The 115,343-nt window shown below is 69.2% G+C and carries 86 protein-coding genes (1 of these 86 only partly in view); 27 read left to right on the top strand and 59 right to left on the bottom strand.

What is annotated here, in order from left to right; genetic code table 11:
• Positions 1-94: 94 nt before the first annotated feature.
• From ilvN to gatB, 4 genes are all read right to left on the bottom strand, one after another.
• Positions 95-619 carry an acetolactate synthase small subunit gene (ilvN, locus tag ACFYL4_RS16965; protein ID WP_017547239.1) on the bottom strand — a complete coding sequence of 175 codons (525 nt, stop codon included), beginning with the start codon at positions 617-619 and terminating at the stop codon, positions 95-97.
• 18 nt (positions 620-637) lie between these two features.
• Positions 638-2,398, bottom strand: coding sequence for an acetolactate synthase large subunit (locus ACFYL4_RS16960; protein WP_357768531.1), 1,761 nt, complete (start codon positions 2,396-2,398; stop codon positions 638-640).
• 520 nt (positions 2,399-2,918) lie between these two features.
• A complete protein-coding gene (locus ACFYL4_RS16955; RefSeq protein ID WP_387519138.1) occupies positions 2,919-5,624 on the bottom strand; it encodes a putative bifunctional diguanylate cyclase/phosphodiesterase in 2,706 nt (901 codons plus the stop codon).
• Between the two features lie 442 nt (positions 5,625-6,066).
• On the bottom strand, positions 6,067-7,578 hold the full coding sequence (gatB, locus tag ACFYL4_RS16950) for an Asp-tRNA(Asn)/Glu-tRNA(Gln) amidotransferase subunit GatB (RefSeq protein WP_387519137.1): 1,512 nt from the start codon (positions 7,576-7,578) through the stop codon (positions 6,067-6,069).
• A 244-nt stretch (positions 7,579-7,822) separates the two neighbouring features.
• Between gatB and ACFYL4_RS16945 the strand changes: the two genes are divergently transcribed.
• From ACFYL4_RS16945 to ACFYL4_RS16925, 5 genes are all read left to right on the top strand, one after another.
• Entirely contained in the window at positions 7,823-8,992 is a 1,170-nt protein-coding gene (locus ACFYL4_RS16945) for a thioester domain-containing protein (RefSeq protein ID WP_357758750.1), read from the top strand.
• Positions 8,993-9,450: 458 nt separating this feature from the next.
• Positions 9,451-10,650 (top strand): thioester domain-containing protein, encoded by a 1,200-nt coding sequence (locus ACFYL4_RS16940; protein WP_387519136.1) that lies wholly within the window; start codon positions 9,451-9,453, stop codon positions 10,648-10,650.
• Between the two features lie 366 nt (positions 10,651-11,016).
• Positions 11,017-12,246, top strand: coding sequence for a thioester domain-containing protein (locus ACFYL4_RS16935; RefSeq protein ID WP_357758744.1), 1,230 nt, complete (start codon positions 11,017-11,019; stop codon positions 12,244-12,246).
• Between the two features lie 267 nt (positions 12,247-12,513).
• Complete coding sequence (locus ACFYL4_RS16930) at positions 12,514-13,692, top strand: thioester domain-containing protein (RefSeq protein ID WP_387519135.1); 1,179 nt, start codon at positions 12,514-12,516, stop codon at positions 13,690-13,692.
• Positions 13,693-13,967: 275 nt separating this feature from the next.
• A complete protein-coding gene (locus tag ACFYL4_RS16925; protein WP_387519134.1) occupies positions 13,968-14,840 on the top strand; it encodes a nucleotidyltransferase domain-containing protein in 873 nt (290 codons plus the stop codon).
• Positions 14,841-14,919: 79 nt separating this feature from the next.
• Here ACFYL4_RS16925 and gatA read toward each other — a convergent pair whose 3' ends face one another.
• The 8 genes from gatA to mnmA all read right to left on the bottom strand — a co-directional run bounded on the left by gatA (position 14,920) and on the right by mnmA (position 25,097).
• Complete coding sequence (gene gatA, locus ACFYL4_RS16920; RefSeq protein WP_387519133.1) at positions 14,920-16,416, bottom strand: Asp-tRNA(Asn)/Glu-tRNA(Gln) amidotransferase subunit GatA; 1,497 nt, start codon at positions 16,414-16,416, stop codon at positions 14,920-14,922.
• Positions 16,417-16,716, bottom strand: a complete 300-nt coding sequence (gene gatC, locus ACFYL4_RS16915; RefSeq protein ID WP_191274162.1) for an Asp-tRNA(Asn)/Glu-tRNA(Gln) amidotransferase subunit GatC — start codon at positions 16,714-16,716, stop codon at positions 16,417-16,419. It lies immediately after the preceding gene.
• 145 nt (positions 16,717-16,861) lie between these two features.
• A complete protein-coding gene (locus tag ACFYL4_RS16910) occupies positions 16,862-18,901 on the bottom strand; it encodes a putative bifunctional diguanylate cyclase/phosphodiesterase (RefSeq protein WP_387519132.1) in 2,040 nt (679 codons plus the stop codon).
• Positions 18,902-19,137: 236 nt separating this feature from the next.
• A complete protein-coding gene (gene ligA / locus ACFYL4_RS16905; RefSeq protein WP_387519131.1) occupies positions 19,138-21,348 on the bottom strand; it encodes an NAD-dependent DNA ligase LigA in 2,211 nt (736 codons plus the stop codon).
• Between the two features lie 120 nt (positions 21,349-21,468).
• Positions 21,469-22,572, bottom strand: a complete 1,104-nt coding sequence (locus tag ACFYL4_RS16900) for a methionine synthase (protein ID WP_387519130.1) — start codon at positions 22,570-22,572, stop codon at positions 21,469-21,471.
• A 38-nt stretch (positions 22,573-22,610) separates the two neighbouring features.
• Positions 22,611-23,261 carry an HAD family hydrolase gene (locus ACFYL4_RS16895; protein WP_387519129.1) on the bottom strand — a complete coding sequence of 217 codons (651 nt, stop codon included), beginning with the start codon at positions 23,259-23,261 and terminating at the stop codon, positions 22,611-22,613.
• 35 nt (positions 23,262-23,296) lie between these two features.
• Positions 23,297-23,854 carry a DedA family protein gene (locus tag ACFYL4_RS16890; RefSeq protein ID WP_387519128.1) on the bottom strand — a complete coding sequence of 186 codons (558 nt, stop codon included), beginning with the start codon at positions 23,852-23,854 and terminating at the stop codon, positions 23,297-23,299.
• Between the two features lie 133 nt (positions 23,855-23,987).
• Positions 23,988-25,097, bottom strand: coding sequence for a tRNA 2-thiouridine(34) synthase MnmA (mnmA, locus tag ACFYL4_RS16885; protein WP_357758716.1), 1,110 nt, complete (start codon positions 25,095-25,097; stop codon positions 23,988-23,990).
• Between the two features lie 130 nt (positions 25,098-25,227).
• Between mnmA and ACFYL4_RS16880 the strand changes: the two genes are divergently transcribed.
• From ACFYL4_RS16880 to ACFYL4_RS16870, 3 genes are all read left to right on the top strand, one after another.
• On the top strand, positions 25,228-26,412 hold the full coding sequence (locus ACFYL4_RS16880) for a DUF695 domain-containing protein (protein ID WP_357758713.1): 1,185 nt from the start codon (positions 25,228-25,230) through the stop codon (positions 26,410-26,412).
• Positions 26,413-26,518: 106 nt separating this feature from the next.
• On the top strand, positions 26,519-27,634 hold the full coding sequence (locus ACFYL4_RS16875; protein WP_387519127.1) for a hypothetical protein: 1,116 nt from the start codon (positions 26,519-26,521) through the stop codon (positions 27,632-27,634).
• A 219-nt stretch (positions 27,635-27,853) separates the two neighbouring features.
• Positions 27,854-29,620, top strand: a complete 1,767-nt coding sequence (locus ACFYL4_RS16870) for a hypothetical protein (RefSeq protein ID WP_387519126.1) — start codon at positions 27,854-27,856, stop codon at positions 29,618-29,620.
• A 78-nt stretch (positions 29,621-29,698) separates the two neighbouring features.
• On the opposite strand, the gene ACFYL4_RS16865 is transcribed toward ACFYL4_RS16870, so the two are convergent.
• Entirely contained in the window at positions 29,699-31,810 is a 2,112-nt protein-coding gene (locus tag ACFYL4_RS16865; RefSeq protein WP_387519125.1) for an ATP-binding protein, read from the bottom strand.
• A 346-nt stretch (positions 31,811-32,156) separates the two neighbouring features.
• Here ACFYL4_RS16865 and ACFYL4_RS16860 point away from each other — a divergent pair, with 346 nt between their 5' ends.
• The gene (locus ACFYL4_RS16860) at positions 32,157-34,517 is read left to right on the top strand and encodes a tetratricopeptide repeat protein (RefSeq protein ID WP_387519124.1); all 2,361 of its coding nucleotides are present in this window, start codon (positions 32,157-32,159) and stop codon (positions 34,515-34,517) included.
• Positions 34,518-34,522: 5 nt separating this feature from the next.
• On the opposite strand, the gene ACFYL4_RS16855 is transcribed toward ACFYL4_RS16860, so the two are convergent.
• Positions 34,523-34,825 carry a putative quinol monooxygenase gene (locus ACFYL4_RS16855; protein ID WP_387519123.1) on the bottom strand — a complete coding sequence of 101 codons (303 nt, stop codon included), beginning with the start codon at positions 34,823-34,825 and terminating at the stop codon, positions 34,523-34,525.
• Positions 34,826-35,001: 176 nt separating this feature from the next.
• Complete coding sequence (locus ACFYL4_RS16850) at positions 35,002-35,316, bottom strand: hypothetical protein (RefSeq protein WP_357758697.1); 315 nt, start codon at positions 35,314-35,316, stop codon at positions 35,002-35,004.
• Between the two features lie 443 nt (positions 35,317-35,759).
• Here ACFYL4_RS16850 and helR point away from each other — a divergent pair, with 443 nt between their 5' ends.
• The gene (gene helR, locus ACFYL4_RS16845; protein ID WP_387519201.1) at positions 35,760-37,937 is read left to right on the top strand and encodes an RNA polymerase recycling motor ATPase HelR; all 2,178 of its coding nucleotides are present in this window, start codon (positions 35,760-35,762) and stop codon (positions 37,935-37,937) included.
• Positions 37,938-37,976: 39 nt separating this feature from the next.
• Here helR and ACFYL4_RS16840 read toward each other — a convergent pair whose 3' ends face one another.
• A complete protein-coding gene (locus ACFYL4_RS16840) occupies positions 37,977-38,822 on the bottom strand; it encodes an ion transporter (RefSeq protein ID WP_387519200.1) in 846 nt (281 codons plus the stop codon).
• Between the two features lie 486 nt (positions 38,823-39,308).
• On the opposite strand from ACFYL4_RS16840, the gene ACFYL4_RS16835 reads away from it, so the two are divergent.
• On the top strand, positions 39,309-39,860 hold the full coding sequence (locus tag ACFYL4_RS16835) for a thymidine kinase (RefSeq protein WP_357758692.1): 552 nt from the start codon (positions 39,309-39,311) through the stop codon (positions 39,858-39,860).
• A 20-nt stretch (positions 39,861-39,880) separates the two neighbouring features.
• Here ACFYL4_RS16835 and ACFYL4_RS16830 read toward each other — a convergent pair whose 3' ends face one another.
• The 5 genes from ACFYL4_RS16830 to ACFYL4_RS16810 all read right to left on the bottom strand — a co-directional run bounded on the left by ACFYL4_RS16830 (position 39,881) and on the right by ACFYL4_RS16810 (position 46,060).
• Positions 39,881-40,657 carry a hypothetical protein gene (locus ACFYL4_RS16830; protein WP_387519122.1) on the bottom strand — a complete coding sequence of 259 codons (777 nt, stop codon included), beginning with the start codon at positions 40,655-40,657 and terminating at the stop codon, positions 39,881-39,883.
• Positions 40,654-41,832 carry an NlpC/P60 family protein gene (locus ACFYL4_RS16825; RefSeq protein WP_387519121.1) on the bottom strand — a complete coding sequence of 393 codons (1,179 nt, stop codon included), beginning with the start codon at positions 41,830-41,832 and terminating at the stop codon, positions 40,654-40,656. Before ACFYL4_RS16825 ends, ACFYL4_RS16830 begins: the two co-directional genes overlap by 4 nt.
• 4 nt (positions 41,833-41,836) lie before the next feature.
• A complete protein-coding gene (locus ACFYL4_RS16820; protein WP_387519120.1) occupies positions 41,837-42,505 on the bottom strand; it encodes a hypothetical protein in 669 nt (222 codons plus the stop codon).
• A 40-nt stretch (positions 42,506-42,545) separates the two neighbouring features.
• Positions 42,546-44,624: a conjugal transfer protein TrbL gene (locus ACFYL4_RS16815; protein WP_387519119.1), complete on the bottom strand. Its 2,079-nt coding sequence runs from the start codon at positions 44,622-44,624 to the stop codon at positions 42,546-42,548.
• A 791-nt stretch (positions 44,625-45,415) separates the two neighbouring features.
• Positions 45,416-46,060: a hypothetical protein gene (locus ACFYL4_RS16810; RefSeq protein ID WP_387519118.1), complete on the bottom strand. Its 645-nt coding sequence runs from the start codon at positions 46,058-46,060 to the stop codon at positions 45,416-45,418.
• Positions 46,061-46,518: 458 nt separating this feature from the next.
• Here ACFYL4_RS16810 and ACFYL4_RS16805 point away from each other — a divergent pair, with 458 nt between their 5' ends.
• On the top strand, positions 46,519-47,034 hold the full coding sequence (locus ACFYL4_RS16805) for a VOC family protein (RefSeq protein ID WP_387519117.1): 516 nt from the start codon (positions 46,519-46,521) through the stop codon (positions 47,032-47,034).
• Positions 47,035-47,120: 86 nt separating this feature from the next.
• On the opposite strand, the gene ACFYL4_RS16800 is transcribed toward ACFYL4_RS16805, so the two are convergent.
• The 15 genes from ACFYL4_RS16800 to ACFYL4_RS16730 form a co-directional block, all read right to left on the bottom strand.
• Entirely contained in the window at positions 47,121-51,122 is a 4,002-nt protein-coding gene (locus ACFYL4_RS16800; RefSeq protein WP_387519116.1) for a type IV secretory system conjugative DNA transfer family protein, read from the bottom strand.
• A 30-nt stretch (positions 51,123-51,152) separates the two neighbouring features.
• The gene (locus ACFYL4_RS16795; RefSeq protein WP_387519115.1) at positions 51,153-53,474 is read right to left on the bottom strand and encodes a hypothetical protein; all 2,322 of its coding nucleotides are present in this window, start codon (positions 53,472-53,474) and stop codon (positions 51,153-51,155) included.
• A 149-nt stretch (positions 53,475-53,623) separates the two neighbouring features.
• The gene (locus ACFYL4_RS16790; RefSeq protein ID WP_387519114.1) at positions 53,624-55,408 is read right to left on the bottom strand and encodes an AAA family ATPase; all 1,785 of its coding nucleotides are present in this window, start codon (positions 55,406-55,408) and stop codon (positions 53,624-53,626) included.
• 260 nt (positions 55,409-55,668) lie between these two features.
• Entirely contained in the window at positions 55,669-56,586 is a 918-nt protein-coding gene (locus ACFYL4_RS16785) for an AAA family ATPase (RefSeq protein WP_387519113.1), read from the bottom strand.
• Positions 56,587-56,661: 75 nt separating this feature from the next.
• Positions 56,662-57,156, bottom strand: a complete 495-nt coding sequence (locus ACFYL4_RS16780; RefSeq protein WP_387519112.1) for a hypothetical protein — start codon at positions 57,154-57,156, stop codon at positions 56,662-56,664.
• Between the two features lie 47 nt (positions 57,157-57,203).
• Positions 57,204-57,875 (bottom strand): hypothetical protein, encoded by a 672-nt coding sequence (locus tag ACFYL4_RS16775; protein ID WP_387519111.1) that lies wholly within the window; start codon positions 57,873-57,875, stop codon positions 57,204-57,206.
• Positions 57,876-57,877: 2 nt separating this feature from the next.
• Positions 57,878-58,915: a hypothetical protein gene (locus ACFYL4_RS16770; protein ID WP_387519110.1), complete on the bottom strand. Its 1,038-nt coding sequence runs from the start codon at positions 58,913-58,915 to the stop codon at positions 57,878-57,880.
• Between the two features lie 149 nt (positions 58,916-59,064).
• Positions 59,065-59,715 carry a hypothetical protein gene (locus ACFYL4_RS16765; RefSeq protein WP_387519109.1) on the bottom strand — a complete coding sequence of 217 codons (651 nt, stop codon included), beginning with the start codon at positions 59,713-59,715 and terminating at the stop codon, positions 59,065-59,067.
• Positions 59,715-60,788 (bottom strand): hypothetical protein, encoded by a 1,074-nt coding sequence (locus ACFYL4_RS16760; RefSeq protein ID WP_387519108.1) that lies wholly within the window; start codon positions 60,786-60,788, stop codon positions 59,715-59,717. The genes ACFYL4_RS16765 and ACFYL4_RS16760 overlap by 1 nt, the downstream gene beginning before the upstream one ends.
• A 77-nt stretch (positions 60,789-60,865) precedes the next feature.
• The gene (locus ACFYL4_RS16755) at positions 60,866-62,635 is read right to left on the bottom strand and encodes a phage tail tip lysozyme (RefSeq protein ID WP_387519107.1); all 1,770 of its coding nucleotides are present in this window, start codon (positions 62,633-62,635) and stop codon (positions 60,866-60,868) included.
• A gap of 66 nt (positions 62,636-62,701) precedes the next feature.
• Positions 62,702-64,003 carry a hypothetical protein gene (locus tag ACFYL4_RS16750; RefSeq protein WP_387519106.1) on the bottom strand — a complete coding sequence of 434 codons (1,302 nt, stop codon included), beginning with the start codon at positions 64,001-64,003 and terminating at the stop codon, positions 62,702-62,704.
• Positions 64,004-64,141: 138 nt separating this feature from the next.
• Positions 64,142-64,471, bottom strand: a complete 330-nt coding sequence (locus ACFYL4_RS16745; RefSeq protein WP_387519105.1) for a hypothetical protein — start codon at positions 64,469-64,471, stop codon at positions 64,142-64,144.
• Between the two features lie 327 nt (positions 64,472-64,798).
• A complete protein-coding gene (locus ACFYL4_RS16740; protein WP_387519104.1) occupies positions 64,799-67,729 on the bottom strand; it encodes a hypothetical protein in 2,931 nt (976 codons plus the stop codon).
• 177 nt (positions 67,730-67,906) lie between these two features.
• Positions 67,907-69,784, bottom strand: a complete 1,878-nt coding sequence (locus ACFYL4_RS16735; protein WP_387519103.1) for a hypothetical protein — start codon at positions 69,782-69,784, stop codon at positions 67,907-67,909.
• 585 nt (positions 69,785-70,369) lie between these two features.
• On the bottom strand, positions 70,370-71,236 hold the full coding sequence (locus ACFYL4_RS16730; RefSeq protein ID WP_387519102.1) for a hypothetical protein: 867 nt from the start codon (positions 71,234-71,236) through the stop codon (positions 70,370-70,372).
• Between the two features lie 1,519 nt (positions 71,237-72,755).
• Between ACFYL4_RS16730 and ACFYL4_RS16725 the strand changes: the two genes are divergently transcribed.
• A complete protein-coding gene (locus ACFYL4_RS16725; RefSeq protein ID WP_387519101.1) occupies positions 72,756-73,037 on the top strand; it encodes a hypothetical protein in 282 nt (93 codons plus the stop codon).
• 124 nt (positions 73,038-73,161) lie between these two features.
• Here the strand turns inward: ACFYL4_RS16725 and ACFYL4_RS16720 are convergent, their stop codons facing one another.
• From ACFYL4_RS16720 to ACFYL4_RS16705, 4 genes are all read right to left on the bottom strand, one after another.
• Positions 73,162-73,365 carry a hypothetical protein gene (locus ACFYL4_RS16720; protein ID WP_387519100.1) on the bottom strand — a complete coding sequence of 68 codons (204 nt, stop codon included), beginning with the start codon at positions 73,363-73,365 and terminating at the stop codon, positions 73,162-73,164.
• 84 nt (positions 73,366-73,449) lie between these two features.
• Positions 73,450-75,714: a hypothetical protein gene (locus ACFYL4_RS16715; protein WP_387519099.1), complete on the bottom strand. Its 2,265-nt coding sequence runs from the start codon at positions 75,712-75,714 to the stop codon at positions 73,450-73,452.
• 111 nt (positions 75,715-75,825) lie between these two features.
• Positions 75,826-76,446, bottom strand: coding sequence for a hypothetical protein (locus ACFYL4_RS16710; protein WP_387519098.1), 621 nt, complete (start codon positions 76,444-76,446; stop codon positions 75,826-75,828).
• A gap of 472 nt (positions 76,447-76,918) precedes the next feature.
• Positions 76,919-77,767 (bottom strand): hypothetical protein, encoded by an 849-nt coding sequence (locus tag ACFYL4_RS16705; RefSeq protein ID WP_387519097.1) that lies wholly within the window; start codon positions 77,765-77,767, stop codon positions 76,919-76,921.
• Between the two features lie 550 nt (positions 77,768-78,317).
• Between ACFYL4_RS16705 and ACFYL4_RS16700 the strand changes: the two genes are divergently transcribed.
• Positions 78,318-79,436, top strand: coding sequence for a DUF418 domain-containing protein (locus tag ACFYL4_RS16700; RefSeq protein ID WP_387519096.1), 1,119 nt, complete (start codon positions 78,318-78,320; stop codon positions 79,434-79,436).
• On the opposite strand, the gene ACFYL4_RS16695 is transcribed toward ACFYL4_RS16700, so the two are convergent.
• Both ACFYL4_RS16695 and ACFYL4_RS16690 read right to left on the bottom strand, forming a co-directional pair.
• A complete protein-coding gene (locus ACFYL4_RS16695) occupies positions 79,412-80,185 on the bottom strand; it encodes a CPBP family intramembrane glutamic endopeptidase (RefSeq protein WP_387519095.1) in 774 nt (257 codons plus the stop codon). The genes ACFYL4_RS16700 and ACFYL4_RS16695 overlap by 25 nt on opposite strands.
• On the bottom strand, positions 80,186-80,815 hold the full coding sequence (locus ACFYL4_RS16690; protein WP_387519094.1) for a hypothetical protein: 630 nt from the start codon (positions 80,813-80,815) through the stop codon (positions 80,186-80,188).
• 528 nt (positions 80,816-81,343) lie between these two features.
• Between ACFYL4_RS16690 and ACFYL4_RS16685 the strand changes: the two genes are divergently transcribed.
• The gene (locus ACFYL4_RS16685; protein WP_387519093.1) at positions 81,344-83,134 is read left to right on the top strand and encodes a protein kinase; all 1,791 of its coding nucleotides are present in this window, start codon (positions 81,344-81,346) and stop codon (positions 83,132-83,134) included.
• A gap of 39 nt (positions 83,135-83,173) precedes the next feature.
• On the opposite strand, the gene ACFYL4_RS16680 is transcribed toward ACFYL4_RS16685, so the two are convergent.
• From ACFYL4_RS16680 to ACFYL4_RS16670, 3 genes are all read right to left on the bottom strand, one after another.
• Positions 83,174-84,244, bottom strand: coding sequence for a hypothetical protein (locus tag ACFYL4_RS16680; RefSeq protein WP_387519092.1), 1,071 nt, complete (start codon positions 84,242-84,244; stop codon positions 83,174-83,176).
• A 188-nt stretch (positions 84,245-84,432) separates the two neighbouring features.
• Positions 84,433-86,895 (bottom strand): ATP-binding protein, encoded by a 2,463-nt coding sequence (locus tag ACFYL4_RS16675; protein WP_387519091.1) that lies wholly within the window; start codon positions 86,893-86,895, stop codon positions 84,433-84,435.
• A 213-nt stretch (positions 86,896-87,108) separates the two neighbouring features.
• Entirely contained in the window at positions 87,109-87,768 is a 660-nt protein-coding gene (locus ACFYL4_RS16670; protein WP_387519090.1) for a DUF1524 domain-containing protein, read from the bottom strand.
• A 526-nt stretch (positions 87,769-88,294) separates the two neighbouring features.
• On the opposite strand from ACFYL4_RS16670, the gene thpD reads away from it, so the two are divergent.
• Entirely contained in the window at positions 88,295-89,200 is a 906-nt protein-coding gene (gene thpD, locus ACFYL4_RS16665) for an ectoine hydroxylase (RefSeq protein WP_387519089.1), read from the top strand.
• Between the two features lie 86 nt (positions 89,201-89,286).
• On the opposite strand, the gene ACFYL4_RS16660 is transcribed toward thpD, so the two are convergent.
• From ACFYL4_RS16660 to ACFYL4_RS16650, 3 genes are all read right to left on the bottom strand, one after another.
• A complete protein-coding gene (locus ACFYL4_RS16660; RefSeq protein ID WP_387519088.1) occupies positions 89,287-93,138 on the bottom strand; it encodes a TcpE family conjugal transfer membrane protein in 3,852 nt (1,283 codons plus the stop codon).
• A 19-nt stretch (positions 93,139-93,157) separates the two neighbouring features.
• Entirely contained in the window at positions 93,158-93,481 is a 324-nt protein-coding gene (locus ACFYL4_RS16655) for a hypothetical protein (RefSeq protein ID WP_357758593.1), read from the bottom strand.
• Between the two features lie 78 nt (positions 93,482-93,559).
• Positions 93,560-94,525, bottom strand: a complete 966-nt coding sequence (locus ACFYL4_RS16650) for a conjugal transfer protein (protein ID WP_387519087.1) — start codon at positions 94,523-94,525, stop codon at positions 93,560-93,562.
• A 432-nt stretch (positions 94,526-94,957) separates the two neighbouring features.
• On the opposite strand from ACFYL4_RS16650, the gene ACFYL4_RS16645 reads away from it, so the two are divergent.
• A complete protein-coding gene (locus ACFYL4_RS16645) occupies positions 94,958-95,647 on the top strand; it encodes a lysoplasmalogenase family protein (protein ID WP_387519086.1) in 690 nt (229 codons plus the stop codon).
• A gap of 112 nt (positions 95,648-95,759) precedes the next feature.
• On the opposite strand, the gene ACFYL4_RS16640 is transcribed toward ACFYL4_RS16645, so the two are convergent.
• From ACFYL4_RS16640 to ychF, 3 genes are all read right to left on the bottom strand, one after another.
• On the bottom strand, positions 95,760-96,932 hold the full coding sequence (locus ACFYL4_RS16640; protein ID WP_387519085.1) for an MFS transporter: 1,173 nt from the start codon (positions 96,930-96,932) through the stop codon (positions 95,760-95,762).
• The gene (locus ACFYL4_RS16635; protein WP_387519084.1) at positions 96,929-97,267 is read right to left on the bottom strand and encodes an ArsR/SmtB family transcription factor; all 339 of its coding nucleotides are present in this window, start codon (positions 97,265-97,267) and stop codon (positions 96,929-96,931) included. Before ACFYL4_RS16635 ends, ACFYL4_RS16640 begins: the two co-directional genes overlap by 4 nt.
• 276 nt (positions 97,268-97,543) lie before the next feature.
• A complete protein-coding gene (gene ychF, locus ACFYL4_RS16630) occupies positions 97,544-98,629 on the bottom strand; it encodes a redox-regulated ATPase YchF (protein ID WP_387519083.1) in 1,086 nt (361 codons plus the stop codon).
• 203 nt (positions 98,630-98,832) lie between these two features.
• Here ychF and ACFYL4_RS16625 point away from each other — a divergent pair, with 203 nt between their 5' ends.
• Positions 98,833-99,804 (top strand): FkbM family methyltransferase, encoded by a 972-nt coding sequence (locus ACFYL4_RS16625; RefSeq protein ID WP_387519082.1) that lies wholly within the window; start codon positions 98,833-98,835, stop codon positions 99,802-99,804.
• Positions 99,805-99,815: 11 nt separating this feature from the next.
• Here the strand turns inward: ACFYL4_RS16625 and ACFYL4_RS16620 are convergent, their stop codons facing one another.
• Positions 99,816-100,514, bottom strand: a complete 699-nt coding sequence (locus ACFYL4_RS16620; RefSeq protein ID WP_387519081.1) for an alpha/beta fold hydrolase — start codon at positions 100,512-100,514, stop codon at positions 99,816-99,818.
• 238 nt (positions 100,515-100,752) lie between these two features.
• On the opposite strand from ACFYL4_RS16620, the gene ACFYL4_RS16615 reads away from it, so the two are divergent.
• Entirely contained in the window at positions 100,753-102,057 is a 1,305-nt protein-coding gene (locus ACFYL4_RS16615; RefSeq protein ID WP_387519080.1) for a DNA recombination protein RmuC, read from the top strand.
• Positions 102,058-102,249: 192 nt separating this feature from the next.
• On the top strand, positions 102,250-102,813 hold the full coding sequence (locus ACFYL4_RS16610) for a DUF6542 domain-containing protein (protein ID WP_357758769.1): 564 nt from the start codon (positions 102,250-102,252) through the stop codon (positions 102,811-102,813).
• A gap of 41 nt (positions 102,814-102,854) precedes the next feature.
• Here ACFYL4_RS16610 and ACFYL4_RS16605 read toward each other — a convergent pair whose 3' ends face one another.
• The 3 genes from ACFYL4_RS16605 to ACFYL4_RS16595 all read right to left on the bottom strand — a co-directional run bounded on the left by ACFYL4_RS16605 (position 102,855) and on the right by ACFYL4_RS16595 (position 105,294).
• Positions 102,855-103,097: an exodeoxyribonuclease VII small subunit gene (locus tag ACFYL4_RS16605; RefSeq protein WP_357758572.1), complete on the bottom strand. Its 243-nt coding sequence runs from the start codon at positions 103,095-103,097 to the stop codon at positions 102,855-102,857.
• Between the two features lie 57 nt (positions 103,098-103,154).
• Positions 103,155-104,432, bottom strand: a complete 1,278-nt coding sequence (gene xseA / locus ACFYL4_RS16600; RefSeq protein ID WP_387519079.1) for an exodeoxyribonuclease VII large subunit — start codon at positions 104,430-104,432, stop codon at positions 103,155-103,157.
• A gap of 157 nt (positions 104,433-104,589) precedes the next feature.
• Positions 104,590-105,294, bottom strand: a complete 705-nt coding sequence (locus ACFYL4_RS16595; protein WP_387519078.1) for a hypothetical protein — start codon at positions 105,292-105,294, stop codon at positions 104,590-104,592.
• A gap of 294 nt (positions 105,295-105,588) precedes the next feature.
• Between ACFYL4_RS16595 and ACFYL4_RS16590 the strand changes: the two genes are divergently transcribed.
• On the top strand, positions 105,589-106,560 hold the full coding sequence (locus ACFYL4_RS16590) for a 4-hydroxy-3-methylbut-2-enyl diphosphate reductase (protein WP_357758563.1): 972 nt from the start codon (positions 105,589-105,591) through the stop codon (positions 106,558-106,560).
• 102 nt (positions 106,561-106,662) lie between these two features.
• Here the strand turns inward: ACFYL4_RS16590 and ACFYL4_RS16585 are convergent, their stop codons facing one another.
• A complete protein-coding gene (locus tag ACFYL4_RS16585; protein WP_357758560.1) occupies positions 106,663-107,253 on the bottom strand; it encodes a DUF4245 domain-containing protein in 591 nt (196 codons plus the stop codon).
• 125 nt (positions 107,254-107,378) lie between these two features.
• Complete coding sequence (locus ACFYL4_RS16580) at positions 107,379-107,990, bottom strand: TetR/AcrR family transcriptional regulator (protein WP_357758766.1); 612 nt, start codon at positions 107,988-107,990, stop codon at positions 107,379-107,381.
• A 296-nt stretch (positions 107,991-108,286) separates the two neighbouring features.
• On the opposite strand from ACFYL4_RS16580, the gene glpX reads away from it, so the two are divergent.
• Both glpX and ACFYL4_RS16570 read left to right on the top strand, forming a co-directional pair.
• On the top strand, positions 108,287-109,312 hold the full coding sequence (gene glpX, locus ACFYL4_RS16575) for a class II fructose-bisphosphatase (protein WP_387519077.1): 1,026 nt from the start codon (positions 108,287-108,289) through the stop codon (positions 109,310-109,312).
• A gap of 154 nt (positions 109,313-109,466) precedes the next feature.
• On the top strand, positions 109,467-111,245 hold the full coding sequence (locus tag ACFYL4_RS16570; RefSeq protein WP_387519076.1) for a hypothetical protein: 1,779 nt from the start codon (positions 109,467-109,469) through the stop codon (positions 111,243-111,245).
• An 83-nt stretch (positions 111,246-111,328) separates the two neighbouring features.
• On the opposite strand, the gene ACFYL4_RS16565 is transcribed toward ACFYL4_RS16570, so the two are convergent.
• Positions 111,329-112,150, bottom strand: coding sequence for an ABC transporter permease (locus tag ACFYL4_RS16565; RefSeq protein ID WP_357758552.1), 822 nt, complete (start codon positions 112,148-112,150; stop codon positions 111,329-111,331).
• The gene (locus tag ACFYL4_RS16560) at positions 112,147-113,073 is read right to left on the bottom strand and encodes an ABC transporter ATP-binding protein (RefSeq protein ID WP_387519197.1); all 927 of its coding nucleotides are present in this window, start codon (positions 113,071-113,073) and stop codon (positions 112,147-112,149) included. Before ACFYL4_RS16560 ends, ACFYL4_RS16565 begins: the two co-directional genes overlap by 4 nt.
• Positions 113,074-113,459: 386 nt before the next feature.
• On the opposite strand from ACFYL4_RS16560, the gene ACFYL4_RS16555 reads away from it, so the two are divergent.
• From ACFYL4_RS16555 to ACFYL4_RS16540, 4 genes are all read left to right on the top strand, one after another.
• On the top strand, positions 113,460-113,843 hold the full coding sequence (locus tag ACFYL4_RS16555) for an RNHCP domain-containing protein (RefSeq protein ID WP_387519075.1): 384 nt from the start codon (positions 113,460-113,462) through the stop codon (positions 113,841-113,843).
• 3 nt (positions 113,844-113,846) lie between these two features.
• Positions 113,847-114,281 (top strand): RNHCP domain-containing protein, encoded by a 435-nt coding sequence (locus ACFYL4_RS16550; RefSeq protein ID WP_387519074.1) that lies wholly within the window; start codon positions 113,847-113,849, stop codon positions 114,279-114,281.
• A 130-nt stretch (positions 114,282-114,411) separates the two neighbouring features.
• Positions 114,412-114,981: a DUF1707 domain-containing protein gene (locus tag ACFYL4_RS16545; RefSeq protein WP_357758761.1), complete on the top strand. Its 570-nt coding sequence runs from the start codon at positions 114,412-114,414 to the stop codon at positions 114,979-114,981.
• Between the two features lie 147 nt (positions 114,982-115,128).
• Positions 115,129-115,343, top strand: the start of a protein-coding gene (locus tag ACFYL4_RS16540) for a class II fumarate hydratase (RefSeq protein ID WP_387519073.1). The gene runs 1,174 nt beyond the window's last position; 215 of the gene's 1,389 nt are visible here — the first part of the coding sequence; it begins with the start codon at positions 115,129-115,131; its stop codon lies beyond the right edge, outside the window.

Genomic DNA, 115,343 nt, shown 5'->3' with positions numbered 1-115,343 from the left:
GTTTCTCACGTTCTTGGGGGCGGGGCGGGCGTCCGGCCGTGTCCGGACAGCCTCTCAGTTCACGCGGTTCCCGGTGTCGTTTCCGGGCGACCGCTCAGGCGCTGCGGTCGACCGCCCTCAGGGAGCGGTCGGTGATCGAACGGGGTCCCCGCCCCAGGGCGACCAGCCCTGACTTCACGAGTTCCCGGATACCGAACGGTTCCAGGTTCCTGACCAGGGCATCGAGCTTCTCGGGGTCGCCGGTGGCCTCGATGACGACGACGTCCGGGCTGACGTCCACGACGTGCGCGCGGAACAGCTCGGCCGTCTGAAGCACATGGGTGCGGCTCGACGCGTCGGCCTTGACCTTGACCAGGAGCAGCTCGCGCTGCACCGACGCGGTGGTGTCCATCTCCACGATCTTGACGACGTTGACCAGCTTGTTGAGCTGTTTGGTCACCTGCTCCAGAGGGTGGAGGTCGCAGTTGACCGCGATCGTCATCCGGGACAGTCCGGTGTACTCAGTGGTGCTGACACTGAGTGAGTCGATGTTGAATCCACGACGGGAGAAGAGGGCGGAGGCCCGGGCCAGGATGCCCGGGGTGTCCTCGACCAGAACGGAAAGCGTGTGACGGCTCATGGTGGTTCGGCCCTACTCCTAGTCCTGGTGTTCCCAGTTGGGCGCCATGTCGCGCGCGTACTGGATGTTGTCGTTGCTGACGCCGGGGCCGACCATGGGCCAGACCATGGCGTCGTGGTTCACGGTGAAGTCGACGACCACGGGGCGGTCGTCGATCGACATCGCCTTCTCGATGGTCGCGTCGATGTCCTCCGGGCGCTCACAGCGCAGGCCGACGCAGCCGTAGGCCTCGGCCAGGCGGACGAAGTCCGGGATGCGGACCTTCTCGTCCAGCGGCGCGGTCTGGAGGTTGGTGTTGGAGTACCGGCCCTCGTAGAACAGGGTCTGCCACTGGCGGACCATGCCCAGGTTGCCGTTGTTGACCACGGCCACCTTGATCGGGATGCCCTCGATCGCGCAGGTCGCCAGTTCCTGGTTGGTCATCTGGAAACAGCCGTCGCCGTCCACCGACCAGACCACGCGGTCGGGGTCCCCGACCTTGGCGCCCAAGGCGGCGGGGACGGAGAAGCCCATGGTGCCGAGGCCGCCGGAGTTGACGAAGGAACCGGGACGCTCGTAGTCGATGAACTGCGCGGCCCACATCTGGTGCTGGCCCACACCCGCCACGTAGGTGGCCTCGGGGCCGACGACCTGGCCGAGGCGCTGGATGACCGCCTGCGGCGACAGGCTGCCGTCGGTGGGGGCGTCGAAACCCTTGGGGTAGGTGGTGCGCAGCTGCTTGAGCCGGTCCCACCAGGCCTCGTAGTCTCCCTGGCGGCCCTTCTCCTGGTCCGCGCGGACGGCGACGACCAGGTCGGCGAGGACCTCGCGGCAGTCACCGACGATGGGCACGTCGGCGTGGCGGTTCTTGGAGATCTCGGCCGGGTCGATGTCGGCGTGCACGATCTTCGCGTCGGGGGCGAAGCTGTCGAGTCGGCCGGTGACCCGGTCGTCGAAGCGGGCACCGAGCGCGATGATCAGGTCGGACTTTTGGAGCGCGCCGACGGCCGCGACGTCGCCGTGCATGCCGGGCATGCCCACGTACAGCGGGTGGCTGTCGGGGAAGACGCCCCGCGCCATCAGGGTGGTGACGACCGGGACTCCGGTGAGTTCCGCGAGCACGCGCAGTTCGGCGGCGGCCCCGGCGCGCAGCACCCCGCCGCCCACGTACAGGACCGGGCGCCGGGAGTCGGCGATCAGCCGGGCGGCCTCGCGGACCTGCTTGCCGTGGGGCTTGGTGACCGGGCGGTAGCCGGGCAGGTCCAGGCGCTCGGGCCAGACGAAGTCGGTGCTGTTCTGGAGGGCGTCCTTGGAGATGTCGACGAGCACCGGGCCCGGGCGGCCGCTGGAGGCGATGTGGAAGGCCTCGGCGACCGTGCGGGGGATGTCGCGGACGTCCTTGACCAGGAAGTTGTGCTTGGTGATCGGCATCGTGATGCCGCAGATGTCGGCTTCCTGGAAGGCGTCGGTGCCGATCATCGGGGAGGCGACCTGGCCGGTGATGGCGACCATCGGGACCGAGTCCATGTGCGCGTCCGCGAGCGGGGTGACCAGGTTGGTGGCGCCGGGCCCGCTGGTGGCCATACACACCCCGGGGCGCCCCGTGGCGTAGGCGTAGCCCTCGGCCGCGTGCCCGGCGCCCTGTTCGTGGCGCATCAGGATGTGGCGCACCTTCACCGAGTCGTAGAGCGGGTCGTACGCGGGGAGGATGGCGCCGCCGGGGATTCCGAAGACAGTGTCAACGCCGACGTGCTCCAGCGACCTGATCAGCGATTGGGCGCCGGTCATCTGCTCGGTCATCTCAAGATCCTTCAGCGAGGTTCCAGAGCGGTACTACGGCTCTGGGGGCGGTGGTTCCGGTTCTCGGCCCGGTGCGGCAATAAAAAAACCCCCACCGCCGGGTGGCGGTCGAGGGGTGGCGCGCAGCAGAGGAAACTCAGTGGGCTGCGCGCCGACCAAGTACGAGAATCAGGGAGTTGTTCTGCACGTTGACAACATTGGCCGAAGGACCGGTCGCACGTCAACCAGAACTGAAGTTTGTCTCATATTTCGAGACGGAAATGTCAGAATGCGGCCCACGCGTCGCCACCCACACCGCACTGACCTGCAAGGACATACACGAAGCCCCCGCCACGTGTAACGCAGAACACGCGACAGGGGCTCGATGGTCATCCCGTAAGCCGGACTTAACATCCCATCCCGGGCTATTCCACGAAGAGGTCCCGGAGTGCTCGGCACGAGCGGCCCGGCGCACCAGCGCGCCGAAACCCAGGGCCCTACGGCCTCATGAGCTTCTCCGATGATCCGAAAGCCCGACCGCTCACAGGTGGGCTCCGGCCTCCCCGCCCACGAGGGACTCCACCCCGCTCGCGGGCATGGGGCGGGCCACCAGGAACCCCTGGCCGTGGTCGCACCCCATCACCCGCAGCTGCTCCAACTGCTCCGGGCGCTCGATCCCCTCGGCCACCACCTGGACACCCAGGTCGCGGCCGAGCTGGATGATCGTGTGCGTGAGCAGGGTGACCGTGTCGTCGCGCCCCAGGTCCGCGATGAAGGACGGGTCGATCTTGATCGCGTCCACGCTCAGCTCGCGCAGGTGCGCCAGCGACGCGTACCCCATCCCGTAGTCGTCGATGGCCAGGCGCACCCCGAGCGCGCGCAGCTCGCCCAGGCGCGTCACCGCCTCGTCCCCGTCGTCGAGGAGGACCTCCTCGTCGACCTCCAGGGTCAGCACCTCGGCGGGCAGCCCCGTCTCGGCGAGCACGCCCGCGACCGTCTCCACGAACCTCGGTGAGAGCACCTGTTTCACGGACAGGTTCACCGACAGACCGATGTCCCAGTCGGAGACCCGCCACACGGCGACCTTCTCGCAGGCCTCACGCAGAATCCACTCCCCCAGCGGCACGATCAGGCCCGACTCCTCGGCCGCGCCCAGGAACTCGCCCGGTCCGACCGCCTCGCCGTCGCGGTCCCAGCGCACCAGCGCCTCGACGGCGTTCACCTGCGAGGTGCCCAGGTCCACGACCGGCTGGTACTCCAGGAAGAACTCGCTGTTGGCCAACGCCTGCCGCAGCCGGATCTGGAGCTCCAGCCGCGACACGACCATGTCGTGCATGTGCGCGGCGTAGACCTCCACGTTCCCCGCTCCGCGCTCCTTGGCGCGGGTCATCGCCACGTCGGCGTTGCGCAGCAGTTCGCCGCTGTCGGTGGCCGCGTCGGCGAAGGCGACCCCGATGCTGGCGGTCAGCACGATGTCGCGGTCCGCCACCTGGAAGGGCTCGGACGCGATCACCCGGCCGAGCCGCTCGGCGAGGTCGACCACCCGCTGGGCCTCGGGCACGTCCTCCACGAGGACCGCGAACTCGTCCCCGCCCCAGCGGGCGAGCGTGGCGTTGGTACCCAGCTCCCCGCGCAGGCGGCGGGCCGCCTGCCCCAGCATGTGGTCGCCGCGCACGTGCCCGGCGGAGTCGTTGACGGCCGTGAACCCGTCCAGGTCCAGGAAGATCACCGCGACGTCGACCGAGGGGTCCTCGCTCATCGCCCGGTGCGCCAGCACGTCGCTCGCACGCTCCTCCAGGTAGGCGCGGTTGGGCAGGCCCGTGACGCCGTCGTGGAAGGTCAGGTGCTCGACCTCGTCCTGGAGCGCGACCTGGGCACTGATGTCGCTGGTGGTCACCAGAAGACGGTCCGGCTCTCCCGGCTGCTCGTACAGGGAGATCGTCGAGGACGTGTGCCGCCAGGTGCCGTCCGCCGCGCGCACCCGCAGGCGCAGGTGGACGCCCTGGCTCGCGCGCTCGGTGAACAGTTCCTTGACGGCCTTGGTCCTCGCCAGGTCCTCGGGGTGGATGAGCGTGGTCACCGGGGCCGCCAGGACGTCGTCCAGCCGGTACCCGAACGCCTCGGCCGTGCCCGGGCTCATGTAGTAGACACCGCCGTCGCGGTCCAGGACGAGGATCACGTCGCCGCTGTTGCGGGCCAGCTCGTTGAAGTGGCCCTCGCGGTTGCGGACCATGCGGGCGAGCGTGGAGTTCTCCTCCAGCATCCCGACGACCCGCAGCAGCAGGACCAGCACCGCCGTGCCCGCGGCGAGCGGCAGCACCGGGGCGACGTCCGGCAGGCGCAGCGCGGCGACGGTGAGCACCACCGTGGCGGCGAACACCGACGCCACCGCGGCGATCTCCGGAGCGAACCGGTACAGGCCCCGGCCGGTGATCCTGCGGGGCGACGCGCCCGGCCGGTGCTCCACCAGCCAGGGAAGCGCGCCCAGCAGGGCGAAGCCGAGGAAGCGCACCGGCTGTTCGAGGCCGCCCGCCACCGGCGGACCGGTGAGGCGCGTCACCGCGCCGACCATGTCCGAGGCGGCGATGACCACCAGCGCGCCGATCGCGACCAGCACGGCGCGCCGGGTGCTGTGCGGCGACATGAACACCAGCGGAACCAACAGGCACAGCACCACGATGTCGGCGACCGGGTACACCAGGGCGAACCCGAGGAACCCGGCCCCCTCGCCCAGTTCCTCGTACAACGGCGAGAAGAGCAGAATCCACACCACCGAGAAGACGGCGGCGGCGCACACGTAGCTGTCGATGATGTGCCGGAGAGCCGTCCGCAGGCCGCCCGGCCAGGGCGCGAAGCGGGTGAATCCGATCACGAAGAGTGGCAGCGCGGCGAGCGCGAACAGGTCACCCAGGGTGAGCGAGAGGAAGGAGGCCCCGCTGAGGGAACGTGTGATGGCGTGGGTGATCCCGCCCGCGCACCAGGCCAACGCGGCCAGCCCGAGGAAGCGCAGTGCGGCGGGCCCGTCCGCCCCGTCCACGTGGGCCGCGCGGTCGGCTCCGGTCCGGGCCCAGCGCCGCGAGGCGTACAGCAGGGAGATTCCGGCCGCACCCGCCACCACGGCGGTGGGCCATTGACCCAGTGACGCGGTCAGGGTGGACTCGCCCGCCGGGACGAGGGTTCCCACCAGGTAGAGCACGAAGAGCGCGCCCAACCCGAACAGCCCCAGTCGGCGTTCCCTGGTTCCCATCACCGGCCTCCCAGCGGGTGCGCGGCGACCCGAACGGCTCCCGGCCGCGGTCGCGCCGTCTCCTCGAACATGGAGCACCCACCTCGTGATCACTCGCGTCAGGCGCGGCGCCGTGCCGCACCGGGGGTCGCCGCCCAGGGATGTCGCGGGACCGGGACGAACGGCCTCGGGGCGGGGCCGGCGGACCGGACTCACCCCGTGCGTGGACACCCTACGCAACCAAGGTCACACAGCGATTGAGGACCGGACGAGAGATGACGACAGAACGATCACCGTGGGTGAGCACCCCGGGGGTCCACCGCCCCGAAGGGGGAGCGGCGCCGCGCGGACCGAGGTCCCCGCGGCGCCGCTCCCGCACCTGGCAACGAACCGGCCCCGGCGTCGGTTCCGCCGGACCGGACCGGGCGGGGAGCGCTACCTCACACCCCGCCCGGGCACGTCATCAGCCGGTGAGCTTCTCCAGGATGAGCTCGCGGGCACGACCCGCGTCGGCCTGCCCCCTGGTGGCCTTCATGACGGCGCCGACCAGCGCGCCCGCGGCCGCCACCTTGCCGCCGCGCACCTTGTCGGCCGCGTCGGGGTTGTTCGCGATGGCCTCGTCGACGGCCGCGCCCAGGGCGCCGTCGTCGCTGACGACCTTCAGGCCGCGGGCCTCCACGACCGCGTCGGGCTCGCCCTCACCGGCGAGAACGCCCTCCACGACCTGGCGCGCCAGCTTGTTGGTGAGCGTGCCCTCGGCCACGAGGGCGATGACCCGGGCGACCTGTGCCGGGGTGATCGGCAGGGAGGCCAGCTCCACCTCCTGCTCGGTGGCGCGGCGGGACAGCTCGTTCAGCCACAGCTTGCGGGCCTCCGCCGAGGGGGCACCCGCCGTGACGGTCGCCTCGACCAGGCCGATGGCGTCGGCGTTGACCAGGTCGCGCAGCTCGGTGTCGGACAGCTCCCACTCGGCCTTGACCCGGGCGCGCTGGGCGGCGGGGAGCTCGGGCAGGGTCGCGCGCAGCTCCTCGATCCACTCCTGCGCCGGGGCGACCGGGACGAGGTCGGGGTCCGGGAAGTAGCGGTAGTCCTGCGCCTCCTCCTTGGAGCGGCCGGAGGTGCTGCGGCCCAGGTGCTCCTGGAAGTGGCGGGTCTCCTGCACGACCCGCTCCCCGGCGTCGAGGACACCGGCCTGGCGCTCGATCTCCGAGCGAACGGCCCGCTCGACCGAGCGCAGGGAGTTGACGTTCTTGGTCTCGCTGCGGGTGCCCCACTCGGCGGCGCCGCGCTCGTTGATGGAGACGTTCACGTCGCAGCGCATGGAGCCCTCCTCCATGCGCACGTCGGAGATGCCGAGGGAGCGGACCAGGTCGCGCAGTTCGGCCGCGTAGGCGCGGGCGACCAGCGGGGCGAGTTCGCCGGTGCCGGTGATCGGCCTGGTGACGATCTCCAGCAGCGGGATGCCCGCGCGGTTGTAGTCGACGTTGGAGTGGCTGGCGCCGTGGATACGACCGGTGGAGCCGCCCACGTGGGAGGACTTGCCGGTGTCCTCCTCCATGTGGACGCGCTCGATCTCCACACGGAACACGCGCGGACCCTCGGGGGTGTCCACGGTGACGTCGAGGTGCCCGTCCACGCAGATCGGCTCGTCGTACTGGGAGATCTGGTAGTTCTTCGGCATGTCCGGGTAGAAGTAGTTCTTCCGCGCGAACCGGCCCCACGGGGCGATGGAGCAGTTGAGCGCCAGTCCCAGACGGATCGCGCCCTCCACCGCCTTCTCGTTGACCACCGGCAGGGAGCCGGGGAAGGCGAGGCAGACCGGGCACACCTGGGTGTTGGGCTCGGCTCCGAACTCGGTGGGGCAGGGGCAGAACATCTTCGAGGCGGTACCCAGCTCGATGTGGGTCTCCAGGCCGAGCACGGGTTCGTACGTGTTCAGCGCCTGTTCAAAGCTGGGAGTCACCGCGTGGGCCATCGCCGCAAACCCGTTTCAGTAGAGGACATACCTTCCAGGTCAGCCTACCGAGGCTGAGAGGTCCGACGGTCCCGTCCCGTGTGAGGGACGGCCGACCGATGTCACGGCCAGCACACGATTGGGCCGCTGTAGAGACGATCTCCGTCAGTGACGGGTGCCGGACCGTTAGTCTTGATGGCCCAGGTACACGATTCGCCGGCGGGGTCTCGACCCCTCGCCGCCCTTCCCATGGGAGCGCCTGAGCATGTCCGGCATCCTGCTTCGGTGCGCCGCGCTGCTTTCCGCCTCCGCGCTGATCGGCACCCTGTCCGTCCCGCCCGCCTCGGCCGACGACTTCTCCCGCCTCGATCGGGACCCGGTCGCCGGGCTGCCCGTCGTGTTCACTGACGGCGACGAGACCGACACGGCTCTGTTCAGCCTGCGAGTGGCCGACGAGGACTCGGTGCGCGCCTACGCGCTGGTCGCGGACGAGGAGATGCGGCCGCGCACCGCCTACGTCGAGTCGGCGTGGGCGGAGCACCCGGAGTGGACCACCGTCGGAGCGGGAGGCCCGACCCCCGCCAGCCGGGCCAACTGGGTGGTGGGCCACTCGTACCCGAACGTGCCCCTACCGATCCTGGGAACCGCGTCGGGGGTGCTGTTCCTTGAGGAGCCGCACGCCATCGCGGCCACCCAGGCCGCCCTGTGGAACGTGCTGGGGGGTGAGGAACCGGACCCCGAGGCCAACCACCCGGACGTCCTCACCCTCTACACCCACCTGGTGGAGGGCAGCCTGTCGGCCGGGGACGGCACCACCTCCCGTTCGGTGGAGGTCTCCCCCGCCCAGGTGGAGGCGGTCTCCCCGGAGGAGCCACTCGGCCCGCTGACCCTCTCCAGCGCGGGAGAGGGCCCGATGCGGCTGTCCCTGCGCGGCGCCCCCGCGTCGTGGCTGGTCGACGCGGGCGGCCAGGAGGTCTCCCAGGCGCACGACGGCGACGAGGTGTTCCTCGACGTGGACCCCTCCGTCCCGGCCGGGGTCGTCACGCTGCACGTGCGCGGGAACGGGGTACCCCTGGAGGAGGGCCGTCTGTTCACCGGCCGCGAGGGGGCCCGGACCCAGCCGCTGATCACCGCGGAGCCGGGCTCCGCGACCAGCACCACCAGCGCGACGTTCACCTGGCGCGGAGAGGAGCCGGGGGAGCGGACCGAGACGCCCGAGCCCGAGGCGGCGGAGCCCGGGGTTCCGCCCGCCCGCGAGCTGCCCCCGTCGGAAGCCGAGGTTTCGGAGAGCCCGACCCCGACCACCCCCGAGGAGGAGCCGGGAACCGGTCTGGCCCTCACCGGCACCTGGGTGTCCGGTCTGTTGGTGATCGCCGGCGCGCTGGTCGTGTCCGGGCTGCTCATCCTGGTCCTGGGCCGTAAACGGCGCGACTGAGCGCCGTGGGCCCGCCTCCGTCTCCGCCGCCGTCGAGCGATGGAAGGGCGCGACCGTCCCCGCCCCGGCAGGAGGGTTCCCCAGCACCCGGGCCCCCGTCACCGGGGCCCCGACCCCCCGAGGGGGACCGGGTTCCGCGACGGCCACCGACCGAGCACCATTTCCGTGAAGCGGCTTGGAAGTGGCGGACCCGATCGCTAGTATCGGGCGGGCCGTCGGCCTTCCCACGGCGCACGCGGCACCCCCCGCGTCGACGAGCCCCGTCCGGCAGGACCGGACCCGGCCCCGAACAGTCATCGCGTCCCTGCCCCGACGCGGTGTGACGCCCACCGGACGCCCCCACCGGCCCCTCCCCATCGTCGAGGGCGCCCGTCCGCGGCGTCCGCGCCCCGCGCGCACGCCCCCAAGGACCTGGGCGCGATCCATCCGGTCACCCCTAGAAGACACCGGGACACAACTTGAGTAACCGCTCCCTCCCCCGCAACGCCCGGCGCGTCGGCCTCGCCGCCACAGCCGCGGCACTCCTCGCCCTCGGCCTGGCCGCCCCCGCGGCCGCCGACGAGGTGGAGACCTACGAAGGCTCCCTCGAAGGCAGGTACACCGGTGACGCCGAGAACGGCCCCACCGTCCGCATGGCCGGCGGCTCCGCCCCGGCCAGCCTCTTCAACCTGGAGCTGACCGACGGCAGCGTCCTCACCACGTACTGCATCGACTTCCGGACGAACATCGTCGGAGGCGCCGAGTACAAGGAGGACGACTGGGCCAACTACCCGGGCGAGGGCTCCTTCGCCCAGCCCGCCAAGGTCCTGTGGATTCTCAAGCACGGCTACCCCCGGGCCGAGGCCGCCGCACTCGGCGAGCTGGCCGGGGTCGAAGGCCTGAGCAACGGCGACGCGCTCGCCGGCACCCAGGCCGCCATCTGGCACTTCAGCAACGACATGGACCTCGGCGAGGGCAACTCCGAGGCCGTCGAGAAGGTCTACGCCTACCTCGTCGACAACGCCGAGGACACCGAGCGCGAGCCCGGCGCGGCGCTGAGCGTCACCCCGTCCACGGCCGAGGGCACCACCGGCCAGGTCGTCGGTGAGTTCCTCATCGAGACCAACGCGTCCGAGATCCCCGTCGACCTGACCGCCCCCGAGGGCGTCACGCTGGTCGACGTGGAGTCCGGCGAGGCCGTCACCACCGTCGACGACGGCGACAAGGTCGGTTTCGCGGTGCCCGCCGACGCCGAGGCGGGTGAGGCGTCCTTCAGCCTGGAGGCCACCTCCACCGTCGAGACCGGTCGCCTCTTCCAGGGCAAGGACCCGAAGAAGCCCACCCAGACGCTGATCACCGTGGACGGCGAGCCGACCAACGCCACCGCGTCGGCGTCGGCGACCTGGACCAAGGACACGCCCACGGTCCCGCCGACCGACGAGCCCAGCGAGACCCCCTCGCCGAGCCCCAGCCCGAGCCCCAGCCCCACTCCGGAGCCGAGCCCGACCCCCGAGCCGAAGCCGACCCCGCCCGCCGACGACAAGCCGACCCTTCCGGTGACCGGTGGCGCCCTCGCGGGCCTGGTCGCGGCCGGTGTGGCCGCGCTGGGCGCGGGCGGCGCCGCCCTCTACCTGAGCCGCAAGCGCAAGGCGGCCCACGGTGAGGGCACCGACGCCTGAGCGTCGACCCGCTGAGGCCGGTACTCCGGCCAGGCGGCACCGGCGTCCGTGAGGACGGCCGGAGCACCGCAGGGCCGGGAGAGAACCGACCGGGGCCCGTCCACGTGAGACATCACGGGGACGGGCCCTCCGTCTTTTTTGCCGTCGCCGCAGTTCAGGGCGACGGCGGCGAGAATTCCCCGGGTTCGGCTTGGAGGGACCCCGACAGATCGCTAATATCGGACAAGCACAAACCTCTACTTCTGTGCCTCCGGGCTCTCTCGCAGCCCGAAGCCGCTCCGGCCCCTCCCGGACGCCCCCTCTTCCTCCGTTCGCCGCCGCACGACCCCGGTCCGTGCGGCACGGCACCTCATGACAGGACACGACGTGAAGCACTCCCCCAACCTCCGGACCACCGGTCGCGCGGGTCTCGCGGTCTCCGCCGCGGCGCTGCTGACCTTCGGCCTGGCCGCCCCGGCCGCCGCGGAGCCCGTGGAGACCTACGAGGGCTCCGTGCGCGCCCAGTACGTGGGCAACCACCAGACCGGCGAGACCGTCACCATGAGTACCGGCACGATCGGCACCAACCTCTTCAGGCTCCGCCTGGAGGACGGCAGCGAGCTGATCACCTACTGCATCGACATCGAGACGAACATCCGCTCGAGCGCCTGGTACAAGGAGGACAGCTGGGCCAACTACCCGGGCGAGGGCGCCTTCGCCGAGCCCGGCAAGGTCCACTGGATTCTCCAGCACGGTTACCCGGAGAAGAGCGCCCAGGAGCTGGCCGAGGCCGCCGACGGCGCCAACGCCGCCCGCGTCACCGAGAAGGAGGCCCTGGCCGCCACCCAGGCCGCCATCTGGCACTTCAGCAACGGCGCCACCCTCACGCGCGGCAAGGGCAACGTCAAGGCGATCTACGACTACCTGGTCGACAACGCCGAGGAGCTCCCCCAGGAGCCCGCCCCGACCCTGAGCGTCACCCCGAACAGCGCCACCGGCCAGGCCGGTGAGACCGTCGGCGAGTTCGAGATCTCGACCAACGCCCAGAGCGTCCCGGTCGACCTGACCGTCCCCGACGGCGTCGAGCTGGTCGACATCGCCACCGGCCAGCCGGTCGGCGACACCCTCAGCGACGGCGACAAGGTGGGCTTCTCGGTGCCCGCCGACGCCGACGCCGGCGAGGCGTCCTTCAGCCTGGAGGCCAACGCCACCATCAAGCAGGGCCGTCTGTTCAAGGGCGAGGACCCCGAGAAGGCGACCCAGACCCTGATCACCGCCGAGGACAGCGACGTCACCGTCAACGCCGAGGCCTCCGTCGAGTGGAGCGAGGCCGACACGCCCGCTCCGACGCCCGAGCCGTCCGAGACCCCCTCGCCGAGCCCGAGCCCGACCCCGGAGCCGACCGACGAGCCGTCGCCGAAGCCGAGCCCGTCCGAGAAGCCCAGCGAGGACGACAAGCCCGCCCCCGGCAAGGACGACGAGCCCAAGCTGCCCGTCACCGGTGGCGCGCTGCTCGGCCTCGTGGCCGCCGGTGTGGCCGCCCTGGGCGCCGGTGGTGGCGCCCTGTACCTGAGCCGTAAGCGTCGCAGCGGCAACGGTGCCGACGTGGAGGCCTAACCCCTCAGGGTGTCCCGCTTCCCGGGGCCCGCTCCGCGCACCACGCGCGGGGCGGGCCCCTCGTCGTGTTCCACCTGACACGCGCGTCGGGCCCGAAGGTTCACACGCGCTCCCACATGGCTGATACCGGCCATGGCCCGACGGTTCCGTTGTGCGGCGCGCACGCTCCGTGAAAGCCTCGGACGACGGACGCACCGCCCCCGCCCTCCTTCACCACCTGAACCGCACCGTTCCCCACGCCACCGGGGGACCCCCTCAGGAAGAGAAGTGACGCACGTGTCCCTGCGCCTCCCCCCGCTCCTCGCCGCCGCGACCTCGGTACTCCTGGTGTCCGGACTCGCGGCCCCGGCGGCGGCCGACCCCGCCCCCTACCAGGGGTCGGTGCGCGGCCAGTACACGGGCGTCGCCGAGCACGGCCACGCGGTCACCATGCGGGGGGAACCGTTCACCACCACCGCCACCTTCAACGTGCGTCTGGGCGAGGGCGACACCGGCGGCGACCAGACCCTCACCGCGTACTGCATCGACTTCCGCACCGGGCTCGTCGAGGACGCCCCCTACCGCGAGGACCAGTGGGAGAACTACCCGGGCCAGGGCGACTTCGCCGAACCCGGCCGGGTGAACTGGATCTTGCGCAACTCCTACCCGGTGGTCGACGTCACCGAGTTGGAGGAACGGGCCGGGATGGCCCGCCTCACCGAGTCCGAGGCCCTCACCGCCACCCAGGCGGCCATCTGGCACTTCAGCAACGCCCTCGACCTGGAGCGCGTGGAGCCGAACCCCGAGCTCGACGTCAACGTCAACGCGGGCAACGTGACCCACCTGTACGACCACCTGGTCGACAACGCCGACGTCCTGGCCAACGAACCGACGTCCGCGCTCACCCTCACCCCCGGACGCGACTCCGGGCTCGCCGGTGAGGAGATCGGCGCGTTCACCGTGGAGACCAGCGCCGCCGCCATCCCCGTCCGCCTGGAGGCCCCCGACGGCGTGGAACTGGTCGACGCCGAGAGCGGGGAGGTCCTCGACGAGGTCGCCAGCGGCGACACCGTGGCCGTCTCCGTCCCGTCCGACGCACCGGCCGGCGAGGCCGTCCTGGTCCTGGAGACGACGGCGTCCGTGGAGATCGGCCGCCTCTTCAAGGGCGAGGACCCCGACGAGCCCACCCAGACCCTCATCACCGCACAGGACAGCGACATCGTCGTCTCGGAGACGGCCGCAGTGGCCTGGGACGCGGCGGGCGGCACACCGCCGCCGCTGGACCCGGAGCCCAGACCCACGGCGGACCGGGCCGCAGCCGCACCCGCCCGGGAGGGGCTGGCGCTCACCGGCGGAGCGGTGGCCGCGCTCGTCACCGCCGCACTCGTGGCCCTCGCCGGAGGGGGCGCGGCCCTGTACCTGGCCCGCAGGCGCCGGGCGCACACGCACACCACCGGCACGGAGTAGGCGCGTGGTGCCGTTGAGCCAGCGGCCGGTGACCGGTACTCGGGACCGCGCGAAGCCGCGAACACCCGGATGCGGGGGCGCACCGCGTTCGTTCGCGGTCCCCGCCCGCCGCGTCTTACCCCACGCCTAGACTGGTCACCATGTGTGGCATCTCCGTGACCAGGTTCCGTCTCTCCTAGAGGCGGCGGCACCTCATGATCGTGCCCGTCGCCCGAACACCTCACCCGGGCGGCTCCTCAGTGCTGCCCGGAACACCCCGAGACGACGGAGTTTCCGTGAACACGCACCGCACCCTGTCCGCCGCTCCGCCCACGCCCGTCGCCGCCCCTCCCACCGTCCTGGCACGACGTGTCGCGCGCCTACGGGAGGTCGCCGAGGCCGACCCCCGCGTGGAGGCGGTCCTGCTCTACGGGTCCTGGTCCACGGGGGAGGCCGACGCCCTCTCCGACCTCGACGCCTACGTGTACGTCACTGACGACCGGGACGGCCCCGACCTCCTCGGCATCCTCGACGGCCGGGAGTTCGTCTCCCGCGTCGCGCCGGTGCGGATCGCCCACACCAACCTCTTCGGCATCCTGGCCGTGGTCTTCGACGACCTCATGCGCGGCGAGTTCCACTTCGAGCCCGCCGGGACCGCCATCGCGGAGATCGCCTCCTGGAAGGGCATGATCCACTTTCCGGACCCGGAGGCCGCGGTACTGGTGGACCGCACCGGACGGCTCACCGAGGCCGTGCGTCCGCTCCGGGAGTTCGTCGCGCCCGACCCGGTTCCCACCGCCGAGCGGCTCGTCGGCGAACTCGCCAACTGGACGCTCATGGCCGCGCACGTGCTGGCCCGCGGCGAGACCGCCCGGGCGCACGCGGCCCTGGCCACGATGGTCTCCCCTCCCCAACTCCAGCTGGTGCGGCTGTTGCGCGGCTCCACCGCGCACTGGCTCACCCCCAGCCGGGCGCTGGAGGCCGACCTGACCGCCGACGACGTGGCCCGGCACAACGGGACCACCGGTCGCGCCGAACCGGAGGAGGTCCGTGCCGCGCTGAGGAACAGCTGGGCGTGGAGCCGCGAACTGTGCGGGGAGGCGGCCGCGCGCTGGGGGGTCGGCGTTCCCGAGGACCTCCACGACGACGTCGCGCAACTGATCGGATAGCCCGACGCGCACGAACGCCCTCCGGCTGGGCCGGAGGGCGTTCGTGGTCGGGTGTGGCGGGCGCTGCCCGGGGCCGCGTCTAGGAGACCGCGTAGGGGCTGCGCGCGATCAGGGCGCCGTCCCGTTCGGTCAGGGCGCGCTCGACGGCGGCCGCGACCCGGTAGGTACGGTCGTCGGCGAGCGGCGGGGCCATGACCTGGAAGCCGACCGGCAGGCCGTCCTCCGGGGCCAGGCCGCACGGCACCGACAGCGACGCGTTCCCGGCCAGGTTGGACGGGATCGTGCACAGGTCGGCCAGGTACATGGCCATGGGGTCCTCGGCCCGCTCGCCGATCGGGAACGCGGTGGTCGGTGTGGTCGGCGAGACCAGCACGTCCACGTTCTCGAAGGCGGCGTCGAAGTCGCGCTTGATCAGCGTGCGCACCTGCTGGGCGCTGCCGTAGTAGGCGTCGTAGTAGCCGCTGGACAGGGCGTAGGTGCCGAGCATGATCCGGCGCTTGACCTCGGGGCCGAAGCCCTGCGCGCGGGTCAGCGACATGACCTCCTCGGCGCTGCGCGTACCGTCGTCGCCCACCCGCAGGCCGTACCGCATGGCGTCGAAGCGGGCCAGGTTCGAGGAGGCCTCGCTGGGCGCGATGAGGTAGTAGGCGGACAGGGCGGCGTCGAAGCTCGGGCAGGAGACCTCGACGACCTTGGCGCCCAGGGACTCCAGCAGCTCCACGGTCTCGCGGAAGCGCTGGCGCACACCGGGCTGGAAGCCGTCGTTGTCCAGCTCCTTGACGACGCCGACGCGCAGGCCCTCGACGTCACCGAGGCGGGCGGCGTCGACCACCGGCGGCACGGGGGCCTCGATCGAGGTGGAGTCGCGCGGGTCGTGGCCGGAGAAGGCCTCCTGGAGCAGGGCGGCGTCCAGCACGTTGCGCGCGAACGGGCCCGGGGTGTCCAGGGACGAGGCGAAGGCGATCATCCCGTACCGGGAGGAGCCGCCGTAGGTGGGCTTGCCGCCGACCAGACCGCACACGGCGGCGGGCTGGCGGATGGAGCCGCCGGTGTCGGTGCCGGTGGCCAGCGGAGCCTCGAAGGCCGCGACGGCCGCCGAGGAGCCACCGGAGGAACCACCGGGGACGCGGGCGGTGTCCCACGGGTTGCGGGTGATCTGGTAGGCCGAGTTCTCCGTGGAGGAGCCCATGGCGAACTCGTCCATGTTGGTCTTGCCGAGGATGACCAGACCGGCCCCGCGCAGGCGCTCGGTGACGGTGGCGTCGTAGGGGGGCTGCCAGCCCTCCAGGATCTTCGACGCGGCCGTGGTCGGCATGTCCTTGGTGGTGAACACGTCCTTGTGCGCGACCGGCACGCCCGCGAGGGGGCCGAGGTCGGCCCCGGCGGCGCGCCGGGCGTCCACGTCGCGCGCCTGGGAGAGGGCGGTCTCGCGGCGCACGTGCAGGAAGGCGTTGATGTCGCCGTCGACAGCCTCGATGCGGTCGAGGTAGGCGGTGGCGGCCTCCACGGCGGAGACCTCACCGGCCTTGACGGCGGCGCCGAGTTCGGCGGCGGTGAGCCCGATGACGTCGCTCATCTACTCTTCCTCCCCAAGGATGCGCGGCACCCGGAAGCGCTGGTCCTCCACCGCGGGGGCACCGGCCAGGGCCTGCTCGGGGGTGAGGCCGGTCCGGGCCTCGTCGGGGCGGTAGACGTTGGTCAGCGGCAGGGCGTGCGAGCTCGGCGGGATGTCGCCCTGGGCGACCTCCTGCACCTTGGCCACGGCGGTGAGGATGTCACCGAGCTGGGCGGCGAGCGTGTCGAGCTCGCTCTCGTCGAGCGCCAGCCGCGACAACCGGGCGAGGTGCGCGACCTCATCACGGGTGATGGCGGTCATCAGGTGAGAACCGTTTCTTCGGCGGACGGGTGATCAGGACAATCCTATGGTCCCGCCACCGGTCCCGGTGCCGCTCCCTCGACCGGGACCCCCGCACCGGCGCGACCACCGGTCGGGCGGGATCGGGCCAGTGCCCCCCCCCGGCCTACTGGACGGGCGTTCCGGTGTCGTGGGCGGCCACCCAGGTGAGAACGTCGCGGGCGGCCATCGGGCTGGCGAAGTAGTGCCCCTGCGCGGAGTGGCAGCCGGTCTCGCGGGCGGCCTCGGCCAGCTCACCGGACTGGACCCCCTCGGCGACCGCGCGCATCCCCAGCGCCCGCACCAGGGCGATCGCCCCGCGCACCACCGTGTGGCCGCTGGCGGTGCCGTCGACCAGGCGGGCGGTGAACGACTCGTGGATCTTCACCTCGTCCAGCGGCAGACCCGCCAGCTGGGCGAGGGTGAAGTGTCCGGTACCGAAGTCGTCGAGGACCAGACCCACCCCCAGCGCGCGCAGCCGTCCGACCGCCGCGGTGGCCGCCTCGGGGTCCTCGATGAGGGTGCGCTCGCTGATCTCCAGGACCAGCTGGTCCGGCGGGACCCCGTGTTCGCGCAGGGCGGCCGCGACCGCCTCGGGCAGGTCGGGGTCCAGCAGCTCGCGCACACCCAGGTTGACCGCCACGGGCAGGTACAGCCCCTGGGCGCGCCACACGGCCGCCCGGGCCAGGGTGATGTCGAGGACCTGTCCGGTGAAGGCCCGGAACAGGTTGGAGTGCTCGACCACCGGCATGAACTCGTCCGGGGTGAGCAGTCCGCGTACCGGATGCCGCCAGCGGGCCAGTGCCTCCAGGCCCACGGGCCGGTCGTCGGCCAGGCTCACCTTGGGCTGGTAGTGCATCTCCAGGGCGCCCTCGGCGAGACCGCGGCGCAGTTCGCTGTACATGCTCAGCCGGGCGGTGGAGTTGCGGTCCTTGCCCGGGTCGTAGCACTCCACCCCCGTACGGTCGGCCTTGGCGACGTACATCGCGACGTCGGCGCGTTGCATGAGGAGCTCGAAGTCGGGGGCGTCGTCCGGGTACAGGGCGATGCCGGTGCTCACCTGGAGGTCGAAGTCCATGCCCTCGAGGCGCACCGGTTCGGCCAGCGCCCCCTTGAGACGCAGCGCCACCTCGCGCGCGGTGTCGGCGTCGCGCACCTGCGGGAGCAGGATGGCGAACTCGTCGCCTCCCAGGCGGGCCACCAGGTCGCTCGGTCGGACGCTGTGGATGAGCCGCCGGGACAGGGTCTGGAGGAGGCGGTCGCCGGTCGGATGGCCGAGGGTGTCGTTGACCTCCTTGAACCGGTCCAGGTCGAGCAGCAGCAGGCCGACCCTGCGGCCGCGCTGGTGGGCCTGGTCGATCTCCCGCCGGGCGCGCACGGTGAGGAGCTTGCGGTTGGCCAGGCCGGTGAGTTCGTCGTGGTTGGCCTGGTGGTCACGTTTCACCAGCAGCAACGCGCTCGTGTAGAGGGCCCCGAGGGGGAAGGCGAACAACGGCACGTAGAGCACCGAGTGGGTCATCGCGATGACGATGAGCGGCGAGAGGCTGAGCAGGACCGCGTTGACGTACACCTGCTGTCCCAGGCCCTTGAACATCACCTGGCGCATGGGGACGCGCTCGTGCATGGCCACGGCGCACAGCACGAGGACCCGGTTGACGACGAACGACGCGGTTCCGGCCAGGGCCACCCCCACCAGCTCTCCTCCGGCGGGTACCCACGGGGTCGTGACGATCTCGGGCAGCGTGAGACGCAGGACGGCGTCGGCCACCCCCAGCGAGAGGACGTACTGGGCGGCGTTGAAGGCGGTGCGGTGGGGAGCGTGGCGGCGCGCCACCCCGGCGACGACGGTGGCGACGCACTGGAGGAGGGCGGCCACGGGCAGACCGTAGAAGATGACCAGCGCGAACGTGAAGGGCAGCGAGGTGGGCGCCCCGCTGCCGGGGGCCTGCCCCGGCATGGCGATGGGCCGGAGCTCACCGAGGATCACCATGCACAGCATCACCCAGACCAGCGGTTCCCTGGCCAGGTTGACGAGCTGCTCCAGGCCCAGTTCGACGCTGGACACGCCGAGCAGCGCCGCGCCCGCGACGGTGGCCGCCGCCATGTAGAGCCAGAGCGGCGTCCCGACCCGCGGACCGATGTCCCGGGTGCTGATGGGGTCCTTCATCGGCGTCCTCGTGACTCAAGACCGTCATCCCGAATAGGGCTCTGTCCGTATCCGGTGGTGTTGTCGCACAGCTTACGGGGTTTCGTCACCAACTGTCGCACCACGTGAACTATCCGTGAAACGAATCGTCCGGGAGTAGGGGTCGGGGCCCGTACGGGGCCCGCCCCGTACGGGCCCCGGGAGGCGCCCCCGTCCGTGACCGGGGCCGGGCGCCGCACCCCGCCCCGGTCGCGCCCCTAGGATTCCGGGGCCTCTTCCACGGGGTTCAGGCGCAGCCCCTCCGCGGCTTCGGGACCGGACTCCAGCAGCACCCGGAACCCGGCCTCGTCGAGCACCGGGACACCGAGCTTCACGGCCTTGTCGTACTTGGAACCGGGGGCGTCCCCCACCACCACGAACCCGGTCTTCTTCGACACGGAGGAGGTCGCGCGGCCACCGTTCTCGGCCACGGCCTCCTTGGCCCCGTCCCTGGTGAACCCCTCCAGGGAGCCGGTGACCACGACCGTCACGCCCTCCAGCACCCGGGAACCCGGCTCCTGGCCCTCGTCCTCCATACGCACACCGGCGGCCGCCCACTTCCGGACGATCTCGGCGTGCCAGTCGACGGCGAACCACTCGTGGATGGAGCGGGCGATGGTCGGACCCACCCCGTCCACCGACGCCAGTTCCTCCTCGGAGGCGGCGCGGATCGCGTCCATGGACCGGAAGTGGCGGGCCAGGTCCTCGGCGGCGCGCGGACCGACGTGCCGGATGGACAGGGAGACCAGCACCCGCCACAGCGGCTTGTCCTTGGCCTCCTCCAGCTGCTCGAACAGCTTCTCGACGGTCTTCTTCGGCTCGCCCCGCATATTGGCGAAGAACGAGACCACCTTGGGTTCGCCGGTCCTGGGGTCGGTCTTGGGCTCGGTGGTGTCCGGGTCCAGGACGTGCGTGCGGATCGGCAGCAACTGCTCGACCGTGAGGTCGAACAGGTCGCCCTCGTCCCTGAGGGCGGGCTCGGCGGGCTCCAGCGGCTGTGTGAGGGCGGTGGCGGCGACGTACCCGAGCGCCTCGATGTCCAACGCCTTGCGCCCGGCGATGAACGCGACACGCTCGCGCAGCTGCCCCGGGCAGGACCGGGCGTTGGGGCAGCGCAGGTCGACGTCGCCCTCCTTCTGCTGTCCCAGTTCGGTGCCGCACTCGGGGCAGCGCTCGGGCATCACGAACGCGCGCTCGGTACCGTCGCGCCGGTCCGTCACCGGGCCGACGATCTCCGGGATGACGTCGCCCGCCTTGCGCAGCACGACGGTGTCGCCGATGAGCACGCCCTTGCGGGCGACCTCCTGGGCATTGTGCAGGGTGGCGAACTCGACCTCGGAACCGGCCACCACGACCGGCTCCATCACCCCGTAGGGGGTGACGCGCCCGGTGCGGCCCACACCCACCTTGATGTCCACCAGCCGGGTGGTGACCTCCTCCGGCGGGTACTTGTAGGCGATCGCCCACCGGGGCGCGCGGCTGGTGGAGCCCAGCCGCCGCTGGAGGGAGATGTCGTCCACCTTGACCACGATGCCGTCGATCTCGTAGGCGGGGTCGTGCCGGTGCTCCTGGTAGTACGCGACGTACTCGCGCACCTCGTCCATGGTGGCCACGACGCGGTACCGGTCGCTGAGCGGCAGCCCCCACTCGCCGAGCAGGGTGTAGGCCTGCGACTGGCTGGTGAAGACGGTGTCCTCGGACCCGGCGGCGGGCGTGTGGGCGCCGACGCCGTGCACGATCATCGACAGCGGCCGCGTGGCGGTCACCCGGGGGTCCTTCTGACGGAGCGAACCGGCGGCGGCGTTGCGCGGGTTGGCGAAGGGAGCGTGGCTGCCGTCGGCGGCGATGCGCTGGTTGAGCCTCTCGAAGTCCTCCACCGGCAGGAAGACCTCGCCCCGCACCTCCAGCAGTTCGGGGGCGGGGCGGACACTCTCGTCGAGCTGCTCGGGGACCACCCCGATGGTGCGGACGTTGAGCGTGATGTCCTCGCCGACGCGGCCGTCGCCCCGGGTGGCGGCCCGGACCAGGCGTCCCCGTTCGTAGACGAGGTCGACCGCCAGGCCGTCGATCTTGAGTTCGCACAGGTAGGCGTCGACCGGTACCTCTGCGGAGGCGCGGTCGGCCCAGGCGGTGAGCTCCTCCGCGTCGAAGGCGTTGCCGAGGCTCTCCATGCGGACGAGGTGTTCCACCTCCGCGAAGTCGACGCTGATGGGCGCGCCGACCTTCTGGGTCGGCGAGTCCTGGCTGACCAGGATCGGGAAGCGGTCCTCGATACCGCGCAGTTCGAGCATGAGCCGGTCGTACTCGGCGTCGGAGACGATCGGGGAGCCCAGGTAGTACCGGTAGCTGTGGTCGTCCAGCTCACGGCACAGCTCGGCGTGGCGGGCGCGTACCTCGTCGGGGACGGTGGTGTTGTCGGGCGCGCTCACTGCTGCCTTTCTTGTCGCTCTCACGGGGCCGGATCGGGGGGACGGGACGGCGGCCTTCTCGGGGGTGGTGCGGGCGCGTGGTCGGCCGGACCCGGCGCGGGGCCGGCGACCCCGCGGACGCTACCTACGGGGTTCGTCCCGCAGGACCCGGGCGCCGCTCCGGGCCGCTTCCAGGGCGGCCCTGGCGTGCCGGGGGGAGGCCCCCGCCAGACCACAGGTGGGCGTGGTGACGACCACCCGGGACAGCAGGTCAGGGCTGAATCCCAACCGGTTCCACAGCTCTCTTACGGGGTCGACGATAGCCGCCGGGTCCGACATTGCGGTGGACCCGCCAAGAGCGGTCGTGGCGACGCCGGGAGCGGCTTCGAAGGTCCGGGAGGCCACGGTCGCGGGCGGGTCCGTCGAGGGGACGACGCCGAGCAGGAGCCCGACCTCCGCCTCCACCGCGTCACCGATCATCTCGTCGTGCGCCCGTCCGAGCAGGCGCGCGTTCAGGCTCAGGGCACGGGCCCCGCTGCGGCGCAGGAGGTCGACCGGCACCCCGGCCGCGCAGCAGTGCGCCGCCGGAACGGCGCCCGCGTCGGCGATCGCGGCGAAAAGGGTGCGCAGGACCCCTTCGACGCGGACCCGGTCCACGGCGGGCAGGACACCGAGGCCGCTGGCGGTGGGAAGGACGCCGAGGAGCACCGAGGGCAGGGAGGGCTCATCGACCTGGACGAGAACCCGGGCCCCGGGCACGCGTCGGCGCACGTCGGCTATGTGGGCGAGGACGCCCTCCAGGTGGGACTCGGCGAGGTCGCGCCGGGCGCCGGGGTCGGAGACCACGCGTTGGCCGTTGCGGAGCTCGATCGCGGCGGCCAGGGTCCAGGGCCCGGCGACCTGGATCTTGAGCGGGCCCTCGTAGGTGTGGAGGTGCTCGGTGAGCGCGTCCAGGTCGTAGGAGAGGAAGCTGCCCGCACGGGCGAGGTCGCGTCCGGGGGTGTCCACGACCCGCCACCCGGTGGGCTGGACCTCGACGGGGAGGTCGACGAGGAGGCCCGCGGCGCGGCCGATCATGTCGGCCCCGGCTCCCCGTGCGGGAAGCTCGGGCAGGTGCGGGAGGTCGGGGAGTTCGCCCACGAGGGTCCGCATGGCCTCGTCGGGGTCCTCTCCCGGCCAGGAACCCACTCCGGTGGCGGACGCGGCGGGCCAGGGCTGGGGCTGGTGTTGACTCACGTTGCCCAAGGTTAGGGCAACCGGGACCGCGCGGCCGGGTCGTGGGGTCAGGGGGTGCTCAGGACGAGTTCCCCCCGGGTGGTCTCCAGCGCGCAGAAGGTGAGGTTGTCGATGAGTTCCGTGGCGCCCAGGCCCTCCAGTTCGGTGCGGCCGTGCGAGGTGGCCACGGCCAGCACCGCGGCGCCGCTGGCCAGACCCGCGCGGATTCCGGCGGGGGCGTCCTCGACGACCAGGCACCGCGCGGGGTCGAAACCGAGCGCGGCCGCGGCCCTCAGGTAGCCCTGGGGGTGGGGTTTGCCCTTGGTGACGTCGTCGGCGGTGACGAGTACTTCGGGGACGGGCAGCCCGGCGGCCTCCAGACGGGTGCGCATGAGTCGGCGGGAGCCGGAGGTGACGGCGCCCCAGCGGCGGGAGGGAAGAGCGGTCAACAGCTCACGGGTGGCGGGCAGGGCGGTCACGCCGTCGAGGTCCGCCAGTTCCAGTTCCTCGAGTTCGGCGGCGGCCTCGGCCACCTGCTCTTCGGGGAGGAACAGGGCGATGGTGTCCTCCGAGCGTCTGCCGTGGGAGACCGCGAGGATCTCGTCCGGGTCGATGCCGTGGGCCTCGCCCCACAGGCGCCAGGTCCGTTCGACCGCTCCGGTGGAGTCCACAAGTGTGCCGTCGATGTCGAAGAGGACGGCGTCTACGGAGATACGCATGCCCCCACGCTAGAGGGCGCGGGGACGGGGTCGGTTCAGACGCGGCGGGCGTCCGCCGCTCCTGGGTCGGCGCCCTCGCCGACGGGGCCCGGCCCGGCCTCCCCCGCTCCGGGCTCGGGGCGGCCGCGGCGTACCAGGCGCGCCCGCGCCACCAGCGCGGCCACCGCGACGGCGGCGGCCAGGACGACGCCCACCGCCGTCCACGGCGACTTGAGGAACAGCTCCATCCAGGTGCCGACCAGTCCGGCGATCACCACGCCCCACAGGCCCGCCCAGGCGAGCCCGCCCACAAACACGGCCGCGAAGTAGCGGGGGAAGCGCATGCGCACGGCACCGGCGGAGAGGTTGATCGCCGTCTGCATGCCCACGGTGAAGAAACTGAGGGTCACCACGGGCGCGCCGTAGCGGTCGATGCGCCGTTTGGCGGCGTCCAGCTTGGGGCCGAGCCGCCGTCCCAGGCGGCTGCGGGCGACCCCGGCGCCCAGCCCGCGGCCGATCCAGTAGGTCGCGGGAGCGCGCAGGAGGATCACCACGAGCAGGGTGCAGTAGATGACCCAGAAGGGCTGACCCTCGAGAAACGCGAACTGCGGCATGGACCGGACCCCTTCAACACCGTGACCCCACAACTTTGCATTGCCTTACCTAACTTCAGCAAGGGTCACCGGCGAGAAAACGAGTGTTCTATGTCCTTGTGTGACGTTTGCGCACGCTGTCGGCGCCCCTCCGTCACGCCGACGCGGCCCCCGCCTCCTCGGAGTCCGTCGAGCGCGCGGTCGACCGGATCGTCGCCGAGCCCAGCACCGTGTCGCCGTCGTAGACCACCACGGCCTGCCCCGCCGCCACGCCCCGGGCCGGCTCGGCCAACCGGACCACCAGCTCCGGACCGTCACCGGTCTCGCGCTGCACGACCGTGGCCGGGTACACCTCGCCGTGCGCCCGCAGCTGGACGTGGCACTCGGTGGGATCGGTCAGCGGGCCGCCACCGCTCCAGACCGGCCGCGTCCCGACGATCTCGTCCACCCGCAGCGCCTCGCGCGGGCCCACGGTCACCGTGTTGTTCACCGGTTCGATGGAGAGCACGTAGCGCGGGTTCGGCGCGCCGCCCAGCCCCAGGCCCTTGCGCTGGCCGATCGTGAACGCGTGCGACCCCTTGTGGGTGCCCACCACGTTGCCGTCCTCGTCCTGGATCGGCCCCGGTCTCTCCCCCAACCGACGGTTGAGGAACCCCGCGGTGTCACCGTCGGCGATGAAGCAGATGTCGTGGCTGTCGGGCTTGTCCGCCACCGACAGGCCGCGGCGCTCGGCCTCGGCCCGCACCTCCTCCTTGGTGCAGTCCCCCAGCGGGAACATCGCGTGGCCGAGCTGCTCGGCGTCGAGCACGCCCAGCACGTACGACTGGTCCTTGCCCTCGTCGACGCTGCGCACCAGGCGACCGTCGACCTTGCGGACGTGGTGCCCGGTCGCGACGGCGTCGAAGCCCAGCGCCACGGCGCGGTCCAGCACCGCCTCGAACTTGATCTTCTCGTTGCACCGCAGGCACGGGTTCGGGGTGTTGCCCGCCTCGTACTCGGCGACGAAGTCCTGGACCACCTCGCGGTCGAACTCCTCCGACATGTCCCACACGTAGAAGGGGATGCCGATGACGTCCGCCGCGCGGCGGGCGTCGTGGGAGTCCTCCACGGTGCAGCAGCCCCGGGCGCCGGTGCGGTAGGACTGTGGGTTCTTGGAGAGGGCCAGGTGGACGCCGGTGACGTCGTATCCCGCCTCGGCCACGCGGGCCGCGGCTACCGCGGAATCGACCCCGCCGGACATGGCGGCCAGTACACGCAAAGTCATAACGCCCTCCAGCCTATGCGCCCCTCGGAGGAGGGCGCCACGCACGAGGCGTCGGGGCGGCGCGCTCCGGGACTCGCCCCGGCCCGGGGCGGGGCGAGGGTGGTGGTCCGGTTCTGCGAAAATCATGGGCATGGCTCTGTTCCGTCGTCGCCGCTCCGCCGACTCCACCGACTCCACCGCCTCCACGGCCGCCGTCACGGCCTTCTGGGACGCCTGGCCCACCGTGCGCTCGCCCCTGGCCGAGTCCGTCGAGTCCGACACCCCGGTCTCCGCCGAGGTGTCCGAGCGGGTCTCCGCACTGGTCAAGGCGGTCCACCCGGACCTGGACTGGGAGGTGGGCCGCGCGCCCCAGCCCCAGGGAGGGCTGGAGGACCTCGACCTGTCCGCCGACGTCGACCCCGCCAAGCTCCTGGAACAACTCGCCGCGCTGGACGACCCCTCCAAGCTCACCGACGCCCCCTCCTACGCGCTGACCCTGCGCCCGGGCGCCTCCGAGGAGGCGCGCATCCAGTCCGAGCGCTGGTCCCGATCGGCCCCCGGGGACTCCGAGTGGCGGTTCCAGCCGGTCCGCCCCGCCGACCACGACCGGCTCGGCACCACGGTGCGCTGGGACGACCACGAGCTGGACCTGTCCCACGTGTCCGTGTCCATGCGGGTCAACCAGGGCACCGGCCGGATCGAGGTGGGCGTCTACCACCCCGACAACATGTTCCTGTCGGGCGAGACCCGCCAGGCCGTCGCCGAACACGTCGCGCTGCTGGCCCTGGGCGAGGACCAGTACGTGCGCTGGGTCGGCGCGGTGACGTCGCTGGACGAGCGGCCGATGGACCCGCTGCCACCGACCTCCATGCCCTCCGTCGCCAAGCAGATGGGCGACCTCCTCGGTGGGACCGACGGCTGGCTGACCCTCCACGGCAGGCTCCCCCTCCAGGGGCCGATCGAGGTCCAGCTCCGCCACCCCGTCACCCGCCGGGACTTCCCCGCGCTGTCCCTCTTCGTCCAGGTCCTGGTGCCGTACGCGGACGCCGACGCCGACCGGCTGCCGCAGGAGACCTCCGTGGTGTCGCTGGCCGACCTGGAGGCCCGGTTGTCCGGCCTGCTCGGTGAGAACGGCGCCCTGTTCATGCAGCAGACCGTGGCCGGGCAGCGGATGTACATCTACTACCTGGACCCGGACTCCGGCGTGCTGCCCGAGTTCGAGAACCTCCTCATGGACTGGCCCGAGGGCAAGGTGCAGCTGCGTACCCAGCTGGACCCCCGGTGGCAGCAGTTCCACCAGGCCAGGCGTCCGTACGTACGCAAACTGGGACACTGACGGCAATCGGGGCCGGGCCGGGTACCGGTCTCGGCCCCGACGTCTGGCGCCCGAGCGAAGACAGGCGTAACGTGGCGTCCCCGCGCAGGAGGATGGTTCGGGTCTGATGGACGGCGTGCTCACGCGAACGGCCACGGGCCGGCCCCGGGTCGCCGCGGTCGGCGCGCTCCTCGCCGTGTGCCTGGTGGGCGCACCTCTGATGTCGTTGTTCCCCGGCGCCGTGTGGAACCTGGCGCTGAGCCTGGACACCGGCCGACCGGAACTGGCCACCCTGCTGGTCACCCCGGTGGCGGTCGGCGGCACGGTGCTGATGGTCCTGTTCGTCGCGGCCGTGCTCGGGCTCGCCGGGATGCCCCAACCCACCCCGTGCGCCTGCCTGGTGGCCGGGACCTCGCTGGCCACGCCGCTGGTGATGGCACTGCAGTCTCCCGTGTTCCGACCCGTGCCCGGCGACGCCCCAGCGAACGCCATGGCGGTGAGTGCCGTCGTGGCCACCTCCGCGCTGGTCGCGTGCGCGGTGTTCGGCCGGGGGCGGGACCACGGCGGCGTCCTCTCCGGTGTGGCCGTGGCCGCCGCAGGACTGATGATGCTGCCGCTGGCCGCCGAACACACCCGCGACCGGTCCACCGAACAGCGCTCGATCAGTCAGATCCACGGGTTCGGGCACACGATCGCGGTCCTGGACCACCCCCGGTGGGACCCGGTCCGGGTCCACGAGGTGCACGGCGGTCTGCGCATGACCTACGTGGCCGAGGACGCGGACGGCTCCCCCTCGGCGGTGCCCGAGCGGGGGGTGCCGCCCCACGACGCCGACGCGGAGCCGCCCCGCGAGGCGCCGACCGCCGAGGACTCGCCGACGGTCGGGGCGGTCTCGGCGGGCCCGGGGGTGGGGGCGGACCGGAGCGGGGAGAGCTGGCCCCGCGCGCTGCACGTGCTGAGCTGGACCTCGGAACAGAGCGCGGAGGGACCGCGCAGCGGATGCGGATACCCCGGGGTGGAGTGCACCGAACGGGACGAGATGGTGGTGGTGCACCGGGGCATCGACAGTCGGTGCGGACCGCGCCTGAGCGAGGTGCGCGTCCGCCTCGACGACGGGTCGGTGGCGAGTGTGCACCCCAGCAGCGCGGTCGCACCGGAGGTGCTGTTCGCCGTGGCCCGCACGCTGCGCGCCGAGAACGACGGCGAGCGCTCCGCCCTCGTCGAGGAGGTCCTCCGGGGCTAGCTCGGAGCCCGGGGGAGGCGACGTCCGTGGAGCCCGGGGGAGGCGACGTCCGCCGGGCCCGACGGCGGACAGCTCCGGCGGCGCTCACGGCGGTGGCCACTTCCGGACCGGCCGGGCGGAGGGGCCCGGGGCGGGCGGAGGGGCCCGGGGCGGGCGGAGGCCGCCGCGCACCGGCCACTACCCTGGTCCGACACGGTTCCCGAACGCTGACAGGACCCGATGACACCCCCCGCAACCCCGGCAGGACCCGACCAGAGCCGCGGGACCGCGCCGTCCGCGCCCGCCGGAGCCGCGGCCCGCTACGCGCGGGCCAACTGCGGTCCCGAGGCGCACCGCTGGCAGACCTTCCCCGACGCCACCGTGGTCCTGGCCCTGGCCCGTACCTTCACCTCCGCGGTCCGGGTCCTGGAGGCCCTCGCGGTCTTCCGGGGCGACACCCGGGTACGCGTGCTGTTCGCCTTCGACGGCACGTCCGCGTTCAACGCCGGGACCGAGGCACTGCTGGAAGGGGTCGAGGCCGGGCTCATCCCCTGGAGCGAGCGGCTGTCGGTGGAGCCGGGTCTGGTGGTGACCGCGACCGAGAACGCCGACCTCGACTCCTTCGCCTGCCCCGTCGTGGTGCTGCCGCACGGCATCGGATTCCAGAAGTACGTGCCGGACCACCGCACGCACGAGGTGCGGCTGTCGGGCGTGCCCCGGCCCGAGTTCCACCACGCCGACAACATCCACCTGGTCCTGTCCCACCCGGCCCAGCGGGAACAGCTGCGCGCGGCCCGCGTCCCCCTGGCCGAGCACGCCCAGGTGGTGGGCGACCCGGCCCACGACCGGCTCGTGTCGGGCGCGCGGCTGCGCGACCACTACCGCTCACACCTGGGGGTGGGGCCCGACCAGCGTCTGGTGGTCGCGACCTCCACGTGGGGGCCGGGCGGGCTGCTCGGCAGCCGCCCCCGCCTACCCGGGGCCCTGCTCGGCGCGCTCCCCCACGACGACTACCGTGTCGCGGCCGTGGTGCACCCCAACGTGTGGTTCGCGCACAGCCCGTGGCAGGTGCGGCACATGCTCGCCGACGCCTTGGACGCCGGACTGCTGCTCATGCCCCCAGAGGCCGGCTGGGGCGCCGCCCTGGTCGCGGCCGACTGCGTGATCGGCGACCACGGCAGCGTCACCCTCTACGGGGCGGCCCTCGACCACCCGGTGCTCCTGGGCGCCCTGGGCGAGGAGTCGGTGCCCGGAACGGCCGTGGCCGAACTGGCCAGAACCGCCCCCTGGCTGGGCGGTGAGGGGCTGCGCGCCCAGGTCGAACGGGCCATCGACACGCACGTGCCGGGGCGGCACCGCAGGGCCCTCGACCTCGCCTTCGCCCACAAGGGCCAGGGCGGGCACCGGCTCACGTCACTGCTGTACCGGTTGTTGGAACTGGACCCGCCCGAGGGCGCGGACGTCGACGGGACCGGGCGGGCGCTACCGGTCCCCGAACCGGACCCGTCGAGCCACCCGCCCCGCGCCTTCGAGGTGCACGGGACCGTGGAGGTCTCCGACGAGGTCGTGATCGAGCGCTTTCCCGCCGCGACGCGGGCGGTCCCGAGCCCGCCGAGGGGTGGCATCCGCCACCTGGCCGTCTACGAGACGGAGCGGCGCCACGGCCTGGTCAGCGCGGCCTCCGTGATCTGCCGCGCCTCGGACGGCGGGCGGGACGAGGGATGGCTGGAACGGGCCCTGGAGCGACACGCGGGCGCCTTCGCCAGCGCCGCGCCCGTGTCGGGGGGAACCCTGGTACTGCTGCGGGACGGACGCCGCTTCCTGGTACGCACCGACCCCGAGACGGAGCCGGTACTGGCGGCCGCCGTGCTGTACACGGCGTTGCGTGCCCGGGTGCGGATCGACGGTCCCGACACCGGACTCAAGGTACGCAGCGGAGCGCGCCGCTGGGCCTGCGTGCTCACCCCCGTCGAAGGTGTGCCGCCGGACCGGGGCGCGCGTCCCTGAACCGGCTCCGGGCGCGGGGCGGCGAGCGGTCGCGGAACCGGCTCCACGGCCGTCCCGTGGCCGGCCCCGGTTCTCGGGTCACTCCCCGAGGCGGTCGGCCAGCTCCCGTGCACGCGGGCTGCCAAGGGCGCGGAAGTGCCGTTCGGCCTCCTCCAGGTGGGTACGGGCCTCCCCGGCCGCCCCAAGCCGTTCGTAGTGGTCGGCCAGAAGCTCGCGCGCCTCGGCCTCGTAGTAGTGCCAGCCACCGGAGCGCAGTCGCCGCACCGCCGCCAACAACGTGTCGGTCGCCTCCTGGGGGCGGCCCGCCGCCGCGTGGGCGCTGCCCAGCCAGACGAGCCCCCGGGCCACCATCCGGTGGTCCGGCTCGTCCAACGCCGTCAGCCGTTCGATGGCGTCCCCGATGTCGGCCGCAGCCGCCTCCGCCCGCCCCGCCGCCAGGTGGGCGTTGCCCCGGTAGAGCACGCCCAGTGCCTCCCCCCGCACCGAGTTGGGGTCGTCACTGGCGCGGTTGGCCTCGACGCAGCGGTCGAAGGCGGCCACCGCCGCGTCCGGGTCCGCCGCCGTGAGGTGGCGTCCCCGGAACTCCCACACCGAGGCGCGCAGCAGCGGGTGCTCCAACCCGGCGGCCAACTCGACCGCTCGGTCGAGCCGTTCCCCCGCCTCCGCCAGGCGGCCGAGGTCGGTGAGGGGGCGTGACGCCAGGGAGCTGAGCCGGGCCTCGGCCGCCGCGTCCCCGGCCAGACGGGCGGAGTCCGCGCCCAGGGTGGCGGTGACGGCCCAGTCGTGCACGAAACGGTGGTCCAGGTACAGGGCGGTCGCCAGCTCGGCCAGCCGGTGGGCGTGGCCGTGCAGGCCCCGCTCGGCACTGTCGACGACCGTGGCGAGCAGTGTGGGGCGTTCCCTCAGGAGCCAGGCTCGGGCGTGCTCGGTGTCCCCTCGGAAGGGGTCGGTCTCCCCGTCGAGGAGCGCGTCGAGGTCGACGGTGCGCAGCCGCTCGCCCCGCGCGGCGCGTTCGGCGAACCCGATCCGGACCAGGTAACCGTCGAGGAGTGCCACCAAGCGGCGATGCCGTTCCTCCGGTGAGTCCTCGGCCTCCGCCCGGTCCCGGGCGTGTGTGCGGATGAGGTCGTGGCGGAACCGCAGGGCCGAGCCGTCGGTCTCCTCGACGACGTTGGCGGTGACGAGTTCGTCGAGGGCGGCCGTGTCGCCGACGACGGGCAGGAGGTCGTGGTCCAGGAGCGCTCCGGGCCACTCCCCCAGGGCTCGGTACAGGCAGGCGGCTCCGGGAGACAGGGCCTGGTAGGAGGTCTGGAAGATCACGTCGAGGTTCCTCCGGGGGTCGCCGATGGCACGCAGGGTGGAACGGGTGCGTCGGACCTCGGCCGCGAGGTCGGCGGCGGTGCCCGGACCCGACCGGTAGAGTCGGCCGCCGACCAGCACGATCGCCAGCGGCAGCCCGGCGCAGACCTCGAGGAGCTGGCCGACCGCGGCGGGGTCCTCCCGGGTGAGGTCGATCGAGGCACGGCTCTCCAGGAGGCCGCGCGCGGGCTCGGCGGAGAGGGGCACCAGGGGTCGGGACTGGGCTCCGGTGGAGTCCTCCTGGAGCTCACCCAGGTCGGGGCCGTCTCCGGAGACCAGCACGAGGCTGCCGTCGCCTCCCGGTACCAGCGCCCTGACCTGGGCGGGCTCCCAGGCGCCCTCGACCACCACGAGGAGCCGGTGGCCCCGCGTCCGGGTCAGGTACTCCTTGGCGCGCAGGGCGGGGTCACCGGGGATCGCGGCCGTGTCCACGCCCAGGGTGCGCAGGAACCCGGTGATGGCCTGGTCGTGGTCCTCATAGTGGCCCCGGCGGTATTCGAAGCTGAGCTGGCCGCCCGTGAAGTACTCCCGCTGCGCCTCGGCGACCTTGCGGATGAGGGTGGTCTTGCCGATGCCGCGAGGGCCCTCCCAGACGACCACGCGCGGTGCGGACGCCGAGTCCAGCGAACCGCTGATCCAGTCCAGAAGGGACTCGCGGTTGACGAAGTCGTGCGGGGGCGACTTGACCTGCATCGGACGCTCCCGTTCCGGCTCCCGGTGGCCCAGGCTCACGCTGACGTCCCGGAACCTCTCCCCCTGGAATGTCACCCCGTGGACGTCCCCGCCCACCGATGAGCGTGTGTGGCGCGGCCCGGGGGTGTCGGCGTTCATACCTCTCCTGAGGGGTCAAGGGAGTCAGCACGGAGCGACTTCGGAAAGTCCCGGTCACCCTATCTACCGGCTTTCGTGGCGGAGCACACAGCGGTGGCCGCTTCCGGACAGGCGGGCGCGCGCCCGCGTTCACGAAGGGTTCACCCGCGTCCCCGCAGGCACGGCACCGCACCCGCGAAGCACTGACCTGGTATAGCGCAAACGATGGGGTTGACTCCCCTGCGTGAGGGGAACTGGATCGACCGAAACCCCTTTGCCCCTGGGGTTCCCCGATCCCGATCGGGGCATACGACACGTAAGCACGCTGAGCGCGCGACTCCCTCGGACCCCGGGAAGGGTGTGGCTGTTGAGCTCTGGCCACGAACACGGCAACGGCACGGCCGGGGCGGACGACCCGCGAGGTCGACGCCCCGACCACCCCGTCCCCCCAGGAGTTCCCACCACCGGAACCGACTTCCACACCAGCCGAAACCCGGTGAACTGGCCGATCAGCGTAGGGCTGGTACCCGAGCCCGCCGAACACCTCCGCCGCCGTGCCCTCTCCGACCCGCTCGACGCGGTCCTGGGCGGCTTCGGAACACCGTCCCCGCACCAGGTGCTGTGCGGCGCGAGCGGCGTCGGCAAGACCCAGCTGGCCGCCCACCACACCCGGGCCCTGCGCGACCACCCGGTCCCGCACCAGCGCCCGGAGGTCGTTCTGTGGGCGGACGCCGCCACCCGGGACGGCGTCGTCTTCGCGTACGCACAGGCGGCGCGGAGGCTCTTCGCCCACGTCCCGGACGACGCCGAACTCGCCGCCGGGCAGTTCCTCTCCTGGCTGCACGACCCCGTGGACGCCTCGGGACGCCGCTGGCTGGTGGTGTGGGACGACCTGACCGAACCGGCGCAGGTCCAGGACCTGTGGCCGCCCACGGAGCGCCCGCACGGTCGGATGATCGTCACCAGCCGCCACGCACCCGTCGTCCACGGCCCGCACACGCACACCGTCGGGGCGTTCTCGGCGGCAGAGGCGGACGGCTACCTGCGCGCCGCTCTCGTGGAGGCGGGTATCGCCCACACCGACGCCGAACTGCGCCCGCTCGCCGCAGCCCTGGACCACCTGCCCCTCGCCCTCTCCCAGGCGACCGCGTACATGGCCGACCTCCACCTCACCCCGGCCGCCTACCTGGCCCTCTTCCACCGGCGCACGGCCGCACACGCGGCGTCGTACCCCCAGTGGGACACGCGCTCCCCCGTCGCCGCCACCTGGGAACTGGCCGTGGAACGCGCCGACGCCCACCGTCCCGAGGGGGTGGCCCGCCCGCTCATGGGCCTGATCGCCCTCCTCGACTCCGCGGCCACCCCCGAACAGGTCGCGGTCTCCCGCCCGATCCGCAACTACCTGGGGCGGCGCACCTTCCCCGCCCGGACCCTGACCCGCCACGAGGTGCGGTTGGCGCTGGCCTCCCTGGAGCGCCTCAACCTGGTCGCCCGCGACACCCCGCTGGTGATCGGCGCCCACCACCTCACCCAGCGCGCCACCCTCGAACACACCCGCACCCGCCCCACCCGGGAGGCCGTGCGCGCCATCGCGGACGGCCTGGTGGACGTGTGGCCGGACACCGCGCGCGACTCCGCGCTGGGCCGTCGGCTGCGCTCGAACACCGCCGTGCTCCGCGAACGCACGGCGGGCCGGGTGCGGGTGTGGAGCTGGCTGTGGGAGGAGGGCATCCACCCCGTGCTGTTCCGCGCGGGAAGCGGACTGGACTCCTCCCGCGAGGTCGAGTGGGCCGTGACGTACTGGGAGGTGCTGGCCGAGGCGGTCGCGCACACCCTGGACCCGGCCCCCGCCGACCGCCCCGAACACACGGGCCACTTCTTCCGGCACGGCGCCCAGGGCGGAGTGCCCGCCGTCACGGACCCCCTCGCCTACTGGACGGGGGCCAGCGCCGACCTGTCGCAGGCCCAGCGGGCCTTCGAGAACCTGTACGAACGCCAGCTGCGGGTGCTGGGCCCCGACCACCTGGACACCCTGCGCACCCGCCACGGCCTCGCCCACCTCCGCGCCCAGGCCGGGGACACGGCCGGCGCGGTCTCCCGGTACCGGGAACTGCTCGCCGACCTGGACCGCGTGGTGGGCCCGGACCGGGTGGAGACACTGAGCACGCGCGGCAACCTCGCCGTGTGCTATGCGGAGGCAGGCGACCTGCCCACCGCGGTGCGGGCCTCCCGCGCACTCCTCGCCGACCAGCGTGAACACCTGGGGCCCGACCACCCGAACACCCTCAGCACCCTGCACAACCTCGCCCACTGGAGGGGGATGGCGGGCGACCCCGAGGGCGCGGTGAACGGGCTGCGGGAGCTGGCGGCGATCCAGACGCAGGTGCTGGGCGAAGACCATCCGAGCACCCTCACCAGCAGGCACAACCTGGCCTGTTGGCAGGCACGGGCGCACGACGCGGTCGGCGCCGTGCACGCCCTGGAGACACTGGTGGCGGACCGTCGGCGCGTCCAGGGTCCGGAACATCCCGACACCCTGTCGAGCCTGCGCCAGTTGGAGCGGCTACGCCGCGAACAGCGGGCCCGTGCCCACAGCGAACCGGGCGACCGGCAGCCGGACCACAGCGGCGCCCGCGAGGACGGGGCCCACGGCAACGGGGGCAATCACGAGGTCGACCCCAACGACGAACCCACCGGCCCGCAGGCCCTCAACCAGTCATGGATGTGAGCCGTTCAGTCCCGCAGGGGCGAGCCGACCACCGTGAAGCGCTCGCCGCCCACGCGTCCGGTCAGTCGCGGGCGCGCCTCGGCGATCGCGGCACGAACACCCTCCAGGTCCAGGGAGGCCCGGTGTGCCCGCTCCGACTCCCAGAGCTCGACGACGTACACGGTGTCCGGGTGGTCGTCGTTGACACCCACCTCGTAGAGCAGGCACCCGGCGGCGCGGAGCTCGGGGCCGGACCGGGTGAGCAGGGCGACCACCTCGTCCCGCCCGCCCGTGACCGTTTCCAGGGTGGTGACGTTCGCGAAGGTCATGGCAGGCACACTACCGACGCGTCGTCCACGGCACGGGGCCAGACACGACACACGCGTGTCCGACGACGCATCGTGGCCTCGCCAAGGGTCCGGACCGGAGTACCCCCGGTACCGGGGCCACGTGTTCCGCCACGCGGGCATCCGCCCGGGGAGGGAACCCGCCCGGGGGAGGCGTCTCAGAGCCGGTACTCGGCCCGCAGCCGCGCGGCGAGCCTCGGGTACTCCTCCAGGATCTGGTCCTGTTCGGCCGCGGTGAACCGGGAGACGGTCTTCTCCACCTCTCCGTGGTAACGCCACAGGCGGTCGAACTCGCCCCACTCCAGAGAACCGCGCTGAGCTCGGTGCCGCAGGCCCTGGTAGATCAGCCGCACCTCGGTGACACAGCTGTCGAGCCGGTCCCGGCGCTGCACCCGGGCGACGTGTTCCCGGTACTTGCGGTCCCGGTCCCGCTGCCTGGGGGTCCGGCCGTCGTTGTCGGGCTCAACGTCCATTGATGTCCGCTCTCTCCTGGGCTGGGAGCGCGCAGCGTCCCACGTGGTCTACGTCCCCGTCGTTCCTATACCGCTTTCGGCCCCCGGAACAGAGAAAACACGAGATCGAAGCCGACCCAGAACATTCCCGCCACCCCGCGGACACCGGGCGTACCAAGGATGTTCCCACCCCAATCGGACACGCCGTGCGGCGCCCCTCCCCCACGGGCCGCGGGACCGACACGTCGGCTCGGGAAACGTCGGGGACGGGCGGTTCACCGTGGGGAGTCGTCCTGCCACGCCGGACACCGGCGGAGGACGACAGAGAAGGGGCAGGGGGTCACAGCGATTCAGGACACCTCCCGCCACTTTCAACTTATAGCTCACCCCAGGGCTTGCCGCAAGACCCCCCTCGCCCCTCACAATGGTCGACCGTGAGCAGAACCAACGACACGGGGGATGTTGTGAACTCGCAGGCCAGCAGCGTTTTTGAGCTATCCGACCCTCACTCTCCCAAAGCCGACCCGGCCCTGGTCGCCGACGACGATCGTCACCTCACGACCATCCGCGAGAGCCTCCGGCGGTCAATCGACGACCTCTCCGCCCGGCTCGACGAACGACGCAGGGCACCCACCGGAAAGGTCCGCGAGGTCCTGGACCGTGACATGGAGGTGCACCGGATGTCCGCCCGGCTGCGCACCCTGCGCAGGTTCGGCTCCGACCTGTGTCTGGGCCGCATGGTCGGAGAGGACGACCCCACCCCCGTCTACGTCGGTCGGCTCGGGCTCACCGACGAGGAGGGCCGCCGCCTGCTCATCGACTGGCGCTCCCCCGCCGCGGAACCCTTCTTCGCGGCCACCCACGCCCACCCGATGGGCCTGGCCAGCCGCCGCAGGTACCGCTGGCGCCTCGGCCGCGTCAGCGACTACTGGGACGAGGTCTTCACCGAGGACGGCTTCGAGGGCCACGCGGCGCTCGACGACCAGTCCGCCTTCATCGCCAGCCTCGGAGCCCACAGGTCCAGCCGGATGCGCGACGTGCTGAGCACTATCCAGGCCGACCAGGACGCGGTCATCCGGGCCGGGGCCGAGGGCGCCCTCGTCGTCGACGGTGGCCCCGGTACCGGCAAGACCGTGGTGGCTCTGCACCGCACCGCGCACCTGCTCTACTCCGACTCGCGCCTGGGCCACCGCAGGGGCGGGGTGCTGTTCGTCGGCCCCCACCAGCCGTACCTGGCTTACGTCGCGGACGTCCTGCCCAGCCTCGGGGAGGAGGGCGTCCAGACCTGCACGGTGCGGGACCTCGTGCCGGAGGGGCGTACCACCACCAGGACCGAAACCGATCCGGAGGCCGCGCGACTGAAGGAGTCCGTGGACCTGGTGCGCGCGATCGAACCGGCCGCGCGGTTCTACGAACGGCCCCCCGAACAGGCGACCGAGGTCTCCACCCCCTGGGGCGACCTCTCCCTGGAACCGGCGGACTGGGCGGAGGCGTTCGGCTCGCTGGACCCGGGCGTCGCACACAACGACGCCCGCGAACACATCCTCGACGAACTCGCCGAGATCCTCGCCGAGCGGCTCCCCGAACGGTACGAGGACGAGGTCACCCCCGAAGCGCTCCGAGCGGTCCTGTCCCGCGACGGCGACCTGATCGGCGTCCTGCACCGGGCCTGGCCGCTGCTGGAACCCACCGACCTCGTCGGGGACCTGTGGAGCGTCCCCGCCTACCTGCGACTGTGCACACCCCAGCTGGACGCCCACCAGATCCGGACGCTCCAACGCGAGGACGCCCAGGCCTGGACTGTGTCCGACCTGCCCCTCCTCGACGCGGCACGGCAGCGGCTCGGCGACCCGAGGGCCGCCGGGCACCGGCGCCGCCGGGCGGCCTCCGCCGCCGCCGAGCACGAGCGCCGGTCCTCCGTGATCGACAACCTGATGGCGGCCGACGACGACGGCGAGGGGCTGGTGACGATGCTGCGCCACCGGGACCTCCAGGAGGCGCTCATCGACGAGGACGGGCTTCCCGGCTCCGACTCCGACCCGCTCGCCGGACCGTTCGCGCACATCGTGGTGGACGAGGCCCAGGAACTGACCGACGCCGAGTGGCGCATGCTGCTGTCGCGCTGCCCGTCCCGGAGCTTCACCGTCGTCGGCGACCGCGCCCAGGCACGGCGCGGATTCACGGACGCCCTGGGCGGGGCCGAGACGTGGGAGCGGCGCCTGGCCCGGGTGGGGTTCGACCGGATCGCCCTGGCCTCCCTGAGCGTGAACTACCGGACCCCGGAGGAGGTCATGGCGGAGGCCGAGCCGGTGATCCGCTCCGTGCTGCCGGACGCCAACGTCCCGACCTCCGTCCGCGCCAGCGGTGTGCCCGTCCGGTACGGGGCGGTCTCGGAGCGGGACGCGGTCCTGGAGGCCTGGCTGGCCGAGAACGCGGAGGGAACCGCGTGCGTGATCGGCGATCCCGCGTTCGGGGACACCCCGCGCGTGCGTTCACTGACCCCGGCGCTCGCCAAGGGTCTGGAGTTCGACCTGGTGGTGCTGGTCGCTCCCGAACGCTTCGGCGACGGCGTGGAAGGGGCGGTGGACCGGTACGTGGCGATGACGCGCGCGACCCGGACCCTGGTCGTGCTGTCCGGATGACAGGGGCGGCACGGGCCGGGTCCTGAGGCGGCGGAGCGTTCAGACCGCCCCGCCGCCGGACCCGGGTCCGGGGTGGGTGTCGTCTCCGTCCGCGGGGGCCTCACCCACCGCGGCCGCCACCCGGCCCCCCTCACCGGGCCCTTCACCGTCCTCCTGGTCGCGGAGCCTGCCCTCCAGTCGGCGGACCTGGTCGCTCAGCTCGGACAGACGGTCCATGACCGCGTTGTGCTGGACCAGCTCCAGTTCCTGGTCCTCCTCCCACCGGCCCTTGCTGAACTCCGCCTCCATCGACGTGACGATCACACCGATCACCAGATTCAGGATGATGAACGCGGTGAGCACGATGTAGACGACGAAGAAGATCCACGCGTGCGGGTGGTGCTCCAGGACCGCGTCGGAGACGTCCGGCCAGTTCTCCGTGGTCATGAGCAGGAACATCGTGTACAGGGTGACGCCGAGGTCGCCGAAGAACTCCGGGACCTCCTCGCCGAACATCTGCTGCGCGAGGATCGCGGAGGTGTAGACGACGATGAGCAGAAGCCCGATGACCGTGCCCATGCCGGGAACCGCTCTGAAGAGCGCCCCGATGATCTGGCGCATCTGGGGCACGGCGGTGATCACCCGCAGCACGCGCAGCACCCGGAGGATGCGCAGCACGGCGAACGGCCCGGTCGCCGGGACGAGGGAGATCACGACCACGGCGATGTCGAACCAGTTCCAGCCGTCGCGCCAGAAGGCCCCCCGCCACGCGTACAGCTTGAGGACCATCTCGACAACGAAGACACCGACCACGAACCGTTCCACGGCTTCGAGATACGGAAGGGCGGAATCCCCATATGTCGCCCAGCCCAATATCACGGCATTGCCCAGAATCACGGCAAGCATGACGTTGGCGAACCAACGGCTTTCCACCAACTGGGTGACCTGATCCCGCCGCAACGCCACATTCCCCCTCACACCCGCGCCTTGAATGAGCACAAGACGCGCCCAAATATATCGAAGGTGTTTCGGTCGCTTCCCAGCGCGTCACCCTCGAACGCGACACCCGGCCGCGAGGAGAACCCGGGCCCGCGAGACCCCGGGGACCAGCAACCAGCGGATCACGACGCACGCACCCGGCCGATCCGAACGGAACAGCACACGTGCGACTTCCCACACGACGCACCCACCGGTTTCGGGCCGCCCCCTTCCCCGACCGCACCACACCGCAACCGGGCGACCGCCCCTCCTCCCCACACCTCCCCCTCCGCCCGACCAGGCAGGTGAAGACCCCTCAGGATGGGACCGGCCCCGCCCCCCGCTGGTATCTTCGCTGACGGCCCGGTGACAGCCCGGCCTCCCCCAAGCGGCGCCCGCGACCGAGGAAGAGACATGGCGGAGCTGAAGTACTTCACCGGTTCGATGAACTCGGGCAAGAGCACCATGGCCCTCCAGGAGCACCACTCCCGCGGCGGCGAGGGCGTGCTGTACACGAAACAGGACCGCGCGGGCTCGGGCATCATCTCCTCGCGTCTGGGCCTGACCTCACCGGCGGTCGAGGTCGGCGACACCCTGGACCTGTACGACGACGTCGCCGACCGCAAGGCCTCCTACGTCATCTGCGACGAGGCCCAGTTCCTGTCGTTCAAGCAGGTGGGGCAGCTCGCGGGCGTCGTCGACGGCATGGGCATCGACGTGTACTGCTACGGCATCCTGACCGACTTCCAGGGCGTGCTCTTCCCCGGGTCGAAACGGCTGGTCGAGCTGGCCGACAAGATAGAGATCCTGCCCGTCTACGCGCGCTGCTGGTGCGGGAACCGCGCGACGCACAACGCCCGCGTGGTCGACGGGGTCATGATCTACGAGGGCGAACAGGTCCACATCGGCGGAAACGAGTCGTACACGACCCTGTGCCGCCACCACTTCATGGCCGGCGTGGCCTAAGTTTCAAGGAGCTCCCGACCTCAAGGACCAACAATTCCGAGACGAACAACTATGTAATCAACTAGAAAGTTCCTCTCGGTTTCAAAATCCCCGATAGGCACGAGAGACCCATCAGAGTATTCTTGACCGGTCTCAAATGTCATTTCGTAAACTGTGTCTCCAGTCCGCCCCACGAGCACATAGATCGTCGCCCCAGAGTCCGCTACACCATGGACAAAATGAGATCGATCCGCCACCCGGGCATCGCCGGAAGTCTTTCCCTCCAACTGAAGATCTTCCACATCGGAGACCCGTCCCTCGAATTCATCGTCAGCCTCCTCAGAAGCCGGACCCCCGTCGCCAGAAACCACGAATGCGGCATACTCGAATTTCATCGTCCATCTTGAGTTTGGACTTGAGGCAGGAATGACATTCCAGTCGCATCTGTCAGATACAATTCGAGGTGCGGCCTCTTCCCCAGAATCCACATACGCCCCACCCGCGTCAGTCCGAACTTGGTTCCCATCCGCCCCTGGAATCGTCTTCCCACACAAATCAAGGGCGCCGTAATCCAAAGATTCCTTTGGCTTGATCGTTTGTTCAGGGACGACCGACTCCCTGTTTCCTTCTGCAGCTGTGGCGTTCACTCCGGACGAGATGCCACCCAGGAAGAGCCCCAGAGCACCGACGATCACGCCGAAGACGCCGAAGGCCGCGAGCGTCCCGCACCCGAAGACCGCGAGTCCCGCCTTCCAGCCGTGCAAGCCCGTCTTCGCCGGTCTCCTGCTCTGGCCTTCCCTTTCCTCGCTGTTTGTCACGGTTGCGCCTGTGCCTCCAGCTGAGCCTTCACTTCGGGGTGCTCCAGCGGACGGGTGAACCCGGTGATGTCCGCTCGATTGGGGTCATCGTACTCGCGCACCGCGATCGGCCCACAGTTGGTACACCAGGCCTCGACCATCAACCCGTCACCGATCACCATTCCCATATGTCCCGGCCCCGGGGGCTCCCCCGCGCGGCTGACGTCAAAGAACACCAGGTCACCCGGTTGTTCCTCGCCTTGGGGGATCTCCGGGCCGAAGGTCCACTGGTCCTGGGAGACCCGCGGAACGGTCACTCCGATGCTTTCGTAGGCCTTCATGGTGAGCCCCGAACAGTCGTATCCGTCCGGACCGGTCCCACCCCAGATGTACGGCTTTCCGCGCTGGTCGAGGGCCCAGTCCACGACCGCCTGGGTCAGTTCGTCCGGTGCCCGACCGATGGGCACCCCGTCCTCGTCGAGTTCGCACAGCACGGCGGTCCGGATGGAGTCGGAGGTGTCGAAGTCGCCGTCGGCGTAGCGTTCCGCCCACTCCAGGACGTCGTCCACGTACCACCAGGCGCGGTTGTACCCGAAGATCGCCTGCCTGACGTCGTCCTCCAGGCCGTGCGCGAGAAGGTAGTCCGCGGCGGCGGGAATGGCGTCGGCCGGGTCGTAGACGTTGACGACTCCGTCTCCGTTGCCGTCCACCCCGTACCCCAGCTCCGGCCGCTCCTCCACGGGCTGGATCGGTTCGCCGCCCCAACTGTTCCCTGCGGCCGACCCGTCCAGTGAACCGAACTGCATGGGCCCGGAGGCCCCCCAGTCGTTGTGGCCCTCGGTGATGCCCGGACCGTCCCAGCGCCCGTGGTGGGACTCCACCTGCCCGATCCCGGCGAGGATGTTCCACGGAACCCCGCGGTCCTCCCCCGCCTCCTGGTACAGCTCCAGGTAGTTCTCCGGAATGGTGTCCATCGCGTAGGCGCTGCTGTCCGGCTGGTCGGCGTCCGCGTTGGGCGCGCAGACCACGCCGGAGGCCAACCAGGAACCCACCTGTGTGTTGTTGGTGAGCGCCGGGATGACCATGAGCGTCAGGAAGACCAGCCCGGCCACACCGACGGCCGCCAGCACCGCGACCCTGGTCAGACAGGAACCGGTGCGCGCGTCGGGAACGGCCGTGCGGAGGGCGGAGATCACGTGGTCACTCCTCCCCGAACTGCCCGGCGCCGGCGGGCTGGAAGTCGAAGACCGCCCAGGTCCCCCGCTCACGGACCACGGTGACCGCGAAGTCGCCCAGGTCCTCGTCGAACTCGTCGTTCCCGGTCGCGGTGATCGACTGGGCGGTGACGACGAAGGTGACCGAGTCGGCACCGAAGGTCCGGATCTCCCGAACCTCGGCGCGCCCCTCAGCCACCGCCTCGGCCTCGCTCATCTCGGCCCAGAAGGCTCCAGCCCGGTTCACGTCGGACAACACCTCGGCGTACTCCTCGGTCGCCAACGCCTCCATAGCGGCGTAGTAGACCTCGGGGTCCTGTGCGTAGTCGATGGTCCCGTAGGCCTCGGTGAAGCCCTGGGCCGTGGCCCCCGCCGCCTGGAACTCCTCCTCCGAGAAGGGGAACCAGCCCAACACGTCCAGGTCCTCTGCGGCCGTGGTCGGGATCGGACTCGGGGCGACGGTGGCCAGTGCGCCCGGAACAGAGGAGGACGACTCCTCCCCCGCTGTAGCGGGATCGCGCGGCGGGGCCGCAGCCTCCTCGGTTCGGTCATCCCCGAACCCGCCGAGGCTGAAGTAGATCCCGAAACCGGCGAGGGCGGCGATCAGGCCGACGACGACCAGTCTCTGGGTGCGTTCGGGGAGAGGATTGGGCATGGTGCCGGACTGCCTTGTCGTCTGTTCAGCGAGCGGTTCACTAGTCGTCGTTCAGCCAGAAGGGGACGTCACGCTTGCGGTCCCGCGCGCCGGAGGAACCGCTCTCTCCCCAGAAGGGGGTGATGGGGGCGTTGTCCTTCTTCCGGCCCGACAGCCAGCCTCCCTCTCCGTCTCCGCGCCTGCCCCGGTCCGCGGGGGCCGGGCTGGCCGGTCGCCGGGGAGCGGGACGCTCGCGCTTCTCCTTCGGGCCGCCCCACCGCGATCCCCGGTTACCGAGGTTCCCCTTGGCCGGGGTGTCCTCACGGCCGTTGAAGATGCCGCGACCAGTACTGGGTTCGGGGCGTTCGGCGCTGGCCGCGCGGGAGTTGCCTGATCCGCCCCCGAAGGAACCGCCACCGGAGCGGTCGTCCGAGCCCCCTCCGTCGTTACGGTTCGATCCGCCACCGCCGCCACCCGTGCCGAAGACGGCCGCCCAACCGCTGTCACCGGTCCCCGTGTAGCCTCCGGCAGGCCGGGGCGGAATCGTTCCGCCACCGCTTCCGCCGCCACCGCTCCCGGCCGAACTCGGACCGCCGTTTCCGGAAAGGCTCGGGGCCTGTTCTCCGCTACGGGCACCGGCTGTCGGACGTGGGGCTCCGGTTCCGCCACCACGGCTGACGTTGAGCGGCGGCGCGTTGTCATTGCCCCTGACCCGCCCGTACCCGGCCGCGCCACGGACCCGCGCTCCGTCGGCTCGCGTGTTCCCGCCGTCGCTGACCTCCTCAGCGGTGTCGGCGGCACCAGCGGGGACCCCGCCGCCCGCCGGGACCCCGGCGGCCGCACCGGCGATCATCCCGCCGCGTTGACGACCCCAGTTCTGTGCCTTGAGGTAGGCCACCGGGGGAAGCACCATGGCGCTCTTGTCCAGGGCCTGGCTCCGAGCCGCGTCCCCAACGATCCGCGAGGTGAACGTGTTGGCGTTCACCGAGGAGAAGAGGTAGGCGAAGGTCTTCCGGTAGACGAACAGGGCCAGCGTGAACAGAGCCAGCAGGATCATCTGGAGGCCCCAGCCCAAGGGGGTGGACATCACCAGCCCATAGCTCATCACCAGAAGGGCGATCAGCAGAACCACGAAGATCTGCTTGAGTAGGAACCCCACCATGAGCTCCACCCACCGCAGGAGCACCATACGCCCGTAGCCAGGGTGAATGCCAATCAAAAGAAAGATCGGAGCCAACATAAAGAGCAGCATGAAGCCGATCTTGAGAACGATGAGCGCCACAGACCCAGCAAGAATCAGTCCGCCCGCGAATACCGACGCAAAAAGGGCGAGAGTTGCAATCCCCAAGCGACTACCCTGATCATCTCCGGCAAACAATGGGTAAACGCTGGGATAGTATTCCTGCATATCAGCAGCGATTGACTCGTAGGCCGCCTGCTTCTCCTCTATCAGTGCGTTTGCATCCAAATCACCAGAGCGAATCTGCTCCTGCTCGATGCGACTCACAGCCTGGGCTTCGATCAGGTTCAGCCCGTGGTCCTCTACCGCGCTGTTAGCAAAAGGACCACTCCCGAACTGGCCAGCAACCCAGGGCTGACAGACAAGACTAGACCACATCATGTCAGCATTGCGACGAACTTGATAGTCGGACTCTGACTCCCAGGTGGCTCGCTCCGGGGAAGCCGCACCAGAAGGGCAACTGACAGAGGCACCACCATAGGGAAGTTGACCCACCGCACTAGTAACAAGCTGAGTACCCGAATTCACCACACTACCACCCAGGCTCATTACTTGCGAAGGATTGATCAGAATCCACATACCCAGAGCGGTAGCGGCTATCATCCACACGGAGGATTCAATAGTCAAAATCACCCGCTTGCGAACGAGGCCATACCAACCAAGCCAAATGGCCCCCAGAATCACCATTGTTGGAATCAGCGGTCGCCAGATGCCCTCACGAAGGGCAATCACCACACCCTCCACCATTTCATTGAAGCTCGAAAGAAGCCCGTCTGAAGTAGCGGCTTGGTAGACCGTGATGGTCGACTGGTTGATGGTCTTGGACAAGTCCCAGGCTGAGTTAGCGAGAGTCGCCTGTGCCCCCAACCCCATCTTGTCCACGCAGGACTCGGTGATCATGTGCCACTGCTGCCCCGCGGTGCCGTACTGGCCGTACATGCTCGCGTCCGGGGGCATCCCATCGGAAGCGCCCCGAGCCGCCGACTGGGACTGCGGGGGGACCAGGAGGCCGTCCGAGCCGCTGCCCGCGGACTCGGGGAGGGGCGCCGGGTTGCCCGGGCACATCGGGTTCGCCTGCGCGGAGCTCAGCGGGACGAGGATGAGTCCGCACAACACCAGGAACGTCATCAGGATGCGTCGCCAACCCCGCCGGTGGACGTGCTGATGCCTCATCTGCTGAGCTCCTGCGTCGTGGTTCGGGCGGGGAATCGTTGGCAGACACCGGGGCCTCCCGGCCGTGCGTACGCCACGCACCGTCCGGCGCCCGACCGTCGTGGCCACAAGGCCCCCGCATGTCTTTACCCCATCCTCTATGGTGCGTCATCACGGGGTCGGGAGATGGCTGCAACGCGACCGGTTTTTCGGTCGACCCCCGGGAACAGGTCGCAGACACAGCCCCCATTGGGGATACTCTCCTCATTTCCGCAGGTAGGAGGCGTATGGGGCGGTCCGTAACGCCCAAAAACCACGAGGACACAATGTACTCACCCGAGACGCACTATGAGGGGCGTCACAGCTCCCTTCGCACCCAGAAGCAGACAAACAACAATCAAGCGGACTGAGACTCAGTTCCACTTCACGCTTCCGTGGAACCCGCAGTCCCTATTGGAGAAGGACCGAAACGGAGGGCCGCCCCTACCCCCCGCTTCCCCTCCCCCCGCCCTCCGTCCGGTGCACCTCTTCGGCGAGGCCTAGTCGGCGATCCAGTTGCCGTTGGAGTCCACCTGCCAACCCGGGGTCTTGAACTCGTGGACGTACAGCTCGCCGTCCTTGCCCGCTCCCCGCATCACGCTGACCTCGGCGCTGGCGATGCTGCTGCGGGTGTCCTCCTCCTGGTTGTGGTAGGCGAGGGACACGCGAACGGTGGAGTCGTCGTCACGCGGCGACGAGGCGCAGTCCACGTCGACCACCGCGGAGCCGTAGCCCTCCTCCACGGTGGTCCGTTCCGCGCTCGTCTTCACGTGGGTCAGGTAGAAGCCCATCTGCTCTTCCAGCGTGTAGTCGCCGTCGCGGACGTCCTCCGAGTTCTCCGCGATCTCCAGGAGGCGGTCCAGGCCCTCCTTGGCGAAGTCGTAGCGGTACTCCACGGCGCACATCGACGGGTCCTCGGATTCCACGGCGGTCAGGGTGATCGAGTCGTAGAAACGGTTGTCGAGATAGTTTTCGTTCAGTTCGGCGAGATCAGCGGGAACGCTGAACTCGATGCTGGCGGGCGCCTCCGCAAGGTGCTCCGTGAAGTCGAAGCCCTCCGACCCCGAGCACGCGGTCAGGGCGAGCACGGCGGTCGCGCCCACAGCGGTGAGGGCGGGGGTTCTCGTGATCTTGACGTTCTTCATCGGGCGATCGCACTTTCGTTCTTCGACTTCGGGGGAACCTGCGCCACTCTCGTCCCCACAGGCGTGGAGAGCCTATCGAAACCCCGTACCAGGCTTCCGATTCCCCCCGAATCCCGAATGGTTCACACCGGATCTCCATGGAAGGCGAACGCACCCGGCGCCCGGCACACCCACACTGAACTCCGCCTTTCCGATTCCGAGAGGAGTCCCGCGGGAATCTCACATTCCCGTCGCGCCCCCAGGAATTCCTCCGCTGGAAACTGAGGGGCAGAAACGCTGTGGTCGTTGGGTACCGACACCCGGGCCCGACCATCACCTCCGCGTGAACACGGCCGGGACGCCACCACTGGGCGGAAGCACCCAGCGTGTATCGCACGGGGATGCTCACCGCCCCGCTCCTCGGCCCGGCGAACGAGGCGGGTTGACCCTCACGCGGCGTGAGGCCACATGCTGGGCCCATGAGCGAGAACTTCCCCGCCTTCAGCATCAGCCCCGTACCTCAGCCGGGGCCCGACACCGCGCCCCCGGAGCTCTTCAGGGGGGTCTACGGCATGCCCATGTTCGTGACCGCGCCGACCAGCGACCTGGCGGCCTCCTTGGAGTTCTGGGCCGAGGGGCTCGGCTTCTTCGACTTCTTCACCGTGCCCGGCCAGGTCACCCACCTGCGGCGCTGGGCATTCCAGGACGTCCTCCTGGTGCCGGGCGAGCGTCCCGGCGAGGCTCCGGCGTCGAGCGTGACCTTCTCCTGCCTCCTGAGCCAGGTCGACGCCATCGTGGCCGCGTGCGAGAAGCTGCGTCCCGGTTCCACCCAGGGCCCCCGGCAGATGCCGTGGGGCACGGTCGAGGTCGAGGTCACCACCCCGGAGAACACCCGGGTGATCATGACCGCGGCCCGCCCGTTCGACCCGCGCAGCGCCGAGGCCGCCTACCTCAGGGAGTCCGGCTTCGACCTCCCGGAGGCCCCCGGAGCCTGAGCCCGGGGCCCGAAACCTGACCCGGAATCCACACAGCGAGGGGGCGCGGCCGGTCGGCCGCGCCCCCTGAACCCCTCGCCCTGCGACTACTCGCCGTCGCGCATCGCGTGGGCCATCGCCCGGTCGAACTCGCCCCGGGCCAGGTCCAGCCAGTTGTCGCGCTCCGCGAGGAACTCGTAGAACGCCCCGTGGACCCGGAACCCGTGCAGGTCGGCCAGCTGCCCGGGGTCTTCGGCGTACACGCGCTCGTGGCCGCTCTCGCTGGCGTGCTGAAGCCTCCGCATCGCGTCCGATTCGTCCTGGCGGGAGATGTAGACCCGTAGGCCGTCCGCGCTGCGCAGGGCACCGTCGTGGCCCACCGAGAAGTGGACACCGTCCTTCTCCATGGCGGTCCGGGCCATCTTGTACGCCTCGATGATCTGACTGTCCAGGGTGCCGTCCAGCGCGCCCGCGTGCGGGCGTTCCGGGTCCGAGGAGAAGTTGACCAGCATGTCCCTGCTGACCCGCCGGTCCGCGAACCGCGGGGTGCGGAACTCGTCCATCCGCGACTGCTGGACGTCGACGAGCCGTTGGAGGGCCTCGTCGAACTCCCAGTCGAGGTCGTCCAGGTCGGCGTCGTCCTGGATGTCCTCGGGGTTGACCTCCTCGGAGCTGCTCATGCCCTGCTCCTCGGCGTACTCCTCGCCACGGGCGGCGTCCACCAGCTCCATGACCTCGTTGGCGTAGGTGTCCGGGTCCAGCCGGGAGACGTCCAGGGCGGACAGCCCGTGCGCCTTCTGGTACTTCTCACGGCACGCCACGGCCAGTTCGGCCTGCTGCATGCGCTTGGCCAGCATCGCCTCGAAGTCGGGCTGGTTCATCCGTACGTCGAAGTCGAGCGCGCTGGACAGGGTGGGGATGGTCTGGAGCGTGTAGTCGTGGCCCGGGTGCACGATCGTGTCCTTGAACAGGCGCCAGCTCATCGGCAGGATCATCTCGTTGCGGTTCCACACGGGTGAGTCCCCCGCACGGAACACGATCGAGTTCCGCTCGGAGATGAAGGCCAGGTCGTTGTAGCTGATGACCGGCTCCTCCTTGGTCGCCATGGTGTAGGAGACCTTGCCCTCCACGCTCAACGCCTTGACCAGGTGACCCTTGTCCTGGGTCACGGTCTTGGAGTCCATGTAGGTGGTGTGGCGCTTGCCGGACATCTTCTCCAGCGTCTCCAACATCGAGTCGTCGGTGCTCTTGAGGAAGACGATGTTGGAGGTGTTGCCCTGCACGATCTTGTCCACACTCTCGCCGTAGACCTCGCGCAGCTGTTGGAGGGTCTGGAGGATGAGTGTGAACTGCTGGTCCTGGCCCAGACCGATGGAGAGCATGGTCTCGAACCCGGAGATGCCGTGCCCCTCGGACTGGAGGTTGCCCAGCTCGTCGAGCATGAACCGGGTCTTGTAGAGCGGCTTCTGGTTCTCCTTGGTCATGTACGACTTGTCGAAGTTGAGGTCGACGAGCTGCTTGATCAGGATCAGGATCAGCTTGGCGTACTTCATCAGGTGCGGCGGGGTCACGAGGAAGACCGCCTTGGGCTGCTCCGAGTAGCGCACCATCGTGTTGATGATGGCGTTGGCCTGGCCCGTCTCCTTCTGGGGGAGGTCACCGGTGATGTTGGTCAGACGCACCTGCGGGAACGTGGTCTGCCCCGGCGCGTACGAGCCGTCGTCGCCACGCTTGAGCTCCACCAGGATGCCGTTGCGCACGATCTTCTGGTCGGTCACCGGGTCGGTGATGAAGAACCTGCCGTTGAGCGAGGTCTGGTAGTCCTTCGTGTACCGGAAGTAGAAGGTACGGATCAGCATGCCGGTCTGCGGGTTCAGCAGTCGCAGCCGCACGTGGGCGACGTCCTCGGGGAACTTGCCCTGGAAGTAGAAGCGGGCCCACCCCTCGCGGGAGACGATGTCGTCGTGCTCGAACTCCTCGCCCAGCGGCTCCGTGAACCCGGCGTCGGCGTAGGCGTCCCACCTGGCCTGCGCACCGGTCAGGTGGTCGCGCTTGAGGTAGTTGCTCGCGAACCGCACACCCATGCGCCGGGGGAAGCTCAGGCCGCCCAGGTCGGTGTTCTGGCTGGGCGTGCCGGAGGTGAGCGTGGAGATCGTCGGGTCGGTGAAGAAGCTCATCGCGGTGATCGCGATTCCGTACACGGAGGCGAGCATCTTCTCGGCCGCGCCCATGGCGCGCAGCGCGTTGTCCGCGTTGCCCACCAGGGTGCGCATCGAGTTGGTGGGAAGCCCGTTGGTGGCGTTGAAGAACAGGGTGAGCATGTCCAGCTCCTCCTTGCCCTCCCACAGGAACTCCCGGCGCTGGGCCTCCTCCATCTCGGCGACGGCCTCGTCCTCGCGGAAGGTGCCGTCGTCCGGGCTGCCGTACTCGCCGTTCTGCGCCTTCTCCTCGACCGCGGTGACCGGGTTCTTCACCTTCTTCGCCGAGAGCTGCACGAACAGCTGGTAGCAGTTGTACAGGGTGACCTTGCCCCACCGCTCGTCGAGCTTGGTCTCCAGGACCTTGGGGTCCATCTTCACCCGGGCGGCGTAGTCGCGGAGCTCGCGCTCCTCTTCCAGGTAGTAGTCGATGAGGCCGTAGGCGGCGCGCTTGAAGGCGTTGTTGGCGGCGTTGGGCCAGACCGGGTCCTCGCCGCCGTCAAGGGGGAAGAAGACGTCGGCGATGTTCTCGATGTACATCGCGCACTTGGTGGAGTCACCCTCGCGTGCCGCCTCCGCCGCCATGCCGAGCGGGTTGTAGATGTCCGTCTTCATGGCGTTGATGAGGTTGAACTGCACCACCTGGAAGCCGCGCATGGTGGCACGCACGTAGTGCTTGACCAGCAGCTCGCCCTTGGGGTCGTTGATGACCATGTTGTTGGGGCGCTTCTCCCGCAACCACATGTCGACCATCGGTTCGATGTAGGTCTGGCCCTTACCGGCCCGGGTGATGGCCAGCACCATGGTGTTCACCGGGGCGGTGTCCACGATGTAGGCGCCGGCGGGGCGCTGCACCTCGTACTCGGGGAAGATCCAGTCGTCGTTGATCATGTCCGCGACGGTCTTGTACTTCCCGAGTTTCTCGCGGTCCTTGCCGTCGGGGTTGTAGGGGATGCCGGTGGTGTCGAACCTCTTGCGGAGCGACCTGTCCTTCGGCAGGCCCGAGGCCTCGAACAGCTCGTCGCCGAACCTCTCGTCGATGAGCGGCTTCTTCTTGGTGATCGCCCGATCGTCGTCGTCCAGCAGGATCTCGCCCTTGAGGTACTCGACGTCCCCATCGGAGTCGAGGACGTCCTTCGTGGCGCGCTGGGCGACCGGGACCTGTTTGAGGCCCTTGTTGGTCATCATGACGTGGCTGATCATCGAGTTGGGCTGCACCGCGGAGTGCGCGCCGACGTCGGGGAACCAGTCGAACTTACGCACGATCTCCTGCGGCAGGGCGATGTGCTGGTCACCGTGGTACTGGTTGATGTCGCTGGTGTCGTGCAGCAGGTTCTGGGAGTCCCGGTTGCGCATGAGCAGCATGTAGGAGAGGGCGAACGTGATCAGGCCCCCGCCGAGGCTGACGCCCAGTTTGGTCCCGTCGAGGAGGAGGAACCAGCCCCCGTACGTGTCGGGCTGGTCCGCGCGTGCCGCGTCGAGCTCGGCCTGCTGCGCCGAGATGTCGTCGAACACCCACTGGGGTGTCTCCTCCAGGGCCTCGGCCTCGGTGTCGTAGCACGGATGGTCGGCCATCGGCTCGCCGGTCTCGTCCAGGAGCCGGTAGCAGAACCGGGTGGGCGAGGGCCTTTCCTGCTCGACGAAGACGGGGACCTCGGGCTCGCTGAACGAGGCGGCCACGGCGGCCACCGCCTGTTGGCCCAGGGACCAGATGGCCCACAGCAGGGCGGTCACGAGAGCGCCCGCCAGCACGGCGAGGACCGTACGTGTCGTGCGGGACCGCTGCCGTGTGATCCTGGTGCGGTCGAGCTGTTGGGACTCGTAGACGTTGCGGTTGGCGAGCGTGTCCTCGGTCTTCTGTGAGGAGAGCTTGTCCCAAGCACCCGCTTTGGGGCTAGACCTCCTGGCCATGGTGCGCCTTTCCTTGATGCGAGCGGCTGCCTAGTCGAACCAGATCGGGAGGACCATCGCGCTGCCGCCGAAGGTGTTGTAGCTGATCCACCAGCCGACGATGACGCCCACGCCGATGGCCGCGAGCGCGAAGACCGCCATGAGCACGAAGAGGATCTTGTTGGCGCGCCGCTGGACCTGGTTGGCTCGGTTCAGCTCTTCGATGCTGGCCTGGTTCGCGCGGTTCACCGCCATCAGCTGATTGGTGTACTCCTGGTGCATGGTGTCCGTGAGACCGCGGGTCCGCTCGGCCAGGCCGGAGTACATCTGGTTGTTCGTCTCGGCCTTGTGCTGCCACTCGCGCTCACGTTCGAGCATCCGCGCCTCGGCCTTCTCACGGGTGCGCTCCAGTTCGGCGGTCACCGCGTTCAGCTCGCTCCTGAGCCTGCGGATCTGGGCCTCGTGTTCGGCCTTGAGTTCCGTGGTCCGCTGGGTGTTCGCGGACTGAATCCTCTCGATGCTGTTGTCCAGCTGGAGTTGCGCGGCGAGAGCGTCGGCGCGGGCGATGTCCTGCTTGCGGTTCTCGTCGATATAGCGGGTGAGCTTGGTGTTCCATCGCTCGAGGAGGTCCATCTCGGTCGCGCGCTGAACGGCCTCGCGCTCGGCCAGGAGCTGGAAGGCGCGCGTGGTACCCAGCTGCATCCGCGTGTGCGCGTCCCTGCGGCGCATCTCCAGTACCAGCTGGCGGCGCTGGGTGTAGCGTTCCTCGTTGCGGCGCTCGACCTCCAGGGCGACATCGGCGATCCTGCGCTCGAACTCGGGCCGGGACCGATCCCAGAAGACCTGCCGTGCCTGGGCCGCCGCGACCTCCGCCCGACTGTCGGCGTCGGCTTCGTACCTGCGGCTGATCTCCGCCCGCTGGGCGCTGATGTCCTCGGCCGCCCGGGTCTTGAGCTCCCTGAACTCCTGTTCGGCGGCGGCGGCGAGTCTTTGGTAGACCGCGCCTTCCCGGTGCTCGTCCACCTCCCGCATGACCGACTCCGCGTGCAGGCCCATGGTCTCCACGAAGAGCTTGCGCAGTTCCTCGCGGTGGTTGCGGTGGAGCTTGGCGAGTTCGGCGTTGGCCTGTCGGGCCAACTGGTGCACCTGCTCACCGAGCCAGTCGGTGGGCTTGTCCGCGACGTTGTGGTCCAGCTCCAGCAGGACGGTCGGGGCCTCGGTGTCGAAGGTGGCCTCGAACTCGTCGAGGGCGACCGCGAGGTCCAGGTCGCTGGAGAGGAACCGGCGGGCGATGGTCTCCCGCACCTCGTCCTCCGTGAACTCCCGGTCCCGGTTGTGCTCCGCGTACTCCTCCCAGGTGGCGGAGTCGCCGCCGGGGTCCGCTTCGGTTTCCTCCGCTGTCCCGTCCGCCTCCTCGTACTCCTCCTCGAAGCCGTCGAAGGCGTTCAGTGCGTCGTCCTCGAAGTCGTCACGATCCGATGCCTGGTTCTCGTCGAGCACGTCGTCGGTCTCTTCGCTGAACATCAGTGAACCCTCGCTCCCCGCGGAGAGGTCGCCGTCGGGGACCGCAGGGGCCTCGTCGTCCTCGGGCGGATCGGCGTCGGGGAAGGGGCTGCGACCGACGGGAGCGGGCGTGCCGTGGTAGACGGGGGCCGGCTCCGTCGGTTCCGGGGGCGCCGGGGGGGCGTACGCGGACGGCGAGGGAGAGTACGGGGAGGGCGAAGGGGTGGGGGCGGCTGCGGAGTTCGCGGGGCTCTGCGGAGCGGCGGGAGTGTCGATGACGCTCGTCCACGCCCACACGTGCGGCAGGAACTCGGAGAGGGAGCGACTGCCGTTGGCGACGGCCACCGCGTCGGCGTAACTGGCCGTTTTGTCGTTGACCGGGTTGACCACCAGGTCGGTGCCGTCCTGGTTGGGGCTCAGCACCATCCAGAAGTACGTGGCGTTCGTGAGGAGGGAGTACTCCTCCATTCGCTCGAGCGTCTGGGGGGTGGGGATGATGCCCAGGACCTCTTCGTCGAGGAGGAGCCTGGTGGTGACCGCCTGGATGAGGTCGTGGTTGATGAGCTCGATGAGCGAGCCCTTGGCCTCATCCTTCTGCTGCTTCTTGCTCAGCCCACCGATGTTGGCCACGGGCAGGGCCAACGCCGCCCAGGAGTTGTTTCCCGGCAGGGCGAAGGGCGCGTTCTGTCGGAGCAGGTCGACGGCGGCGTTGACCGTGGTCTCCCGGACCACGCTGGCCAGCATCTCCTCGGGCTTTCTGCGCTTGCGGCGCTTCTTGCCGTCTCCGCTCTGGGGGACGGCCGCCTCCGCGGGGTCCGAGGACGTGCCGTCGCCTGCCCCCTGCTGCCGCATGTTGTCCATGAATCCCATCGGCGCATCCTCTCCTGTTCGTACCGTTGATTGTCGAACTGGTTTCGTGTTACGGCTTGCCATTCGGTCATGCCGTCGCTGACTTTCCGCGCTCTCGGCACGTCGCCGACAGAACTCTCCGGGGCGTGATCAGCCTGATCCCGCTGTCCCTAGCGGGCGGCCGTCACCTCCACGTAGGAGTCGCTCTTGCGCAGCGCCTTGTTCTCGCTACGCATCGTTCCTCGCACGTCCACGCGCAGGACCCGTTCATTGGGGTGGGCGTTGATGAAGGCCGCGAGGGAAATGGTGACCTCGTCGGTCATCTTCGCGATCGCCGCTCGCGCTCCGCCCGCGTTCGAATCGGTGTCGGCATGGTCGTCGATCAGGTACTGGAGCACCCGTTCGGCGATCTCGACCCTGACACCGTGCTTGACCATGACCTCGCGGCGCATCTGGCGCAGCTTGTTCTTGACGATCTTGCGCTGGGTCTCACGCGAGAGCGGCTGGAAGGGGACGATCGCGTCGATACGGCCCAGCAGCTCTGGCGGGAACTTGTTGTCGCCCTGGGTCGTGGAGATGGAGCGGCGGATCTCCTTCATCTTCTCGACCAGTTCCTTGCCCGAACCGGTGTCGTCCTCGTTGTACTGGGCGATGGTCTCGTAGATCTCCGAGCCCGCGTTGGTGGTGAGCACGATGTAGGTGTTCAGAAACGAAACCTGGCGACCGTTGTCGTTGGTCAGCCTGCCGTCGTCGAGCACCTGGAGGAGCACACGGGTGATCGCGGAGGCGGCCTTCTCGATCTCGTCGAAGAGCAGAACGGCGTGGCCCATGTCCCACACCCGCTTGGTCAGTTCCGAACGGAACAGGTCCAGGGACTCCTCCCGGGCGAACTCGGACATGTCGAAGCGGACGAGGTGTCGTTGGTCGTCACCGAACAGCAGTTTCGCGAGCTGTTTGGTGAGCTCCGTCTTTCCCGTACCGGTCGACCCGGTGAGGAGGAAGGAGGACATCGGTTTGGTCTTGTCGTTGAGGTCCGCGACGCACAGCTGCAACCTCTTGGCGACCACACTCGTCGCGAAGTCCTGGGAGAAGACCGCGCTGTCGAGTTGTTGCTTGATGCGCACCGCGTCGACGCTGAAGGCCACGTTGACGTTGGTCGACTCCATGAGGACATCGGCCAGGAGGGCGCGGTCCATCGGGCGCCCGCTGTACCGGTGCCAGCCCACCATCGAGTCGAGCACGAGGATGGACTTACGCGGCTGGGTCGAGGCCGGTATGTACCTGTTGGTGTACTCGTAGATCAGCTCGAAGAGATGGTCGTCGTAGAACTGGTTCTCCACGCCGTAGCGCCGGGCCATCCCCTTGAGAATCCTGACCGTGGTGCTCTGGTCGGGCGGGTTCACGTTGATGCGCTGGAGGCGCTCCATGAGCGGCTGGTTCGGGGCCACGTACTTGTGGAACTCGTCGAACGTGGTGGCCGCGATGACCCGGATACCGCGCGCTCCCGAGGCCGCGAGCACCGGCTTCAACGCCTCGACCGAGGCCGCGCTGAGCTGCACCACCTGGTGGAACTCGTCGATGAAGAGCACGAGTTCGACCTGTTCCTCGGTGCTGAACACTTCGGCCTCGTCGAACAGGCCCTTGAGGAGCGCCGCCATTTCGTCGGGGGTACTCAGGCCCGCGATCATCCGCGCCAGGTCGACTTCGAGGTAGAGACGCTTGGTGTCCGCCGACATCGCGGCCTGGACCAGGGCCGTCTTTCCCGAACCCGGAGGGGCCAGCAGGAGTGCGTTGCACAGTTCAGGCCGAGCCATCGCGGCCATGAGCTGGGAGATCTCGCGTTCACGGCCGACGATCTCGCGCTCGGCGGGCTTCAGGGGGTCACTGAACTTGGCCAGCTTCGGATAGAGCTCGTTGAGCCCGTCATCGAAGGAGCCATCGGAGCGGGTGAACAACCAATACCACCTTTTGTGGACGAGAGTGTTACGACTTCGTCTCGATTCCACTCAATTCATGCCCATAAATCATCGTGATTCTAGCATGCGGCGCCACAAGCAGGACAATCCAGAAGGCTGGTTATGAGATGGCCATAAATAGCGTTCGGTGAACACGCCGTCCCCCCTGAAGACACCTCGGGGCCTTCCGCAAAAGATGAAAGAGAAAGGCGGTGAATCGGGATCGCCCCGGCCCTTCCAGGCCGGGCGACTCCACGCCCCTAGTCGTCCAGGTCCAAAAAGCCGCCGTCGTCGTCACCGTCTCCCTGGGCCGCGTGTGGCACCGCACGGGACGGGACGGTCCGGTACTGGTCGGGCAGCGCGCCCCTCACCCGCTCCCGAAGTGCCTCAGGGCTGTTCGGTGCGTAGTCCACTCCGGGTTCCCCGACGCTCCCGCGGCGCTGGGCCTCCACTTCCTCCAGCACCTGGTCGAACACGCTCTTCGGAACCGGCCCCGCCGCGCTTCGCACCGAGGCCGGGGCGTACCGGTCGACACCCTCCTGGCCTCGGAGATACTCGTTCAAATCCTCCTCTCCGGCGAAGAGGTCGTCGATCTGCTCCGAGCGCGTGGGGACCACCGGTCGGCTCTCCGCCGCCTCCTGCGCCGAGTTCTCGGCCGTGAAATCGGGGAAGTACTCGGCGAGGGTGTACCCGCTGCTCTCCTCGTCGAGCTCTGCGCTGTTCTGGTCGCGCACACCGGCGAACACCACGGGCGGCTGCTCCAGGCTCTCCGGCGCGACCACGAGGAAGTCGGTCACGGCGGGCAGCTCCCACACGATGCCGATCATGGAATCGGGTACCCGGAACCGGGGACCGAAGTAGCCCTTGCGGACCAGCTCGCCCAACTGCTCGGTGTCGAACTCGTAGAAGGCGTCGAAGGTCGGTTCGGAACCGGAACGGTAGGGCAGTTCGGTGATACCGAAGGGCAGAGGAAGGTCCGGGAGCACCCGGACGATCTGTCCCCGCAGGTGCAGGTAGGGCCGGTGGTTCAGGTCGGTTCCGTGGTGGAGGATCGCCACCACCTCCATGCGCACGGAGATGTCACAGGGAAAGGCGCGCAGGGTCTGGGTGCGTGCCTTGTCACTGTGCGCCAGGCGGTGCAGCCAGTGGTCGGTGAACTTCAGGGGTGCGGTCTTCACAGGGGAAACTCCTGCTCTCGGAACGGGGGTTCAGGGAACGGGGAAACTCTCGGACGAACCAACGGGGCCGCGGACCTACTGGTCGCCGGCCTCGCCCAGAAGGGCTCGCCTGGCCCTCTCGGCCACACGGCGCTGTGCGCGCCAGAGCCAGCGCACCGCGACCAGCACCAGGACGAAGATCAGACCGATGAGGAACAGACTGGGCGACAGCCAGTACGCCATCTGGAGTTCGAAGGGGGAGTTCGGGCCGACGTTGGTACCGGACGACACCACGAGGAAGACACTGGGTACCACGGTCACCGCGACGAACATCGCCAGCACGTAGATCAGTACCGCTACGCCGAACACCAGTCCGGCACGGACCCCCAAGAGCAGTGACCGCGCTCCCGACTCGCTCAGGCGGGCACGGATGCGGTGACTCAGAGGACGCTTCGTGACGTCCTGCTCGTCCCGCTGGGCACCGGAGACGCGTTGTCCGGGGTCCTTGCGCGCCGGGCGTTTCCCTCCGCGCTTGGTCGTTGGGGGCACGAGGGCCTCCTTCTTCTTGCCCGTTGGTGAAGCGGGGCTCATGAGGTGTCTCCAGGCTGGGTTCGGAATGTGGTGGGGGGGGGAGGGGATCAGGAGCGTTCGGGTGCCTGGTCGGCCCACTGAATGTCGATCTGGGTGACCACCCCCGCGTAGTCGGTTTCCCAGGCCACCGACAGCGTCGCGTGTGCGGACACCTCCTCGTCCTCCTCCTTGGCCGCCTCCTCGAGCTCAGCCGCGTCGAAGACGTCCACGAAGACGAAGTAGGAGTAGCTGGCGCCCTCCGCACCGACGACCACCGGCTCGAACTCCCCCAGGCTGGCCCGAGTTCCCGAACCCCACCCGGGAACTCCCTCGTCGGACAGGTCCTGAAGGGGGGCGAGGGTCACTTCCTCATCGGGGACGGTCGGGTCGAGCGCGACGTCCCCACCGTCCTCCACCGCCGCGGTCAGCAGTTCGCGTACTCGCTCAGCGTCCTCTTCCACACGCTCCACCCGCACCGTGGAGGAACCCTCCAAGGACTCGACCCAGTTGACGTGCAACTCGGCCTCGGCCTGATCGGCCTCCTCCACGAGTTCGTCCACCAGGACCGCGACCTGTGCCCGGTCCTCCTCGTGCCCGGAGGCGGCAATCCACACTGCCACGCCTCCGGCCACCAGAAGCAGAGCCGCCGCTCCCAGAGGGGTCCAGGACAGGACGAGGCGCGTTCTCTTACGTCGAAGCTCACGCTCGCGCTCGTAAGCCTCCATTTCGGCCAGACTCATCGCTAGTCGTCATCTCCCTCAGGGGTGCCGCCTTCGGCGTCAGCGGTGTCGCCACTCTCGGCTTCGGTGTCCGGATCGTCCGTGGCGTCCTCTGCTCCTTCTCCCTCGCCTGGGGGCTCGGGGTCCTCCTCCGATCGGAGGGCGGCGGTTCCCAGCACCAGGTGCTCGAACTTCTTGACGACCGGATCGTAGGTTCCGTGCAACCACGCCACCATCTGCCCCGTGTCCTCGTGGTTCAGGGTCCAGACCACGGGGATCAGCCCGTCCGCTTCGAAGACTCGCACCTCGTGAACGTTCCAGGAGAAGTCGCTGGCGTCGGTGCCCTCCTCCAGTTCCTCCAGAGCCGGAACCCGCGTGTGCCACTGGCTCACCGCGTCGAAGCCGTTCTCGTCACGCACGTGCGGTGCGAAATGCGGAATCAGCTGCCGGTCCAGGCCTCTCACGGCCTCTTGACGCAATCCCTGAGCACAGGTGGTGAGCTCGGCGTTGGTGTACTCGCGCGACTCGTCGGGCCTTTCGTCCAGGTAGGAGACACAGTCGTCGGTGTCTCCCCTACCTGGCGTCCGCGCGGGGAGATCCTCCACAGGGAGCGGCCCGGAGTGTTCCAGGTAGATGTTCTGTGCCTCGGCGATTCCCGCGCTGACCGTGGTGGCCTGCTCCAACCAGCGCTCGGCTTCGACACGCGTCGGCAGGTCCTCAAGTCCTTGCTGAGCCGCGGTGGTGTTGCGCTGCGCCTCGAAACCGTCCTGTGCCTGTTCCTCCAACTGACTCTGGTGAAAGGAGCTGATCGCCCCTGCCACGACGATCAGTACCAGTCCGCCCAGGAGGCCCAGACCAGTGCCAGACCAGTACGCGACGCGTGCCAGTACGCGTCTGCCGACCGTTCCGGAGCTCTCTCCAGAAGAGTTCTCGTCCTGCGCGCCGGAGGACACCGCGCCGGAGTCCTGGGCAGTGCTCTCGGACGTGTCCAAGAAGAACAACGGGCGGCGTTCGGGTTCTTCGGGTCCGCGTTTGCGGGCCACGTTGATCTCCTCCCTCATGTGACGAAGAGGCGTTTTCACTCACGAATAAGAACAATCAACTCAGTACACACAATAGTGAGCACCGCTACGCACCGGCACGGAGTGGCACCCCTCGCACGACGTCTCCCCGCCCAGTTCACTGGCGCCTGATCCGCGCCGGGAGCGGGTCAGTCCGGACCCGACTCGCGCATGGGGGAGGTGGCGGCGTATCCCTCGACCTCGGACACACCACCGTCACCGTCCGTGGTCAGCAGTACCGTGGCCGTGCTGTTGGCGCCTCCCTGGCCGTCGTTCGACGTGGTCCGGACCTCGACCAAGACCAGATAGGAGTATTCGGTACCTCGCACAGACATCAATAGGGGCCGGAAGTCACTCACCTGAGAGTCGAGTCCCAGCAGGTCGATGAGCGCGTACTCTTTGCCCTCTCGGTCGACGTTGAACGGAGCCTCGGGGAGAAAGGAAGTCATGAACGCGGAGTCCTCCGCAAGACCGTAGACGTTCATCATGGAGGCGCGCGCGTCTTCGTACTCGGCGTGGCTCTCCCAGGTCAAGGCGGTATCCAGGACCTCGCTGATGAGGTTCAGATCCGCGTCCAGCCTCGAGGCGCTCGTACCGAACACCTGGTCTGCGGCCAGGCGGTCCCGCCTCCTCTGTTCTCCCTCCAGCTCGGCCAGACGAGACTCGAGTCCGGTGATCTCGCGTTCTTGTTCGACGAGGGAGGCCTGCTGCGACCCGCGGGTGACGGCGAAGGAACCAGCCGTCACCATGAGTAGGGCGGTCGCGACCAGAGGAAAGGCGTTGCGTCGGAAGAAGCCCATCAGACCTCCTGCGTGTCGGCGTCGGCCTCTTCGTCCACATCGGCGCCCGACCCTGTCTGCGTGTCCCCCGGAGGGCGCTCGCCAATCGTGGTCACCCCGACATAGACACTGTGGAACATTCCGGTCTGCACGTCGTAGTTCGCCTTGGCCCATGAGAGCACTTCGCCGCTGGCGGTATCACGATTGAGCCAGGCCACGTCGACGCTCTCGGGTGATTCTCGGCGAGGGGCAGCGGAGACCAGTTCCCAGGAATTCAGTGATGCGTTCGCGTAGGTGAATCCGTCCTCCTCCACGCGGACATACCAGGCAGCGAGTACATCGATCTCCGTCGGACCGTAGATCGTGTGTGCGTCCGGGTAGAACTGCTCCTCGTCATCGACGATGCGTGACGACTCGTCGAAGAAGCCGACCAGTTCCTTGCGCAGTTCGTCCAGCGGAGCATACACCCCGTTCGGGTCGCCGCTCCCGTACTCGGGAAACTCAACGCCATTGAGATCCTCGTGTATCTCCTGATAGGTGTTCTGCGCCTCCGCGATGTGCTCCCCCTTCGCGCGGGCCTCTTCCACTGAAAGCTCCACCTGCTCTTCGAGAGCCAGCGCAGCCTCTTCATCCCAGGTGTCGTTCTCCAAAGCACGGATCTCACCTTCGAGAAGAGCGATACTACGATCGTTCGCCTGGGACTGTGCCTCACTGGAATCCGTACTGGACGCCGCCAAAGCCCCAGTCCCCACTGCCCCGACCAGCAGCGCCCCACCCAGACTCAGTCGAACGGTCCGACCCATGTCACGTCGGGGAGACCTTCCGCTTTCACGCTCCTCTTTGCGCTTTTGACTGCGCTGTTGGCGTTCGGCGCGACGCTCTCGCAACATCTCCTGAACGTCATCGCCTGTCAGACGTCGGCGATTGGCCCGTTGCCTTTCCTGATAGCCCTCCAGGCGCTCCATCACCTCCTCTCGGCTCATCTGGTACCAGGGCTTCCTCCTGTTCGTGCTTTGCTCAACCGTTGAGGAGTCATCACCCGAAAGATCCTCAGCGCGCATGGGACGATCTCGATTCTCGCCCGACACAGCCATATCCCCTCCTCGCCAAAAACGAGATCAGTGCTTCGACACCTACGGACACTCCATCGCGCCCACCCCATCCCTGATCATCACATGAAACGGTCAGGGCCAACGCTGATGTGAATATGGTCGACATGATCCAGCGTGTGGTCACCAAACACAGTGTTGGCGGGTCCAGCCACTTCGCTCCACTCACCGATGGGATCCATGGTGGGATTCCACTTCTCGTAGGTCCACAAAATACCCGTGATATTCAATCTCTCCGAGTGGGCAATGACGTAGTTGATAACCTCCTCAGCCGAATCCTTCACCTCTGGAGACGGCTCTGCCTTATTGGCGGTGAGCATGTAGTCGATCGCTTGACCATTGCCGTGGTTACTACCGCTCTCCGGACGCTGCCCACCAGCTGAGAGGAAGAAGCCCCCGAACTCTTCTTGGAGCTCCTCGTGCATCGCACACGCGTCCGGATGCAGCTGCCCTCCATCAACCCCATCGCAGTCGACCGTCTCTCCGAGCTCGACCACACCTCCACCGCCGCCAGCACTGACAGTGCGGCACTGGGCGACGACAGCGTCACGACGGTTCTCATTGGCGTCACCCAAATTTGCTTCGGCCTGCTCCAGGATGGAATCAGCGAGATCAACGTCCGCTTCCCAGTCGTCCATCTTCATGAACCAGTAGGCAGCCCACTCCTGGCGCTGGGGAAGGACATCCAGACCCAATACCTCCCACTCTTCCATCCAAGTCTTGGTGGATCCATCCACCGAAGGGGAGGAGTCATTGATGAGACCATCTACGACCTGGATGTATCTGTCTTCGTCTCCTGATATCAGGAATTGCATCTGGAGCTCGAGGTCATACCAGTTCTCACCCACCTCGTCGGCGTAGTCCGTGAGCAGTGTGTTACGGCTGTTGGTCCACTGCCCCAACCCGATGCCCACCAGCTGAATATTCGTCCTGATGCCTTCCCGCTCGTACTGGTCTCCAATGATGTCCTCCGCCCTGAACCCGTTCCTCTCCGCATCCTTCTTCTGCTTACGCCTCTTGTAGTCCTCCCCTCGGATCGTTTCGACCGCCGTTGGGTCGATCTGGGATTCCCCCTGGAAATTACCGAGGACTCCGGCGATATTCTCATCCGGCATACCCCATCCAGAGAGAATCGAGTACACCTCCTCCGCGTTCTTCTCCATGTTCCGGTTGGTATCGTTCTCGGCGTCTTCGTCGATCTCACGGATGGTCGCCTCGGCCGCCGGACGGCAGTCAGACGGCATCCCGTCTCGCTGCGCGGTCGTGTTCCCCCCCGCGGCAGCCGCACCGGCACCGATACCCACGAGGGCAAGGAGTGACATGCCCACAGCGGCGACTGCTCCGGTGGTCGCGCTGATGGCTCCACCCACGGCCGCCGCGATCCCGGCCCCCACGGCCATAACCCCGCCCACCACCGCGTTCACCGCCGTCATGATCGCCGTCATGATCAGGGACATCAGGTTGGCCGCCATGGCCACCATCGCGGCCAACATCCCCTTCAACCACGTGAGGAACATGGAGATGATCATGAGCTGAGCGGCGATTCCAGCAGCGGGAACGGCGGCGACAGCGGCCGCGCCCTTGCCGACACCCTTCAAGCTGTCTTCCGAGCCACTCTTGGGAGCTGCCGAGGTTCCGCCCGCGCCCAAGCCGGACGCGCCTCCTCCCGCTCCACCAGGACCCGTTCCAGCACCGCCGGCAGGGTCTTTCTCGACACCTTCGCCGCCGCCCCCGACAGCGTCACCGAGACCGGGGATCTGCTTGCCTATGTCACCCGAACCTCCAGAACCCGGTCCCGGCAGCCCCGAACCTCCACCACCTGTTCCTGCCATCGAGCCCTCTCCTTTCCCTTTCGCACATCGTCTGAGTTCTCCGACCTGACCACGTGATGATCTGCGCTAGTAGGTGAGCAGCACTTCTTCGTCCGAGTTGACCGACCCAGCCGATTCGACACCCCGAAGAACGACCTCCAATTCCAGGAGTTCACTGTAGGAATCGACCTGATATGAGGTTTTGAGCCGAAAATACTCCTGATAGGCCTGCACCGTGTTGTTCATGATGTCATTCAACGGTTTCATGGCCTGGCTCGACGTCCCATACTCCTTCAAGTCGCTCCCATCGGTCAGTCGCCATTCCATGTCATTGGGTGAGAACTGGGATTCCCCAGCATTCTCGGCGCGCGCCTTTTCGCTGAGGAACGTGGTGTAGGAGGTCGCGTCATCCGGCATGATTTCGTCCAGAATCCCCTCCTCAACCGTGCGGGACCGCCAGTCGAAGTCGTAGCCACGCGGATGAACCCAGCTGGTGTCCAGTTCCAAGGTAGAATCGGACTCCCCTTCGGCAGGCTCACCGCTGATGGTGTCCCCCGCTACCGGATCCGGGATCTCGGGCGGCTCGATGAACACCCCGTCGACGTTGACGCGTCCCATCTCGCTTTCGTACTCGGTAACCCTGTTGAGTACAGCCCTCATCTCCAGGAGCTGCTGATCCATCGACGCCCGGACGTCCGCTTCCAGTCCCGCGACCACGAGTTCGTAGTAGAGGGCACTCGGGTTGATGCGGTTTGCGTCGAGGGAACTCGCCTCTTCGATTCCCGAGGCCCCGGGGTTGACGAACAGCCGCCATTGGTCGAACTCCGCGAAGGAACCGTCGTCCTGGAGATCCTCCCGCAGTTCGCGTCCGCTCCCCTCTTTGTAGACCAGTTCACTGTTGGCCCGCAGGGTCAGACTCATGATCTGTTGGGTGAAGGGCGCGTCCGAGTCCAGTACGACCCCCAGGTATCCAGTGGAACCGAACGAGACGATGGAGCCGGTGATGTTCGTGTTGAGCGCCTGGGTATCGAGACGTTCGGAGGTTCCGGTCAGAAACGCCTGGTAGTTCGCGGCGTCCGCCGAGAGAGAAGCAGCGTCGGCATCACGGAACCGCATCAGCACCAGAGCGCGAGTCCCCGCGCTATTGGAGTAGATACCTTCAACCGCTCCGGACAGATCCGTTCTGGACGTGGTGAAAGTCGTCGTGTAGAGCGCTGTCTCATCCGTGCGCGATCGGTTGTTGGCGGTGGCCGAGACAATGGTTCCGGTCAGGAGCATGGCGAAGGTGACCGTGAAACACGTGGTGATGACACCGAATCGCTCGATAGCGTGATGCGGGCCCAGTTTCATCTTCGCCGCATACGTCTCGATGGTTTCTTTCAGACTCATGTGACGTGCTCCCGCCGTGTGACTCAAGCATGGGTTGGTCCAGGGAATAGACAAAGGGCCGACGACTGACGCGCCGCCGACCCCCATCGGTACCACCGTTGCACAACCGCGTATCAGGACATTGGTGCTTTGGGAACGCTATCCCAGTTGGCCGATACCCAGGAGAACCATGCCGCCGCCCAGGTCCTCGATAGTCGTCTTTCCACCCGCGGCGATACTGGAGATGAGATTGAAACCGCCGACCATCAGTGCGCCTCCGATAAGAATCAGGGCGATGATCTTGACCCAGCTGGTCTGGTCCTGCTGCGAAGCCATGAGCTTCTTGATGAGCAAGACGCCACCCCAGATGACACCCGCGGTTCCCATCAGCACCAAAAGGGCTCCGCCCGCCCCCTGGACATAATTCGTTGCGCTTTCAAGGAAGGAGAGGAGGTCCCACGATGCGGCGGGCAGATGAGGCGTGTTCATGATTTCTTGTCCTTGTCCTCTGGTCCTGACCTGATTCGCCTCGTGGAGGCTTACTGAAGACGACAGGCGTGGCGTGCTGGTGAGGGTCCCAGCACCGGGGTCTAACGCATTCTCTTGTGTATGTGAGTGATTCTAACGGCCGACTTCAACCAGCATCAAGCTCGTTCTCCATATCGTTGTCCTTGGGCGTACGCAAATCGCACCTGGTCCTGTTGCGAGATCCTTGGAACGACGCACCGAGCTTGCACGCATATTGATCTGCCGTTTTCAACTTTACCGACACTGCCTGGTGGCCTCCGGGTCCTGTCGCGGGCATGGGATCTGCATCTACTTCGGGGGGAGTTTCCGCTTACCCTTTGGCTTGGGAGTACCTTTCACCGCGTCCGCCGTTCCACCGCTCACGTCGCCGGAAGCGGCGCCTCCCGCTTGGGAAACCGCAGCACCTGCGTTCTTGAGCTGCTGGCTCTGAGCCGCCTTCTTGTTCTCCTTGGGACTGCCCTGTTGGCCGTCCAGCGTGGATTGCCCAGCCTGCTTCTTGGCCCTGTTGGCTTCCGACTTCTTCGTGCCGGCCTCACCCGCATGCCTTCCGGCCTCACCCGCCGATTTCACTGCCCCGGCACCGTCGCCGACTGCGCCCCGGCCCGCGGCGACGACACCGTGCCCGACTGCCTCGGCCCCTTCCTTCCCTGCCTCCATCCGCTTCTGATTGGCTTCCTTGTGAGCCGCGTTGGACTTCTCCATGGAGTCGGTCATCGTGGCTGCCGGGTCCCCGGACAGACCATTGGCCTCAGTCTCGCGGCCGAGACGCTCCTGTTCGTCGGCCTCCCGTTCCTGGTCACTGGAGCCGAGTGCCGAGCCAGACGCGTCCTCCCCCTCCGAGGAACTCTCCAGAGTCCCGTCGGTGTCGACGTTCCCACTCACCGTGCTGCTGGAGGAGGAACCACCGCTGGTACCACCGGCGTTCGCACCCCCGCCACCCCTGGCGCTACTGCCCATCGACGTGTTGGCACCGCCCTTCGCCCCCGGGCCGGCGCCGGGCATCTTGCTTCCACCCGCGCCGCCCCCGCCTCCGCCCCCGACAGCGGCCTTCATGAAATCGTCGACCAGCTTGCTGCTGGTGTCTTCCACTGCCTTGACCATCGTCTTGCGCAGTCGCATCGCCATGACGACGAAGAGAACCGTCACGATGATCGACACCAGGGTGACGAGCATCGTGATGAATCCGCCTTCCTCCAGGAATGCGAGGATTCCCTGATCAGTTGACGCTTCCTCGTCGAGGGCGCTCTGGATAGGCGCCTCGATGACCGAGGGGATACTCATCAGGAAGTACTGGACGAACTTGTACAGGAAGATCGTGACCACGACCTCCATGACAAGCGCGATCGTGTAGACGATGACTTTGGAGATTCCCGAGATCGAGCCCAAGGTCGCAAAGGGAACCGCTGTGATCAACTGGAAGCTGCGCCGGATGTTGCCGATCAGCATCGCGAAGGCGTAGCCGAACCCGATGATGACGAACGCGCCCAGGATGACGACGGCATGAACCCAGTAGACCAGGCTCATGAGACCAGTACCCACCAGGTTCACCGAGTTGTGAATCGAACGTGTCGCCTCACTCGTGGTCTTCCCTGAAGAGTAGGCCGTATAGGAAGACGTCCCGAAGTCTGTGTTGAGATAGTTGTACATCGCCAACGGCGAAAGGTTACACGGCAGGGGGCCGCCACTCTGGTTGACGACTTCGACACCACAGTCCTCGGTGCCGTCAGCGCTGGTGAATTTCAGGATCTTGATGTCAGTAAGGTCTTGACCTCCGGGCCCGTGGTGTCCGTGATCAGGTCGGTCGATTCCACCCTGGCCGGCAGTCAGGCCAGCATCTTCGGCCACCGAAATCAACGGATTATCGGCCACGCCAACACTATGATTCCCATCTTTCACGACGTCTGCGGGGTCACCGATGTAGTCGTCGAACCATGACCGTGTTTCGCTGTCCGGACCGGTAGGCAGCTCGCCCTTGACATCGGTCTCGAACGAGGAGGCGCTGATATGCTCATTCTGTATGTACCGCCACATGACGTCGGATACCTGCGCGTAGTTTGTCTGAGTGAATTCCGACTCGTCCGCGCCAAGCGCCTTTTCTGTCCACGAGCTGTCGTTGTCCGCCCCCAAGGGATCGACATTCGGCAATCCGAGGACCTGTGCGTTAACGACCAGGGCCAGGTCGCGCACGCTCGCCTGCGAGCGCCCCGAAGGTGCATTCTCATCGTAGTTCCACTCGATGTACACGCCAAGCGACTCGTCAGGAACACGCAAACGCTGCTGCATCGCCCAGGCCTCGAAGTCAACGAAAGTCGATAGGACCACACGCGTGGGTCCGGAGTTTCCCCCACTCGAAGCAAGATCCAAAGAATTTAGCACCCCGGTGTACATCGAACCGAGCAGGGGAACCCCGAGGACGATGAAAAAGAGTCGCACGACGAGTTTCTTGAGTACTCCACCCTTGTCCATTTTCTGGAACATCATGATTGCCAGAGCAAAGGTGGCAACGAAGATGGGGACCATGACGGTCCAGGTTATGTCGATTAGGATCTGGTACCATTCGCCGAACCACCCCGCCAACTCCCCGAGGGCCCCCTCAGGCGGTTCTCCCCCAACCATCCCGTCAGCGAACCTCGGGTTCAAAGCACTGATTCCCTCATAGAACAACCTGAAGGGGTTCAGGAAGATCAAGAAGGAGATGATGTTCGCCCACAGCGCGTCGACGATGTGGGAAGACCAAAACAGAAAAAGGACCAGCCCGCCCGCGACGGGCTGCACGATCGGAAGCGAAAGCCCCGTGCTGGTGCTGTCCAGCCCCAAGGAGTTCAACGTGGCACCGAACATCGCGTAGTAGCGGGGCCCCAAGGCGGACGTCCCCGAATCCGCGCTTGGTCGCAGAGTGTCGTAGCCGACACTGTCCGAGGACTGGGCCATACGTGAGTTGATCCACCCCGCGATGGGGTTGTAGTTCTCGTCCGCGTATCCAAGTACCGACCCGGCACTGGCCGGATTGCTCAGCAGTGATCGCCAAGCTCCGTCATTGACGTCTGCGTTCGGTTCTGCGTCCGGGTCCTGTGATTGGCCGTCGAACCTCACCCCGCTTTCGGGTTCCTGGGCGGTGGAGAACAGAGCGGTCATCGATGAGGAGAGACGGTAGAAGGACAGGCCGTCAATATCATCATCGGCGTGTGCCGTACCCGACGTCCCCACCAGCAGGGCCAACGGGAAGGCCAGAATCAGAGCCCACACGGCGACTCGGATGAGACGGCCACCCCTAGTACGGCTCCTCTTTGGGTGCCGAGGCAGCTTCGCTTCGTCGCGTTCCCCGCTACCAGGGGTATTCCGTACTCGCGCGAGACCGATCAGCTCTGTCGGCGCCTCCTTGTGTCTCACATACATCTACTGACCCCGTCTCGTACGGCTGGTCCCGGGCGCAGCCCCCGGGACCCGGAGCTGATCCTTCGGAACCGCAGCCTGGGCCGACCTTCGGGTCGGTCTCCTACGTTCCCCGCGCTCCGCGAGCTCGACTTCCAGCCGGGCCTCGCTGCCCTCCTCGGCGACGCGTCGTGACCTCTCCTCGGCCCGCTCGCCCTGGGCCTCGACGACGGCCGCCGACTGCTCCGGCCTCATCCGGTCGTCCTGCCCCCTCCTCGCCGTCCCAAGAATCTGGGCCCGCCGATCGGCTCGGGCCGGGTTGACTCCCAGCGGCAGGTCCAGGTGGAAGACGACATTGGTGTGTCCCCGCCTCAAGTAGGCCAGGTTCTCACCCCGCGTAGTCACGAGCCGTTCCAGGTCAGGTGGGATGTCCTGGTGGAGTTGGCGCTGGTACTCGGTCACGGTCGCATCGCGCATCCGCCCCAGGATCGTCCAGTCCGCCGCGTCGAAGCGGTTGAACTCCGAGTCGGCCAGCATCCGGTCTACGTCGTTGTACAGGTAGGCCACCCGACCGCCTCGAAGGAACAGATGCGAGAACTGTTCGGTGAGGTACTCCTTGATGCGGTCGTCGATATTCTCCGCACCATGGATGATCACCGTGTCGCCGAGGCTCAGGTTGTCCACGGCGAACCCGATGACGTTGACCAGTTGTGCCATCGCCACGCCCTTCCCCCGCTTGAGGAGGCGCGAGAAGTCGTAGATCACTCGACGGGCTTCGGCCACTCCGTCGATCTCGTCGTTGGTGTGGGTATTGAAAAGATCGCCGTTGTTGTCCAGCAGGTCCTTGAAGACCAGACGCAGGATGTTGTACGCGTGCAGCATCTCGTCGTCTCGGGCGCTGGAGTTGGCCAGAGCCCGGTACTGGGTGTCGAAGTAGGTGACGATGTCCTGGAGCCGCGGCACCTGGGTGTGCGGGATCCCCACCACCCGTAGTCGGTCACGGTTGTGTTTGGCGTTACGCGCCCACATGCCCTTGTCGATGTAGAACTGGGTGAGCGTCTCCTTCAGCGACCCACGGATGATGGACCGGTCCGAGTCCGTGGTCTCGTAGGCCTGCTCGGCCATCAGGACGACTTTCTCCAAGTGCGCGGGAAAGATCCCGAGCTCGTCCTCGGTCCTGCCGAACATCTCGAACATGTTGATGTCGCCGGAGTTCATGTCCAACCGGGCCGTGAGCCGGTCCAGACGCGGACCGAGTTCGTCCATGCGCGCGCCGTTGAGGATGACGTGCACGGTGCGGGAGTTGGACAACAGGGCGGACTGGGAGATCTTCGACCCCCACATGTCCGGGATGTGCGCCCGGTTCAGCACCGGGTTCACACCGTTGTCGGCCACGACCACGTGGTGCTCGTAGTCGTTGACGTCGAAGAGCACCGCCGAGTTGTTGACGTCCCCGACCATCGACCCGACGTACTCGCCCGCCGGGTCGTTGAGGCCGTTGGTGACCAGGGAGTGGGAACCAGCGAACTCCACACTGGTGAAGTGGAAGCCCTTGCCCCGCTTGCGGTCGTTCCTACCGAAGAGATTGGTGAGCTCCTGGCGCTGCTCGCCGGGATAGGCCGCCACCTTGAGGGTGCCGAAGCGGTCGATGTAGAGCCGACCGATGCGCTCCACCGCGTCGTCGAGGACCTCCAGACTGGGGCCCCTGACCAACATCCTGTTGTGCACGTGCAGGTAGCTGGCGCCGTCCTGGATCTCCCCCGCGACGATCTCCATGTCGTCGCTGACCTTCGCGGACTTGCGTCGCGAGGACATGGTGCCCGACTGGGCCTGCTCGCCCTCCTCCATACGGTCGAGCTTCTCGACCGTCCTGATTTTCTCTTCAATCCATTTCTCACCCATGCGACGAACCTGTTCAAGCACCACGACAGTGACTCCGTCAGGCAGCCCCACGGGAATACGGTTGATTCCCCAGAAGGCACCGAAGTCGTCCCGTGCTCCATCATCATGGAAGAACCCCAGAATGCACGCATATCTACCGTCGAGCTGGAAGTAGTCACTCCGGAAGACGTAGCGTTCCTTTGGCTTGAGAGCAATCAAGAAAGGATAGTCCTCGAAGGTGCCGCTCAGCTGTCGGGCCTTCTTCTCGGCTGCCTTCCGCTCTTTGGCACTCATTCCCGCATACGGGTCGCCCTTGTCCTTGCCGCTGCCTTCCTCGTATTCCTGTGATTGTTGCGCCAGGTCGGGGAACAGACTGCTGAACGTCGGAGGAGGCGCTGGCTGAGAATGGGATTCCTGCTGGTCTTCGGCTCCCGAGCGATCCTGCGCCGAGGCACGGCTGCTTTCTGAGAGCGCTCCGGGAAGATGCCCGTGCGAGGTGCCGGCAGCACTACCTGGAAACCCTGCACCGGTACTCATGCGCACACTTCACTTTCTCAGAAAATATTCACATCGGAGGGGAAACACCATCGGGATGAGTTCGAATGGTCAACGGGAAACGGTGTATATGGTTCGCAACATCTCGTAGAGATCATTGGAACCCAACATGGATGCCTGCTTGATCATCAGACTGGAACCCTCGACCTCTGACCTCACCAGGGCGTGCGCCCGGCGAAGGGCCTCCAGGTTGTCACCCTTGAGCACCAGATATTGATGGATGGAGTTGAACTGTCCACCCACATATTCTTTGAGAATCGAATAGCGCTCATCCAGCAGTTCGAACAGCTCCGGATCACGGACTTCCAGATTCCTGTTGAGCAGTTCGAGGTTTCCCAGCTGGCGATAGACTCGCTGGGGTTCCTTGGTGGTGATCCAGATGTATTCGACGTCGGTGTCCACCTTGCGCCAGAACGCGTCGACCCTGTTGAGAATGGCCTTCTTATCTTCGTCGAAGACCAACACCGAGGCAGATCCCACTACCAGATAGGCCTGGCCGACCGTACCGTCGAACCATTCGATGTACCCACTTTCATCCACTTTCTTGACACCTACCACCGAGGAGAACGGGCCAGGGTCGGAACCGCGTCTTGTGATGACGCGGCGAGCGGACCGGGGCACGTACTCCAGGAGCGCCGGCAAAGACGTGAACCGCATTTCCTTGGTCTTCGAGTACTGTCCGAAAAAGGCGGTGGCGGTCAACCACCAGATAACGACCAGGAGAACAATCCACCAGTCGGCGTCAGACACGAACGAGGACGTACAGACCCAGAACAGAGACAGCAAGGAGGCCGTCCAGAACAGGATGACCTTGGTTGGCTTGGGCCGCATCTGCCACCCGCCACCCGCCAACGCGATCTCGTGATCGAGAAAAGACCGATCCAGGCTGGTCGGTATCTTGAAGACGCTCTTGGCCACGTCACACACTCCTTTTCCGCGCGTAGCCGGGTATCACCTTGTCGCTACGAGCGGCGCGTCCATCGGAGTCACCTGTCCCGTCCTACCCACGTGAGTCGACCGCTGCGCCGGATGCTATCGGAGAACTAGGGTCCTTCTCCTGGGCTGATTGCATGGGGCAGTGGAACGGGACCAGGGACTCATCCTTAGAGATCGACGTCCCGACCACCGGCGCCGCTGGATCGAGACTACGGCGGGAGGGAACATTGACACCCTACTCAGGGGCGTAAGCAGGTAAGGAGAACGGGGTTCGGAAGAGAGAGGGCTGCACAGCCGCGTGAAGCTCGCTGTTTGGCGATGCACGCCTGTGGACGAACACCAGTGTCCACACGTTGAGTCCATCGCCACTCGAAGCGGGCGAACACAGAGGAGAGAGGGTCAGGCCCTCGGCTGTTCGATGAGGAGGACTTCATCCTGTTCGGTGGTGAGTCCCGCTCCGCTGGTGCGGTGAACTCGAACTTCACGGGTCTGCTTCTCCGCTCTCGTATCACGCGGCCAGGTCGCCTTGCGTGGTGTGAGTTGCGCTGCGCGTATCCGCGGTTCTCATTTTGACAGGATTTATATGTCCTTACGGATGCTACTTCCGCCTCCAGGCAGACCCTGCCTCGAGTCCTCGAGGCATCACACGAGGTCAGGCGCAGGACGAGGACCCACAGCCGCCTCGTGTATCCAGTTGTCCGAAAGTGGACATGTGTCACACTTCACATGTGTCAGCTGATCTGGTAATAGAGACCCGGCGGCGGCACCACGGAACCCTCAGGTGCCTGATCCGACCGCTCCCACACAGCCACTCCTGGGGGCGCCATGGATGCAGGCGCTGGCATCAATGGCATCCCGCAGCCACACACGGCCAGACCAGGCGCCTGACAATCGTCACGGTCCCGGAACCCCGGATCTCCCACGTTCGACTGGCCAAGGATCACCTGCATGGACTTCGTGCACTCGAAGTAGACGCCCGTCGAGCGCTAACACTGGTCGATCAGGCTATTCGCTTCTGACGACCCTGGTCGCTCCCGTATTCAGCCCGGCGACGAGGTCGGTTTTGAGACCTCAGTCCACCTTCGCGTCCATCCGCGAGTCCGTAGCAGCAGCGCCACGGTGTGTTCGGCGAACTGCGCCCGCTGCTGGGTGCCGCGCCAGCGTTCACGTACCTCAGCCGCCCGGGACGGTTTCCAATCCGCACCGAACATCTGGACCCTTTCTCATCAACGCCAGGCCCCTTCTGCCGTGCCTCAGATATCCGGGCCAGAACCTCGACCATCCACTCCAACCTGGATGCGCTACAGCAATCCGTCGCGTTACAGGGAGAAGACACATCCGGTGGCTGATTCGACATCGGCCTCCATCCACCGGGAGACCTCTTGCCCTGAGATGCCGATCTCACGATAGATCAGCGCGTCGCCCAAGGATCGCCTGCCTCCCGCCATCGACGACAAGCCGTAAGGTAGTGCGCGGATCAGTCGAAAACGAGGAGGACCCCATGGCTCGAAACGGAACCAACTCGTACGGTCGGAGGTCTCTCAATCTGCGTCGATTCATTGCGCTGTGCGTCGTCGTGGTGATGTTGTGGGGGCTGTTCTGGCTCGTGTTCCAATCCGGTCTGGCCGATCCGCTGGTAGTGCTGGTCGGCCCAGCCATCGAACATCTGATCGCGATGATCAACGAACCCCTGGGGATTGACTGGGGTGGTCAGCTGTTGGCGATTGCCGTGATCGGCATCCCCCACCTCCTGGTTCTGCTCTTCATATTCGACCAGAACTAGCCCCCTTACCGCACGTGAATAGGTGCACGGAGGGAGCCCCTCACGTGCACCTTCTTCGCGCTTGTCTCACACTGTCCCCGACCTCAGGGAGCGAGCATCCCCCTGCCTTCAGCAGAGCGAGTCCTCACTTATCAGCGTCCGGGAAACCATCCGTCGCGGCGGACCGCTTCGCATCCCAACCGATGCCTCCACCGCTCGCGATGCGCTCCTGGGCCTGTTTCTCCAGTTCCGCCCAACGCTCGTCATCCTCGCCGGGGACAAACCCCATGAGCCCTTTGAGGTCGAATTTGTCTACAATGGACTCCTGACGATCCTTTGAATCTTCCATACCAGCACCTTTCTCAGGGAGCGAAGTCATTCATCTGGTTGACTGGCAGCCACTTAAAGGCACCAAACCGATGGCTTCACAACTCTAACGGGAGTCGAACTGTTGACCAACCTCGGGATTACCCTCCCGTGGATGCCGCGGCCCTTCCGAAGCCCGCTTTCTCAGATAGAAGCTCACGGCCTCCCCCGGGAGCCCGGCCTGTGGTTCTGGGACACTCTTCTGCGATGTCCGCGCATTCACTTCCGCAGCTCTCTGCTGCCGTGTCTGTGGACCCGGCTCCTGTTGCTCCATGCCCGGCTCGGGCACCGCACCCGACGTCTCTCCAAGCCCGTCGGCCCTAACACTCTGGCCAAGCGACATAGCGGCCTCGTATGCCGACTCTCTCCAGTTGCCGGGCTCTTCACCACGGTGTCGGGCCATCTCTCGCATGAGCGGCTCGATAGAGGGGTCTTTCTGCACTGCCTTCACCAGAGCCAATTCAAAGGCCTTGGCGTGCATTCGATCCTTGTCCAGAGGACTCAGAGCACCCATCGAAGTGGACATGCCTCGGATTTCGCGTGCCCGGGTGTCCGACGCCGTGTCGTTCCAAGGAGTGTGGTCCGCCTGCCGACCAGTATTCGCCTCCTCCTGCTGTGTACTGGGAGCACCCACGGCGGTGCCCCTTTCACACCACACCCTCGCGGCGTTCTTAAAGTTCTCACCGGGGTCTCTGCCGTTGTTCAGTCGCCGGGTGTGGAGCATGTCGTTCGCCATATGTTCAGACATCGCGACGATCAGTGCGGCTTGCCTTGACTTGGAATCAGCACCTGTGTTGGCGGGGGGCCGCCAACCGCCGTCTGGGTGGGCGGCTCGCTCCAGCGAGACCCCCTTACCCTCCATAACGGCGAGTTGCCCCTGGTCGACCTCACCCCGTTCATCAACCAGTCCGGCTCTGCGGCAGAGTTCCGTCCTGTTGTACGGGGGAGGTTCTGACACAGGATCGGCACTAGTGTCCTGCGAAACGGTGCCACCCCAACCAGCCTCCGTGCCGGCCACCGCCTCAGCACGGCCCTCCGCTTCACGCTCGCGTGTGGTCGCGCTCGGCTCGCCGAAATCCCAGTACGTGTCGGCGAGCTCCTGTGTCTTGCTCTCCCACCCGGGCCCTAGGTTCCGATGCCACTGCGTCAGAGTCTGCCCGTGACTGTCCTGCAGAGCCTCCAAGGCTTCGCGGAGCGCGAGTAGGTAGGCCAGTCTCTGGTCCTGGTCTCTGACCCCGTCGCCCTTCATGGCCAGAAACCACCCGCGGGTTCGATCCATCCGAGCGCGCAGTTCCGGGTTCTCGACATTCTCGACCGCGTGGGGGTATTTCCTGGTGGCGGACGCGACGATGTACTGCTGTAGGGCACTGCCGAACTCATCCGCGTCGCCAGAATTGGCGAGCACGTCGTAGATCTCCCGGGCCATCGCGGCGCGGTGCTGATCTGCGTCCATCGGCTCCGGCGGACCGAACGCTCCTGCAGTGTGCTCTTCCCCCCTGTGGGTGCGGCCAGAGGTCGGTGCGCCGAAGTAGACCGCCTGAGCCGGTTCATTCTCGACGAGCTGCGCGACCATGGTTCCCACTTTGCGATCCACCGCGGCGAGATCCAGACCGTCAGCCTCGAATCGCTCCTCAAGCGCACGAACGGAACTCTCGTAGTCGCGTCTGATCTCGTCCAGGGCTGCCCCGGGCCTGCGCATCTTCCGATAGGCGTTTTGGATGAGACCGATCTTGATCCGCGCGGCACTGTCCTCGACGTAAGGAGCGCGGGCCGTATCCCGACCAGTCCTTGCTTCTGACCCGTACGTCTGTCCCCGGGCCCCGGATGCCTCGTCGGTCCGCCCTGCCTGACCCCGCTCCTGGGCCCGCACGTCCGCCATGAATCGGGCATACGAAGGACTGCGCGACTTTTCCCAAAGCGCAAGGGCGGACGAGCCCCTGCCCAAAGCAGAGACGACGCCCTCTCGTCCGTGGACACGTACGTACTGGGTTATCCGGCGTACGACCCTCGCAACGAATGTGTTGTTCAGCCTGTCGAGTCTCCTTCCCTGAGATTCCGGATTCTTCCCAAGCTCCGAATCGCGTACAGATTCACCCAAATTCTCCCATTCTCTCTGAATCCTCTGTTGGAGCTGGGCCGCCTCTGTGGCGTTAGGACCCGAGGCCTCCTTCCTGACTCTCCTGCGCTCACTCCTTTCTCGGCGATCGAATTTCTTCTGACGCTTGCGAAGCTCCCTTTCCGCATCCGAACCCGGGCGAGTCGTGGCATCAAAGACATGGGCAGCCAGCCTTCTGACGACAGGCTCACGTTTCGCTCCATTTCCTTCAGCCAAGAGAATCTCCTTTCACTCCGTATCGCGCACACCTGCTAGATAGCAGACCCTTGATCTGGACCGACCACTTCCCCACCCCAGAGAACCCGTCAATACAGCGGAGGTCGGCCTCTATTCCTTGATCCAGGCACCATTACTGTCTGCCTGCCATCCGTCAACCTCGAACTCCTGAATGGACAATTCCCCCCCAACCATGACACTCACCTCAGCGCGAGCGAACTCACTACTGTTGATGACCCCTTCCGAGTCGGCGATTCGCATAAATTTGACAGCCCTCGTGTTTTCTGAGTCGACAGGAGACGAGGCACACTTCACAGGCAGCACCACCGAAGTAAAGTCCTCATTGGCATCCATCGCATCCTTGTTCACATTAAAGAAGTGAAAAGACATCGTCTCATCGCGTGATTTACCTTGCCCTTCTTCGTGAGCGAAATATTCCTCAAGTAGCTCGTATCCGCCTTCAGCGTATTCGATCTGATAATTCACACCACATCCTGCGGAGTCCTCGATTTCAGCTGCAGACACAGTGACGGATTCAAAAACTCTTCCGCCAGCGTAGGTCTCACTGGATTCGACAAGTTCGCTGGGAATCTGAAACTCAATACTCGTGGACGGTTCCGCTGATGCTTCGGTGAAGTCGAAAGCGTGAGTGGAAGACGAGCACGCGGTCAGAGCGAGGACGGCTGTCAGACTCAGGACAGCCAGGCGCACAGGACAGTTAATGCTGGTCACGGGGTTCGAACTCCTCGGACTTGACTGGAATCGGGAACCAGAACGTTCCCGGCTAACTGCACCACAACCAATCCTGACACCACGGGCGCGTTACATCAACGCTTCCGCATCGTCTCTGAGAACCCGGCGGGAACCCAGCACCCGCAACGACCGCTCCGACCTCGAATTTTGTCTCCTCACTGCCGACCTCCGGAGGAGGAGACCGCCCAGCTTCGCGCCATGCGAACAGATGGATGAGGGGCGAAGCCCGGTACCGGCCACTGCGACGACGCCACTCGGAGCCCGTCCGTTGGTTCAGGATCTGCCTCCCCAGAGGGCGGCGGTAACGCCCCTTCGGCACTTCTCCAATTCGGACCGGTCGGCCGGGCCGTCCTCCCGGTCGTACAACCCTCAGGCCGATCCGCTCTTCGTTCTGCTCGCCGGTGTTGGCCTGTGGTTCGCGGCGGTCGCGGCGGAGCACCCCGACTACTCTTCAGAAACCGAACTCCCTCTCTTCCGAACTCTCATGACTCACTTCTCCAGCTTTCGCCAGACCGGACACATATGCTTTCAGCCCCTCCACCTCACGCTCGGTGAAGATTCCTTCGGCATGTTTACGGAAAGGCTTCGACGAGATCTCCATGGACGGGTTCTCCCTATAGAGAGAATCCTGTTCTTGCCCCCCTGGGGAACCCCCTCTCTCCACGAACTCCATGATGCGAACCCTCGAAAGCGCCGCAAACTCAGGAGACATATCCAACTTCGGAGGCGATTCCGAGATGGCCTTCTTGAAAGATCTCCTGAATATCTCTTCCTGAATTTCTTCGCCGATCCTGTCCTGCCTGAGCCCCATCCGGAGAGGCGAGCTGGGGATTCGAGTCGCCTTGTCGAAATCCTGCAAGACTTGGTCGAAGTCCGCCGCGTTATTCATGCTCGAGAATCTTTGACCGAGAGTTTTGGAAATCGCGGAATAGTGTTGTTGGGGGGTCATCCGCGGGCGCAACGTAAGCTGGTTCATGGGACCGGTGGGTTCTCCCGTTTTCGATTCTGACCTAGCCAGCACCCCATGCGCGGTTTCTTTGAAGATGGGCGAGAGCTTCGTATCCCTCTTCACAATGTCACGCATTTCGGTGTTCACCTGCGCCTGACCCAGGCCCGCTGACTCCGTCCACGTATTGAGATGTTTCAGGCCTTCTTCATATTTCTTTTTTCGAAACTTCTCATTTCCAGAACCAACTCTGCGCGAAGCGTCATAAGCGGCCCGGGAGAGACCCACCGAGATCTCCGCGATCCTCTCCGCGGAGCGGACAGGGGTTCCGTTGTCGAGCAGCAGCTTACCCACTGTTCTAGGCCAGGTCGATGAAATCGAACTACTGAACGCGGGGACGCCGTGATGGGGGTTCTTGTCAACCAAAGCCGAGTTCCTTCACATGTGCTCATATAGCGCTTGAGTGAGGTCTGACCAGCGAGTGATGCGGGGTTGACGCCGAGGAGTCACCCGACACCGACCACCCTGGCGAGAATCGAAGTACCTGGCGATTTGTTTCACGTTCACATTTCCCCGAACTCTGATCCGGGCATAGAACACCCCTGACGAACTCGAGGTTCATTTCGCCCAATCCCATGCTATCCCGGACATGACTCTCGTCTACAACTCCTGCGAGAGAGAATCTTCCTCCCGGCTTTCCCTAGTTACCCCTGGCCCACCGTTGACGAGGTCGAATCGCATCAGCCGGGTACCGCCGAGGCCATCGACCGACCGAGAGAAGCGACAAATCGGGCGCCAACCTCGGCTCCCTGGAGCCTGCCGGCTCTAGTAGCTTCCCCACATGCGAACAGAGGGATCGGTGGGAAGACCGGAACCGGCCGCCTCGGCCCCACCCGCTACCCGCGTGCTGGTACCTGACCTGGCGCGCGGGGTGATGCTCCTCCTCATTGCGATGGCCAACACCCGCTACTGGTTCTCGCTGGACCCCACGGCTTCGGCGGCGGTCGACGGGATCGTCTCCGGGCTGCTGTTCCTGGCGGTGGACTCCCGCGTGTATCCGCTGTTCTCGCTGTTGCTCGGGTTCGGATTGGCCATGCTCGCGCGCCGGTTCGTCCAGGAGGGGGTGGACGCGGGGCTCGACCGGGTGGCCGCGCGTAGGCGGGCCGCCGCGCGGTTGCGCTGGCGGGGTCTGTGGCTGGTGGCGTTCGGCGGGGCGCACGCCCTGGTGTTCGCGCAGGACATCCTGGGGGTCTACGGGATCGTCACGGTGCTGGTCGCGGGGGTCGTCACCGCTCGCCGGTGGCGGGTCGCGCTGGTGGCGGGTGGTGGGGTCTGTGCCCTTTCCACGCTCTTCCTGCTGGTGGTGGGACCGGAGGCGACACTGGAGCGGGGGTACGGCGCGGCCGCCGGTCTGTTGTTCGAGGAGGGGATGCTCGGGTTCGCCAGCAGCCTGGCGCTGTGGGTCGTCGTCGCGCCGGCGACGGTGCTGACCTCGATGGTGCTGCCCGGTGTGCTGGTGGGCGCGTGGCTTGCCGGGAGGGGGCCGGTGGAGCGACCGCACGAGTACCGGGGACCGCTCGCTGTGCTGGTGCTGGTGGGGCTTGTGGTGCCTGTTGTGGTCACTCCCCTGGTCTGGGCCGGTATGGACGGCACCGGAGCCGGGGCCCGGGTTCTGGTCGCGTGGCACCAGGGGCTGGCCGGGCTGGTGGCGGGGGCCGCGTGTCTGGCGCTGGTGGCTCTGGTCGGCTCGGTCCGCGGCGTCGGGACGGGTGTGGTGGGCCGGACGCTGACGGCGACCGGGAGGCGGTCTCTGTCCGCCTACCTGGCGCAGACCGTGCTGTTGGCGTGCGCGGCCGGGGTGTCGCGTCTGGGGGGTGTCGACTCCTTGGCGCTGGTCGGGCAGTTGGTGGTCGCGCTGGTCGTCTGGTCGGTCACCGTACTGCTGTGTCGGTGGGCGGAGCGGTACGGGGTGCGGGGGCCCGCGGAGCGGTTGCTCCGTCAGCTGGCGGCCGCGCGCGGTTGACGGCCCGGGTGGACCGCCGCGATCGCGGCGGCCGCGCCCGCCAGGACGACGCAGAACACGGCCGGGGTCGCCAGCACCGTGACCAGGGATACCGGCACCAGGGCCGACGCCAGGTTGAACAGCGCGTGCAGAAGGATGACCGGCCAGATCCGGTGCACGTGCTCGTAGACGAACGCCAGCAGTACCCCCAAGGGGAGGGCGACGGCGATCTGCACCGGGTTGCCGTGCAGGACGGCGAAGGTAGCCGAGCTGGCCAGGGCCGAGGCGAGCACCGTCCAGCGGCGGCGTAGCAGCGGGTAGACCAGGCCGCGCATGAGCGCCTCCTCGCCTGCGGGAGCCGCCACGACCAGCGCGAACAGTAGGAGCAGCACCGGGACGGCGTTCTGGGCTCCCTGGACGGAGTCGAAGGCCGAGGAGCCGTAGCGGGCGTGAATCCAGACGGCCAGCGTCTGGCCGCCGACGAAGCACAGCACCAGGCCGAACAGGACGAGCCCCCAGAACCCGGGATCGTGCGCCCGGGCGGAGGGTGGAGGGGGTGTCCGGGTGCCGCGCTGCCATCGGCGCCAGGCCGCGACGACGGCGAGGGTCACCAGTCCGGAGACGACCGCGCCGAGCACCGCCGAGCCCGACAGCAGGGCCGCCGAGAGCGAGACGGCGGCGTACAGGGCGAGTCCGCCCGCGCACTGGGCGGTGATCGCCCACCAGGAGGACGACCGTTCGGCGGGGGTGGCCGTACCGAGCGCGGCCACCTAGGCGTTCTCCGCTTCGTCCGGGGCCGTGCGGTTGGCCGCGGCGGCCTCCCGCTCGGTGGTCACGTGCACGATCTGCCGTACCCAGGAGCCGTCCTGGTAGCGCCGCACGCCCTGTTCGGGCGGGCACATGACGAGGATGCGCAGACCCAGTTGTTCGGCCTGGTCGAGGACGAGTCCGGGCAGGGTTCCGATGCCGAACTCGGCCTGGGGTGCGCCGTCCTCGCGCACGGTCGGGATGAGCATGAGGTTGGCGTCGAGCGCGGCGATGCGGTCGGGGTCGACCGTGACCGTCCCGTCCGCCGCGTCGCGCAGGCGGGGGGCGTCGGCCATGGTGACGTCCTCTCCCGGGACCCGGGCGGGCTCGGTGGCCGGGTCCTCGCCCGGGGTCAGCTGACCGAAGTCGAGCAGGTCGTAGGGGACGCCCGCTCCTTCCAGGGCGAGGGCGACGGCGACTCCGGGCAGCGTGGTCAGGTCCACGAGGCCGCGTTGGAGGTCCAGGCTTCCCACCAGGCGCGTCACGGTCTCACGCAGGAGGAAGGTCGTCGCTCCGGGGTCGGCGACGAAGGCCACCGTCCTTTCCACGCGCGGTTCTTCGGTTGCGGCGGTCTCGCTGATGGTGTCGCTCATGAGTGGTGTCCGTACGGTCCGAGGATGGTGTCGCGCCCGCTGGGGCGTGGGGGCGTCGCCGCCGTTCCGGTCGGCTCCCGCGCAGGGAGCGGCCGCGGCGCGGTCGTCGGTGCGGGGGTGGACCACGGCGGGGGAGGGAGGGCGGGCGGCAACCGGGACCAGCCTAGCTTCCGGTGCCCGGCTGGTGTCCGGTCCCCTGCGGCACCTCGGGCCGACGCGGCCGGGCCGCCGGCAGGCGCCCTCCGGGGTTGGGCGCGGACTTCTCCCGACGGGTTCTTGGGTGTTAGGGAATGGCGGAGGTTCCTTTTGTGACCCTGTCCTCTAAAGGTTTCCCGTCCGTTCCCGCCGGAGCGCACGGAATGGTTTTCCCGATGGGTCCGACCGATGGTGACCGCAACCGGTCAACGTCGGTCGGGGCGGGGAGCCGTGTGCCGGGCAGGCTTACAGTGGGAGTTCCGCCGGCGCCGGTCCCGTCGGCTCCCCGCGTCTTCGGACCGCTCCCCACCCCCTCAGAAGGGAAGCACCCCCATGCCGACCCCCGGGCGTACCTCCGTCGGCCGTTATGAGCTGCGCGGGAGGCTGGGGCGCGGCGGCATGGGAACGGTCTGGCACGCCTGGGACCCGGCCCTCCAGCGGGACGTCGCGGTGAAGGAGGTGCTGCTTCCCCAGGGGATGTCCGCGGACGAGCGGGCCGAGGCGCACGCCCGCACGCTGCGGGAGGCCCAGGCGACCGCGCGGATCAGCCACACCTCGGTGGTGACCATCCATGACGTGCTCGACCACGGCGACAGCCCGTGGATCGTGATGGAGCTGCTCAGCGGGGCCTCGCTCCAGAGCCGGATCGACACCGGCGGCCCGATGCCGGTCGAGCGGGTCGAGGAGGCGGCGCGCGCCCTCCTCGGAGGCCTGCGGGCCGCGCACGCGGCGGGGGTCACGCACCGGGACGTCAAGCCCGCCAACATCATGTGCACCGAGGACGACCGGACCGTCCTGACGGACTTCGGGATCGCGAACGTCGACGGCGGCACGGCCCTGACCCAGACCGGTGTCTACATCGGTTCGCCCGAGTACATGGCGCCGGAGCGCTTCGAGGGTGAGCGCGCCCTGCCCGCCTCGGACCTGTGGAGCCTCGGGGTGACGCTGTACTGCCTCCTGGAAGGGCGTTCGCCCTTCAGGCGCGACAGCATCACCGGGATGATCAGCGCGGTGATGACCGCTCCGGTTCCGAGCCCGTCGAGGAACGGCGCGGCGGACTCGCCCCGGAGCCGGGCCCTGTGCGCCCTCATCTCCGCGCTGTTGACGAGGGAGGTGGCGGCGCGGCCCGGTCCCGCCGAGGCCCTGGACCTCCTGGCGCGAGAGGGGTCGGCGGCCCGGGCGCTCGTGGACACGGGGCGCGCCGTGCCCTCGGAGGCGGGTGGACCGGACTCTTCGGGGGCGCCGCCGGTGTCGGGGCCCGACGCCGGGACCCCGGTCCCGCACACCGGTGGAGACGCCGCCCCGGACCGGGTGACTCCGAACCCCGACCGCCAGGTCCCGGTCGCGCCGCCCCGGCCCCCGGACGCTGTCCACCAGACCCCGAACCCCCTCCACCACACTCCGAACCCCGTCCACCACACCCCGGACCCGACGCACCAGACCCCGAACCCGCACCGGCCCGCGCCGACCCACCCGACCCACCCGACCCACCCGACCCACGACACGGTCGCACCGGTGCGCCACGCGCCGCCACCGACCCAGCGGACACCCCACCCCCTCCTCGGCGCACCGGGCGGGTCGGGGGCGCCGAGCGGCGCGCACCCTTCCCAGCGGTGGAGCGCGCCACCACCAGCGGGGTATCCGCACGCCGTGGCCGCCCATCGCGCCGCCCCGGACGCGGGCTCCCGATTCCTCGATGGCGTGGGGCACACCGGGAGCGGCTCCGCGACGGACGACGCGGAGAAGCCCGCCGCGGTCCTCACCGCCATGGTGATGCTGGGGATCAACGCGCTGGTGCTGTTCGTACTCACCGCGGTGGGGTTGGGAAGGGTCGGAGACGACGGTGCGGACACGTCGTGGGGCGGCGTGGTGTTCCTGGGGGTGTGGGGTGTGCTCTCCGCCTTCGGCGTCTTCGGTGTGCTGACCCGGTCGCGCCTGGTGTTCGCCCTGGTGGTGATCGGGCAGGGGGTCGGGGCGGTGTTCCTGGCGATGAGCATGTTCACGGTGTTCATCTACACGCCGGAGCTGATGGTCGTGTACACGCTGATGCTGCTGTACACGCTGGGGATCGGCGGACTGTTGCTGCTGCCTGGCCGATCACGCGCCTACTTCGGACTCGGGTAGCCGCGGTCACCAGCGGTCGGCCGCGCGGCGTCCCGGTCCTCAACGCCCGGCCCGGCCGTCCTCCGCGGGTTCGGGGAGCTCGGCGAGGTCGCTGACCGCGGCCAGCACCCGGGTGACGCTGTCGTCGCGCACCCGGCGGGCCGCCTCGGCCGTGCCGGACAGGTCCCGGACCTCGGATGAGGGCACGGACATCAGGGAGGCCTCGGCCCGCAGCGCCGCGTAGGCGTCCATGGCGTCGAGTGCCTCCTGGCACTGTTCCCACTCGCGGTGGGCCAGGACCGACTCCTCCACCAGGCGCCCGTACTCGACGATCTGGTCGACCCGGTCCCGTACGTGCTCCTGCGCGGCGACGAGGTGGGCGCGCTGGTGGCGCAGGACGTCGAGCACCCGGGGGGAGGACGCCTGTTGCCAGCGCCGGACGAACCCCCGACGCAGTTCGCGCTGGCGGGTCAGCAGGGACGCGATCCGCCACTCCTCCTCCCTCAGGACCGCGAGCCCACGGGCGGTGTCCAGGGTGTCGGAGGAGCCCAGTTCGACCCGGGCGTCGGTCACCTGGTCGATGGTCCGTTGCACCGCCACGAGCAGCTCGTGGTCGGCGGCGCTGACGTCCTCCGGCATCACCAGGCGGTCGCGGTGGTCCTCGTCGTCCGGGTCGTCGCGGGAGGTGAGCGTGTCGGCGGTGACCATGCCGACCAGGAGGGCGAACAGCAGCCAGGGGACGCCGCCGGGCGGGTCCTGCGGGAGCAGGTCGAACAGCCACAGCGGCGCGGTCGCGAAGGTGCCCGCGCCGACGACGCCTCCGGCGGCGCGCACCACGGGGTTGGTGTTCCTGCGTACGAGGAGTGCGCCGACGTAGGCGACCAGCCCGATGCTGGCGATCACCATACCCAGGTACCACCCGGCGGTGAGCAGGGCCAGGACGAGGGTGAAGGCGACCCCGAACAGCTGGACGCCGCCCTCGCGCAGCCGCAGGGCCCGGCTGGTGGGGGCTCCGTTGTCGCGTGTGCGCCGGGGCTCCTGGCCGGCGGCCTGGCGGTACAGCTCCTCGCGTACGTCGTCGGGGAGGGCGGTGTCGATGACGGGGCGCGGCCGGATGACGTCCTCACTCATGGGCGGTCCCTCGTGAGTGTCGGTCGGGGTGCGGGGAGGGCGGGGTCGGGCGGGCGGGTCCGAAGGTCCGGGGTACTCTCCTAGATCCCCATCCTCGTCGCGCCCGAACCCGACTTCCCCGTGCCCTTCGTCCCCCGTTGTCCGTCCCGGACCCGGCCGGGCGCCGCTGAGCTGCTCCGGTTCCCGAGCTACCGCTCGCGGCCGCTTGCGGACACCAGCGGGTCGCCCGCGGGTTTCTCACGGGTGGGGTTGGTGTCGAGCCAGCGCAGGAGCCCCTCGGAGACCAGGTCCACGCTGATCCGGCCGGACCTGCCGTCGAGGTCGCGGAAGAGGCACTCGCCGTTGCGGAGGTTGCGCAGCACCGCCATGTGGTCCTCGTTGACGTCCACGCCGAGCAGCGCCATCACGTCGGACACCTCGTGGGCCTCGCTGGACCGGAAGGCGAACACCGACGACAGACAGTTGGTGACCTGTTCGTTGAGCATGTCGCCCGCGTTCTGGGACACCAGGATGAGCGCGGTGTTGCGGGACCGCCCCATGCGGGACACCTCGGGGACGAGCTTGGCGCCTTCGGGGGTGGAGGTGACCGCCCACGCCTCGTCGAGGAAGATCGCCTTGGGCAGACGCCGGTCCAGGCCGTTCATCAGGCGGCGGGCGAACTGGGAGACGAGGTAGAGCAGGGCGACCGACAGGCGCTGCTCGTAGGAGTAGTCGTCCCGGTTGACACCGGAGTCGGGCAGGGTGAGCCCGCCCAAGGTGAACACGGTGGTCCACCCCTCCGTGTCGATGCGCGCCTCGCCCTGGGGGTCGAAGCACAGCGACGCCAGCCGCATCTCGGCCATCGAGCCGAGCACCGCGCCCAGGTTGCGGGAGGCGGCGTCCTCGGCGGAGACGAGGTGGTCGACCACCTTGGCCAGGGACGGCTGGGGCTGGTTGGCGACGGTGGCGACCGCCTGGATCATCGCGGACTCGCGCTCCTCGCTCATGCGCGGCAGCAGCAGGCGCAGGGTCTCGGTGGCCATGGTCTTCTTGGCGGCGAGGTCGTCCCCGAAGGCGAAGGGGTCGAGCAGGCCGGGCTGGGCCGATCCGAGCGACATGACGCGGGCCTTGCGGCCGCGGTGCTTGAGCAGTTCCACGAGGGACTCCGCGTCGCCCTTGGGGTCGATGGCGGCGACGGTGACCCCGCGCAGGGCCAGCTGGTAGATCATCAGCAGGGCCAGGGTGGTCTTGCCTCCGCCGGGCTCACCGGTGATGGCGATGGCGGTGGGGCGGTTGCGGGCCGCGGCGACCATGGGGTCGAAGTGCACGATGGAGCGGGCCCGCCCGGTGGTCTCCCCGACGTAGGGCCCAACCCAGCCGCCGCCCTGGTGGTCGGCGCGGTCGCCGACCTCCACGGTCGCGGTGGGCATGCCGCCCGCGATGGTGCGCAGGGGCTGGCGCTGGGCGTAGGCGTTCAGGCGGATGCGGTCGCCGGGCAGCGATTCGTTGAAGAGGGAGAACTGGTCGCCGGTGGAGTTGATGACGTCGATGCCGATGTCGCGGTAGTGCTCCACGACCGCCTCGACGTGCTGGCCGAGGAGGCGCTCGGTGGGCGCCGAGACCATGAGCCGGTGCCATCCGTAGACGAACGGCAGGCGTTCCTTGGTGATGCCGTGTTCCAGCATGCGGGCGGCGTCGATCTGTTCGGCGAGCGCGATGGGCGCCTCCACTCCCGCCTCGCGGATGTGGGCGTCCATGTCGCGGGCGTGCGCGAGCTTGCGGCCGACGTCCTTGGAGGCCTTCGCGGGCGGGATGAGCTTCATCCGCAGGGAGATCTCGACGGGGAAGGGGAGCGCGTCGGCGTGGTGCAGCCACGGTTCGCCGTCGGGGAAGGGCATGAGGTCGGGGAAGCGGGCGAACGACAGGAACGCCACGTGGGTGGAGCCGGCGGGTTGTTCGAGGCGCAGCGTGGAGCGGCCGTTGTGGACGACCCCGTCCACGAGCTGTTCGATCTCGCCCCGGCCCCAGGTGCGGCGGCCGGTGGCGGAGGGGCGGATCTCCTCGGCGGTGCCGCTGACCGCGTGCCGGATGAGCCAGGCGATCTCGTCGGAGGTCGCGTGCCGGGCGTGCAGGGAGCTGGCGGCCAGGGCGCGGCCGAGGCGCTCGGACTGGTCGGTCCAGCGCGCGAGCTCGCGGTCGTCGATGGCGTCGTCGTTGATCCCCAGTGCCTGTTCGGTGCGCTGGTAGGCCCCGATGAACTGGGAGAACAGGCCCAGGCCCGCTCCGGCGTTGCGCAGCCCGAGGCGCACGCCGAGGTAGACCTCCTTGGTCCAGAAGTCCTTGGCCCACACGTGCCGGTACATCTCTTCGAGGTAGTCGTACCAGCCGGGTCCGGCGTCGGCGGTCTCGTCGAGGCGGGTCGCCCACTGGGCGGCCGGGTAGGTGCGGTGGGCGACGCGCAGGTGGACCTCGGCGTCGTTCATGCGGATGGCGGCGAGGGCGATGGTGATGTTGGTGGCCAGCGCCTGGCGTTCCTCGGGGGTCGTGAACTCGTAGGACACCGTGGGGAGCCGGAAGTAGGCCCAGGCCTCGTTGTCGCTGAAGAGCACGCGGTCGTCGAAGTAGCGAACCGCGAGGCGGGTCGCGCCCCGGGTGCCCCTGGTACCGGTCATCTGCTAGCCCTTCCTCGTGACGGCGCTGACGGTTCCGCCCCGTAGCCATCACCCATAGTGCTGCATCGGGCCGGGGGGTGAGAAGCCGAGCGGTCGGTGTGCCAGAAACCGGTGGGCGCCGTCCGGTCGGGGACGTGGACGCGGTCCGGCGCTCTCGGGCGCCGGGCCGCGTCACTCTCCGTCGTCATCCTCGGAGGTCAGTCGCCGTGTCGGCTAGCAGGCGGTGTCCAGGGTGTCCTGGAGGGTGGTCTCCTCGGTGGAGGTGATCGTGAGGTCGTAGACGTACTTCACGTTGATCCAGGACTTCGCGTAGTCGCAGTGGACGGCCTGGTTGGTGGGCATCCACTCGGACGGGTCCTTGTCGCCCTTGGCGCTGTTGCTGGAGGGGGTGGCCAGCCACAGCTGGGAGCTGGTGACGTCGTTGGCGAAGTCGGCGCGCCTGCTGGTGGACCAGTCGGCGGCGCCGGTCTTCCAGGCCTCGCTGAGCGGGACGAGGTGGTCGACGCTGATGTCGCCGGGCACGTCGTACACCCACTCGTCGTCGAAGGCGCTCCACCAGCTGCCCGAGGTGGGCTGGCAGCGCGCGTCGGTGACGACGTCGTGGCCGTCGCGCTGGAGCACCACCTGGCGGGCGGTGCAGGGGCTGTCGACGACGTTCCAGTGCGGGAACAGGCTGCGGTCGTAGCCGCTCTGGGGGCCCTTGGGTGCGACGGTGAGGGAGTTCAGCTGGGTCTGGGCCGCCGCGTCTCCGGGGATGTTCGGGGGCAGGGTGTGGTCGGCGGCGGCGGGTGCGGCCCAGGCCAGGACCATGGCCACGGCGGCGGCGGAGACGGTCGCCGCGGTGCGTGCGAGCACACGGGGGAAGGGGGGCACTGTGTTTCTCCTCTTGAGCGGGTCGAGGGAATCCGGACCCCACTACTGTGCGGTAACGAATGTCCGTACGCCAGCCCCCACACGAGAATTCCGTGCGAATCGGAGGCCACCCGCCAATAACGACCGGAGGGCGGGGGTGTTTCGTTGCACCGACCACTGCGCCAGATGCACGTGAAATAGATCACATGGAATCGGCGGATCGGCGGACCCCGGATTAGACGGTTCGGTTCCCACCACCGTGAACTGCGACGACGAGGCCCCCACGGTCGGCGATACGGCCTGCGAGCACCGGGCGTCATGGTGCAGGTGAGCGCGGAGAAAGGGGTTGACCCCGGGGGCGGGGGCGAATGCGCGGAGCCCGCCCGCTTTCGTTTGGGCCCATGAGAAGAACAGTGGTACCCGAACAGCCAACGCCCAAACACCCGGGGAATGACATGATCACGATCGTGAAATGCTGGTTTGTTAGATTCACATGTCGTACGAGGGACCCCGAGCCGAGAGGAGCACCCCCGCCGAGGGGAGCGCCATGACTCTGCAAATGGAACTTCCGACAGCGGACGACTACCCCACCCGCAAGGCGCCCGAACCCGCGCTGCTCTACCGCCGTGACCCCGTCGTCTGGCCCGGTGCCGCCGACGGCCCCTTCACCGACGACGAACTCGACGGCTACAACGCCCGCGGGTACACGCGGGTCGCATCGCTCGTCACCCCGGTGGAGGTCGAGTCCTACCGCGCCGAGCTGAAACGGCTCAGCTCCGACCCCGCGCTGAGGGCCGACGAACGCGTCGTCGTCGAGCCCGACTCCGACCAGGTGCGCTCGGTCTTCGAGGTGCACAGACTGAGTCGGATCTTCCACGACCTCGTGTACGACCGGCGCCTCGTCGACCGGGCCCGCCAGATCCTCGGCTCGGACGTGTACGTGCACCAGAGCCGCGTCAACTACAAACCGGGGTTCGGCGGCGGGTCCTTCTACTGGCACTCGGACTTCGAGACCTGGCACGCCGAGGACGGCATGCCCCGCATGCGCGCGGTCAGCTTCTCCGTCGCCCTCACCGACAACTACACGCACAACGGCGCGCTGATGATCATGCCCGGGTCGCATCGCACCTTCGTCTCCTGCCTGGGACGGACCCCGGACGACCACCACCGCTCCTCCCTGAAGAGCCAGCACGTGGGCACGCCGGACCAGGCCTCGCTCAACCTGTTGGCGGACCGGCACGGCATCGACGTGCTCACCGGGTCCGCGGGCGACGTGACGGTGTTCGACTCCAACTGCATGCACGGCTCGGGCGGCAACATCACGCCCTACCCGCGCTCCAACGTGTTCGTCGTGTTCAACAGTGTGGACAACGCGTGCGCGAAGCCGTTCAGCGCGAACCGGGCCCGCCCCGAGTTCCTCGCCGCGCGGGAGACGGCCCCCGTCCGGCTCTGACGGCGGCCGGAGCGGACGCCGGAGCCCGACCGGAAGCACCGTGGCCCGCACCCGATCCCGGGCGCGGGCCACGTGCGCGGACCGGCTCAGGCTCCGGCGGGTGCGAGGGAGTTGACCAGGACCCCGCCCAGGGCGCCGTGGGCCCGCTTGGTGGCCGGACGCAGCGCCCCGACGTCGATCTTCGTGTACGAAGAGCCCAGGTGGTCGTCCCAGGGGATGCGCACGATCGCGCGGCAGCGGCCGCGCGCCACCCGCTCGGCGGCGTCCACGTCCTGGAGGCTGCGCTTGCTGACCCCGTTGACCACCAGGGTCGAGTGGGCCCGCAGGTTCGCGTACCCGTTGCCGTCCAACCACTCGAAGGTCATCGACACCGCGCGCTCGGCGTCCGCGCTGGCCGGGGCCACCAGGACCAGCCCGTCCGCGACCGGGAGGGCCCGGGCCACGCCGGTGGCGGCCGGGTCCAGCAGGGTCACGCCGTAGAACCCGCCGAGCAGCCCGGTGAGCTGACCGTAGTCGCGGTCGTCCAGGGTCTGCACGTAGGGGTCGTCGAGGGTCTGTACGACCTCCAGGCCGGTCCCGGCTCGTCCCGCGTAGGCGCGCATGCGCTCGTACTCGTCCACGGCGTCGGCGTTGGCCAGCAGCGCGGTGAGCGTCTCCGGCGCCTGCGCACCGACCCTGCGGGACAGCCCGTTGGGGCCCGGGTTGACGTCGACCGCCACCACCCGGTCGTCGCGGTGCGCGGCGAGGGTGTGGCCGATCATCAGCGCGGTGACCGTCTGGCCCGCACCGCCGGTGCATCCGAGGACGACCAGGGAGCGGGGTTCGGGCAGCGGGGTGCGCAGTCGCTCGATGTCGCTGGCGGGCAGGTCGGAGCGGACCGGTGCGGCACCGCCCGTGACGACCTTGGCCAGGCGGCGCCAGCCGCGGGTGCCTCCCGAGTGACCCGCGGTCCCGGTGTCGGGTTCCTCGGCCTCTGGGACCGGTTCGGGAGCGGGTCGCTGTGAGGGCACCCCGTTGGGGGTGTCTCCCAGGCGTGCCTGTTCGCCGGTGCCGTGGTCCAGCTCGAGGTCGGGACGGGCCGCGTCGCCGGGCTCGGGGCGCGCGGGCGGCTCCGGTTCCTCCCCCGGTACGGGCTGGCCGAAGAGCTGGCCGATCCGGCGGGCGTTCTGCGCGACCCGGTGGAAGACCCCATCGTGGGGGTCGTGGTCGGTGTCGGTGGAGGTGCCCTCCGGCTCCGGAACCGGGGAGGCGTTCCCCTGGGGTTCCGTGTCGGTGGCGGTCCTGCGGGGTTCTGCGTCGGTGGCGATGCCCTCCGGCTCTGGTCCGATCGCTTCGGGGCCGGTCCGGGAGCGGCGGGCGCGCAGGGCGGCCGCCTCCGCCTCGGCCAGTGCGGTTTCGGTGGGCCGCGCGGCGGCCTCCTCAGGCGCGGGCCGGTCGGCGGGCGGAACGGAGTCGCGTGCCGTGGAGTGGAGCTCCGTCGCACCGGGGTCCTCGCGCACCTCCACGAAGCTCACGAGTTCGCCGGTGCCGTGGTCCAGCTGGTTCGGCGGTTTGACGGGGTCGGGACGTCCGACCTCGGGGGCCGCCGCCTGTTCCGGCTCCGGAAGGGCCTCGGCCCCGGGTCCCGGCCGTTCCCGGGTGTCCGAGGCGCCGTCCTCCCGGTCCCGCACGGGCTCCGGCGCCACCTGGTCGGCGGATGGAGCGGCCCCGGTCCCGGAGGTGGCGGTCGGACCGTCGGCCACGGCGGTCCGGCCGACGGCCGCCTCGCCCGGCAGGGCCGTAGCGGCACCGTCGTCTCCGGTGGCGGAGGCCTCCCCCGGAGTCTCCTCGACGCGCTCGGCGCGGTCCTCGGCCGAACCGGTGTCCCTCGGTCCTTCGGCGGACTCGGCCTCCCGGCGGCGGGCCTCGGCGGCGGCGCGGCGCTCCTCCCGGAGCTCGCTGACCACGATCACCGGGTTGTCGCGGTCCCCCACCTTGGGCTGGTCGGGGTGGCGGCGCTTGCCGTCGTCGAACCAGTCGGCCGGGTCGCGTCGGTCGCCGTCGCGCTCCCTGTCGGGCACCGCGTCCGCGAACTTGGGCCGGGGCGGGGCCGGGGTGTCGGCCTTGATGAGGTGCCGGTCGAGCACGGACATGTGCTCGTTCCACGCCGTGCCGTGCTCGGTGGCCATGGCCTCGTGCTCGCCGGTGCCGTGGTCCAGCTGCAACGGCGGCTTGGTCGTGTCCTCGGAGTCCGGACGTCCGAGGTCGTGGGTGGCGTGGGAGACCTGGGGCCCGGCCTCGGTGCGACCGATCGGCCCCGGCTCCGGCTCCGATTCCGTGTCCGGCTCCGATTCCGTGTCCGGCTCCGATTCCGTGTCCGGCTCCGGCTCCGGCTCCGGCTCCGGCTCCGGCTCCGGTGAGACCCTCGGGCCCCTGCCGACCTCCGCGTCCCCGGCGTCCTCCTGTCGCCTTCCGGTTACCGGACCCTTCTCGTCGGCCGGGGCCGTGGCGGCCGGAGGCAGCCACGGGGCGGCCGACACGTCGCCGACCGCCGAGGGGCGGCCCGTGGCGGCGGCGTAGCGGGCCGCGTAGTCGGACAGATCCGGGTAGTCGGTGCCGCTCTCCCGCTCGGGTTCCAGGGCCCACGGGGTCGCGTGCGGGCGGCCCTGACGACGGGGCTGGGGCCGTTCCTCGCCGGTATCGGGCAGCGCGGCGCCCCGGGCCCGCCCGGTGCGCGCGGCGGGCGTCTCCCGGGCGCGTTCCCGGACCGGTTCCCCGTCCGTCCCGGCCGTGTGCTCGCGGCGGTCGGCGAGGTCCCTGGCCACCCGGATGCCCTGCGTACGGCCCCGCAGCCGCCGGGCGGCCGGGGACTCCTGGTCCTCGTGCGCGCCCATGATCTCCTCGGCACGGCGCCTGGACCGGTCGGGCTCGCGCCGGCCGGCCGCGTCGGCCAGCTCGGCGCTGGACATCGCGCCGGTCTCGCTTTCGGCGTAGGCGCTCTTGGAGGTGAGGCCGAGGGGGGTCTCGCCGGAGGAGGCGCGCAGTCGGGCGAACCACTCGTCGCGGTCGCGCTGCTCGTCCTCCTCGGTGACGTGGAGTGGCTCGTCGAAACCGTCCCCCCCGGGTGCGGCCGGTGCCCGCTCCACGGAGTGCGGTTCGTGTTCCCGCACCTGGTGGGACAGTCCGAAACCGAAGTAGTTGAGGACACGGCGGCCGACCCCACGGCGGGCGCCCTCAGGTGCGTCGTCCGCCAGCGCCCGGTGGTCCGCCACGTCGTGGTGGTCCGGTGTGTGGTGGTCCTCGGCCACGACGTCGTCCGCCGTGATCGGAGCGGCGGAGGCGCCCACGGTGACGGCGACCCGTCGCGCGGGGGCGGGCTCCACGGGGTCGTCGGGCACGGTCTCGACCTCGGGCTGGCGCACGGGCACGCCTCGCAGCGGCGGGGCGGCCTCGGGAGCGGCACGGCGGCCGCTCCGGGCGGTGACCTCCTCCTCTTCGACCGCGGTCGCCTCCTGCGCCTCGACGGCCTCCTCGGCCCGGGCCCGGCGGGTTCCGCGGGGCAGCGGCAGCGGCCCGGCCTCGGGGTCCCGGTGCCACACGCGAACCGTGACCCTGATCTCGGCGGGCTCGTACTCGGGTGCGAGCCGGGTGAACACGCGGGCCTCGGTGAGGAACCGGGCCTGCGAGATGAGCAGCTCGGTGAGGCGCTTGCCCTCGATCACCGGCCGGGTCGCCAGCACGGTGATCACTCCCGGCGGGACGACCCAGAGCACCAGGTGCCAGCCGTTGCCGAAGGCGAACGGGGCGTTGAGGATGCTGAGCAGCACCACCCACAGCGCGAACACGCCCAGGGCGACCCCGAAGGTCCCCACCGGGAGCGGCATGGGCAGCCGGAAATCGTAGAGCTTGTACAGCCGCTTCTCGATACGCCAGATGTTGGTGTACGTGGGCAGATCCACGTTTTCCGGCCTCCCTCGCCTATTCCGTCGATACGCCCATCGCTCGGGCGAGCGCCACCGCGATGACCTCGATGATGCCGGGCACGTAGAACACGATGCCGATGAAGATCGCCAGGATGATGAACTGCATGAAGCGGGTGATCTCCCTGGTGAACAGGAAGAAGATCGCCACGATGGACACGATGACGAGGAACAGCGGCCCGAAGAAGCCACGCAGGAAGTCCGCGAGGCCGCCGGTGTCGGGGGCGTTCTGTGCGGGGGTGGCCTCGACCGCGAGGGAGATCGGGTCCACGGCGCCGAGGGCCGTCATGGTGTCGGCCGTGGCGGACAACAGGGGGAGCATGTCAGGCGCCTTCCTCCGCTGTCGTTACTGGTGTGCGCATGTTCGTCTCGTCTCCTTGCCTACTGGCCCCGTCGTCCGTCAGTCGCCGAACGAGTGCGGGGCGCCCTGGATGTCACGCACGTACCACTCGTTTCCGGTGTTCACGACCGTGACCAGGTAGTTCTGCACCAGCTGTCCGGCTTCGCCCGCACCGTCTCCGGCGTCGGTGGAAGGGAGGTTCCAGACCACGGTGGTCGCCACCTGTCGTACGTCATCATCCCCGGTCGAGGACTTGGATGGCACCGGCATGAAGGACAGTTCGCCGAATTCCACGCTGTTCGCCGGAAGTGGGGTGATGGTGGCACCCGGTTCCACGAATCGGTCGAGGAGCTCGGCGTCGTCCGAGTAGGCCTTGAAGAAGTTGGGGAGCTCCTTCTCCAGCTGTTCGGCGGCCCGGGGGTCGGTGTCGTAGGAGGGGACCGCGGGCAGCTCCGCCTGGCGCGGGGCGCCCAGGAGCGCCGGCAGCCCGGAGAGCACCAGCGAGGCGCCGTCGCTGTAGACCGGCACCTCCAGTCTCATGGCCTCGTCGTTGACGTCCGCGCGGACCGCGACGACGGCGTTGTGTTCGTCGCGCACGTCCACGGAGGTGACCGTCAGGTTCTCTCCGGAGAGGCTGTCGGCGGGGAGGTTGAGGTCGCCGACCCGGCCCTCGGGGACGAAGGCCGCCAGCGTGTCGAGCCGCGCCTCGGGGTCGGAGGTGTCGAGGTAGGTCTCGGCGAACCGGAGCGCGAAGGCGGCGGCGGGGGCCTCGGGGAAGTCGACGCTCTCGTTCACCTCGGGTTCGGCGCCGGTACCGGGCAGGGAGAAACCGTTGCGGATGGGGAACCAGATGCCGTTGAAGACGACGACGATGATGAACGCCCACAGGAGAACGCGGCCGACGCCGACCCACCAGCGCCCGCCCGCTCCGGCCCGAGGCTTCCGGGGGCGCGGTGCGTCGGGTTCCCGCTCGGCGTCGTCCTCCGGGTCACGCACCGCGGTGTCGCGCCGCGCCGTCTTGGCCATCCCCGCCTCCTGGTCCCGCACACAGTGACGCGTCGGCCGTTGCGCCGACGCCTGGTCTCCCGCACGTCGTCGCCGACGCCTTCCGCCATGCCCTTGTCTACCCCATCCCTATAGTGAGGCATTGTGCGGGTTGGGAGCGGCCAGGACGGGTCCGCGTTTCCCGTCCGGACCACATTGCCCTGGGTGAGAGAACCCCGCAAAAGGTGCAGAGCGCTGCAATTCACCATCGAACCCTCAGCATGGATGCGCACGTCAGAGCATTTCTGGCCAGTCCGTAAAGGGATTGGTCACCGGTTGGTGAGCAAGATGTGTCCTGAGTGGCCAGGAAACCGTTGACCGGATGTAACCAGCGCCACTCGGACCCCGCCCGCCCCGCCTCCGGCGACCGAGGCCCCCGGGGCGGCCCGCGCCCCCGGTGTCTAGGATGGCGCGATGATCCCACACGCTCCCCTCGCGCGGGTCGCGCTGCTGTTCTTCGGCCTGCTCTCCCTGGCGCACCTGGTCATCCAGGTCCTGGGCCCCCAGGCGTGGTCCCGCCCCACCCAGGTCCTGCTGATGCCCGCGCTGGCACTGGTGCTGGTCACGGCGGCCCGGCGACCGCGCGGCCGCCTGCTCGGGCTGGCCCTGCTCGCGCTGGGCTTCTCCTGGCTCGGCGACTCCGCGCCGGGCCTGGCGACGGGAGACACCGCGTTCCTGCTGATGGTGGGCTTCTTCCTGGTGGCCCAGGTGGTGTTCGTCGTCGCGTTCTGGCCCCACCGGGCGGAGAGCGTCCTGCGGCGGCGGCGCCTCCTCCTCGTCCCCTACGTGGCCTATGTGGCCGCCCTGGTCTGGATCTGCGCGCCCCACACCGGCGGCCTGTTGGTTCCCGTGCTGCTCTACGGGCTGTTGCTGGGCCTGATGGCGGTCCTGGCCACCGGCATGGGCCCGTGGGTCGCGGCGGGCGGGGCGCTCTTCCTGGTCTCGGACTCGTTGATCGCCCTGAACGCCTTCGCGCCCGGCCTGGAGCTGCCGCAGCGCGACCTCCTGGTGATGAGCACCTACATCGCGGCCCAGACCCTGATCGTCCTGGGCCTGCTCCGCCGCCAGCGGGACGCGCCGGACCGGGAGCCCGCGCGGAGCTGAGCGGCCCACGCTGCGCGGTCTCCCCCCGTCCCCATCGAGCGCATGCCCTCTCCGCGTCCTGGGGAGCCCCGGCACGTGGTTCCCCACCGCGTATCGGAGGCCTCCGGAACCGTCAGACGCGGGCCCGGGGCTCCGGAGCCCGGCCGTGCCCACGCAGGGCCACGAGACTGATCCACCCCGCCAGTAGGACGCCCGCCCCCGCCGGCGCCAGGGCCCAACCCGCGAGGTCGCCCGCCCGGGTTCCGGCCGCGAGCAAACCGCTGCCGAGCGCCGCGCCCACGGCCGACCCGAGGTACATGGCGGCCATCTGGAAGGCGATGACCGGCATCGCCCGTTCGGGCCGGTCATGGGTGAGTGCCTGTTGCAGCGTCGGCACGCTGGCCCACCCCGCGGCGCCCCACACGGCGGCGGCGACCAGCCACACGATCGGCCCGGTGAGGACCCACACCGCTGCGAAAGCGGTGGCGAGGAGGGCGGGCAGCACCAGCAGCAGGACCCCCGGCCCGTACCGGTCGAGCGGGCGGCCGACCAGTGCGGAGCCGGTGACGCCGCCGATCCCCCACGCCCACACCAGGGCGAACCCCCACTCCCCCAGTCCCCGGGTCTCGGCCATCGGCAGCAGGTAGGTGTACAGGCCAAGGCTGGCGATCCCCAGCAGGAAGGCCGTGAGCACCCCAACGGCGGTCCGGGCCGAGCGCAGCACCCCGAACACGGGAGCACCGCGGGTCGCGGCCAGGGAGGGCAGGGTCCGCGACCGGGCCGCGAGGGCGACCATGCTGAGGACACCGATGGCCACCACGAGTCCCATGGTCCAGCGCCAGCCGAGGGTCTGGCCGATCAGCATGCCCACCGGCACCCCGGCCACCGTTCCGGCGGACAGCCCGAAGGTGACCATGGCCATGGCCCGGCCGCGTTCGTTCCCGTCGACCATCGCCGCCGCCGTCGCGGTGGCGACGGCGGTGAGGACGCCCGCCCCAGCCCCGGCGACGACCCGGGAGACGAGGAAGACTCCGATGCCGGGGGCGAGTGCGGTGACGAGGTTGCCGAGGTTGAAGACGCCGAGCGCCACCAGGAGCGCCGCCGCCGTGCCGCCCCGGGTGAGCCGTCCGGACAGGAGCGGCCCGGCCAGCGCGTAGGCGGCGGTGAACGCGGTCACTCCGAGCCCGATCATCGCCACCGTGGTCGTCAGGGAGTCCGCGATGGAGGGGAGCACCCCGGCGAGGACGTAGGCGTCGATCCCGAGGGCCGTGGCGGCCGCGATGAGGGGCCACAGCCTGCGGATCACGCCTCCTCCCCGTCGGCGGTGTGGGCGGCGTAGCCGTCGAGGACGGTACGGACGAGTCCGGGGAAGCGGGCCTCCAGGTCGTCCTCCCGGAGCCGGATCATGCACTTGCGCCCCTCGGCGCGGACGAAGACGACACCGGACTCCCGCAGCAGGCTGGTGTGGTGGGTGAGCGTCGACCGGGGCAGACCGGGTCCGAGTTCGATGCTGTCGACCTCTCCGCGTTCGGCGAGCACGCGCACCATGTTGAGCCGGAGCGGCTCGCTGAGCGCGAACAGCACCTTCGGCATGGCGATGCGCTCGGTGTCCGGGTGTTCGTAGGTCCTGGCCGGAGCCATCACCCCTCCAATCGTTCGACAAATCTCGCACGATAATATTTCGACAATTCTCGAACGGTCAAGTCGGAGCCCTTCCGGTGACGCGACCACGACGCCTGCCGGACGCGACGGAGCCCCTCACCGCGAGGGTCCGCGACGCGCGTGTCGCCCCCCGCAAGCCCTCCCCACGGAGGCCGACGCGGTGGCCGAGAGGGGCCTCTGCCACCCCGGAGACCCCGCCCGGAGACGACGGAGGGCGGGCCGGGAAACCCCGGCCCGCCCTCGCGCGCGTGCGGATCAGACGTTGAAGCGGAACTCCACCACGTCGCCGTCGGCCATCACGTAGTCCTTGCCCTCCATGCGGACCTTGCCCGCGGCCCGGGCGGACTGCATGTCGCCGGCCGCGACCAGGTCGTCGAAGGACACGACCTCGGCCTTGATGAAGCCGCGCTGGAAGTCCGTGTGGATGACCCCGGCGGCCTCGGGGGCGGTGTCGCCCCGCTTGATCGTCCAGGCGCGGGCCTCCTTGGGCCCGGCGGTCAGGTACGTCTGGAGGCCGAGGGTGGCGAAACCGACCCGGGCCAACTGGGCCAGGCCGGACTCGGTCTGGCCGAGGGACTCCAGCAGCTCCTCGGCCTCGTCGTCCTCCAGCTCGGCCAGCTCCGCCTCGATCTTGGCGTCGAGGAAGATGGCCTCGGCCGGGGCGACCAGGTCCTGGAGCTTGCCGCGCAGGGCCTGGTCGGCGAGCTCGTCGCTGTCGAGGTTGAAGACGTAGATGAACGGCTTCACGGTGAGCAGGCTCAGCTCGCGCAGCCGGTCCAGGTCGACGTCCTTGGCCTGGGAGAGCGAGACGCCGCCGTCGAGGACCTCCTGGGCCGCCCGGGCGGCCTTGAGCAGCTCCTGGCAGTCCTTGTCCTTGGCGTTGCGCTTGGCGTCCTTCTCCAGGCGCGGGATCGCCTTCTCCAGGGTCTGGAGGTCGGCGAGGATCAGCTCGGTGTTGATGGTCTCGATGTCGCGCGACGGCTCGACGTCGCCGTCGACGTGGGTGACGTCGGCGTCCTCGAAGGCCCGGATGACCTGGCAGATCGCGTCGCTCTCGCGGATGTTGGCGAGGAACTTGTTACCGAGGCCCTCACCGGTGGAGGCTCCGCGCACGATGCCCGCGATGTCGACGAAGTCCACCGTGGCGGGCAGGATCTTCGCCGAGCCGAAGATCTCGGCCAGCTTCGCGAGCCGGGCATCGGGCACGCCCACGACTCCGACATTGGGCTCGATGGTGGCGAACGGGTAGTTCGCCGCCAGAGCGTCGTTCTTGGTCAGGGCGTTGAAGAGGGTGGACTTGCCAACGTTGGGCAGGCCGACGATCCCGATAGACAGACTCACAAGGTCAGAGTCTATGCGGAGCGGCGGGTGGGCCGTCCCGCACCGCGAAGGCCAATCACCGAAACGGAGTGCGCTGACACGGACACGGAGAGTAGGTTCGAGGTGCGGCCGGGCACCACGAGCAGGGATCGAGCCGACAGGACACCGGCGAGCACCCCCCGGCAGCAGTCACCGAGGCTCCGTTTCTCTTGGGGGAAGTCACCGTGGTCCAGGACCAGCTGCGCGCACTCGTACACCGGTACCCGCTCGTGCGCTTCGCCACGCGGCAGCTCCGCGTGCACCTGCCCAGAAGCCTGGGCGGCCTGGACCCGGCCCGGGTTCCGCCGCGCAACCGGCGGTTCACCCTGGCCCTGCCCCGGCCCGAGGACGACCGGCGCCCGGTCGGGCCGGACACGATCACCCTCCAGCTGTCCGGGGACCTCACGGTCCCCCGCCGCCTGGCCGCCTCCGGGCTGGCCCGGCACGAACCCGACAGCCTGGCCAGCTTCATGGCCATCCTCGACCACACCCGTCCCGGCGCGGTCCTCGACGTCGGCGCGGGGGTGGGCGTGTACTCGATGCTCGCGGCCGCGCGCTCGCGCCGCCCGGTCTTCGCGTTCGAGCCCACCCCCGAACTGGCCGCCGCCGCGCGGTCCGTGTCCTCCTCCGGCGACCTCGGATTCGGCGTGGTCGACCTGGCCCTGAGCAACCACAACGGCAGCGGGCACCTTCGCCGCGCCCTGCACAACGACATGTGCAACCGGCTGGTGCCCACGGCGCGCCTGGGACTGTCGCACATCACCGTGCGCACGTCGACGCTGTCCCGCTGGAACGAGTCGGCGGCGACCTTCCCCACCGTGGTGAAGATCGACACGTCCGGGACCGAACCGGACGTGGTCGCCGGGGGGCTGGAGGTGCTGCGCCGCTTCCGGCCCTGGGTGATGGCCAAGGTGCGCCCGGACCGAGGGGTGGAGGAGCGGCTGATGGCGCTCCTGGACCCGCTGGAGTACCTGTGGTTCCCGATCAGCGGCGACCCGCCCTACGAGGCACGGGAGGAGATCTGCGGGCGGTCCTCCCCCGCGTGGGAGCGGATGTGGATGTTCGCCCCGGAGGAGCCCCCGAGCGGGTTCTGGGACTCGGTCTCGGTGTGGCGCGCGGCCCTGCGCGCGTGCCGAGGAGCCCCCTCCGAGCCCTGACGCCGCGTCCGTCAGACCCAGCCGTCGAGGGCGGCCAGCAGGCCGGGGAGGTCGTCGCGGTGGAGGTCGTGCCCGGCGCCCTCGACGGTGCGGACGGTGAACCCGCGTTCGGCCAGGATGCGGGCGCCTTCGGCGCCGATCGGCGAACCCACCCCCGCGACCACCGCGAGGGAGGGCACCTCGGCGGTCTTGGGGAAGTTGTCCACACCGGCGACGTGGTCGATCACCCATGTGTGGAAGTCGGGGTCGGTGGCGGCGAAGCCCTCCAGCGCGATGCGCACGTCCTGGTCGCTCCACCGGGGGTGGAGTTCGCGCACCCGCTCGGCGGTGGCCGTGGCCAGCACCGTCCGCAGCCGGTGCCCGGCCCCCTCGGGCTGGGGCGGGACGCGAAACGCCGGGTCGAGGTAGACGGCCCGGGCCGGGCGCAGGTGGTCCAGTGCCAGGGACAGCGCGAGACAGCCCAGGGAGTGGCCCAGGACCAGGTCGGCCCCGGCAGGGAGGGTGTCGACGAGGTCCTGGCGCAGGGCCTCGACGGTGTACGCGCCGCGCGGGCTGGCTCCGTGTCCCCGCAGGTCGGCTCCGAGCACCCGGTAGCCGCGACGCAGGAGTTCCTCCTCGACGGCGTGCCAGGTCCGGTGGAGGGAGGTGCCGCCGTGCACGAGGAGGGCGAGCCGTTCCCCGGTCCCGCTGGTGTGGGTGGCCAGGCGCATGGGGTGACCTTTCTCGGAGCGCCGCGTGGCGCGCGGATTCCACGAGTGTCGCGACCCCGCCGTCACGGGGGTTCCAGAAAGCGTCGGCGCTGGCTTCGGCCGCGGGCAACCCCCGCCGGTGGCCGGTTCCGGTCAGGGACCGGCTCGGACTCCCCGGCGCTCCACCGCCCCCGCGACTCCGGGCGGCGTCCTGCGCGTTGGCGGGCGCGCGGCCCCCTCGGGTTGAGAGCATGGCGCCATGGACGCCCTCGCTCTCGTACTCGTTCTCGTCATCGGCCTGGCCCTCGGTGCCGCCGTGGGCTGGCTGCTCGCGCGCGGCCGCGACGCGGAGTCCCGGGCGGACGCCCGTGCGGCGGAGGAGCGCGCGGCGTATGTGGAGGAACAGCTCGCGGACCGGTTCCGCGCGTTGTCCGCGCAGGCGTTGGACCAGACCAACCAGCGTTTCCTCGAACTCGCCGAGGGGAGGCTGCGGGCGGTGAGCGCGCAGGCCGGGGGCGACCTGGACGAGCGCCGCCGGGCGGTGGAGCGGATGGTGGAACCGTTGACGGCGACCCTGAACCGGGTGGAGGCGCAGCTGCGGGAGGTCGACGCCGGGCGGGCCGCCGCGCACGCGGAACTCGCCAAGCAGGTCGAGTCGGTGCGCGAGGGGTCGGACCGGTTGCGGGACCAGACCCGGTCCCTGGTGACGGCGCTGCGCAGGCCCGAGGCACGCGGCCGGTGGGGGGAGCTCCAGCTGCGGCGGGTGGCCGAGCTGGCCGGGATGTCCGCGTACTGCGACTTCGAGGAACAGGCGGTGGCCGGGGCCCAGCGGCCGGACATGGTGGTGCGGCTGGCGGGTGGCAAGAACATCGTGGTGGATTCCAAGGTTCCGCTGGCCGCCTACCTGGACGCGGTGGAGGCGGGCGAGGGGCGGGAGTCCGGGGAGAGGCTGCGCGCGCACGCCCGGCACGTGCGCACGCACGTGGACCAGCTGGCGGCGAAGTCCTACTGGACGGCGTTCACACCGGCCCCGGAGTTCGTGGTGCTGTTCATCCCGGGAGAGGCCTTCCTGGCTCCGGCCCTGGAGCACGATCCCGGGCTGTTGGAGTACGCCATGGGGCGGCGGGTGCACATCGCGACGCCGACCACGCTGATCTCCCTCCTGCGGACCGCGCAGTACGCCTGGCAGCAGGAGGCGCTGAGCGAGAACGCGCGCGAGGTGTTCGACCTGGGCAAGCAGCTGTACGCCCGGCTGTCGACGCTGGGCGGGCACGTGGAGGGGCTGGGGCGGGCGCTGAACCGCACGGTGGGTGCCTACAACCAGACGGTGGGGTCGTTGGAGAGCAGGGTGCTGGTGACCGCTCGGCGGTTCGGCGAGCTGGGCCTGGTCGACGGTGACCTGGAGCGGCTCGCCGGGGTGGAGGGGCGGCCGCGTACGGTGGCGGCACCGGAGCTCGCCGAGGCGACCGCCGGTAGCGCCGAATTCGGCGGTATTCGGCAAGGTGGAAACGGCAACAGCGGTTCGACCCAAACCAACCCAGGAGGCGTCATGCACGGAGAGTGACGAACCGGTCATGCCTCTGGAACCGCCCAGAACCAGGCGGGGAGATCTCGGCGTCCAAGGGGTGGAAGCCGCGATCACCCCGGAACGGGCAACTGGCCGAAATGACGACACGATCCCAGGAAAGACCCCCGAATCTTCACGAGAAGTGACACACTAAACACCGTGAGTAACAAACTGGGGAGGCGCACGACCATGCCCCCGCGCAAGTCGGACGGTCCGGAGCCCGGACAAGCCCCGTACTTCGTGCGGTCCAACGGTCGCGGCCGGGAGGCGAAGGGCGAGGCCAGGGCCCCGCGCAGCCACCCGGGCCCGAACAGGACGGCACACAGTCACCCGAAGGCCACCGCCGCCTGGCGCCCGCCACGGCTCACCGGCCGGGGCGGGGTGCTGCTCATCGTCGTGTTCAGCTTCGCCGGGACGATGATCGCCCACCTGACCTCGACCCCCGCCGCACCAGGGCTCGCCTTCACCCTCGCCTGCCTGGTCACGGCGGCCCTGGTCCGCCCCGGCGACCTGCTCTCGCTGTCGGTGAGCCCGCCCATCGCCTACTTCGTCGCCGTCGTCGCGGCCGAGAGCGTGCTGGCCCTGGGCAACGAGGGGTTCGCCCGGGTCCTCATCCTCGGCCTGGCCTCCCGGCTGGCCGAGGTCGCCCCGTGGCTGTTCCTCGGCACCGCGCTGGTGCTCGTGGTCGCGGTCTTCCGCGGCCTGCCCGGCAACCTGCGCGACCTCGGCGACGAACTCAACGGCCGCAGGTAGACCCCGCGCCCCGAACCCGGGCCCCCGGACTCCGGCCGGTCTCAGAAGGGGGCGTCGTCGTCCCCCGGCTCGTCGGCGCGCCGCTCGTCCACGGCGGCGGCCAGCTTGGCGCGGGCGCCCTCCAGCCAGTGCTCGCACACGCGCGCCAGCCTCTCGCCGCGCTCCCACAGTTCCAGGGACTCCTGGAGGGTGAGGCCGCCCGACTCCAGTCTGCGGACGACGTTGTTCAGCTCCTCCCGGCTCTCCTCGTAGCTCAGTTCCGGGGCCTCGCCCTGATCGGTCATGCCTGCTCCCCCTCGGTGGTGGCTGGTGTGTCGTCTGCGGCGGGCGCCGCCCTCCTCTTACGGCCGCGCGCTCCCGCCGCGGCCGGTGCGCTCCTCCCCGCGGCCGCCTCCCGAGGCCTCCCCCTCGGTGTCCAGGGCGTCGACGGTGGCGCGCAGGCCGTCCTCGGCGAACCTCACCCTGAGGGTCTCCCCCACCGCCGGTTCGGCCGCGGAGCGGACCACGGAGCCGTCCTCGCGCTGCACGATCGCGTAGCCGCGCGCCAGCGTGGTAGCCGGGGAGAGCGCGTGCAGCCGGGCCTCGGTGTGGACCAGGGTGTCGGCGGCCCGGTCGAGCGACGCAGTCAGGCTCCGGCGGGCGCGGTCGCGCAGCTCCAGCACCTGTTCGGTGAGGCGTTCGGTCTCCCGGACCGGGTCGGCCAGGACCGGGCGGGAGCGCACGCTCGCCAGCCAGGCCAGCTCGCGGTCGACACCGCCCCGGATCACCCTGCGGGCCCGGTCGCGGAGCTGGCGGATGATCTCCAGCTGCTCCCCCACGTCCGGCACGGTGCGCTTGGCGGCGTCGGTGGGGGTGGAGGCGCGCACGTCCGCCACGTGGTCGAGCAGGGGCGCGTCCTGCTCGTGGCCGATCGCGCTGACCACGGGGGTGGCCGCGGCGGCCACCGCGCGGACCATCGCCTCGTCGGAGAAGGGCAGCAGGTCCTCCATGGAGCCGCCGCCCCGGGCGATGACGATGACGTCTACCTCGGGGCGGGTGTCCAGGTCGTGCAGGGCCTCGATCACCTCACGGGTGGCGCGGTCGCCCTGGACCGCCACCTGGCGCACCTCGAAGCGCACGGCGGGCCAGCGGCGGCGGCTGTTCTCCAGCACGTCGCGCTCGGCGGCCGAGTCGCGGCCGCAGATCAGGCCCACGGTGGTGGGCAGGAAGGGCAGCGGTCGCTTGCGGGCCGGGTCGAACACGCCCTCGGCGGTCAGGGTCCGGCGCAGTTGTTCGAGCCGGGCCAGGAGCTCGCCGATCCCGACGTGCCGGATCTCCCGTGCGCGCAGCGAGAAGGTGCCCTTGAGCTGGTAGAAGTCGGGTTTGGCGTGGATGACCACCCGGTCGCCCGGACCCGGGGAGGGTTCCTGGCGGCGCAGCACGGAGGTCTCGCAGAGCACCCGGATGGAGGCGTTGGCGACCGGGTCGCGCAGCGTCATGTAGACCATGCGGCCGCGCGCGTTGAGTTCGGCGATCTGCCCTTCGACCCAGATGGCTCCCAGCCGGTCGATCCAGCCGCCGACCGCCTGGAGTACGGTCCTGACCGGCTGCGGTGACTCCGCCGAACTCTCCATGCCCATGGTCACCGAGCCTAGGCCAGGGCGCGGACAGTTCGGTGAAGGAGGGGCCGCGCGGCCCCGGAGACGGCACGGCCCGGGGCGGGGGGCCGTGGGAGCGTCTCCGGGGCGGGCACGGGGGCGGCGGTCCCGTGGGGGTCGGCCGGGGGCACGCGCGGGCTCAGGCCTCGGACTCCAGCTTGGCGATCCGGTTGTCGTACATCTTGATGAACTCGGGGCGGCCCTGGTGGGCGACCTCGTAGGCGCGCAGGTCGCGGACCTGCTCGATGGTGAGCTTGCGCAGACGGGCCCGGATGGACGGCAGGGTGAGCTCGTCGTAGGTGGGCACGGCGAGGTCCTCGGCGGCGGGGGCGGCCTCCTTGCGGACCCGCTCCAGGACGTCGTCGCTGGCGACCGTGGTGTGGGCCTCGGCGACCTCGATCTCCTCCGCCAGGGCGGTGCCGTCCTCGGGGACGTCGGCGGTGGCGGGGACGGAGGGTTCGTCCCGGGGCTCCTCGACGAGCGGAGCGCCCTCGGCCGCGGTCTCCTTCGGGGCCTCGGCGGGCTGGTCGCCCTCGGGCGCCTCCGGGGTCCCGGCGGGCTCGTCCTCGGCCTTGTGGGCGGCGTCGGCCGTCTCGGTCGTCTCGGCGGTGTTGGTCGTCTCGGCGGTGTCGGCCGTGTCCGCGCTGTCAGCGGAGGGCTTCACCTCGGACACGGTCTCGGCGGTGACCTCGGCGGGCGCCTCGGCCCGCTCCGTCTGCTCCGCGCCCTCGGTGGCGGGGGTCTCGTCCTTGGGGTCCTGCACGGTCGTGACGACCGGGTCCTTGCGCCCGAAGATGCCCCTGACGAGGGTGGTCAGCTTCGTGACGATGGTCGGGTTCGACATAGGACGGGGGCTCCTGATGCTCTCGGCGTTGGGCCGGCGGCGCGCGTCCAGCGAACAAGGCAAGGCCGAGTTGAGGGCGAACCGCCTCATAACAGATGCGATGGTGAACCAGGATAGAGGAGGGAGTAACAGCTTGAGCGGGCGGGAAGTGAACGATTTCGCCACTTCGGCGCCTGAAGGGGCGGGTTCGACCCCCCGACGTCACCTGCCTGCGGCGCCTCCCCCGACCACCCGTACCGGTGCCCTTCGCCACACCCGGACCCACGGCCCCGGATCACACCTAGGATGTGTCCCATGAGTGCGACGACGACTGCCACGAACCAACGCCGCGTGCTTCTCGCCAACCCCCGGGGGTACTGCGCCGGAGTCGACCGGGCGGTCATCACGGTCGAGAAGGCACTGGAACAGTATGGCGCCCCGATCTACGTGCGCAAACAGATCGTGCACAACACGCACGTCGTGCGCACCCTCGAGGAGCGCGGCGCGATCTTCGTCGAGGAGACCGAGGAGGTGCCCGAGGGCGCCATCGTGGTCTTCTCCGCCCATGGCGTCTCCCCGGCCGTCCACGAGCAGGCCCACCGCCGCCAGCTCAAGACGATCGACGCGACCTGCCCCCTCGTCACCAAGGTGCACAAGGAGGCCCAGCGCTTCGCCGCCGAGGACCGCGACATCATCCTCATCGGCCACATCGGCCACGAGGAGGTCGAGGGCACCAGTGGTGAGGCCCCGGACCACATCCAGATCGTGGAGAGCCCCGACGAGGTGCACAAGGTCGAGGTCCGCGACCCGGACAACGTGTCCTGGCTGTCCCAGACCACCCTCTCGGTGGACGAGACCAACCAGACCGTCGACGCGCTCCGCGAGCGGTTCCCGAACCTGCTCGACCCGCCCAGCGACGACATCTGCTACGCCACCTCCAACCGCCAGGACGCCGTCAAGGCGATGGCGCCCGAGTGCGAGCTCGTCATCGTGGTGGGCTCGGACAACTCCTCGAACTCCGTGCGTCTGGTCGAGGTGGCCCTGGACGCCGGGGCGAACGCCTCGTACCTGATCGACAACGCCACCCTCATGGACGACGCCTGGCTCGAGGGCGTCACCACCGTGGGCGTGACCAGCGGCGCCTCGGTGCCCGACATCCTGGTCCGTGAGCTGCTCGACAAGCTGGCCGGGCACGGTTTCGGCTCGGTGAGCCCCGTGACGACCGCTGACGAGACCCTGACCTTCTCGCTCCCCAAGGAGCTGCGCCGGGACCTGCGCGCCGAGTAGTCGCGCCGTCCCCGACGACGCGGGCCCCGCCGAACCCGAGCTGGTTCGGCGGGGCCCTTCGTGTCGGGGCCGTCACGCGCCCCAAGAGGGCGGTCGCACGCCCTAGGAGTCCGTGTCCCCGGTGTCCGTCCCGGCCTCGTCATCGACCGCGTCGGTGTCCTCTGGCTCCGGGACCGGGAAGGTCTCCAGGTGCTCGGCGAGCTCGGCGAACTCGTCGACCCCGGCGCTGCCCGCGATGACCACGGTCCGGCCCTCCTCGCGCAGCACGAGCGCGCCCCAGTCGTCGGACTCCAGGTGCTCCCACTCCCGGTCTCCCGCCATGACGGTGCCCACGGGTTCGGCGTCCCGGACACCGTCGCGCACCACGGTGTCCGGGTCGGCGTCGCTCTGGGTGAGCCTCGCGTGGCTGTCCTTGGGGGTGGCGAACCCCACGGTCCACTCGACCGGACCGGTCAGGTCCAGGGAGGAACTGGTGGGTGTCCAGCCCTCGGGCAGGGTCTCGTCGGGGGCGGTCACCGGATACTCGGCGCTGCTCCTGAGCACCTCGATGTCCGGGCGGAACTGTACTTCGGGGATGTGTTCGCCCGATCGCGTGGAGACCACGAACGCCATCACCAGGATGATCGCGAGGACCACCCCGAGGGAGATGGCGTAGTTCTTGAAGGTGGCGTTGGCCCGGCTGTATGAACTCATGACAGAACCAGCTTGCCGCAGGTCCCGGGCCGCTTCGACCTGGGGTGCGCTTAGACGGTGTGCGCGGGTGCCCGACCCGGCCCGGAGCCCCCGGGGCCCGGGCCCCGGGGGCTCCCCCGCACCGCTCAGTCCCGCTGGCGGTGGCGGGGTTCGAGTTCGGTGAGCAGACCGGTGATCGCGTCGGCGAGCCGGTGCGCGTCGGTGTCGTCACGGCGCACGACCTCGGCGACGGCGAGCAGCATGGAACCGCTCACCACGATCAGCAGCGCCTCGTCCACGGGCTCGTCCGCCTTGCGGAACAGGGCCACGTTGCGGTCGGTCCACTGGGTGAGCCGGGACCGCAGCTGGTGGTCGAACCCGGGCGGGCCGTCGCCGCTGAAGAACAGCCGGGCGGTGTCGCGCTCCTCGATACAGCCGAGCAGGTAGGCGTGCGCGGCGATGTTCATCAGCCGTGTGGGATCGCTCTCACCTTCGGAGCGCGCGTCGCGGACCGCCTGGTGGGTGCGCTCCTGCTGGCGCTGCTGGAACTCCTCGTACAGGGCGACGTACAGGTCGGCCTTGCCGGTGAAGTGGTGGTAGAGGCTGCCGACGCTGGCGCCGGCGACCGAGACGACCTCGCTCACCCCGGCCTTCGCGAAACCCACCGTGCGGAACACCTGGGCCGCCGCCTGTAGCAGGGCACTGCGGGTGGCCGCGCCGCGCGGGGAGACCCGCGCGGGCTTGTCCGTCTTGTCCACTGTCACGCCCTCACTCCTGTCCGGTCCCCGCGTCCTGGGAGACCACGGGGGCTCCCCGCCGCCTCGGGGCGGCGGGCTCGACGCGACCGGCGCGCCTGACGACCGCCCTCCCGGCAGCCGGGACCGCCACACCGTGGCCGATCCGGTACAGGTGCACGATGTTACGGGCCGCGTCGCGCCCCGTGATACCCGACCACCCGCACCCGCAACGCGCGGCCGGGATAAACGGAGGTCACGTCGGGTGACTACCCTAAGAGGGAACCCCACCCTGTTTCCCGACGGAAGGTGTCACGTCCATGTCGCAGTCCAGTAGCCCGTCCGCGCAGCACTCGGCGCCCGACCGTAACCTCGCGCTGGAGCTGGTCCGCGTCACCGAGACCGCCGCGCTGGCGGCGGCCCGTTGGGTCGGCAAAGGCGACAAGCTCGGCGCCGACGGCGCCGCGGTGCGGGGTATGCGCCACATGATCAGCACCGTGTCGATGAACGGCACCGTGGTGATCGGCGAGGGCGAGAAGGACAACGCGCCCATGCTCTACAACGGTGAGCGTGTCGGCGACGGCGGCGGCACCGACTGGGACGTCGCGGTCGACCCGATCGACGGCACCACCCTGACCGCCATGGGCATGCCCAACGCCATCGCGGTGATCGCGATGAGCCCGCGCAACACCATGTTCGACCCCTCGGCCGTGTTCTACATGGAGAAGCTGGCGACCGGCCCGGAGGCGGCGGACGTGGTGGACATCGCCGCCTCTCCCGCCGAGAACATCCGGGCCGTGGCCCGCGCGAAGGGCAAGTCGCCCCAGGACGTGACCGTCGTCATCCTGGACCGTCCGCGCCACAAGCAGCTGGTGCAGGACGTGCGCGACGCGGGCGCCCGGATCAAGTTCATCAGCGACGGCGACGTCGCCGGGGCGATCATGGCGGCGCGCCGGGGTACCGGTGTCGACCTGATGCTGGGGATCGGCGGCACGCCCGAGGGCATCATCACCGCGTGCGCCATGAAGTGTCTGGGCGGCGTCATCCAGGGCCGCCTGTGGCCCAAGGACGACCAGGAGCGCCAGAAGGCGCTCGAGGCCGGGCACGACCTGGACCGCGTGCTGTACACCGACGACCTCGTCTCCTCGGACGACGTTTTCTTCGCCGCGACGGGGATCACCGACGGCGAGCTGGTGGGCGGGGTCCGGTACGAGTCGACCGGTGTGACCACCGACTCGCTGGTGATGCGCGGCCGCAGCGGCACCGTCCGCCAGGTCCGCAGCGAGCACCGGTTGAGCAAGCTGTCCGCGTACAGCGGCGTGGACCTCACCTCCGCCCCGGAGTAGACCCCGCGCGCCGGCGGCGCACCGTCCTCACGGGCGGTGCGCCGCCGGCGTTCTCTTGTGGTTGCCGGTGAACAACTCCGTGTTCGTCCGCATCAGACACGTCGTTGGCCCCGCGCCCGCACCAGTCCCCTTGAACACCCTCGTCGGAGGTCCGATGTCCTACCCAGATCCCTCGCAGCAGCCCCAGTGGCAGCCGCCACAGCAGCCGGGCCAGGGATACCCCCACCAGCAGGGCCCCGGCCAACCGCACTTCGCCCCGCACCAGCAGCCCGGGGGCCAGGGGTACCCCCCGCAGGGCCCGGGCCAGCAGTTCCCGGGTGCCGGAGGGCCTCCCGCGCAGGGTCCGGGCGCACCGATGGGCCACGGCGGCCCCGGCGCCCCCATGGGACCGGGCGGCCCGGGCGCTCCGATGGGCCCCGGTGCTCCCATGGGTCCCGGTGCCCCGATGGGTCCGGGTGGTCCCGGCCAGCCTCCCTCGCGCGGCGGCCGCAAGTGGCTGATCCCCGCCGCGGCCGGTGTGGCCGTGGTGGTCATGGGCGGCACCCTCTGGGCGGCCGCCTCGCTGATCGGCGGCGGGCCCCAGCCCGAGTCGGTCCTGCCCGGCAACTCCGTGGCCTTCGGCAAGGTCGACCTGGATGTCAACGGCTCCCAGATCATGGACCTGATCAGCTTCTCCCTGAAGCTCCCCGACGAGATCACCGAGGAGACCGGCGAGGTGGACGAGGACACCTCGGGTGTCTTCGCCGAGGCGTTCTCCCAGGAGTTCGACGCCAAGAGGTCCGAGGTGCAGGAGTGGATCGGGAAGAAGGCCGGTATCGCCTTCTGGCCCGCGTCCGACGAGGACACCGCGTTGGAGGGCGACATGGCCCTCGCGCTCGCGATCGCGATCACCGACGCCGCCGGCGCCGAGGAGACCCTGGGCGAGCTCGAACGGGACGGCAGGCTCGACTACGAGATCGTCGACGACTTCGCCGTCATCGCGGTGAACGCCGAGGGAATCAGCGAGTACAACAACCAGATGTCGTCCCACGGCGACCTGGAGTCGAACGACACCTACACCGGTGACCTCGGCAACGTGCCCAGCGGCAGCATCGGCCTGGCCTGGATGGACCTGGGCAGGTTCAGCGAGCTGAGCAACATGGAACAGGGTGTGGCCGCCGAGTTCGGTACGGGCGTCGACGCCTCCGTCGAGGGGCGGATGACCGCCTCCGTTCGAGTGGACGGCGACTACCTCGAAGCCCGGATGGACGTCTTCGGCTTCGAGGTGGAGGACGAGGGTCTGACCTGGCTGGCGGACGCGCCGGGCGCGAGCGTGGAGGCGATGGGCGGCCTGCCCTCCGGCACCGGCATGGCCTTCGCCGGAAGCGGTATGGACCAGGCCCTGAGCACCGCTTGGGAGAACGACGACCTCCCCTTCCTCAACGACAGTGACCGCAGCGAGATGGAGTCCTTCTTCGACTCGGTCGGCGCGTCGCTTCCGGGCGGCTTCACCTCCCTGCTGGGCAGCTCCACCGCCCTGGGCATCGGCGACTTCCAGGAGATCGGTTTCGGTTCGGAGCCGTCCTTCTCGTACCGCGCGGTCGAGGGCGACCAGGGGGCGATCGAGGGTTTCCTGGAAGAGGCCATGGGCGGCCCCTACTCCGTCGGCCCGATGCCCGAGGTGACCTCGGACGGCGACACCGTGGTGGCCACCTACGGCGACGTCGGCTCCGGCCAGCTGGCCGAGGACCCGGTCTTCCAGCAGACCATGCAGGACCTGGACGACGCCGTGCTGGCCGGGTACTTCGACCTGCGTGAGGTCATGACCCAGGAGGAGGTGCAATCGCCCGGTCAGTGGGGCGCCGTCGGCGTCGGGGTGAGCGTGGCCGACGAGGGTCAGCGGGCCGTGGTCGAGCTGCGCTGGGCGCCGAGCGGGAACACGTCCCGGGACTGACCTCAGGGAAACGGACCCGTGAGCGGCCCGACGGCGCGGGAGGGGCGACCCTCCCGCGCCGTCGTCGTTCCCGGAGTCCGCTGTCAGTCGACGACCCTGCGGCCCATCTGGAAGGCCGCCAGGTTCCACATCAGCACCACGAAGGCCAGCAGCACGCCGACGTGGGTGAGGGCTCCGAGGGCGTCCAGCCCGCCGAAGACGGCCCCCCGGATGAGCTCGACGGCGTGGTAGAGGGGGTTGATCATGGCGGCCTTCTGAATCCAGTCGGGGAGCTGGGTGAGCGGGAAGAAGGTGCCCGCCATGAGGAACAGCGGTGTGAACAGGCCGCTGAACACGTAGTCCATGGAGCGCACCGAGGTGATCACCGCCGAGATCCAGATACCGAAGAGCGCGAACGCGAACCCGGCGAGGAAGGCGACGAACGGCACCAGCAGCATGCCCGGCCCCGGCTTCAGGCCGAACGCGATCGCCACCAGCAGCGGCACGCACCCGTAGACGCCCGATCTCATGGCCAGCCAGAGGGCCTCTCCGGTGACCAGTTCGCGCACGTCCACGGGGGCTGCGAGGATGCCCTCGTAGGTGTGCAGGAAGCGGCGCTTGATGAAGGTGTTGATGACGGCGGGCATCATCGACTGGAACATGACCGACACGGCGACGATCCCGGTGCCGAGGAAGTCGATGTAGCTGTACCCGGCCAGGGTGCCGATGAGGGCGCCCATGCCGAACCCGAAGCAGAGCAGGTAGACGGTGGGCTCGACCACTGCGGCGAAGGTGGTGGCCCGCCAGGACTGCCCGTAGAGAATCCACTCGCGGGCGACCACGCCCCGGACGGCGTCGGCCTCGAACCGCCCGGGCCGGGCGTGCCGCTCGGGGCGGGCGTCCTCGTGGCGCTGTGACGGTCTCATTCGACGGCCTCCCCGGTCAGGGTCACGAACACGTCCTCCAGGTTGCTCTCCCTGCGGACCGGGGTGCCGAGGCGGTCCCGGAGCGACTCCGGCAGCTCCTCGGCGCGCAGGACCGACAGCGTGGTCCCGGTGCGGCGGGTGGTGAGGCCGTGCCCGTGCACCAGGCCCTCCAGTGCGGCCATCCCGTCGTCGCCGGGGGTGTACTCCTCGACGCTCGCACCCGCGTACTTGGCCACGAGGTCCGCCGGGACCCCGCGTTCGACGATCCGGCCCCCGGCCATCAGCGCGACCTCGTCCGAGAGGCGCTCCGCCTCCTCGATGTAGTGGGTGGACATCAGCACGGTGGCGCCCTCGTCGCGCAGGGCGGTGATCACGCCCCACAGTTCCTGGCGCACCTGGGGGTCCAGCCCCACGGTGGGCTCGTCCATGAGGACCAGCTCGGGGCGGTGCAGGAGCGCGCGGACGATGAGCAGGCGGCGGCGCATGCCACCGGAGAGGTCGTCCACGGGGGTGTCGCCGCGGTCGCCGAGCTGGGCCAGGCGCAGGGTACGGGCGATGGCCTGCTTACGGCGGGCCCGGGGGACCCGGTAGAGGAACGAGAACATGCGGAGGTTCTGCTCGACCGTGAGCTCCTCGTCGAGGTTGTCGTGCTGGGGGACGACTCCCATGCGGGCCCGGGCCCACTTGGACTCGGCGGGGACCTCGTGGCCGAGGATGCGGATGGTGCCCTCGTCGGCGATGGCCTGTGCGGTGAGCATCTTCATGGTGGTGGACTTACCGGCGCCGTTGGGCCCCAAAAGGCCGAGGACGATCCCCTGGGGCACCTCCAGGTCGAGTCCGTCGACGGCCGTGATCGGGCCGAAGCGCTTGACGACGCCGCGCAGGTGCAGGGCCGGCACGGCGGTGGTCCCGTGGGAGGTCATGGCGGAACTCCCCGGGACGGCCCGGCCGGGCTCTGGTGTGGTCATGGGGACACGGTAGGCAGCGGACCGGCCGAAAATCCATCGTTTATCGGCTCGTGCCGGTCCTTCGGGCCGGTGGTCCACAGGCGTGGAAAACCCGTTGCGCTGCCCGGCGGGCCGTGTCTACCGTGGTGGGGAAGGTACCGAACACGGACGCGCGGGCGCGGGCCCACGCACGAAGAAGGACTGAGGTCCATGCCCCGGAACGCGCCGAGCGCGCCTCACAGCCGCGCGGGTCTCCGCCTGCCCCGACACCCTTCGGACGTCTGAACGAACCCGCCCACCGTCGAGACACGCTCGGCGCTCTTGCTGTCGACTTCCGTTCTTTCCAGCAAGGAGCCTCCGGGTTGTCCCACTACGAACTCACCCCCGGTACCACCACCTCCATCCGTTCCGCGCGCGTCGGCTTCGACTGCGTGTTCTGCGGCCTGTCCGTTTCCGTTTCCGAACCCGCTCGCACCCCGCGTGACCACTGTCCGAGCTGTCTGACCTCACTCCACGTCCACGACCAGGTCGAGGTCGGGCCCAGCGACTGCGCGGGGAGGATGACACCGATCTCCGTGGTCGTCGCCCGCGACGGTGGGTGGCGTCTGGTGCACCGCTGCGTGCTCTGCGACGAGCTCTCCGAGAGCGCCGCGGCCGCCGACGACAACCCGTTGGCGCTCATGCGGATCGCGGTGCGCCCGCTCGCCGAGCCGCCGTTCCCGCTCGACATGTTCGGGGAGGTGTGAGCCGTGGGCCGCGGCAACCACCGCCACGGGCGACTCCGGCGCCAGCGTCCCAAGACCGTCCTGCGGGCCCGGGGCGAACGGGGCCGCCAGGGTCGGGACCAGGGGGCGTTCCGCTGTGCGCACTGCCGGCTCGACGTCCCGATGCGTGCTCCGGGTACGGCGCACCGCAACCACTGTCCGCACTGCCTCACCAGTCTGCACGTGGACGGCCGGGTCCCCGGTGACCGGGCCTCCGACTGCCGTGGCCGCATGGAGGCGGCCGGGGTGAGCACGCGCGCGGACGGCGAGTGGCTGGTGCTGCACCGCTGTCTGTCGTGCGGTCAGCTCAGCGCCAACCGGGTCGCGGGCGACGACAACGCCCGCGCCCTGATGCGGATCGCCGTGCGGCCGCTTTCGGCCTCGTCCGCCCCGGCGAGGAGGGCACTGACGCACCTCTGACCAGGGGTGTCCGCGTGACCGGGGCGGGGGCCGGGCCTGTCCCGCCCCGCCGCCCCGGTTCACGCGCCGCCGCCGGGAACACCGCTCGCCTAGGCTGAACGGTGTGAGTGAGGACATCTCCCCCGCCCGTATGAGGGCCTCCAACAGCGACCGTGAACGCGTCAGCGAGGTGCTGCGCTCCGCCGTGGCCGACGGCCGGATCGACATGGAGGAGTTCGTGGAACGGCTGGAGCGCGTCGAGGCGGCCCGGACCCTGGGCGACCTTCCGGAGGTCACCGCCGACCTCCTGCCCGCCGGGGAACAGCCCCTCCAGCTCGATCCCGAACCGATGGTCAGCTGGTTCACCACCCTCACCCGGAGGGGGCGCTGGGTGGCGCTCCCCGACGAACAGGCCGGGGCGGTGTGCGGACGCGCCGAGATCGACATGCGTGAGGCGCTGCTCACCCGCAACCACCACCGGATGACGGTCAGCACCTTCCTCGGGAGGGTGGTGATCGACGTCCCCGAGGGCGTGGAGGTACGCGTCAAGGGGTGGTCGTTCCTCGGCAGGCGCAGCACCAACGCCCGCCGTAGCTCGATGTCCCACCCCCCGGTCCTGGAGATCGACGGGTTCTGCCTGTTCGGGACGGTGCGGGTGCGGGCTCCCCGGCGCCGTTTCCTGGCGGCCCTGCCCAGGGCCCGCCGCCAGCTCCGGGGCTGACTCCCGACCTGACCGGCCCGACATCGGTGACCTGCGCGGATGTCAACATGACACGGACAACACCGGGAACCCAGGGTGAGGTGCGCCGTGACCTGCCGCGTCTGGCAGGCTTGAGGTCACAGGTTTTCCCAGGAGAGATGGGTTGCAATGAGTGAGTTCCGTATCGAGCACGACTCGATGGGTGAGGTCCGGGTCCCGGCCGAGGCCAAGTGGCGGGCCCAGACCCAGCGTGCCGTCGAGAACTTCCCGATCTCGGGCCAGGGGCTGGAGAACGCCCACATCGCCGCGCTCGGCCAGATCAAGGCCGCGGCCGCCAAGGTCAACGCCGAGCTCGGCGTGATCTCCGACGACCTCGGCAAGGC

It is taken from the genome of Nocardiopsis sp. NPDC006938, assembly GCF_042869555.1.
GTDB lineage: Bacteria > Actinomycetota > Actinomycetes > Streptosporangiales > Streptosporangiaceae > Nocardiopsis.
This window is presented reverse-complemented; position numbering and strand designations above follow the sequence as displayed.

Bases quoted from the DNA above. Each gene is read 5' to 3' on its own strand.
- ilvN (WP_017547239.1), bottom strand. From the start codon at position 619: ATGAGCCGTCACACGCTTTCCGTTCTGGTCGAGGACACCCCGGGCATC.
- ACFYL4_RS16960 (WP_357768531.1), bottom strand. From the start codon at position 2,398: ATGACCGAGCAGATGACCGGCGCCCAATCGCTGATCAGGTCGCTGGAG.
- ACFYL4_RS16955 (WP_387519138.1), bottom strand. From the start codon at position 5,624: ATGGGAACCAGGGAACGCCGACTGGGGCTGTTCGGGTTGGGCGCGCTC.
- gatB (WP_387519137.1), bottom strand. From the start codon at position 7,578: ATGGCCCACGCGGTGACTCCCAGCTTTGAACAGGCGCTGAACACGTAC.
- ACFYL4_RS16945 (WP_357758750.1), top strand. From the start codon at position 7,823: ATGTCCGGCATCCTGCTTCGGTGCGCCGCGCTGCTTTCCGCCTCCGCG.
- gatA (WP_387519133.1), bottom strand. From the start codon at position 16,416: ATGAGCGACGTCATCGGGCTCACCGCCGCCGAACTCGGCGCCGCCGTC.
- gatC (WP_191274162.1), bottom strand. From the start codon at position 16,716: ATGACCGCCATCACCCGTGATGAGGTCGCGCACCTCGCCCGGTTGTCG.
- ACFYL4_RS16910 (WP_387519132.1), bottom strand. From the start codon at position 18,901: ATGAAGGACCCCATCAGCACCCGGGACATCGGTCCGCGGGTCGGGACG.
- ACFYL4_RS16895 (WP_387519129.1), bottom strand. From the start codon at position 23,261: ATGCGTATCTCCGTAGACGCCGTCCTCTTCGACATCGACGGCACACTT.
- ACFYL4_RS16890 (WP_387519128.1), bottom strand. From the start codon at position 23,854: ATGCCGCAGTTCGCGTTTCTCGAGGGTCAGCCCTTCTGGGTCATCTAC.
- mnmA (WP_357758716.1), bottom strand. From the start codon at position 25,097: ATGACTTTGCGTGTACTGGCCGCCATGTCCGGCGGGGTCGATTCCGCG.
- ACFYL4_RS16880 (WP_357758713.1), top strand. From the start codon at position 25,228: ATGGCTCTGTTCCGTCGTCGCCGCTCCGCCGACTCCACCGACTCCACC.
- ACFYL4_RS16875 (WP_387519127.1), top strand. From the start codon at position 26,519: ATGGACGGCGTGCTCACGCGAACGGCCACGGGCCGGCCCCGGGTCGCC.
- ACFYL4_RS16870 (WP_387519126.1), top strand. From the start codon at position 27,854: ATGACACCCCCCGCAACCCCGGCAGGACCCGACCAGAGCCGCGGGACC.
- ACFYL4_RS16865 (WP_387519125.1), bottom strand. From the start codon at position 31,810: ATGAACGCCGACACCCCCGGGCCGCGCCACACACGCTCATCGGTGGGC.
- ACFYL4_RS16855 (WP_387519123.1), bottom strand. From the start codon at position 34,825: ATGACCTTCGCGAACGTCACCACCCTGGAAACGGTCACGGGCGGGCGG.
- ACFYL4_RS16850 (WP_357758697.1), bottom strand. From the start codon at position 35,316: ATGGACGTTGAGCCCGACAACGACGGCCGGACCCCCAGGCAGCGGGAC.
- ACFYL4_RS16840 (WP_387519200.1), bottom strand. From the start codon at position 38,822: ATGCTTGCCGTGATTCTGGGCAATGCCGTGATATTGGGCTGGGCGACA.
- ACFYL4_RS16835 (WP_357758692.1), top strand. From the start codon at position 39,309: ATGGCGGAGCTGAAGTACTTCACCGGTTCGATGAACTCGGGCAAGAGC.
- ACFYL4_RS16820 (WP_387519120.1), bottom strand. From the start codon at position 42,505: ATGCCCAATCCTCTCCCCGAACGCACCCAGAGACTGGTCGTCGTCGGC.
- ACFYL4_RS16815 (WP_387519119.1), bottom strand. From the start codon at position 44,624: ATGATCACCGAGTCCTGCGTGGACAAGATGGGGTTGGGGGCACAGGCG.
- ACFYL4_RS16810 (WP_387519118.1), bottom strand. From the start codon at position 46,060: ATGAAGAACGTCAAGATCACGAGAACCCCCGCCCTCACCGCTGTGGGC.
- ACFYL4_RS16805 (WP_387519117.1), top strand. From the start codon at position 46,519: ATGAGCGAGAACTTCCCCGCCTTCAGCATCAGCCCCGTACCTCAGCCG.
- ACFYL4_RS16800 (WP_387519116.1), bottom strand. From the start codon at position 51,122: ATGGCCAGGAGGTCTAGCCCCAAAGCGGGTGCTTGGGACAAGCTCTCC.
- ACFYL4_RS16795 (WP_387519115.1), bottom strand. From the start codon at position 53,474: ATGGGATTCATGGACAACATGCGGCAGCAGGGGGCAGGCGACGGCACG.
- ACFYL4_RS16780 (WP_387519112.1), bottom strand. From the start codon at position 57,156: ATGAGCCCCGCTTCACCAACGGGCAAGAAGAAGGAGGCCCTCGTGCCC.
- ACFYL4_RS16775 (WP_387519111.1), bottom strand. From the start codon at position 57,875: ATGAGTCTGGCCGAAATGGAGGCTTACGAGCGCGAGCGTGAGCTTCGA.
- ACFYL4_RS16770 (WP_387519110.1), bottom strand. From the start codon at position 58,915: ATGAGGGAGGAGATCAACGTGGCCCGCAAACGCGGACCCGAAGAACCC.
- ACFYL4_RS16765 (WP_387519109.1), bottom strand. From the start codon at position 59,715: ATGGGCTTCTTCCGACGCAACGCCTTTCCTCTGGTCGCGACCGCCCTA.
- ACFYL4_RS16760 (WP_387519108.1), bottom strand. From the start codon at position 60,788: ATGGCTGTGTCGGGCGAGAATCGAGATCGTCCCATGCGCGCTGAGGAT.
- ACFYL4_RS16755 (WP_387519107.1), bottom strand. From the start codon at position 62,635: ATGGCAGGAACAGGTGGTGGAGGTTCGGGGCTGCCGGGACCGGGTTCT.
- ACFYL4_RS16750 (WP_387519106.1), bottom strand. From the start codon at position 64,003: ATGAGTCTGAAAGAAACCATCGAGACGTATGCGGCGAAGATGAAACTG.
- ACFYL4_RS16745 (WP_387519105.1), bottom strand. From the start codon at position 64,471: ATGAACACGCCTCATCTGCCCGCCGCATCGTGGGACCTCCTCTCCTTC.
- ACFYL4_RS16735 (WP_387519103.1), bottom strand. From the start codon at position 69,784: ATGGGTGAGAAATGGATTGAAGAGAAAATCAGGACGGTCGAGAAGCTC.
- ACFYL4_RS16725 (WP_387519101.1), top strand. From the start codon at position 72,756: ATGGCTCGAAACGGAACCAACTCGTACGGTCGGAGGTCTCTCAATCTG.
- ACFYL4_RS16720 (WP_387519100.1), bottom strand. From the start codon at position 73,365: ATGGAAGATTCAAAGGATCGTCAGGAGTCCATTGTAGACAAATTCGAC.
- ACFYL4_RS16690 (WP_387519094.1), bottom strand. From the start codon at position 80,815: ATGAGCGACACCATCAGCGAGACCGCCGCAACCGAAGAACCGCGCGTG.
- ACFYL4_RS16685 (WP_387519093.1), top strand. From the start codon at position 81,344: ATGCCGACCCCCGGGCGTACCTCCGTCGGCCGTTATGAGCTGCGCGGG.
- ACFYL4_RS16680 (WP_387519092.1), bottom strand. From the start codon at position 84,244: ATGAGTGAGGACGTCATCCGGCCGCGCCCCGTCATCGACACCGCCCTC.
- ACFYL4_RS16675 (WP_387519091.1), bottom strand. From the start codon at position 86,895: ATGACCGGTACCAGGGGCACCCGGGGCGCGACCCGCCTCGCGGTTCGC.
- thpD (WP_387519089.1), top strand. From the start codon at position 88,295: ATGACTCTGCAAATGGAACTTCCGACAGCGGACGACTACCCCACCCGC.
- ACFYL4_RS16655 (WP_357758593.1), bottom strand. From the start codon at position 93,481: ATGCTCCCCCTGTTGTCCGCCACGGCCGACACCATGACGGCCCTCGGC.
- ACFYL4_RS16650 (WP_387519087.1), bottom strand. From the start codon at position 94,525: ATGGCCAAGACGGCGCGGCGCGACACCGCGGTGCGTGACCCGGAGGAC.
- ACFYL4_RS16645 (WP_387519086.1), top strand. From the start codon at position 94,958: ATGATCCCACACGCTCCCCTCGCGCGGGTCGCGCTGCTGTTCTTCGGC.
- ACFYL4_RS16635 (WP_387519084.1), bottom strand. From the start codon at position 97,267: ATGGCTCCGGCCAGGACCTACGAACACCCGGACACCGAGCGCATCGCC.
- ACFYL4_RS16620 (WP_387519081.1), bottom strand. From the start codon at position 100,514: ATGCGCCTGGCCACCCACACCAGCGGGACCGGGGAACGGCTCGCCCTC.
- ACFYL4_RS16615 (WP_387519080.1), top strand. From the start codon at position 100,753: ATGGACGCCCTCGCTCTCGTACTCGTTCTCGTCATCGGCCTGGCCCTC.
- ACFYL4_RS16610 (WP_357758769.1), top strand. From the start codon at position 102,250: ATGCCCCCGCGCAAGTCGGACGGTCCGGAGCCCGGACAAGCCCCGTAC.
- ACFYL4_RS16605 (WP_357758572.1), bottom strand. From the start codon at position 103,097: ATGACCGATCAGGGCGAGGCCCCGGAACTGAGCTACGAGGAGAGCCGG.
- xseA (WP_387519079.1), bottom strand. From the start codon at position 104,432: ATGGGCATGGAGAGTTCGGCGGAGTCACCGCAGCCGGTCAGGACCGTA.
- ACFYL4_RS16595 (WP_387519078.1), bottom strand. From the start codon at position 105,294: ATGTCGAACCCGACCATCGTCACGAAGCTGACCACCCTCGTCAGGGGC.
- ACFYL4_RS16590 (WP_357758563.1), top strand. From the start codon at position 105,589: ATGAGTGCGACGACGACTGCCACGAACCAACGCCGCGTGCTTCTCGCC.
- ACFYL4_RS16585 (WP_357758560.1), bottom strand. From the start codon at position 107,253: ATGAGTTCATACAGCCGGGCCAACGCCACCTTCAAGAACTACGCCATC.
- glpX (WP_387519077.1), top strand. From the start codon at position 108,287: ATGTCGCAGTCCAGTAGCCCGTCCGCGCAGCACTCGGCGCCCGACCGT.
- ACFYL4_RS16570 (WP_387519076.1), top strand. From the start codon at position 109,467: ATGTCCTACCCAGATCCCTCGCAGCAGCCCCAGTGGCAGCCGCCACAG.
- ACFYL4_RS16565 (WP_357758552.1), bottom strand. From the start codon at position 112,150: ATGAGACCGTCACAGCGCCACGAGGACGCCCGCCCCGAGCGGCACGCC.
- ACFYL4_RS16560 (WP_387519197.1), bottom strand. From the start codon at position 113,073: ATGACCTCCCACGGGACCACCGCCGTGCCGGCCCTGCACCTGCGCGGC.
- ACFYL4_RS16545 (WP_357758761.1), top strand. From the start codon at position 114,412: ATGAGGGCCTCCAACAGCGACCGTGAACGCGTCAGCGAGGTGCTGCGC.